Origin of the sequence: Dysgonomonas sp. 511 (assembly GCF_010501105.1) — a bacterium.
Lineage (GTDB): Bacteria > Bacteroidota > Bacteroidia > Bacteroidales > Dysgonomonadaceae > Dysgonomonas.
The window spans coordinates 89,722-203,805 of record NZ_QVMQ01000022.1 but is presented as its reverse complement, the minus strand read 5'-3'; the positions used below and the strand labels follow the sequence as shown (position 1 = coordinate 203,805).

Sequence of the window (114,084 nt, the reverse complement as noted above, 5' to 3'; positions counted from 1 at the left end):
AACTTTAGTTTTTGTTTTTCAATCGACTTATAGTCGACACTCACACGAATTTTATTCGTAATTTAACCTATGGATTTTCAATCCATAGTCGTTAAGTTGAGCGCCTTTTATCTAAGATTAATCTAATATTCATGTGCAATTTATTTGCAATTTTAATGACGTCAAATGCCTCCAATTTTGCAATAATTATTTAATAAAAACAAAATAAGCCACTTACAATTGTTATGTAAACGGCTTATTCTCAGCGGAGAAGAAGAGATTCGAACTCTCGATACCCTTTAGGGGTATACACGCTTTCCAGGCGTGCCTCTTCAACCACTCGAGCACTTCTCCAAAGTCGTTGAGTGTGCAAAGATAAACGATATTTTTGAATTGACAAGAGAGCAAAATAGAATAGTTATTTTAAACAGGTTTTCAAAAGGGCAAGAGATTGGCTGTATACTTGAATGAAAGTGTCGGTGGATGTAATTTTATACATTGCAAAATGTTGTATAGTATTGAAGAAATCAATTTTCCTCGCGATTCTATTATTGTACTTGATAATGCTATAAAATCTTCTTGTCAATTTTGATTTGCCAAAAAACAAATATCTTTGACCTTTAAACCATGTTGATTTGCTATCTTTGGCCGTAGTTTTCGTTACTCAAAACAGGTGACGATTTGGTAACGGAAGCTCTACCAAAGGGTACGTTTCTTTGCTCTTTAAGAAAGGATTTCAAAACAAAATACAATATGAATAAAACGATATACGACTGTATAATAATAGGAGGAGGCGTCAGCGGCATATCTTTCGCCCATTATCTACATACCTCCGGCAAAAAGGTGCTGGTACTTGAACAGGAAAGTAAAGCCGGCGGACAGATAAAAACCCTGCCCTCTGCCACAAAAGAGGGCTACTGGCGCGAATTGGGTGCACATACCTGTTACAATTCCTACACACATCTGCTAAGCGTAGTAAAGGATATAGACGGTAAAGACCTGATACAACCCCTCGGCAAAGGTAGCTATGTGACATTTGCCGACAGGCAGATAAAAAAGATGTTTGCCAAAATGTCTGTCCTGCCGATGATGATTAACGGTTGGAAGGTATTTTTCGCCAAGAAGGAGAATAAAACCGTAAAAGAATACTTTAGCAAGATAGTAGGCCGCACGAATTACGACAAGCTGTTCAGGTACTTGTTCCGCGCCGTGATATCGCAGAATGCCGACAATTATCCGGCACAGATGTTCCTTAAGCGCAGGAATGGCCGGTTTAAGGAATTTCCACGCAAATACACGTTTACGAAAGGGATATCGTCATTTATAGATGCCATAATAGAAAAAGATGGTTTGCAGGTAGTTGCATCCTCTACAGTAGAATCTATAGAAAAGCTTGCAGACGGATATAAGTTGACAATGGCACAAGGAGAAGAATATCAGGCTACAAACATAGCTCTGGCTACCGACCCGCAAACATCGGCAAAGTTGCTGGCTGACATAGAGCCTGCCCTATCGGGATTGCTGGCTACAATTCCTTTGTACCATACCGAATCGCTGAACGTAGTTGTACCAAAAGACAGGCTGGATATGGATGCTATAGCGGGTATAATATCGTTGTCGGACGATTTCCATTCGGCGGTGTCGCGCGATCTGGTTGAAGACGATAAGGTGCGCAGTTTTACATTCCACTTCCGCAAAGGAGAGAAGGCAGATGACGAAAAATACCGTATTATACTGAATGTGCTGAATATCTTACCTGCCGATATACAGGAGGCTAACGAGGTAAAACACATTTTGCCTTCGCTTGAGATACAGCATATAGGCATGGCCGGCAAGGTAGTACAAGCCCGCAGGCATGATGATATATTTATATTGGGCAACTATTTCTATGGCTTGTCGATAGAGGACTGTATCAACAGGTCGCACGACGAATGGTTGAGGTATAAAGAACCCCTCCGGTCTTCCTGAAAAAAGAATACAGAGGGGCTATTCAATTAGCTAATGGCTAAATTACTTTAAATGTGCATCGAACCAGCGGAAAAACTCACGTTGGAACAACACTCCGTTCTGAGGTTGAGCTATCCAGTGATTTTCGTTAGGGAAGATAAGCATACGTGCATCAAGGCCTTTGAGTTTGGCTGCATTGAATGCCATCATGCCTTGCGATGCAAGGATACGGTAATCAAGTTCGCCGTGAGTGACCATGATAGGTGCGTCCCACTTCTCTACAAAGCGGTGAGGCGAATTGGCATAAGAACGTTGGGCAATCGTATTGCTCCTATCCCAGTACGAGCCACCCAAATCCCAATTGGCAAACCACATCTCCTCTGTTTCCAGATATTGGGCTTCGAGGTTGAAGATTCCCGCATGAGACAAGAATGCCTTGAAGCGCTTGTTATGGTTTCCTGCCAACCAGTAAACTGAAAAACCTCCATAGCTTGCACCTGTACATCCCAGCTTATCGGCGTCTACAAACGGTTCTTTAGCCAAAGCGTCTATTGCCGAAAGGTAGTCTTTCATATTCTGGCCTCCATAGTCGCCACTGATCTGTTCGTTCCACTCCTTTCCGAATCCCGGCAATCCGCGTCGGTTAGGCGCAACGATAATATAGCCATTTGCCGCCATTATCTGTAAGTTCCAACGGTAAGACCAGAACTGGCTGACTGTGCTTTGAGGCCCTCCCTGGCAATAGAGCAGGGCAGGATATTTCTTGTTAGGGTCGAAGTTTGGCGGATAGACCACCCATGTAAGCATTTGTTTGCCATCGGTAGTGGTTATCCAACGGTCTTCTACCTTACCCATCGTAAGCTGGGCGAGTATCTCTTTGTTTTCGAACGACAGTTCGGTAGCTTCTCCGTTTTTCAGGCTTACCGAATAAACTTCGTTTGGTTGCGACAAGCTATGGCGCAAAGCTATCAGCAGATCATCGGCAAGAGCAAACTGGTCGTAGTCGAAGTCTCCACTAGTCAGCTTGCTTATCTCGCGGGTATGGATATAGGCTTTGTAAATGTGGGTACGGGCTTCGACACACGACAAGAAGTAAATGCTTTGGTTGTCGGTGTTCCATACCATGTAGTCGGTATTGTAGTCGAAATTCTCGGTAACATATATCTTCTCCTTTGTCGAAAGGTTCATTACAAACAGCCTGTTCTTATCCGACTCGTATCCATCGCGCTCCATACTTTGCCACGCTATATATTTGCCATCAGGCGAAAACAAGGGGTTGATATCATAACCCATCATGCCTTCGGTAAGGTTTATAGTCTCCTTCGTTTCTATATTGTAGAGGTAGATATCGGAGTTGGTCGATACCGAATAATCTTTTCCTGTTTTCTTGCGGCAGGTATATGCGACAGACTTGCTATCGGGGCTCCAAGCCAATTGCTCAGTACCTCCAAAAGGCAGCATAGGGCATTCGTAAGGTTCATCGCCAAGTATATCCACATCGTTGGCTAGCGACGATCCATCGTAGTCGGCTACGAATGTATGCGGAATCTCCTCCACCCAGTGATCCCAATGCTTGTACATCAGGTCGTCGACAATGCGTCCCGAAGCCTGTGGCAAGTCGGCATACCTGTCGGCAGTGCGTTCGCCAAACTTCACCATTTTGATGTACATCACTTTCTTCTCATCGGGAGAATAGGTGAAGCCTTGTATTCCACCATCCACATTGCTTATCTGCGTGCGGTTGTTACCATCAGCATTCATTTCCCATATCTGCGGGCTACCGCTTTCGCTACTGAGGAAAGCTATTTTTGCACCTCTTTTTATCCATACGGCATTGTTCTCGCCTTTGGGTGTTTGGGTTATTTGCTTTTTGCCGGAGCCGTCTACGTTCATTGTAAACAGTTCGCGGTTGGTCTTGTTCTGCTCTATGCTCACATAGGTTACGCCGTAAAGCACTTTCACCTTGTCGGGCGATATCTGTACATCGCTTACCCGTCCGAAGCTATGTAAAATTTCGGGAGTCATAATCCCGTTTTCAGCTTTTACGGTAGCCTTGCCGATAAGGGGCGAAGAGGCGTCGTCTCCGGCTTTCTTGGTTGGATTGCAGGCTGCGAGAGCCGCTCCGCATACTAATGCCATAATAGATTTATTCATATATTTCTTTTTGTGAAACCCTGTAATCAGTATTTCCTTAAACAACATGGTTTATAAAGATATTAAGGCTATACTTATTCCATTGTTTTATATTAATTTTAAGAACTCAAAGGTATCAGTTTTTTGTAAGACATACAACCCCGGAAAGATGAAGACAGGGCAAACTCTCGCTCACGCAGACTTGCCATGCAGAGTTTTTATCAGATAAAACCAATATTATATTGATAATAACAAACTTATTCTTACCTTTGCACCCGCTAATAACAATTATGTATAATTAAAATTAACTAAAGAAAGAAATGGCTACAAAGATCCGTTTACAAAGACGAGGACGTAAAGGTTATCCTTTTTATCACATCGTCGTTGCAGATAGCAGAGCTCCACGTGATGGAAAATTTATTGAAAAGGTTGGTACATACAATCCTAATACCGATCCTGCTACAATATCTTTAAATTTCGACAGGGCTTTGTACTGGTTGCAAATTGGTGCTCAACCTACCGACACTACACGCAACATTCTTTCTGAGCAAGGGGTTCTATTGATGAAACACCTTCTTGGTGGAGTGAAAAAAGGTGCATTCACCGAAGCCGATGCTGAAAAGAAATTTGAAGCATGGAAAGCTGAAAAAGAAAAAGGCACACAAGCTCTTATCAGCAAGAACCAAACAAAAGCACAAGCAGATGCTAAGGCTCGCATGGATGCAGAAAAAGCTGCAAACAAAGCTAAAGCAGAAGCAGTGGCTCAAAAGAAAGCAGAAGAAAATGCTGCAAAAGCTGAGGCTGAAGCTGAAGTTGCTCCGGCAGAAGAAGCTGCTCCTGAAGCAGAAGCACCAGCTGCAGAAAGCGCAGAATAAATCTAAGCAATATCTATTCTCAGAATATATTGAGCATAAAGATTTAAAGACTAAAAAAGCCTGTGGATTCCACGGGCTTTTTTAGTTTGTATTATCCGTATAACAGGAAGATTAACTCTCCTCTACCTTGGTCAGCCGGTCGAGCGAGAACGGAATACGTTTCAGAAATACCTCTTTCCGGTGCGGACAGTCATTGACAGTACATACCCTGCAATACTTTTCGAGGCACGAATCCGAATGAATGGATATAATAGTATCTTCGGGAAAAATATCCGTAAGGCAAAGGCGCAGATCTTCGCAACGGTCGTGTCCTTCAGTTATATTATAATACCACGGAAGAGTAAGGTCGCAGTCGATAAAGCGGTCGCTACCATATTTCAGGGCTTTGAGGTTGTGGATATCTATCCAGTCTTCTTTGCGATGTTTGTTGATGGCAAGCGTTATCTTATCAAGCGTTTCCCGGTCTGCCGTGTCGATAAGGTTGCTGATAGTTTTGCGCAGGATGTTTATCCCGGTAAATATAATAATACTTCCGAATATGATTGCCAATGCACTGTCTATCCATGCCAGTTTCGTGAAATGAAGGATTAACAAGCCTACAACCAATCCTACTGTAGAATAAAAATCGGAATGCAGATGCTTACCCCCCGATACGAGGGCTATGGAATCGTACTTCCTACCCTGCCTGATACTATACCACCCCAACAGATAGTTGACCAGTCCGGCAAAGGCTATAACAGCAATACCGATATCCAGTTTTTGTATCTGTACTGGTGAGAAAAGGCGCAGAATGGCTTCGTAAATGATAACAGACCCTGCGGCAAAGATGAGTATTCCCTCTACCGATGCCGAAATAAGCTCTATCTTGCCATGTCCGAAAGGGTGGTCTTTGTCTTTGGGGCGCGATGCCCGGTTTATGGCATACAGGCTGATAAACCCGGCTACGACATTGACAATACTCTCGAGCGCATCGGTAAGTATCCCTACCGAATTGGTGAGGAAATAGGCTATAAACTTACTAATCAGCAGAAATATTCCGCAGACTACTATTACAAATTGTACCCGTTGTTTTATTTTTCCCGGCTCCACGCTCATGGTCAATTATTTTATAATTAAGGACAAAATTATAAATACTTTTGATTAAAAAGTTTAATACATTGTAATTTTATAACAGACGGGAGACGGTTAGGTTCATGCAAACTTTATTACTGATAGCGAATAGAGGGAAAGGTGGAACCAACTAGTATGGCGTACTTCAACTTTTTAACACCAAAGATTAAAAATTATTTATTTTCCGTTAAACCTATTGCATATTTGGCAGTCAATATATACAAACACGGGTATTAACTATAAACATGCAAACCCTATGGAGCAACAAAGAACAAAAACAAAGGACAATGTCGAATAATATCATCCGGTATTTTCAATTACCCCATCTTCTCTGAAATCGTAAAAACCTCCGTACTCTACAGTTACGGCTAAAATACTTATCGCCATGAAACAAATAATATACTTTATCAGCCTTATTAGCTTATTATTTCTTTATCCTGCATGTCGCAAGCAAGATAATAATCGCATACAGGATAATAACACAAATATCCCGCAACAGGAAGAAGCCTATTATAACGATAGCATCCAATATACGTCTCCGTATGCAGATGAAGAATATCAGGCAGATAGTCTCTCTTTCTATAATTATCAGTCACCGGCTAGCAAAAGTAATTATATAGGCGAATATAGCGAGAGTGGAAGCAGAAGTACAAACTACAACGAGAATAACCTCTCACCCCTTTCTCCCTATTACCTGAACACCGAAACTCTGATGTCGGCAGATAAGACACAGGTTGACAGGTACGATTGGCACGACTGGTCGTTTGGAACAGGAAATGCTGGCTATAGTAATAATACTCAGGATGATTATTATACCGGATATTACCAATATGAGGAATATCCTTCTTACCCTCCATATACAGAAAATTATTATATCAATGACATTGATAACAATTACTACTATTACGATGATTATTACTACGATTACTCATCACCCAATTACGTTTACCCGTCAATACCCAACAGACCTGGTATATCGAGACCCAACAAGCCAAACGGGCCAAATATAAATAAACCAAAACCGGGAAAACCGGGAGCCGGAAAGCCAAACTGGGTATATCCCTGGAAACCGAATCCAATCAAGCCTCCGCAAATTACAAGACCTGAAAGGCCTTCCATACCGGAAGTTCCTTCAAGACCCGAAATACCGTCAAGGCCGGAAAGACCCAATATTCCAACGGTTCGACCTACACCCGGACACAATGCCCGTCCGGGAACGGGCCAACCAAACGAACAACCCGCGACACGCCCCGGAACGACTCGTCCAACCGAAAGACCAAGCTCTGGAAATGTAACAAGACCTTCGTATAATTCTCAAAGCGAGGGACAAGACAGAAGAAACAGAGAAAACCAAGAGGCAGAAGCACGCAGGCAGAGAGAAAATAAGGAAAGACAAGATCGAGAAAAACGCGAAGCCGAAGCCAAACGTCAACGCGAGGAGCAAGACAGAAAAAATCGAGAAAACCAAGAGGCAGAAGCACGCAGACAGAGAGAAAATAAGGAAAGACAAGATCGAGAAAAACGCGAAGCCGAAGCCAAACGTCAACGCGAAGAGCAAGACAGAAAAAATCGAGAAAACCAAGAAGCGGAAGCACGCAGACAGAGAGAAAATAAGGAAAGACAAGATCGAGAAAAACGCGAAGCCGAAGCCAAACGTCAACGCGAGGAGCAAGACAGAAAAAATCGAGAAAACCAAGAAGCAGAAGCACGCAGACAGAGAGAAAATAAGGAAAGACAAGATCGAGAAAAAAGTGAAGCCGATGCCAGACGTCAACGCGAGGAGCAAGACAGAAGAAACAGAGAGAACCAAGAGGCTGAAACACGCAGACAGAGAGAAAATCAGGAAAGACAAAATCGAGAAAAACGCGAAGCCGATGCCAGACGTCAACGCGAGGAGCAAGACAGAAGAAACAGAGAGAACCAAGAGGCAGAAACACGCAGGCAAAGAGAAAGTAATGAAAGGCAAGAGCGCGAAAGGCGTGAAAGTGAAGCCAGACGTAATAGCGAAGCCGGCAGGCAAAGCAGCGGACGCACCAGATAAACAAAAAGAGGCTGAATGTCCCAAAAGGGTTCAGCCTCTTTTTGTATTTACTTTTGTCCTCTCTTTTTTAATGTCCTCCGCATCCGCAACCAGAGCCACATCCGGCAGATTCATTCTCACCACAGTTGCAAGAATCTCCATCATCATGTCCGCCACATCCGCAATCACATCCTCCGTGAGGAGCAAATAAAGCTGCGATTTCTTCGGGAGTTGATTCTCTTACAGTGAGAATATTGCCCGAAAAGTTTAATGTTTCTCCGGCCAAAGGATGGTTGAAATCCATCTTAACTACATTGTCCCTTACTTCTACAACAGAGCCGTTGTGCCGGTTGCCGTTGCTGTCCATCATCGGTACAATGTTGCCTTCGAAAATCACATCTTCGTTCAATTTACCATCTTCTTCGAATATATTGCGAGGAAGGTCTACTAAAGCCTCGTCATCATATTCGCCATAAGCTTCGGTAGGAGAAAGTGTAAAATCGAAGCTATCTCCTTCAGCGAGTCCATCCAGGTTTTTCTCGAAAGCTTCGAGCATAGAATTAGTTCCAAAGATAAATTCTAATGGTTGCTCAGGAGTTGCCCTTTCCATCAATTCGCGTTCCTCTCCTTCACCTACATTCAGGTCGTATGTAAGAGCAACAAACTTATTTGTAGAAATTTTCATTTTAGGATATTAGTTTGTTTTTAATTAGTAATAATGAGCCAATGACAGCTCTTTTATTTTATATAGGATATAGGCAATAATTGTGCCCAATTTCATCTAAAACAATCTCAGGATTGTGTTTGTTTTTGTTCTATAGCTTTCTTAAGGTTGTCCAAAGCCTTTTTAACAACAGATAATGGCGTACCGATATTCAGGCGCATAAAACCTTCTCCGCCTTGTCCAAACATTGCACCATCGTTTAGTGCCAGTTTGGCATCTTCTACAAATAAAGCATTTAATTCTGTTTGAGATAAATTGAGTTGCCTGCAGTCTAACCATATCAGGAAAGAAGCTTGTGGCAACATCGCTTTTATTTGAGGTATGTTGACCTTAAGATATTCGTCCACAAAGGTAATATTTTTCCATAGATAATCTTTCAATTCCGCAAGCCAATCATCTCCATAATTATAAACGGTTTCTGCTACCAGGTATGCAAAGATATGTCCGCTTTCAAGCTCACTTTTCTCTAGGAAGTGATGGAACTTTTCGCGCAGTCCTTTATTAGGAATAACAGAAAAAGAACTGATAATACCTGCAATATTAAAGGTTTTGCTCGGTGCCATGAAAGTAATACTGTTTTGGGCAGCTTTTTCCGATACACTGGCAAATGGGATATGCTTGTTGGGATCGAAAGCTAAGTCGGAATGTATTTCGTCGGAAATGACAAGGATATTATTATCATAGCATATCTCTGCAATATCAGATAATTCCTGATGTGTCCATACACGTCCGCCGGGATTATGAGGATTGCATAAGATAAGCATTTTGCACGATGGATCGATCAATTGCCTCAAGCCATCCAAATCCATCATATATTGTCCGGCTTCGAGTTTCAGCGGATTATCTACTACTACACGCTGGTGCATATCGGGTACGATGCGGAAAGGATGGTAAACCGGAGGTTGTATTATAACCTTATCTCCGGGTTTGGTAAAACAATCGGTCACGAAAGCTATTCCTTTTACAATGCCGGGAATAAATGATAGCCATTCTTGCTCTATCTGCCAATTGTGTTGGCGGGCTACCCACTTTATAATAGAACTGTAATATTCTTGAGAAGGGCTGGTATAGCCAAATATGCTATGTTTAGCGCGTTCTATAATAGCTTTTTCCACGCATGGCGGCGATTTGAAGTCCATATCGGCTACCCACATTGGAATTAAATCAGGATTACCATAGCGTTCGCCTAAGGCGTCTACCTTAATGGCATTCGTACCTTTACGGTCTATTATTTCATCGAAGTTATATTTAGGCATCTTATTTTGTGTTTATGAATGTTGGCACAAAGATAGTACTATAAAGTACGAGTTGAAAGATTTTTGTTATTCATATTTTATGCGAAAGATTAATTTCCTATAATAAGAGCCTGTTTAAATTTTAGCCTAAATTTAAGCAGACTCTAAAAATTCTTCATTACTTTTGTTCAAAACAAATTTATGATGCCTGGATATTTATATATAACGCTTCCTTTTATCCTTTCCTTTTTTTTCGCATGTACTCCGTATAATGCAAAAGAAAGCAATATGCGTTTGATACAAGGGCGTTGGCTGCTTGTTGATGCCATTCATGCCGATAAAGAAATAGATTCGGTAGAAGTAGATTATCGAAGAAACAGAACCGAATTATTTTTTGAAAATGGAAAGGTAGACCAATATATGTTTGATATGCAAGATACTGTCTCGTGGTCATATATGCTGAAAGGCTATAAACTTGCCTTGGCGAAGGATACTATTGTGACTCGTGTGTTTCTTATAAATAAGTTGACTACAGATTCTTTAATACTATCTGACTCAATCAGCAGGCTTAAGTATATCAGGTTAGACGAGCAAGAGTAGTTTTATGCCGGGGAATGGGTCTTCTTTACTACAGCATTGGTCACCCGCACCGATGAAATCAGATGCCCCGTTTTGTCGGATACCACATTTACATCCCATATATGGGTAGTACGTCCTTTGTGTATAATCGTACCTTTGGCTTTTACCGTATCGCCTACCCGTGTACTCGATATATGGCTGGCACTTATCTGCATGCCAAAGCATACTTCGTCTTCTGCACACAACATATTCGATCCGGCACCGGCAACTGTCTCTGCCAGCGATATGGTTGCGCCTCCATGCAATACGCCTAGTGTTTGCGTAAGCATCTGTTCTACAGGCATAAATGCTTCAAGAGACTCTGGGTCATCGGATTCTGTAAATACGATTCCCAAAGTCTCCATCAATGTACCCTTCAGATGATCTGTTATTCTTTGCGGATCAAGCTTCATTTTATCAGTTGAGCCCTACGAGGAAGCCGTTGGCGACAATAGCATCGTTCTCGGTGTTATCTTCGACTTCGAGGCTGTATGTGTTAATCGGATCGAGTATTCCTTGTATAATGTTGACTTCTACATAGTCTGTTGTAGTAACATTGTAGAATAGGGTAAATTCACCAAGATTGTAACGCGCTACCTGCTGGTATTTCTTATTTATCATTGTTTGATTGGGATCGATAGATGCCCAGCCTTTTTCGGCTAATATAGGATGTTCTACAGTCATTATCAACTGAACACCGTTTTCCAACGTTACGCGAACCAAGCGGTTCATCATCACTTTGTTTATTTTCGTAACTTCTCTCTCTTCGTAAACCTTATCTTTTGCATTGAAGACCAATATTTCATCGCCGACAGCAATTTCTTCTATTTTCTTTTTCGATTCGTCTGCCATTACGATTTGTGTTCCGGCAGCTAAACTGCTTTGTGCGTTAAGGTTGGTTCCAATTAACAGAAAACTTACCAGCACCAAAAAGGTGATTTTAATTCTCATCATAATATCTTTATGTGTATAGTTTTTGCAAATATAAGAATATTTTAGGATAACTGGGATATTTGCTTTCCTTTAACCTAAAATATTCTTATATCTTATTTGTATCTCCTGCTTACTCTACTGTCACCGATTTAGCAAGGTTTCGAGGCATATCCACGTCCCTGTTTTTATTCACGGCAATGTGATAAGCCAATAGCTGCAACGGTATGGATGTCAGTAGCGGGTCGAGGCATTCCAACGTAGCCGGTATTTCTACATAATGGTCGGCCATAGCTTTCATCGTTTCATCGCCTTCGTTTATGATGGCTATAACACGTCCTTTGCGTGCTTTTATTTCCTGTATGTTGCTTACTACCTTTTCGTATATCGCACTGTGTGTGGCAATAGAAACTACGGGCATCTCGTTGTCGATAAGGGCGATAGGCCCATGTTTCATTTCGGCGGCAGGATACCCTTCGGCATGGATATACGATATTTCTTTCAACTTCAATGCGCCTTCGAGGGCTATAGGATAGTTGTAGCCGCGTCCCAGATAGATAAAGTTTTGCGCATAAGTAAATATAAGCGAAAGTTCTTTTATCTTATCGTTCAACGAGAGTATCTTCTCTATTTTCGATGGTATGTTTTGCAGTTCTTTTATAATGCTTTTATAACGCCCGGATTCTATTGTGCCTTTTTCTTTGGCTATAGCCAATGCCATCATAGTCAATACGGTAACCTGTGCCGTAAATGCCTTTGTAGATGCCACCCCGATTTCGTGTCCGCAATGGGTGTACGAGCCCGAATCTGTATTGCGCGGTATGGACGAACCCACTACATTACATACTCCGTAAACGAATGCACCCGCCTTACGTGCCAGTTCGATAGCCGCCAGCGAATCGGCAGTTTCGCCCGACTGCGATATGGCGATAACAATATCGTCGGCGTGTATTACTGGGTTCCTGTACCTGAATTCCGAGGCATACTCTACTTCTACAGGAATGCGGCAGAAGTCTTCGAAAAGGTATTCGCCTATCAGTCCGGCATGCCACGATGTACCACATGCTATGATGATGATACGGCGGGCATTGATGAATTTTTCCTTATAGTCAATAATACCCGATAGCGTGACATTAGTGCCTTCCACATTGATGCGCCCGCTCATGCAGTTCATCATCGTTTCGGGCTGTTCGAATATCTCTTTGAGCATAAAGTGCGGGTAGCCGCCCCTCTCCAGTTGACTGAGGTTCATTTCCAGTTCCTTTATCTCATGGGTTTTCTCTATGTTCGATATGGTTACTATTTTCGGTTCTTCGCCACGCTTGATAACGGCAATCTCCTCATCGTCGAGATATATTACCTTGTTGGTATATTCTATGATGGGCGAAGCATCCGAACCGAGGAAGTATTCTCCATCGCCGATCCCTACGACCAACGGACTGCTTTTGCGAGCTGCTATTATCTGGTCGGGGTTTCCTTTTTCTATCACAGCGATGGCGTATGCTCCCACTATCTGATTGAGAGCAAGCTGCACGGCTGTAAACAGGTCACAGTTGTTTATTTGCTTTATATATTCGATAAACTGCACAAGTACTTCGGTATCGGTACTGCTCTGGAACGTATAGCCTTTGCTTATCAGCTCGGCCTTGAGCACAGCGTAGTTTTCTATTATACCATTGTGTATGAGAGCAAGCGATTCGCTTTGTGAATAATGGGGGTGGGCATTTGTATTGCTGGGTTCGCCATGTGTTGCCCAGCGTGTATGGGCGATGCCTATTGTTCCGTTTATGTCTTTGTCTTTTGCAAAATCTTCGAGGTCTTTCACACGTCCTTTGGCTTTGTAGACCGACAATTTGTTCTCTTCGTTTATCATAGCCACTCCGGCACTGTCGTAACCTCTGTATTCGAGTCTATGCAATCCTTTGATAAGGATGGGATAGGCTTCGCGAAAGCCTATGTATCCAACTATTCCACACATATAATTTTGATTAGGTTTACAAAGTAAATTAAAACTAGTATATTGAGCGTAAATATTGTGCAAATGTATCAAAAATCTTTCAAAAACGAAAGTTTGTTTTCTTTATGATTTTATTTTTTATGATATTTGAATTGTCTGTTATATTTTGTGCCACAAAAAAACAAGCCATGCGAACTTCACAGCTCACATGGCTCTACACTTCACAAACTACACAAAACTTGCGGTTTTCTTTTAACTATCAAAAATCTAAACTAGTATTACTATATTTTTTATATCTGTATATATTGGCATTTATTACTCTTAGCAGCTATTATATTCGAAAGAAAATATTTTGCTTATCTTGATATTGTAAAAGTAACTTGTCTTTGTGATAAATAGTATCCTTTTTTTGTGTTTTTTATCTATTTCTTGTTTCTAAATCAACCTAAGTGTTACGGATTTCTTTCAATTAACATAAAAGAAGATAACGCGACTTAAATATTTTTTCATTTTTTGAAAAATTGACATCAATTCCTTTCGGAAATCGAAAATATGATAAAGTTTTCCGTTTCGTCAACAGTTGATATTTTCTTTTGCCCTTAATGCCAATCAATGGTTAAATTATCGGCTCCTTTTTATACTGCACGCGGTATGAAAAAGAACAATTTGCATATAATAATGCCGTTTAACAAACAGAAGGTGCCTTTTGTTGAGACACCTTCCTGACGAGAACGATTTGTTCCGGAATGTATTATTCTATCATAATTTCGTCTATAAACAAGAATGCAGGCGTACCCTTTCCGGCATGCCAGTCGGGAATAGTTCCGGTATTCTTGGCGGTAATCTTTACATATCTTGCATTCACCGGGGTAAATTGGGCAGTGAGGTCGACAGTACTTGTCGGGCGTACCTTATCCATTACCGGGTAACTTTCGTCATATACCTGTTTGTATGCCTTGCCATCTTCGGATACGGCAACAGTGTAACCTACCGCCCCGAATATCCACGAAGATTCTACCTCGTATGTTCCGGTTACCACTTTCGATATTTCTTGTACCTCGCCAAGATCGACTATTCCTATAAAGTCGTTGCCGAAGAATCCAAGCCATTCGGCGCTGGCAAACCCGCCGCTGCCTCTTCTGCCATCTACAAGTATGGATGGATTGAAAGCATAGTTCTGGTGGGTTGGGTTTACCAGTTCGATGCCTTTTAGTGTGGCTTTGTTAAAATTCAGCTTCTTTTCGTATATTTTACTCTTTTCGTTATCTCTATAGGCTACAGCTTTGATGTCGGCTGTTTGGCCGATATGTAAAGGCTCTTCGTATTTTGTGCTTTTTTCTGTTGGTTCGCTACCGTCGAGAGTATAGTAAACAGGAGCATTGTCGTATGTGAACAACTTTACGATAAGCTCGTTTCCTGCGGGTTTTATTTCTGCGGCAATCTCAGTAATATGGGTTGCATAGTTGTAGCCCATTTTTTTGTAATACTTCATCAAACCGGCCAGGCGTGGCAAGAATTTTTCGTAATCTTTATTTTCAGGCTTGCACCATTGCACTTCGCTGAGGGCTGCTATACGGGGCATGAGCATATATTCTACCTGTTGGGTATTGTTTATATACTCTGTCCACATGTTAGCCTGTGCACCTATTATGTATTTCTTTTCGTCGTCGGCCAGACTTTTAGACACCGGTTCCAGGCTATATACTTTTTGTACGGGGAGGTAGCCACCGAAAGCCAGAGGCTCGCTATCCTTATCTTCGCCTTGATAGTAATCGAAGTATATATAACTGTTGGGTGACATTATCACATCGTGGTGTTGCTTGGCTGCCTCGATACCGCCCTCTACGCCCCGCCACGACATTACGGTTGCGTTGGGAGCGAGTCCGCCTTCCAGTATTTCGTCCCAACCTATGATCTGGCGGCCTTTACTGTTGAGGAATTTTTCCACGTAGCCGATCATATGGCTTTGCAGCCGGTCTTCTTTCGTGTGGGTTGCATCTGCTGCAAGTTTGAGGGCTTTGATTTTAGCCTGGCATTTCGGGCATTCTTTCCAACGGGCTTTGGGGCATTCGTCGCCTCCTACATGGATATATTCGGAAGGGAATATTTCGATAATCTCGGAGAATACATTTTCCAGAAATGTATATACAGTATCGTTTCCGGCACAAAGTACATCTTCGAACACACCCCAGTCTTCGGCCACCTTATACGGGCCGCCTGTGCAACCCAGCTCTGGATACGAGGCCAACGCGGCTTGCATATGGCCCGGCAGGTCTATTTCGGGAATGACAGTGATAAAACGTTTGGCGGCGTATTCTACCACTTCTCTGGCTTCATTCTGTGTGAAATACCCGCCATATGGTTTGCCATCGTATTCTCCGTCTTTCTTTTCTATCAGGGTTTGAGCCCGTTGAGAGCCTATTTTTGTAAGTTCGGGATATTTCTTTATCTCTATTCTCCATCCTTGGTCGTCGCTAAGGTGCCAATGGAAACGGTTGATGTTGTGTAGGGCAAGAATGTCGATGTACTTCTTTACAAAATCCAGCGGGAAGAAATGACGGCTGACATCCAGGTGCATACCCCTGTATCCGAATCGGGGATAGTCTTTTATTTCCACGGCAGGGAAAACGACCTCAACTTCGCTGTCTTGCACCGGAATAGCCTTGCGCAAAGTTTGTACGCCATAAAATACACCGGCTTCGCAGGCTCCGTCTATTACTATTCGATTGGCATTCACAGTCAGGCTATATGCTTCGGCATTTTCACCTTCGTAGCCTGTCTTGAGGATGATGGCATTGTCGGAGGCATCTGTGTCTGTAATGCTCAGCTCCAGGCCGGTGCTGTATTTGATATATTCGGACAGGAAGGTCGCTGTTTGTTTCTGCACTTCGTTTCCTGCCTGGTAAATAATTAGGGTTTTCCCATTTAGCTCGAACCCTTGCCCACCGATACTGTTAACGGTTTGCGGTAAAGGCACAATTTGGTAATCTGCTTCTACTTTTGGTTTACTACACCCTGCAATGAGTAGTAAAGCCAGTAGGCAAAGAAAGTTTGATTTCATAAGTTTAGTTTAGTTATGTTATTGATAATACGGAATCAAGTGTAAATATACGATAATTCTGTAAATCCTAGACCAGTTAAATCCTAATTATAAGTTATCTTTGCACTTCGCATTTAAAATATATGGACAATATACTTGATAATCTCAACCAACAACAACGTGAAGCTGTTGAATACATAAACGGGCCTTCGCTGATTATTGCAGGGGCAGGCTCGGGTAAGACACGTGTACTTACTTATAAGATAGCCTATCTGTTGCAACAGGGCTTTCATCCTCAAAGCATACTTGCACTGACTTTTACCAATAAGGCTGCCCGTGAAATGAAGGAGCGCATAGCCGAACTTATCGGCTGGCAATATGCCCGTTATCTCTGGATGGGTACTTTCCATGCTGTATTTTCGAGGATATTGAGAACCGAAGCCGAGAAGATCGGATTTACAGCCAATTTTACAATATTCGATTCAGCCGATTCGCGCAATCTGATAAAGACCATTATCAAACAGTTTTTATTGGATGATAAGGTTTATAAACCGGCAAGAGTGCAAGCTATAATCTCTAATGCGAAGAATGCCCTGATCTCGCCGCAGATGTATGCTGCAAACAAAGAGCTGGTAGAGTATGACCGACGGTCGAAAATGCCTGTCGTAAAAGATATCTACAAAGAGTATAATAACAGGTTGAAAGCTTCGAATACAATGGACTTCGACGACCTGCTGTTTCATACAAACTGCCTCTTCCGCGATCATCCGGAAGTGTTGAAGAATTATCAGGAGCGTTTTCAGTTTATACTGGTAGATGAGTATCAGGATACAAACTTTGCGCAATATCTGGTTGTTAAACAGCTTGCCGACGCGCATCATCGTGTATGTGTAGTAGGCGACGACGCGCAGAGTATCTATTCGTTTCGCGGCGCGAATATAGAGAATATACTGAAGTTTAAGGAAGTGTATCCCGAGTCGAAACTCTTCAAGCTTGAGCAAAACTATCGCTCTACCCGCAATATAGTAAATGCAGCCAACAGCCTGATACAGCAAAACAGCGAACAGATAAAGAAGACCATATATTCGGAAAATGACGAGGGTGAGCGTATTGAGATTGCCGGCGCTTATTCCGACTTCGAAGAAGGCGTAATCGTTTCGAACAAGATATGGGACATACGCCGCGACAAGAATGCCTCTTATGGCGATTTTGTAATCTTGTACCGCACCAATGCCCAGTCGCGCATTTTCGAAGAGGCATTGCGCAAGAAAAATATTCCATACCGCATCTATGGCGGCTTGTCGTTCTATCAGCGCAAAGAGATAAAGGACGTTATCGCTTATTTCCGCATGGTGGTCAATCCAAATGATGAGGAAGCCTTTAAACGGATAATCAACTTTCCGGCAAGGGGTATAGGCAATACGACCATGAACAAAGTATTGGCAGCGGCTCGCTTGCACAATGTAAGTTTGTGGGAAATTATAGGGGATTCATTATCATACAATCTTGATGTAAATGCAGGTACTGCCCGCAAGTTGAAAGATTTCAGGACATTGATAGAGAGTTTTATAGAGCAACTGCACGATCTGTCGGCTTATGAACTTGCGGTCGGAATAGTAAAGCAAAGCGGCATTGCTACCGAAGCATATCAAGACCAAACCCCCGAAGGTATGAGCCGTCAGGAAAACCTGCAGGAACTTCTCAGCGGGATACATGAGTTTTGCGAGACGCGCAAGGAGGAAGGGGCTGAAAGCGTTGGATTGCTTGATTTCCTATCCGAAGTGTCTTTGCTTACAGACCAGGATACAGACAAAGAAGCCGGACAGGAGAAGGTGACGATGATGACCGTTCATGCTTCTAAAGGGCTGGAGTTTGACAATGTCTTTATCGTTGGCTTGGAGGAAGACCTTTTTCCCTCGGCTATGGCTAAAGACGAGTATCGCGGGCTGGAAGAAGAACGGCGTTTGTTTTATGTCGCTATCACCCGTGCGCGCGAGTTTTGTATGATAACCTATGCCCGTAGCCGTTTCCGTAATGGGCAGATAAATGCCTGTAATCCCAGCCGTTTCCTGAGAGACATAGATACCTCATACCTCAATGTGAGTAATGGTGTTTTGGGCGGAGGGTTTGTATTCAATAAGCCCGAAACTTATGAAAGCCGGACTTTTGGCGGAGGATACGGTTCCTCATCAAAGGATAATAGTGAGAAAACAGCATATACTTCTTCTGTAGCCAGTGCAGGCAGCTCCAGTTTACCGAAAGCTGCTCCTCCCAAATTTGTGAATACAAAGATTGCCAGCCCTAAAATATCGGCAGGTAAAAATGCCGGGGAAGTAGAAGTTGGTGCAGTGATTAAGCACGAGCGGTTTGGTATCGGCAAAGTAACTGCTGTAACCGGCGATCCCGACAGCCGTAAGGCAACTGTAGAATTCGAAAATTCCGGTGTCAAGCAATTACTCTTGAAATTTGCCCGTTTCGATATTGTCGGATAGGGGGTGATTCTATCTTAAAACAGGGGGCATATAAACCTCTCTTGTATCAAGGGGTGCTTAGTTTTAGGGGAATTGATAATATTTGTAGTACTAAATAATAGCAAACTACAATTTTATCTATCTCATGAAAAATATTTACCTATCTAAGTATCTGCGCTTTGCGTCTATTCTTATATTTTGTTTCTCCCTGCTTGTGGCATGTGGCGACAGCAATGGAGATGACGATATAACTCCCACACCAACACCTCCGGTTATTACTCCCGACCCGTCGTTGCCTACTTATGTCACACCCAAAAGGGATACTGTGCCGGCCTTTCCGGGAGCTGATGGTGCAGGTAAATATGTCTCAGGCGGTGCAGGCGGTACAGTCTATACAGTTACCAGTCTGGCAGACGATGGGTCGACAGGCACATTGCGTTGGGCTATTAATAAGACCGATACCCGCACTATTGTCTTTGCTGTGAGTGGAATTATCGAACTTCAAAAAGAACTGGAGATAAAGAATAGTAATGTAACCATTGCCGGACAAACAGCACCGGGAGACGGTATCTGCCTGAAGAATTACGCAACGAATATTAAGGCTGACAATGTTATAATCAGATATATGCGATTTCGCTTAGGCGATGAAAAGGGGGCAGAATCAGATGCTCTGTGGGGTAAGAACCGTAAGAATATAATAATAGACCACTGCTCTATGAGTTGGTCTATCGACGAATGTTCTTCTTTTTACGACAATGCCAACTTTACGATGCAATGGTGTATCTTGTCGGAAAGTTTGACCAATTCGGGGCATGGCAAGGGCTCTCACGGCTATGGTGGTATCTGGGGAGGGCATATGGCAACTTTCCATCACAATCTGTTGGCGCATCATACAAGCCGCACGCCACGTCTTTGCGGAAGCCGCTATACGGGTAAGCCTGAAATAGAGAAAGTAGACTTGCGAAACAATGTCTTCTACAATTGGGGGCCGACAAACGGAGGATATGCAGGAGAGGGCGGTTCGTACAACTTTGTAAACAATTATTATAAGCCGGGGCCTTCTACAGCGCAAAAGAAATCGTTGGTCTATCGCATCTTCCAGCCATCGGCTGACGATGGCAGTAATACAAACGCTGCAGGTGTTTATGGTTATTTTTATGCCAAAGGGAATGTTTTCGATGGAAGTTCGTCATATATATCGTCCAATTCTTCATACACAAGCCTTATAAGCGAAGTAAATGCAAACAACTGGAAAGGAATGACGCCGAATGGAAGTTTTACCGAGAGCGATTGTAAATCATTATCCGAATTCAAAATTGCAGAATGCGAAACACATACAGCGCAACAGGCTTATGATCTGGTGTTGAAGGGGGCAGGTGCTTCATATAAGCGCGACATTGTAGACGACCGTATAGTTAAGGAAGTGAAAGAAGGCAATTATACTTATAAGGGATCGAAAGGCGGCACATTGGGGATTATCGACAGCCAGGAAGATGTCGGAGGATGGCCTGAATATAAATCGACGGCAGCACTTGCTGATACCGATGGCGATGGAATACCCGACGAATGGGAAACAAAGAAGGGGCTCGACCCGAAAGATAAGACGGATGGCGCGAAGTATAACTTAAGCCCATCTTACACTAATCTGGAAGTATATTTAAATTCGATAGTAGAATAGAATAAGGCTTTTTTATCTTTTAACAATAATCTTAAGGATGATTAAAATGTAGGTGGATTTATACCTGAAATGTGCAGCAGGTTTCTTTTATTGGCATCTTCTATGTACAGTTTAATATAAATATCGTATATTTGCTTCTAAAGTGTAGGGCTCAACTAAGGGGTAAATTAAACCTTTGGGAAAAGAGAGAGTCAAAGAGATAAGATTGAATATAGAATCGAAAATACACTGAACAATCTGACTAAGAAAAAGTATAAACTAAAAATAGAAGGAGAGCAGGTTATGAAAGCTAAAAACTTATTATTGACGTTCCTGATAGCTGCATGTCCCTTCCTTGCATTTGCACAGGAAGACTGGGATGATGTCTATGCTACTTCTAAATCTGACAACAAAAAGAAGGAAGTAAAGAATACAGTTTCGCAAAGGCCTGTTAATCAAAAACAAGTCCTTGTCGTTCGCAATAATGGCGACGTAACTATGGAAACTGTAGGTAATGTCAACATAGATGTAGATGCATACAATCGCAGGGGAGGTTCTGTCGAGGTATATGACAATACCCCACAAGACTCTGTAGCATATGATGATGCAGAATATCAAGCATATCAATACACCGACCGTATAGTGAAATTCCACGATCCGGCAAATAGTGTAAAGATTTCGAGTGATAATGAAATCAATGTTTATGTGACAAACGACCTTTACAGCAACTACTACCGCAACAGAGGCTGGAGTTTCAATATCGGTTGGGGATGGGGAGGTTTCGCCTCTTATTACCCATTCTACGATCCGTGGTACGACCCTTGGTATTACAGCAGCTGGGGTTGGGGATGGAGTCGTCCTTGGTACTATTCCAGTTGGGGATGGGGATGGCACGATCCATGGTATTACAGCAGTTGGAGTTGGGGATGGCATCGTCCTTACTACGGACACCACCACCATCATCATTATAGTTCAAGACCGGTTTACTATGGTAGTGCCGGACGTTCGAGAGGTACTTATTACGGATCGAGATATAATGGATACTATGGAGGACGAGGTTCTTATGCAACATCACGCCCTAGTTCCCGTCCATCTTATTCTAGTTCGCGTCCAAGTTCGCGTCCGTCGTATAGTTCTACCCGTCCGAGCACTCGTCCGAGTTATAATGGAACAGGATCAACGCGTCCTAGTACCCGTCCAAGCTACAATGGGTCAAACTCGAGCCGTCCAAGTACCCGACCAAGTTATGAAGGTACAACAACCCGTCCGAGTACTCGCCCTAGCTACAATGGGTCTACAGGGAGTGGCAACCGTTCAGAGTCTGGTGTAGGAAGTTCTTCATCTTCCCGTCCTAGTACCCGTCCGAGTTATAATGGTTCTGGTAACTCTTCCTCTCGTCCAAGCTATAGCGGATCGAGCAGTAGTTCATCTTCTCGTCCTAGTTCGCGACCTAGTTACAATGGTTCATCCTCTAGCAGTAGTTCCTCTCGTCCTAGTTACAGCGGATCATCATCTTCTAGCAGGAGTTCCAGCCGTCCAAGCTATAGCGGCTCATCGTCGTCCAGTAGCTCAAGAGGGTCTTACAGTTCGGGAGGAGGTTCATCATCCAGCAGCCGTTCTTCCGGTGGAGGAAGCAGCAGAGGTGGAGGACGTGGTAGATAAGTTCATATTAGAGTGAAAATAAATCAATATAAAGAGCTGTTTCAAGTATGCTATAATTCTGAAACAGCTTTTTTGAAAATGTAAAATAACAATATTATGAAGCGTAAAGTTTTATTTGTTTCAGCATTGCTGTTATCTATGGGCTCTGTATTTGCCCAAGGAGAAATGGATGCATATAAGTTGTCTCAGAAAGACCTGACAGGAACGGCTCGTTCGGTGTCTATGGGTGGTGCTATGGGGGCTTTGGGTGGCGATATTTCGGCTATATCTATCAACCCGGCGGGTATAGGTGTTTATAAATCATCTGAAATTGTAACGACACTGAACTTTCAAAATACAAATACAAAAATAGAGTCTGGTTTTGGAAAGTTTGATGAAAGCAAATTCAAGGTGAACTTCGACAATCTGGCCTTTGTGGCTACATTTCCTATTGCCAGCGATGTCGCCCCTCTTATAAATTTTGGATTTTCTTACAATCGTTTGAAGAATTTTCACAGGCAGTATTCTATGGAAGTAGCCAATCCAGATGCTACTCTCACTGATTATATGACTTATAGGGCGAATGGGGTGGCTTTGAAAAATGACGATCCAAATGAATTGTTATTCGATGATGATGATGATATTTATCCTCTTCAAAATTACGACTGGCTGGCGGTACTGGGTGCAAATGCCGGTTTCTTCGGATACGACGATAAAGGATTTTTTACTATAGGTGGAATACCTAAAGGGGCTGATAACTATCTGTATGTACGCGAAAAAGGTTCTGTCGATTCTTACGACTTCAATGTAGGAACAACATTCTCAGATATTGTTAGTGCCGGGCTTACCCTGTCTATTACGGATTTGAAATACCGTTTATATTCGGAACTGTCCGAAGCTTATGCTTCTAATAACTATACTTTGTTTAATGAACTGGAAACGGATGGTTCCGGTATTCAGGTTGGGCTGGGAGTTATTGTAAAACCAATACATCAGTTGCGTCTGGGTATGGCTTACCATTCGCCTACATGGTATAATATGACGGATTATTATAGTGCAGCATACTCGCCAAAAATGACGGGCATCATTCCTGCTCCTACAGGTAATACGATAATAGAGACCGGACGTTTCCAATCGGAAGATTACCGTTTGCGTACTCCCGACAGATGGACATTCAGCCTTGCAGGCATTTTACTCGATCCGGGAGAAGGGCTATTTCCAAAGTTGACAGTTTCTGCCGATTATGTTCTGACCAATTATAAAAACATGAAGTTGCATGATGATGATGGGAATGCCTATGTTGGTGCAAACTCAGATATAGAAAACCATTTCCGTATGGCTTCTACTCTTCGTGCCGGACTGGAAATGCGCTTTACAAACCAATTCTCGGGGCGTGTCGGCTATTCATGGCAGCAAAGCCCGATGACAAAAGAGTTTCAAGATAACCAACAAGAGGTTATGACTGTTGGTTCGGTTACTCATTTCACACTCGATAAGGATACTCATTATTTTACTTACGGGTTGGGGTATAGGTTTACCCGTAGCCTCTATGCCGATCTGGCGTTTGTGATGAGACAGCAAAAAGCAGATATATATGTGTACGATGATTCTAGTAAAGCATCGTGGAAAGATAATACATTTCAGGGACTGCTTACGTTAGGATATAAATTTTAATATTCCTGTGTTTTTATAGCAAAAAGGGGCAATCATTGTGATTGCCTCTTTTTGTTGAGTGTAAATGTTTGAATATTATGCTATTGTGTGTTTTTCCAATATAAATAATACTCTTCAATATACTTTTCCCTATTACGTTCTATAATATCTATATATTCTTTTTTAGTTCTGAATCCATCGCCTATATTTTCCCCTCTGGTTTCTATTGTCCTTATATCCTGCATTCTTAAACCAATAAACGGTTCGTAAGGTATGCCATAGGGAGATGTTGCGGGTATTACATCAAAGGTTCGGTTATCCTCTTTCTTATATGTAATATATATCGTATGCTCTCCTAGCTTATATTCGCGAAAGCTGCTTAATATCTTTACACCTCTCTGTCTGTACAGCATTGCAATGTCCGATATCTTTGTAAATTGCAGGTTGATATGGTTTGTTGCATCTATAAATTTGTTGACCGACAGAAAAAGCCATGCGGATATAATGAGGCAGAATGAGCAGTTCCCTAAAATTGAAATACGCCTGCTTTTGCCTTGTAATGGAAAAATAAGAATATATAAAAGGAAAATTCCGGCTAATAAATAGCCATAAAAAAAACGAAAATCAGGAGCAGTATAGAGACTGAAAATGATACATGTCATTATGAAAAGGTAGATGGCAAGGTATCTATTTACTATCTTATTTTTCCAATATAGATAGGAGACGAAAAGAGGTGATATAGATATTATTATGAAAAAAACGAAGTTTATAGTATCGCCCGGTTTTAGGGATAAGAAATTGTGAAACGTGAGTGAAAACATATCTTTGGCATAGTTTTCTACATGTATATATTGCAGTATGGTAGATGTTTCAGGAACTTTCCAGTCAAAAGAAAATATATCAACAATATATACCGGATATACCAGATATCCCGAAACGATGATGTTGCGGATGAGCCAGGGGACTATGATAAAAACAGAGGCAGACAGCAAAAATAAAAAATGTTTATATTTCTTCTGCTTAATTAAATACACACATATGTATATGCATACTAGGCCTAGAATGCCGGAAGAAAGTTTAAAGGTGACCAGCAATACCGGAAGAAGAAATATAAGCAGCGGTTGTTTTTTTACAACATCAGGCGAGATTATTATTTTAGTCAGATAGTACAAACTACATAAGATGGGGATAATATCTGTACTGGAAGCTCCAAACATATAGCTTTGTGTAAGGAAGACAAGCGAGAATAAAAAGAAAAGGACTATATATTGTACCTTATGCCCCGATGTTATAAAGGAGGCTAGTGTCCAGTAGATCATACACAGAAATACTACAGATTGCAATGTGTAGTGGGCTTCCTTGAACAGGAAACGGAATGTGAAAATGGCAGATACCAATAGATAGTTGGAATTGAAACCAAAGCGATCTTCCAGATTAGCTAGCCCCGGCACAACCTTAAACTCCTCGTTCCATCTTATTTGTTGATAGTGATAATATTCGGCATCGTAAAACTGATCGGGGATATAGCAATAAAGCAGTAAAGAAACGACAGGAAGTATGGCTGCACATTTCTCTATTGTGCTTAATCTTTTGATGAAGCTTTTTCCCTTTTTTATTTTCTCAGCCAGAGCTTCCTTGTTTTTCCACCAATACAATATTGCAATAATACAATAAGAGATTAATATATAATGGTTTGAAGGTATAAACAATGATGAAATAGAAAGTAAAAGGACGGTAAAGCAAAGGCCAATTAGTGCTATATCTACAGTATTATAGTTTTCGGTCGTTTTGCATATCTTTCTATAAATTGCAATAAATATCTCTCCAAAAGAATATAATACAAAGAATATAATCAGCCAGGAAAAGAGAACAGATATCATAAAATAAATGTTATAGAGTCAATAGTTAACTAACGTTTAAAAATAATAAGCTTACTTATTATTTTGTTTTACAAATGTATTATAAAAAGATTATAATGATTATATTTGTCATGCTTTTATTTAAGGTATAGAAACGTCTGGTACCATAATTCAAATCCATCTATTTATCTTTATTGCCGGGTGTAGATTTATGGAAAATCTGCGACTCGCTTTCTGTATCGAATAGATGATGTATATCAGGCTGACACAAAACAAAAGAAGGAACAAAAATAATATAATAATATAATTCAAAAGCTTATGTCACAAATAACCGGGCATATATCTCAGATAATTGGGCCTGTGGTCGATGTGTTTTTCGACACCAGCGATCCGGCCAACAATCTGCCGAATATCAACGACGCCCTCGAAATTAAAAGAGCTGATGGACAGTCCCTCATTCTTGAAGTTAAGCAACATATAGGCGAAGACACTGTGCGTACAGTTGCTATGGATAGTACCGACGGATTGAGCCGCGGGTTAGAAGTTAAACCGTTAGGTTCGCCAATAAAAATGCCGACAGGCTCGCAGGTGAAAGGACGCCTGATGAATGTGGTTGGCGATACTATTGATGGAATGTCGCTTCTCGACAAAAAAGATGGTGCGCCTATACACCGCGAACCACCCGCGTTCGACGAACTGGAAACTACACGCGAAGTACTCTTTACTGGTATTAAGGTGATAGACTTGCTTGCTCCTTATGCCAAAGGAGGGAAAGTCGGCCTTTTCGGAGGTGCCGGAGTAGGTAAGACGGTGTTGATTATGGAGCTTATCAATAACATTGCCAAGAAACACAATGGATATTCAGTGTTTGCCGGAGTAGGGGAGCGTACCCGCGAAGGTAACGACCTGCTACGCGAAATGATAGAATCGAAAGTTGTTCGTTATGGCGAAGAATTTGAAAAAAGCATGGAAGAAGGGCATTGGGATCTGTCGAAAGTAGACCCTAAAGAATTGGAGAAATCTCAAATATCCCTTGTCTTCGGGCAGATGAACGAGCCCCCGGGCGCACGTGCCGATGTTGCCCTTTCGGGACTTACAATAGCAGAATCTTTCCGCGATGCACAATCTGACGGGCCAAAAGATATACTTTTCTTTATCGACAATATATTCCGTTTCACCCAGGCTGGTTCTGAGGTGTCGGCATTGCTAGGGCGTATGCCTTCGGCAGTAGGGTATCAACCTACATTGGCTACAGAGATGGGAGCTATGCAAGAGCGTATCACTTCTACCAAAAACGGGTCTATTACATCCGTGCAGGCTGTGTATGTACCTGCCGATGACTTGACCGACCCCGCTCCCGCAACTACTTTCTCCCACTTGGATGCCACTACCGTGCTCGACCGTAAGATTACAGAGCTAGGTATCTATCCGGCGGTAGACCCACTTGGATCTACATCGCGAAGCTTAGATCCTATGGTTGTAGGGCAGGAACATTATGATATAGCACAGCGAGTAAAACAAATACTTCAGCGTAACAAAGAATTGCAAGATATTATTTCCATCTTGGGTATGGAAGAGCTTTCAGACGAAGACCGTCAGACAGTAAACCGTGCTCGTCGTGTACAACGATTCTTGTCTCAGCCGTTCAACGTTGCAGAACAATTTACAGGGGTGCCGGGTGTGATTGTAGATATTCAGGATACAATTCAAGGTTTCAAGAGGATTCTGGATGGTGAAGTAGACCATTTGCCGGAACAGGCGTTCCTTAATGTTGGTACCCTCGAAGACGCTATAGCCAAAGGCGAGAAGATTCTTGCTCAAGCTAAGGGATAATATATTGAGAGTAGTTCGCAGATTAGAAAATGTGCAAAATAAGGTTTATGTGTTACCTGTCTGCTTGTAACTGTTTTATAACCTGTAACTTGTAATTGAAAATGAAAAAAACGGAACTTCAACTTAATATTATATCGGCAGAAAAGAATTTGTTTTCGGGAGCCGTATCTTCTGTAACCATGCCCGGTGTTTCGGGTAGCTTTGGTGTATATCCCGACCATGCCCCGCTGATATCTCCCTTGAAAGAGGGACAGATAGTCTATGCGGAGGGAGGCAGTGAGAAAACACTGGATGTAAAAGGAGGTATTGCCGAAGTCAATAATGGTGTTGTAACAGTATGCGTTATTTGAAAGGATGAATTTTTTTAGAGCTAAACTTATAACTTCGTTGCTGGCATTCGGGATGATTGCAGGGGCTGCCATAGGAGCATTGCTGTACTATGTATTCCCAGAATATTATCCCAATTGGTTCGAAGGTATCCTGCTCTTTTTCTTAGGTTTGGAGTCGCTCGTCATCATATATGCCGAATCGGCAAGCCGCAGAGTTACACAAAGGCAAATGTTAAATACTTACATGCTGACAAAGGTGGTGAAGATTTTTGCATCCCTTATTTTTGTCGGTATCTATGCCGCTGTAATAAAAGAAAATATAAAAAGCTTTGTCCTCGTATTTATGATTTTCTATCTCCTTTTCCTGGCTATAGAAGCCATATTATTCCTGAAGATAGAAAAACGTTTAAAGAACAAACAACAATAGGATGAAAAACTATTTGAAATACATATTAGCTTTGGTTTTGCTGGCCGGCATAGCAGGAATACAACCTGCTGTTGCAGCCGGAGGACAAGAAGCTGAGGAAGAGTTGAATGTGAAGGAACTGATTCTCGACCACCTTGCCGATTCGTACGAATGGCATATGGCATCGTTCGGAGACTTCCATCTTTCCATTCCTTTGCCTGTAATAGTAAAAGGCGAGACATCCGGTTGGCATATTTTCATGTCATCCAAATTTCACCACGGGCACGATTCCTACAATGGATTTTATCTTGCACCCGAAGGAGGATATAAAGGAAAGATAGTAGAAAAAAATGCTGCCGGAGAAGAGGTGCGTCCTTTGGATATTTCCCTTACAAAAAATGCTACAGCTTTGATCATTAGCTCTATACTATTGCTCTTGATTGTTATGTCGGTAGCCAACTGGTATAAGAAACAAGCCAAAAGCGGTGAGCATAAAGCGCCAAAAGGTTTTGTGGCATTCATGGAAATGTTCATCATGAGCGTTCAGGATGATATCATAAAGCCTTGTGTGGGTAAGAATTACAGGAAATTCTCACCTTACCTGTTGACGGTGTTTTTCTTTATATTCTTCAACAATATTTTGGGACTGATCCCTATTTTTCCCGGAGGGGCTAATGTAACTGGTAATATTGCCGTTACGCTGGTATTGGCTTTGTTTACTTTCTTTATTGTAAACATCTTCGGATCGAGGGAATATTGGCGCGAAATATTCTGGCCCGATGTGCCTACATGGCTCAAAGTGCCGATACCTATTATGCCGGCTATCGAGCTGGTTGGCGTGTTTACAAAACCATTTGCATTGATGATCCGTCTTTTCGCCAATATATTGGCAGGACACTCTATCGTGCTTGGTCTGACTTGTTTGATATTTGTGACTGCAAATCTTGGTACAGTCGTAAATTCGTCGATGACAGTGGTTTCGGTATTGCTTACAATCTTTATCAGCTTTGTAGAAATACTGGTGGCATACATACAGGCATATGTATTTACTATGTTGTCGGCTGTGTTTATCGGTCTGGCGCAAGTAGAACCGCATAAACATTAATAAGCCAATATCCCAAAGAGTAAATTAGCAAATAGGCTATAATAATATTAAAAATAACTTGTGCCTCGTTTACTTGACTACTCGTTAACTAAAAAAATGTAACCAAATAAATTAACCAATTAAAAATAATAAGATTATGTTACTATCAACTTTATTACAAGCAGCAGAAGCTGCAACTAGCTTAACAGGTTTTGGTGCTGCACTTGGAGCAGGATTAGCTGTGATCGGAGCAGGTATCGGTATCGGTAAGATTGGTAGCTCTGCCATGGAAGGTATTGCGCGTCAACCCGATGCAGCAGGTGATATCCGTACATCAATGATTATCGCTGCGGCTCTTGTCGAAGGGGTTGCCCTGTTTGCTGTCGTAGTTTGCGGATTTATCCTTTAATCAAACAAAAACGTAAATAAAATATGAATTTACTATTACCTGAATCCGGCCTTCTCTTTTGGATGCTTTTGTCGTTCGGTATAGTCTTTTTCATACTTGCCAAATTTGGTTTCCCTGTGATTACCAAAATGGTGGAAGAAAGAAAAAGCTATATAGAAGAATCGTTGGCAAATGCACAAAAAGCCAATCAACAATTGGCTGAAATAAAAGAGAAAAGCGATGAAATACTGACATCGGCTAAAACGGAGCAGGTGAAAATCTTGAAAGAGGCTGCCGACACCCGCGACCGCATTATTGCCGAAGCGCGTGAACAAGCCAAAGCTGCAGGGGCTAAAGAGATGGAGGAAATAAAGAAGCAAATACAGGCCGAAAAAGACCAGGCTATACGCGACATCCGTCGCCAGGTAGCAGAACTGTCGGTAGGTGTGGCCGAAAAAGTCCTTCGCGAATCTCTGAAAGACCCTAAAGAACAAATGTCAATGATTGATCGCCTGGTAGATGAAGCCATGGTCTCAAAATCTTAACTGTTATGAATGAAGGGATGATTTCTAAGCGATATGCCAAGGCACTGTTGTTGTATGCTAAAGAACAAAAGGTAGAAGATGCTTTGTACGAAGATATGAAAACGATAGCATCGGCCTTTGCTCATGAGCCTAAATTACATATGGCAATGGATAATCCCATATTGAGTTTAGATGATAAGCTGGGACTTGTAAAAGCTGTACTTGGAGGAAAAATAAGTGAACCGCTTGGCCGTTTCATGGATCTCGTATTCAAAAACAGGAGAGAAACTCTCCTACACAACATATCCCTGTCGTACACAGATATGTATCGTGAGATGAAGGATATGAATATGGGCAGACTTGTGACAGCTACCCCTGTAGATAAATCCGTTGCTGAAAAGATGAAAGGATTATTGCAGAAGATTAAGCCGGGCACACTCGATTTCGAAACAAGTGTAGATCCAGATATCGAAGGTGGGTTTATCCTCTATGTCGATACATACAGGCTCGATGCCAGTGTAAAGAGCCAACTGAAGCGTATCAGGCAGCAACTTATCGCCGATAACAGTAAGATTAGCTAATGTGCCAGAATGTTAATATGCCAACGAGCAAATTAGCAGATAGGCTGTAATATTAAAAACAACTTGTATCTCGTTTACCTGTCTACTTGTTAACTAAAAACTTGTAACTCGTAACTTGTAACTCGTAACCAGAAAAAATATATGTCTGAAAATATAAAAGCAAGTGAAGTCTCCGACGTGCTGAAAATGCAGCTTGAGAATATCAGTAGCCGCGTCCAGTTCGACGAAGTGGGTACTGTGCTCAATGTCGGCGATGGTGTTGTTCGCATATACGGGCTGAAAAATGCGGAAGCCAACGAGCTTCTAGAGTTCGACAACGGTATTATGGCCGTTGTGATGAACTTGGAAGAAGACAACGTTGGAGCCGTATTGCTTGGTCCATCCGACCGGATAAAGGAAGGATATACCGTAAAGCGTACCAAACGGATTGCCTCCATCAACGTGGGCGATGGTATGCTTGGGCGTGTAATCACTCCTCTTGGTGCGCCATTAGACGGAAAAGGGCCTATTGCCGGCGAATTGCTCGAAATGCCGTTGGAGCGCAAAGCTCCGGGTGTAATATACCGCCAGCCGGTAACCCAGCCGTTGCAAACAGGGCTTAAGCCGGTGGATGCCATGATCCCTATCGGACGTGGGCAGCGCGAGTTGATTATTGGCGACCGCCAAACCGGAAAAACTGCCATTGCGATAGACACTATTATCAACCAAAGAACAAACTACGAAGCCGGCGACCCGGTATATTGTATCTATGTGGCCATCGGTCAGAAAGCTTCTACTGTAGCCAATATAGTGGAAACTCTAAGGGAAAAAGGCGCAATGGACTATACCATTGTTGTGTCGGCTACGGCTGCCGAGCCTGCTGCCCTACAATATTTCTCTGCATTTGCCGGAGCTGCTATCGGTGAATATTTCCGCGATACGGGCCGTCATGCCTTGGTGGTTTACGATGATTTGTCGAAGCAAGCCGTAGCATATCGCGAAGTATCGTTGATTCTTCGCCGTCCTCCGGGTCGTGAAGCATATCCGGGAGATATATTCTACCTGCACTCGCGCCTATTGGAACGTGCCGCAAAAATAATCAGCCAACAGGAAGTTGCCGAACAAATGAACGATTTACCCGAAAGTCTCAAAGGCAAGGTAAAAGGCGGGGGTTCGCTTACCGCATTACCTATTATTGAAACTCAGGCGGGAGACGTTTCGGCTTATATCCCTACCAATGTGATTTCGATTACCGATGGGCAGATTTTCCTCGATGTAGACTTGTTCAACTCGGGAGTGCGTCCTGCTATTGATGTTGGTATTTCAGTATCGCGTGTAGGAGGTTCGGCTCAGGTGAAGGCTATGAAAAAAGTTGCCGGAACATTGAAGATAGACCAAGCGCAATATCGTGAATTGGAAGCGTTTACTAAATTTGGTGGTGACCTCGACCCTGTAACGGCTATGACAATAGACAAGGGAAAGAAGAATACGGAGTTGCTTATCCAATCGCAATATTCGCCAATGCCTGTCGAAAGACAGATTGCCATTCTCTATTGTGGTACTAATGGCTTGTTGCGGAATGTACCTATAGATAAAGTACACGATTTTGAAACTCAGTTTTTGCGCACACTCGAAATGCAACATCAGGCAGATGTGCTCGACCAACTGAAAAAAGGAATTATTGACGCGGGTATTGAAGAAACGCTAAGGAAAGTAGCTTCGGATGTATCTTCTCAATATAAAAACTGATTGAATTATGGCATCTCTTAAGGAAATAAAAACGCGAATAGGCTCGGTAAAAAGCACAAAGAAGATTACTTCGGCAATGAAGATGATAGCATCGGCCAAATTGCATAAGGCTCAGTCTGCCATTACTAATTTTTTGCCTTATCAGCAAAAGTTAGATGCAATACTGACTAATCTTCTGGCATCGGACACCAGCTATGAGTCTCCTTTTATCCAAAAGAGAGAAACTAAGAGATCTGCGATAGTGGTTTTTGCTTCCAATTCGTCGTTAGCCGGGGCATATAACGCCAATGTGATAAAGGAGTTTAATTCGGTTTATACGCAAAAAAAATCCTTAGGTAAAGAGAATGTCCTTGTTTATCCTGTTGGTAAAAAGATTGCCGATGCCGTGAAGAAACAAGGCGTAGATGTTCAAGGTGATTTTCGCGATATGGCCGATAAACCATCTTATCAGGCTGTACAGGACTTGGCAAAAGAATTGATCAATAAATATATAGCAAAAGAACTGGATGAGGTAATATTGATTTATCATCATTTTATATCCACAGGTTCGCAAAAGTTGCAGGTGGTGCCGTTCCTTCCCTTCGATTTAGGCCAGTCTAAAGAAAAGCAAGGAGAAAACGAGCCTGCAAACGCTGATTATATTCTGGAGCCATCGAAGGAAGAAATACTTTCCAACTTGATTCCTACAGTCCTTTACTCAAGGCTTTTTGCTGCGCTACTCGATGCCAATGCTTCTGAGCATGCCGCCCGTGTAATTGCTATGCAGATAGCTACGGACAATGCCGACGAGCTAGTGCAGGAGTTGACTATCCAGTACAATAAATCGCGTCAGCAAGCTGTAACGAACGAATTGCTTGATATTATCGGAGGAGCTTCTGCTTTACAGTAATAGAGTTCTTCTTAATGAAAAATAACCTTAGGATAATTATCTTAAGGTTATTTTTTTTTTTGCATGATCGGTGCCTCAAAAATATTTTGCTGCAATAAAAGATAAAAACCTGTTCGAAAACCGGCTTTCTTTTTCTCATTTTTACAAAAGTATTAAATAATGCATTTATTTGTATCTTTTTGTTGATTTTTATTTGCTTCTTTAAGTCAAAAAGATTTTTATCTTTAATTATGATTGAAAAAATGTTATAAAATCCTTGCTAGATTGAATAATTTGTATGAAATTTGCACTTAGAAAAATAAATATGAACAATTAGAGCCAAAATATAGAGGGAAAAGATAAATGGAAGGGTTGGAATTTGCCAAAATGCAAGGCGCCGGTAACGATTATATATATATGAATGCCATTGACCAGAAGATAGAAAATCCTTCAGAGTTGGCTATACGTTTAAGCAATCGTCATTTTGGTGTCGGTTCCGACGGGTTGGTGCTTATTTTGCCGTCTGAAACCTGTGATTTCAGGATGCAGATGTTCAATTCCGACGGGTCGGAAGCTGAAATGTGTGGCAATGCCTCACGTTGTGTCGGCAAATTTGTATATGATAATGGGCTGACTACAAAAAAGGAAATTACACTGGAAACTTTAGCCGGAATTAAATATATAAGCCTCTTGGATGGCGATGCCAAAGCCCGTAAAGTGGCAGTAGATATGGGCGAGCCGATTCTTGCACCCGATCTGATTCCGGTAAAAGCCGATAAAGCCCCCGTATTGAATTATCCGCTGGAAATAGACGGTAAAATATGGGAAATATCGTGTGTGTCGATGGGAAATCCGCATGCAGTAGTTTTTATGAAGGGTATAAAAGAACTGGATTTGCCTGTTTTGGGGCCTAAATTCGAAACTAATCCTATATTTCCACGAAAGACAAATACGGAGTTTATCGAAGTAGTGGATCGCAGTACGATGAATATGCGTGTGTGGGAGCGTGGTGCCGGCGAAACCCTGGCTTGTGGTACAGGTGCTTGCGCTGCTGCTGTAGCTGCTGTACTTAATGGTTGTTGCGACCGGAAAATAGTAGTTCATTTGCTTGGCGGTGATTTGGAAATAGAATGGAGAGAGGAGAATAACCATGTATATATGACCGGAGAAGCTGTAACGGTTTTCGAAGGGGTATTAATTTAAAAGAAGTCGTAAATAAATCCGAAAGAGAAGAACCTCAAAATGATATTGATAAACGAAAATTATACTAAGCTTCCCGGAAGCTATTTGTTTTCGGATATAGCCAGAAAAGTAAACGAATTTAAGGCTGCACATCCCGCTGCCAATATAATACGCCTTGGTATAGGAGATGTAACCAAGCCTTTGGCTCCGGCAGTAATAGAAGCCTTACATGATGCTGTTGACGAAATGGGCGATGCTTCTGCTTTCAGGGGGTATGGCCCGGAACAGGGTTATGATTTCTTGGTAAATACTATCGTCGAGAATGATTATAAGGTTCGTGGATTGGATATAGAAGCTGATGAAATATTTGTCAGCGACGGATCGAAAAGCGATACGGGAAATATTGGCGATATACTCGGCTTAGATAACATTGTAGCCATTACCGATCCCGTTTATCCTGTATATATAGATACAAATGTGATGGCGGGTAGGGCAGGCAATCTTGTTGACGGAAAGTGGGACAGATTGGTTTATATCCCGTGTACTGCCGAAAATGATTTTGTGCCGGAGCTTCCCAAGCAAAAGGTTGATATAATTTATCTGTGCTACCCGAATAATCCGACAGGTACTACACTGACTAAAGACCAGTTGCAAGTGTGGGTAGACTATGCCCGCCGGAATAAGTCACTTATATTATTCGATGGGGCATACGAGGCTTTTATTACAGAAGGCGATGTTCCCCATAGTATATACGAAATAGAAGGTGCAAAAGAAGTTGCTATTGAATTCCGCAGCTTCTCCAAAACAGCAGGATTTACAGGTACACGCTGTGCATACACAGTTGTACCGAAAGCGTTGATGGGATATACAAAATCTGGCGATGCCGTTTCCTTAAACAGGCTATGGAACAGACGCCACACTACCAAGTTCAATGGAGTGCCTTACATTATACAGCGTGCAGCCGAAGCTTGCTATTCGCCACAAGGGAAGAAACAAGTGAAGGCGGTGGTCGATTATTACCTGAATAATGCAGGCATAATAAGGACAGGACTGACCGACTTGGGTTTGCAGGTCTATGGAGGGATCAATTCCCCATACATCTGGGTGAAAACACCAGGAAGTATGACATCGTGGGGATTCTTCGACTATCTACTGAACGAATTAAACATCGTTGGTACTCCCGGTGTCGGATTCGGGCCGAGCGGCGAAGGTTATTTACGTCTGACAGGATTCGGAACACTTGATAATACAAAAGAGGCTGTAAGCCGTTTGAAGGATATATCACTTTAAAAATAAAAATATAGAATCAAATAAAAACAACTCGTATGACAAAGTTACGTTTTAAAGCAGTGGCTATGGCCTCGGAAAGAAAACCTGTGGAAGTTGTGAAACCGACACGGAAGACATCTGAATATTACGGAGAGAAGGTTTTCAATCGCAAAACAATGTCAAAGTACCTTTCTAAAGAAACATTTAAAGCACTGGCCTATGCTATAGACAAAGGTAAGCCTGTGGAACGTAATCTGGCAGAACATGTAGCTGCGGGAATGCGTATGTGGGCATTGGAAAATGGTGTAACTCATTATACCCACTGGTTTCATCCGCTGACCGATGGTACTGCCGAAAAACATGACGCTTTTGTAGAACACGACGGACAGGGAGGGTTGATAGAAGAATTTGAAGGTAAACTGCTGGCTCAGCAAGAGCCAGATGCTTCGAGTTTTCCATCCGGAGGGCTTCGCAATACATTCGAGGCTCGTGGATATTCGGCCTGGGATCCTTCTTCTCCCGCTTTTATTGTAGGCGATACGCTGTGTATTCCTACCATCTTTATATCATATACCGGCGAGGCGTTAGACTATAAGACTCCTCTGCTGAAGGCTTTAGCTGCTGTAGACAAAGCGGCTACAGATGTGGTGAAATATTTCAACGAAGATGTAAAAAAGGTTGTAGCCAATCTGGGCTGGGAACAGGAATATTTCTTGGTAGACGAAGATTTGTTTATGGCGCGTCCCGATCTTGCACTTACAGGGCGCACCCTAATGAGCCACGAAAGTGCTAAAAACCAACAATTGGAAGACCATTATTTCGGGGCGATACCCGAGCGTGTGCAAAAGTTTATGGAGGAGCTTGAATATGAGGCTTATGCCCTCGGTATTCCGGTAAAAACCCGTCACAACGAAGTTGCACCAAACCAGTTCGAACTGGCTCCGATATACGAAGAATGTAATCTGGCTGTAGACCATAACTTATTGGTTATGTCGATAATGGATAGGGTAGCGCGCAAGCATTCGTTTCGCGTACTGTATCACGAAAAGCCGTTTAAAGGGATAAACGGGTCGGGTAAACATAACAACTGGTCGTTGATTACCGACACGGGCATCAATCTGTTTTCTCCGGGAAAAGATAAAGTAGAAAACCTGCGTTTCGTTACCTTCGTGGTGAATGTATTGGCAGCCGTACACAAGAATAATGCTTTGCTGAAAGCTTCTATTTCTTCGGCAACCAATGCCCACCGTCTGGGAGCCAACGAAGCGCCTCCGGCTATTATATCTGTCTTTCTTGGTACTCAGGTAAGCGATATTCTCGACAAATTTGAGAAAAGCTCGGTAAAAGATGCGATTGTAGTCGATAGCAAGAAGCAAATAAGCCTCGGTGTAGGGCAAATTCCTGAGATATTGCTCGATAATACCGACCGCAACCGTACATCGCCTTTTGCCTTTACAGGCAACCGCTTCGAGTTCCGTGCTGTAGGCTCTTCTGCCAACTGTGCTTCTGCAATGACGGCATTGAATGCTTCGGTGGCCGAACAGTTGATTGTATTCAAAAAAGAAGTTGAAACATTGATCTCGGAAGGCAAATCGAAAGAGGAAGCGTTATACGAAATATTGAAAAAATATATCAAAGAGTCGCGCCATATACGTTTCAATGGTAATGGTTATAGCGATGAGTGGAAGGCGGAGGCGAAAGAGCGCGGACTCGATTGCGAAACAAGCGTTCCGGTTATCTACGATGCTTACACGTCGAAGCAAAGCATCCAGACTTTCTCCAATATTCTTTCGGAAGTAGAGCTCCATGCCCGCAACGAGGTGAAATGGGAAACTTATACGAAGAAGATTCAGATAGAGTCGCGTGTGTTGAGCGACCTTGCGCTGAACCATATTATCCCTGTTGCCATATCATACCAGTCTGTTTTGCTGACTAATGTGTCGAAATTGAAAGATATTTCTGAAGATTACAGGACATTGGGTGCCGAGCAGCTGCGTTTGATAGAAAAAGTGTCGACTCATGTGAATGCTATAAACGCAAAAGTGCATGAAATGATAGATGCGCGCAAGGTGGCAAATAATATAGAAAATGAGCGTGAAAAAGCAGTGGCTTATCACGATACGGTAGCCCCTTATCTCGACGAAATCCGTTATCATGTGGATAAATTGGAGCTCATTGTAGACAATGAAATGTGGCCGTTGGCTAAATATCGCGAATTGTTGTTTATCAGATAAGCAGATGAAAAAAGATTTTTTTTGAACACAATGATATTATAGAACGAAGGTGTCCCCAAAAGTAATAAAGGACACCTTTTTTTGTGTTTATGTAGCGAAGTGTTCAAAAAGTGATTAGACGCCAAGCCGCTCATTTTTAGACAGAAGGGGGCATGAGAAAGAGTGTGGCCGATGGCTGATAAATGAAGCAATGAAGCAGATGATTCCTCTTTGGGCACTTTCTTTTATATTTATTCTTTATCTTTATAGCATAAACTTTACTCGGATGAAGAATATAACCTCTCGCAACAGTTTCTTTTTAGTAATTCTTTTATTGTTTCTGGCATCGTGCCAGTCTTCGAAAACGACATGGAGTAAACGCCTCTACGATCCTGTAGAAGTGGCTCAGTTGTCTAATAAACTGGGAATTTCTCTGAATAATACAGATGTAGAAGATGACCGCAATATGCCTCTTTATGCAGAAGTTTCTTTGTGGCTTGGCACAAAATATTGCACTGGCGGAGCAACTAAAAAATGTGTTGATTGTTCAGGGTTTGTAACAAAAATATACCAAAATGTATATGGTATGAACCTACCACGGACAACATCGCAGATGTCGGGTATGAAAATGCAGAAAATTTCGAAAAATAACCTGCGTGCAGGCGACCTTATTTTCTTTGCTACATCAAAGAGCCATAGCAACATCAACCATATAGGTATATATCTTAAAAACGGACGGTTTGTCCACGCTTCTACTACGCGAGGGGTAGTTGTCGACAATTTAGATCAGGATTACTATAAAAAAGCATGGCGAAAAGCAGGCCGTGTAAGGTAAATTGTATTTCTTAAAATATTATAAAAAATAACAATGCGGTATCCGTTTTGTCTGTAATTTGCTGTAAAATACATACTTTTAAGTCCCGAAAAAACTAGCAAATTATGTTTATTGACAAGAAACTATTGAAAATTTCTTCATTTCTTATATTATTTTCAGCAAGCTACTTATCGCTGGCAGCATACCCGCCCCCTACAGACAAAGATAAAACCCCGTCTAACCCTATAGCACCTAAAAAGGTAAAAATAGAGCAAACGTCGCACAATATACAAGTCACAACAGCAAACGGAGATGCGGTTGCATTGCCAAAGGTGAAAAAAACATTGGTAGAGCAAAGAGGAGAATTGTCGCCGGTGCGTGACCTTTATGCAGATGCAGACCTGTCTAATTCGCTGGCGTCGCTCCATGAACGTCTGATAGAGAAAAAAGAAATGGAAGAACTATCCGGACGTTTGGGCATAACTATTACGGATGCCGCGCTACTGCCTCTTTACCGCGAAGTTACCGATTGGCTCGGAACACGTTACCGCAGGGGGGGGATGAGCCGCAAAGCAGTAGATTGTTCGGGATTTACCAATCTTATATATAAGAATGTTTACGACATACAACTCGACAGGGTTAGTACAGTAATAGCAAAGAATATCAAACATCCGGTGACCAAAGAGGATTTAGAACCCGGAGATATGGTATTCTTTTCTACTTTTAATAAGAAATATATCAACCACGTAGGTGTATATATCGGAGAAGGAAAGTTTGTCCACGCTTCTATCAAAAAAGGAGTAATAGTAAGTACTCTAGCCGAAGGATATTACAGCAAAGCATGGCGTAAAGGAGGGAGATAAAGCGAAGGATTGCAAAAAAAAATAAAAGTGATAAAGGTGTCCCAAAAGTAGTGAAGGACACCTTTTTTGTTTTTTAGTTGTTTAGAGGATAGTTGCTACCGTTGTTTATGATTTTCTATATTGTTGTGTTTTTTATAGATTGAATCTATGTTTGGATGAACCTTTTTAACAGCTCTTTGTTTAATAGGCAACAAACATTAAGTTAAACGATATAATAAAAAACAACACAATGAAAGTACTTGATAGAAATATCGATTTAGGACTGCTTATATTGCGGCTGAGTATCGGAGTATTGATGCTCTTACATGGAGTTTCAAAATTGGTAAACGGAGCTGATGGTATAGAACAGATGGTTGCGGCTTCGGGTCTGCCATCGTTTATAACATACGGGGTTTATATAGGCGAGGTTGTCGCACCTTTGTTTATAATCGCAGGATATGGTACGCGCCTAGCTGCTGCAGTATTTGCCTTTAATATGATAGTAGCTGTAGGTATGGCTCACGCTACTGATATATTCACACTTAGTCCGTCGGGAGGCTGGGCTATAGAATTGCCGGCTTTATATTTTTTCGGTGCATTAGCACTTGTGTTTATAGGAAGTGGCAAATATGCACTGAGCAGTAAGAATCTATGGGATTAGTTCATCTCAGAAATTAATAAGTAGATATATCAAAGAAGGTGTCCCCCAAAGTAATAAAGGACATCTTCTTTGTGTTTATTTAAGGCCGGGAAGAATATATTGCTGATAGTATAGGTTGAGTAAGGCAATGCCCTTCTGTAAACCCGGAAGCGTAATAGTTCATGAAAAAGAAAAAGCCTACAAGCCCGAAAAAAGATAACCCGACGATTAGAGAATACACCTTGACTTTACGATAGCATTCTGCTTGTGAGATATACTCTTGATCGAAGTTTTCAGGATTACTATAAGTTCGTTTGCGCGGTGTAGCCATATCTATTCTATTTGTATCGGGATACCTTTATTTCATCTACAAATCCTTTTTCAGAAGTTTGGTATTCATACCCTTCCTTGTTCAGCCGCGATACCATAGCGCGTATTCTGTTGGCGCTGATATCTTTGGTTTTTATTACAGCAGAGCAACTCGTTTGTATAGCTAAGAGTGTATTGCGAACATCAATAGTTTTTTTTAACGTTACTCTTTTGTTATTGATATTCATATTTTTACTAATTTAGCTCAATTGTACAAAAAAGCACAGTCGTAACTTAAGTAGGACGACTATTTAAATGCAAAAATAGTGTTTAAATAAACACCTTGCAAGTAATTTTAACTAAAAATGTGTTTAAATGAACATTTTTTTGCTCTTTGTAAATTAAAAGCAAATATGAGTGATACCATAATTGACAGGATAAGAACCCTTTACAAGAAGGAATGCGGGAGCATACCTAAATTTGCAAAGGTGCTGGGCATTTCCTCCGATACACTCAAAAACGTGATATCGAGGGGAGTAGCTCCCAATTATGATATATTGCATTCTATTGCCATAGCTTTCCCCCATTATTCAATGGATTGGCTTATTGCTGGTGTCGGAAGTATGAACAAAGATGAGGAGAAAGATATTCTCTCCGAAAATGAAGTTGATGTAGATAAAAAAGTGGAATTTTTAGAGGCTCGCATTAAAGATTTGGAGCAAACCATTGCCTCCAAAGATCAAACAATAGAAGCAATGCAATTGCTGATAGATACACTTCGGAATAGGTAAGACGAAAAATACAAACGGAGGGTTCCGGTTTTCAGAACTCTTTATTCATTATATAATCTTCCATCAAAAAATTGTTGCCGATATCAATGTCCTCACTTCCGGCAATTTCAAATCCCATTCGCCTGTAAAAGTTGATAGCCTTATTATAGCGGTTTACATTAAGAGAGACTCCCGTGTTGTTATTCTCCTTAGCTATACCACTTACCGTTTCGATAAATAAGCGGCCTACGCCTGTCCCTTGTCCAGCAGGAAGCACATATATTTTGTGGATCTTTGTATATCCTGTTCCTTTATAGTTTAATTCGTATGATACATATCCCAGATATTCGCCGTCTTTTTTTGCCAACAGGTATTGGTGTCCTTCTGCCATCTGTTTTTCGAGCGACAACTCGCTATACATCATCTCTATCATATACGCAATTTGCTCGGGGCTAAGCAGTTCCTTAAATGTTTCGGGCCACACTTCATCTGCCAGAGTGCGTATGGTTTGTATATGTGCTTTCTCAGCTTTTATTATTTCCATCAGTTTTGCAGTGTAAACGATCTTGATCCTATACGGTTGCCGTCGGCAAATATATCGGCGCGATATGTTCCCGGCATAAGAAATTCTTCTACAATCCAGTACATGGTTACAGGTGTTTCTTCGCCGCCGTATTCTATCACTTTTTTCATCGAATAATTTATTTCTTTATTCTCGAAAGGGAAGACATTTGCCTGGTTTTTGGTCAGCACATCGTTGTCGGGCTTCATTATGCGCACATATATCGTACGTTCGCCGGGTTCGGCAGTTATATTTTTTGTTATCAGGAAGTTTAAGACCAGTTGTTCTACCTTATTTATTTTTTTCTGCACTTTTCCCTTCTTGTTGGTCGCTTGTATGCTTATTCCTGTAGCATCCAGCTTGGCAGCACGAGTTACCTTTTCCGTAAGGTTTGCTTTTTCCTGGGTAACTTCGTTGAGGGTGCGCGATGTCTCCTGATATTTATTGGTTATCTCCTGGTTGGCTTTTCTCAATTGCTCGTTGGCTTTGTTTAGCGAATCTATTTGAGTAATATATGATTTCAGGATTTTGCGCAACGTTCCCAATTCTTGATTCAATCGGTTTATTTCGGCTTTGTTTTCTGCTTTTACGGTACGCAGTTCGTCGAGGAGGCGTTGCACTTTAGCCTGTTCGTTTGTAAGTTTGAGTAGCAACGAATCGTTTTTTATATTCATTTTAAAACCTTCGTATTGCATGGAGATATTTTCGTATTCATCTTCCAGCTGTTGCTTGTTCAGGCTACTTACTTCCTGTAGTTCTTCTATCTGTGTCCGTTGGTTAAATATAAAATAAGCAGCTATTCCTATACCTGCTATCAATATAATAATTATTGCGATCAGAATTTTCGAGTTGTTTCTTGTTTCGGTGCTCATAAGTGTGTTTAAAATTTAACAAAGCGACTACAAATATAAACCTTTTAAAAATATTGTACAAAAGGATAATAACCTTTCGCTTTTTTTAATAAATCATTCTTTTTTTACTTGTTAAAATCTTCTTTTTTTCAGAATAAGCACGTACATTTGTCAGGCTTTAAGCCTCCTGTATGGGGTGGCGATGCCAGATAGTTTACAATTTGCAATCAAAGGGAATTTTTATAATACCATATATATTAAAAACGGAAAAAAATTATGTCAAAAGTAACAGTTGTAGGCGCTGGCAATGTAGGCGCAACATGTGCAAATGTGCTTGCATTTAATGAGGTAGCAGACGAGGTTGTAATGCTCGATGTCAAAGAAGGTGTTTCGGAAGGAAAGGCCATAGATATGAACCAAACAGCCCAGCTTTTAGGTTTCGACACACGCATCAAGGGTGTAACCAATGATTATGCAGCTACCGTCAATTCGGATGTAGTTGTTATCACTTCAGGCATTCCGCGCAAACCGGGTATGACAAGGGAAGAACTGATCGGGGTAAATGCGGGCATTGTGAAAAGCGTGGCAGAAAACATCCTTAAATATTCGCCGAATGCCATCCTTGTAATAATATCCAACCCTATGGATACAATGACTTACCTTGCCTCTAAAGTTACTGGCTTGCCTAAGCACCGTATCGTTGGTATGGGAGGAGCGTTGGATAGTTCCCGATTCAAATATTACCTGAGCGAAGCTTTGGGCTGCAACCCTAACGAAGTAGAAGGCATGGTGATTGGCGGGCACGGCGATACTACAATGATACCTGTTGTGCGTTTGGCGACATACAAGGGCATCCCTGTTGCCGACCTTTTGACAAAAGAAGCTCTTGACAAAGTAGTTGCCGACACTATGGTAGGCGGAGCTACACTAACCGGCTTGCTAGGCACATCGGCTTGGTATGCTCCGGGAGCAGCAGGTGCTTATGTTGTAGAGTCTATCCTTCACGACCAGAAAAAAGTAGTTCCTTGCTGTGTCGCTTTAGAAGGAGAATACGGGCAAGAAGACATCTGTATCGGAGTACCTGTTGTTTTAGGCAAAAACGGGTGGGAGAAAATCATAGACATAAAACTTACTCCGGAAGAAAAAGAGAAATTTGAAGCTTCGGCTGCCGCTGTCCGCAAGACAAATGCAGTGTTGAAAGAAAACGGAGCTATCTAAATATTGAAACATGGAAACCGAACGGGGGCGGCCTTATGGTCGTCCTCGTTTTTTGTTTGGAAGAATTTCTTGGTAAAGAAAACAAAAGCATCTTTCTTTATGTTAAAAAAGAGACAAGTACTCGTATTTATACCGAAGTTATTTTAGTAAATTTGTTAGAACCCCGAACATGTAGCAATAACCTTAATCAATCAGGCATCTCTTGTTCGGTATTTATATTATAATCTGTCTCTCTAAAAAATAAAGCTATGGATAAAAAATTAATTACTCTTGCCATTCACACTCCTGCCAAAGCGCGCGTCTTGCAACAGACATTGGAAGAAAGGGGTATAGAAACCTTTCTCGAAAATGTAGAAGACGAAGGCGAAGGTGTTTCTAATAGTATCGCTGTTCGCATCAACGAATATGATATAATAAAAGCCGTTGGCATCATAGAGAGCGTACAACTGTTCAGGTACGACAACGAACAGACGTATAAGATAGACGACGGCCGTAAACGGATACTGGTAGCTGTCGACTTTTCCGGTTATTCCATCAAGGTATGCCGCGCCGCTTTTGCTATAGCCAGCAAGGTAAATGCGAAGGTGAAGATACTCCATGTGTATAAAATGCGTTTTCCTATAACCTTCCCTTTTGCCGATTCTGTCAATCTGGATAATGAAAAGGAAAGCCCTTTGGATAAAGCCCGAAGATTGATGCTCGATTTCTGTTACGAGATAGACAAAAAGATTTCCGAAAAGGAATTTCCATCAGTAAACTATTCCTATTCGCTGAGAGAAGGGATAGAAAGCGAAGAGATCGAAAACTTTACACACGAATACAAGCCATTCCTTCTTGTATTGGGAACCAAGGGGAAGAGCAATAATGTGAATGATATTGTGGGTAATGTCACGGCAGATATTATTGAGATGACAAATATTCCGGTGATTGCCATTCCCGAAAATTCTCCGATAAAGAAAATGGACGACGTCAGGCATATAGCTTTCCTTACCAACTTTCAGAAAGGCGACCTCGATTCCTTCGATATGCTGGTCAATATATTGAGGCCATATCAGTCGGTAAGGATTACCTTGATACATGTAAATGCCGTAAACCGCAAAGGCGACCGCTGGACGGAAACAGAACTATTGGGTATGAAAGAGTATTTCCAAAAGAAATATCCCGAACTGAATGTGGGGTACGAACTACTCGATAGCCCTGATATGATAGAAGCTGTCGATTATTTTATAGACGAAGAAGGGGTTAACATTATAGCATTGACTACAAAGCGCCGCAACCTGCTGGGACGTATTTTCTTGCCAAGTGTTTCGCGTAAAGTCTTGCATTTGCGCACCGATATGCCTTTACTGATTTTGAGAGGATAGGAAAACACAAAGAAGGTGTCCTAAAAGTAATAAAGGGCACCTTCTTTTTTGCTTTATTCTGCATCCAGATATTCCCTCTTAAATATATTCAGGCAAATCACAAACATAGACATAAGTAATGGGCCGAATATAACACCCCAAAAACCAAATAAAGTCAAGCCTATAACTACACCAAATACAGTAATCAGAGGATGTGTGTCGGCCATTTTTTTCTGGAGTATAAAACGGATAAGGTTATCTGAGTTTGATATTACTATCAATCCGAATACCGTCAGAGCAATGCCGTTGAACCAATCGCCAGATATTACCAGATATACCGATAAGGGAAGCCATACTAGCCCGGTTCCCACCAATGGTATGATGGTAGCAAAGCAAGTAAAGAACGCAAAAAGGATGGGGTTGGGCACGTCGAATATCAAATAGCCTATAAGAGCAACCCCTCCCTGTATGATAGCTAACAGAGGGATGCCAATAGCATTCGATTTCACCATCATATTTATTTCGTGCATTACATTCCTTTTGTTTTTTGTACTGAAAGGCAGTAGGCTGTAAAAATAATTCTCCATTTTCCGCCCGCCAATCAGCATAAAGTAAAGGACAAATATCATAACCAAAGCGTTGATAACAAAGCTGGCAACACTATTGACCAGCATTTGCCCTATCTTCGGCAGGTATCCTACTGCACTTACTATATTGTCGGTGCTGAATATATTATAACCTATCTTTTCGTGCAGGCGCGATGCAAATTGCTGTATGGTATCTACTGTTGCAGCCAGATTAAGATTAATACCATGCAACTCTTCTATCAGCAGCCATACAGCAGCAGATATCGGTATAAGAAAGAACATTACGGCCTCTATCAATATTAGGGAAGCAGCCAGGCTCTTTCTGAATTTCTTCTTTTCCACCAGGCAAAACATTTGCCTCCTCAGCAATACATATATGGTGGAAGCACCCAATATCCCTCCGAGGAAAGGAGCCATTTCGCGCACCATCACGATCCCCATAAAAAGGATGAGTACTATAAGGGAATATTTCCAGTATTGTTCTTTCACTGTTATACCCATAGATGCTTGCTTATTTCATTTTTCCATACATTTCGTCGAAAGCCTTCCTGTCGAAAGCCTGATAGCGAGGTTGTTTAGGCACATAACCCTCCTGATCCCAAAGCGTACTGGTTATCATCAGGTCGGCACTATAGCGGTTGCAGGCAATAGGCACATTGTGTACGCGGCACTGGCGCAACAACATCATTATGTCTGCCTCATGTGGCTGAGGATTCAGGTCGTCTATAAGAAAAACGGCCATGTCTACTTCGTTGCGTACTACCATTGCTGCTATTTCGGCATCGCCCCCCAGCGGCCCCGAGTTCATACGTGTGATTTCAGCTTCTATGCCCTTTTTCTCAAATGCTTCTTTTATCAATGCTCCGGTGGTACCTGTACATACCAGATGGTGGTTTGCCAGGAAATCAGAGTTGTAATAACACCATTCCACCATATCTGCTTTGCGATGGTCGTGAGCCACAAGTGCGATAGTCAGTCTTTTTCTCATAAAGTCAAATTCATTTTATATTTGTATAAATAACATTCTTTTGTTTTAATATGTTGTTCAAAGATAAAACTTTTCTAAAGAAAGTGTGCTTTACACTTATTAAGACTTGGTTACTTCTTGTATTTTTGTATATCGGAAAGAGAAAGTATATTTTTGTGTCATTCCGGATGATCGCCATAGCCCATTATAGACAAATGCCGGAATAAAGGAAGGGGACAATCAGTTATTAAAAAAAGGGTTTGCATAAAATAAATAAAGTTATTTCAGGTTTACAAAGTATGAGAATTACAATAACTTGTTTTCTATTATCTCTTGTATCGAATTTTTGTATTGCACAAATTGATAGCACATATATCAAACCGTTCGAATATCGGCTTGCTATCGCCCCCTATATATCCAAAGATATGTTGTTTGTAAGTGTGGAGCAAGACGAAGGAGCCAGTAAGACCTTCATACCCAATACCCCGCCCAATATAGGTATTGGTGCTTCTATAAACAATACGATTATCAGTTTTGGCTACGGCTACGGTTTCGATTTCATGAGAGACAAAGACCTGGGTAAAACAAAAGCTTTTGATCTTCAGATACATAATTATGGACGAAAAATAGTGTTTGATATCTTTATCCAGAGATATAAGGGGTTCTACGATGAAGAAGATAAAGACACCCCGGAACTTTACCCCGACCTGGAAGTGCGCAAATATGGCATATACGGGCAGTATGTGTTCAACAACAAGCGATTTTCTTATCAGGCAGCTTTCAATCAGAACGAAAAGCAGATAAAGTCGGCAGGTAGTTTCCTGCTCGGAGGTGGTGTTTATAAAACAAGGATACGTTCCGACAGTTCGTTCGTGTATGAGGACAAAAACAGGATAGACAATTTTCAGTTCGGAGTTAGCGCCGGCTATGCCTACACATGGGTGCTGGGTCGTTATTGGGATATAAGTGCATCGGCTACAGCAGGCATCAACTTCGGTAGCGAAAAGTTCAGTACTATAGGCAAAAAGCTTAAGGTCTACCCTACTGTATTCCCTCGTATCTCAGCCGGATATAACCGCAAGTCGTGGTCGCTCGGATTGTCGTATGTGGGAAATCTCATCTTCTCTTCTATGAACGATAACTCTAGCATCGGCATACATTCGGGAACTGTTAAAGTTTCATTTACAAAACGCTTCGATATAATTCCCTTTATCAAGTAAAGACAATATCTTTATATCCAGTGTAATTTTTAATCAAAATGCTGCAAATTATATTCATTGATATAATTTCGTTTTATTTGCCAGCGCAAAGCTGCATTATGTTATGCTTTTAGCTATTATCTTTTCGAAAATGATTTTGTAAAACAAGCCGGTATTTGCAGGAAAAACTTTATGGCATCATTTTTGTTAAACTATCAGAGAGTTAATAAAGATTATCCCTAAAAAGATTTTAGAAATAAATCTTATATTTGTATTACACGCATAAACATCAAATTGACGGTTATGGAAAATAATTTTTCACAAAGAGTTCGTAGAATCATGGCATACAGTCGTGAAGAAGCCGGACGACTACAAACCAACTATTTAGCGCCGGAACATTTGATGCTTGGAATTCTTCGCAATGGAGACGGATTGGCCGTACAGGCATTAAAAGATTTTGGAATAGATTTGGTAGAGTTAAAAGAAAACATTGATAATAACATATTAAAGCAGCAGGAGGATGCATACCCAAATAGTGAAGTAGTGATGACAAAAAGTGCCGAAAAAGTGCTGAAGATGAGTATTCTCGAAGCCCGTTTAACAAAAAGTGCCGAAACGGATTCCGAACACTTGCTTCTCGCTATTTTGAAAGAACATAATAATATGGCTGCGACACTGTTGGGAGAATATCATATGGACTACAACGGAACATTTACCTATATAAAAAGTATGGGAAACTTAATGCATAAGAAAGACGAGTTGCCACGTATGGGGGCAGACTTTACTGATGACGACGAAGACGAAGATGACGATTTGTCGGGAGGAGCCTCAAATGTTGGTACTCAACAACCGCGTCAGGCTACAGATACGCCGGTACTCGACAATTTTGGTATAGACATGACCAAAGCGGCTCTCGAAAACAAACTGGATCCGATAGTAGGCCGCGAAAAAGAAATAGAACGGCTGGCACAAATCCTGAGCCGACGCAAGAAGAATAACCCTATACTTATCGGCGAGCCCGGAGTAGGTAAGTCGGCAATAGTAGAAGGCCTGGCATTACGCATTACCCAGAAGAAGGTTTCGCGCGTATTGTTCGACAAACGTGTGATAGCATTGGATATGGCTTCGGTAGTGGCAGGTACAAAATATCGCGGGCAATTTGAAGAACGTATAAAAGCGATATTGAACGAGTTGTCTAAAAATCCGAACATAATCCTGTTCATCGACGAGATACATACAATAGTAGGAGCAGGAGGCGCAACAGGTTCGCTCGATGCTGCCAATATGCTGAAACCGGCATTGGCACGCGGCGAAATACAATGTATTGGTGCTACTACCCTGGATGAATATCGCAAGAACATAGAAAAAGACGGAGCATTGGAACGTCGTTTCCAAAAGGTGATGGTAGAACCTACTACAGCCGAGGAAACTTTGCAGATATTGCATAATATCAAAGAACGCTACGAGGAACATCACAATGTAAAATATACCGAAGATGCTCTGGAAGCTTGTGTTAAACTTACCGACAGGTATATTACCGACCGCAACTTTCCCGATAAGGCTATTGATGCCCTCGACGAAGCCGGATCGCGTATGCATATCGCCAACATTCGGGTTCCGAAAGAGATAGAAGATATCGAAAAAGAACTGAATAACATTATAGAGCAAAAAGGAGAAGCTGTAAAAGCTCAGAAATACGAATTGGCAGCAAGCTTCCGCGATACACAGCGTCAGCTAATGGCCAAATTGGATAAAGCCGAAGCCGACTGGAAAGCATCGTTGAAAGAGAAACCCGAAACAGTAGATGCCGAAATGGTAGCAGAAGTGGTTTCCATGATGTCGGGAGTTCCTGTTCAGCGTATCGGCGAATCGGAAGGCGTTAAGCTTGTAGGCATGAAAGACAACCTGAAAGAAGCTGTGGTAGGACAAGACGAAGCAGTGAATAAGATTGTTAAAGCCATACAACGCAACCGTATCGGATTGAAAGACCCGAATCGTCCGATAGGCACATTCATGTTCCTTGGGCCTACAGGAGTCGGTAAAACTCACCTCGCCAAGATGATTGCCGAACAATTGTTCGACTCGGCAGATGCCCTTATCCGTATCGATATGAGCGAATATATGGAGAAATTCAACGTATCGCGCCTGGTCGGAGCACCTCCTGGATATGTAGGATACGAAGAAGGTGGGTTGCTTAGCGAAAAGGTACGCCGCAAACCATATTCGGTTGTCTTGCTCGACGAGATAGAGAAAGCCCATCCCGATGTCTACAACATACTATTGCAAGTAATGGACGAAGGCCACCTTACAGATAGCCTTGGACGAAAGATAGACTTCAAGAATACTATCCTCATCATGACATCGAACGTTGGTACCCGCCAGCTGAAAGACTTCGGAGGAGGCGTCGGCTTCAAAAGAGAGTCGGCTGCAAACAGGGAGTATTCGAGAAGCGTACTTCAGAAGGCCTTGAATAAGACTTTCTCGCCGGAGTTCCTCAACCGTGTAGATGACATCATCACATTCGACCAATTGGATAAAGCTTCGATAGAGAAGATCATCGGTATCGAACTGAAAGGCTTCTACAAGCGCATGGAAGAACTGGGATATACTATCGAACTCGCTCAGGAAGCTAAAGACTTCCTTGCCGACAAAGGGTATGATGTACAGTTTGGAGCGCGTCCGCTCAAACGTGCTATACAAAACTATGTAGAGGATGAGATTGCTGAACTGATATTATCGGGAGCAGTCAAACCCGGTGGTGCTATAACCTTTGAGGTAGATAAGGAGAACGACAAGCTGAAAGCAATTGCTAAGTAAATGCTGGTTTATGATAAGAGAAAGAAGGTGTCCCAAAAGTAAGTAAGGACACCTTTCTCGTGTTTCTGAAGTGAAGTGTTCAAAAAGTGATTAGATGCGAAGCCGCTCATTTTTAGACAGAAGGGAGCATACTAAAGTATGTGACCGATGGCTAATAAATGAAGCAGATGATTACTTTTGGGACAACTTCTTTCTGCTTTATATAGCATTGGGCATAAGCCTATTGAGGGGTCAGGTCTATATTCTGATGTTCGCCGATAATCTCAAGTATGATTTCGAAGTACGTCTTGCCGGTCCCCTCTTCCAGTTCGGTCTGCTTATGCTGCACAAAGTCTGAATTGAACTTGTCCGGAGACTTCAATTTCTCCTGATAATAGGCTTTGGTCAACTCCAACCCCAAGTCTTCCCGGTTCTTTTCAAAATCAGTCCAGATAAGGCGTATAGTCTCATCTCCCTTTATCTCTCCATAGCCCCCATAAAACATATCGTTGAGGGCATCCAGGCTTTGACCGAGCTTCCAGTCGGTATTTGCCATGAATACACGGTTTATCTCCTCATAGAAGGTCGGAATATCGTGTATCTTACTGCCATCAATAACAATTGTCTTCACCATAAGCTATAAGTATAAGCGGAAAAACCCGAGCGACATTATTCCCCTTTAGGGCATGCCTTGTTGTAGCAATATGTACAGACACTACCTTCCGGCAACCCGATAGAATCGAGTAAGTCTTCTACTGTAACAAACTTCAACGATGTTATATTCAGCTTCTTACGAATCTTATCTATCATTTCGTTATATTGAGGCGAGTCGGTCGTCGCATACTTTTCCAAGTCTTTCGAGTCGTCACCTTCCAGCTCCTTTATCGTGCGGCGGGTAATAAGCTCCAAAGCCGATTTCGATGCAGTGAATCCAAGATAAGGACAAGCATGGAGGATGGGAGGGCTTCCGATGCGCATATGCACTTCTTTAGCTCCATATCCGTAGAGGATATTCACGTTGTCGTTCAACTGAGTGCCCCGCACAATAGAGTCGTCGCAGAAGATAACTCTCTTATCCTTAAGTAGATGGCGGTTCGGTATAAGCTTCATCTTTGCCACAAGGTCTCTAACCTCCTGGTTAGCAGGGGTAAAGCTGCGTGGCCATGTAGGCGTGTATTTTATAATGGCACGACGGTACGGCAAACCTTTGCCTTCGGCATAGCCTAATCCCATGCCAATGCCCGAATCGGGTATGCCAGCCACATAGTCGGCTTCTACATCATCTTTAGCCGCCATTTTCAATCCGCAGGTATAACGCATTGTGTCAACATTAACCCCTTCATAGTCAGACACAGGATAACCATAATAAACCCAAAGGAAAGAACAAACCTGTTTTTGCTTATTTGGTTCGTGTACTGTCTCTATCTTATCGGCTGTGATTTCGACTATCTCACCGGGACCAATGTCGTATGTCAGTTCATAGCCCAGGTTCGGAAAACTGCATGGCTCACTGGATACGGCATGTGCCCCGTCTTTTTTACCTATTAAGATCGGGGTACGCCCCCATTTGTCGCGGGCGGCAATGATGCATTTCTCCGTAAGGATAAGCATCGAGCACGAGCCTTTAATCTTCTCATGCACAAGTTTTATACCTTCTGGAAAAGTTTTCCCTTGCGATATTAACAATGCAATCAATTCGGTTTGACTGGCTTGCCCCGAACTTAGTTCGGAAAAGTGACAGCCTTTATCCAATAATTCTTTTTGCAGTTCGTCCAGGTTGTTAATCTTGGCAACCGTAACCACTGCATATTTGCCCAGATGCGAGTTGACAAATATTGGCTGAGGGTCTGTATCGCTGATGATACCGATACCCGAATTGCCTTTAAATTTAGGAAGGTCGGCTTCGAACCGTAAGCGGAAATATGAATTTTCCAGATTGTGAATCGCCCTGTTGAAAATACCTTCGTGTAAGGTCGCCATCCCTCCCCGGCGGGTACCCAGGTGGGAGTTGTAGTCTGTACCGTAAAACAAGTCTGTTATACAGGCCGACTTTGATATCGTTCCAAAAAAACCGCCCATTCGTTTTATATATATTCGTAAATTAAGATTATTTCAACTTAGCTAATGTTTCTTTCACTCGTCTCATAGCTTCGATAATGTTTTCATCGGATGTGGCGTATGAGAAACGGATATAATCGGGCGCTTCGAAAGCAAGGCCGCCAACACTGGCCACATGGCCTTCTTCGAGCAGGAACATTGCCAGATCGGCAGATGTGTGTATAGTTTTGCCATTGTACGATTTGCCGAAGTAGTAGCTGCACTCAGGGAAAAGGTAGAATGCACCTTCCGGCTTGTTTACCTTGAAGCCTTCTATTTCCGATGCCAGTTTCACTATCAGGTCGCGGCGGCGCATAAAAGCCTGGCGCATATCCTCCACGCATTGCTGATCGCCCAGATAGGCCGCTTCGGCTGCTTTCTGTGCTATGGATGATGCTCCCGACGTATATTGTCCCTGCAATTTGTTGCAGGCGGCTACTATCCATTGCGGTGCAGCCATCCAGCCAAGTCGCCATCCTGTCATGGCATAGGCTTTCGAAACTCCGTTTATAATAACTACGCGGTCTTTGACCGAATCGAACTGGGCAATGCTCTCGTGCTTGCCTATATAATTGATATGTTCGTATATTTCGTCGGCAATAATGATAATGTTAGGGTGTTTGGCAAATATATCAGCCAAAGCTTTCAGTTCATCTTTGCTATAGATGCTTCCTGTTGGGTTCGATGGCGAGCAAAGTATGATGGCGCGGGTTTTCGGGGTGATGGCTGCTTCCAGTTGCGCCGGCGTCATTTTAAAATCCTGCTCTATTCCGGTGCGGATCACCACACTTTTACCTTCTGCCAGTTTTACCATTTCTATATAGCTCACCCAGCATGGGGCAGGTATGATAACCTCATCGTCTTTGTTTACAACGGCCAACAATGCGTTGCATACTGCCTGTTTAGCTCCATTCGAGCATATTATTTGTTCGGGCTTATAATCCAGCCCGTTTTCTTTTTTTAGTTTTTGGCTAACGGCTTGGCGCAGCGACATATAGCCCGGCACAGGTGTGTAGAATGAAAAATTGTCGTCGATAGCTTTCTTTGCTGCTTCCTTTATATGGGCGGGAGTGAAAAAGTCGGGCTCTCCCACGCTCAGGTTGATAACATTGATACCTTGTGCTTTCAGCTCAGTACTTTTCTGTGACATAGCCAATGTTTCCGATATTGCAAGATTGGCTATACGTTCCGATACCTGTGTCATTTTAGGTTTTTGTTTAATTGGTTGTATTATTGCTATTTAAGTTAATATACTATTTCAAAAAGTAACAAAAGTAACACTTTTTACACAGTCGTAATATCTTACGCCCGACACAACCGACGGGCGAATGATAATTCGCCCCTACAATGCTAATATTACAATAATTTTAATTTTTGTCATGTACTATGCACTTTTTACACCAGTTTTCAGATGTTACTTTTTTCTTGCTGTATCTAGCTTTTGTATCCCACTTGGGTAAAGCTAATTTTGGTCACTCTGTGCCACGCCAATGATAAGACGCGTTTCTCCTCTTGAGAGGAAAGAGATCCTTCGTTCCTCAGAAACAACGTTCGGCAGAGTGCAACGTAGTCAATGACAAAGACAGGCCAAAAAGTAACAAAAGTAACACTTTTTCGAGTATTTTATCGGGTTACTTTTTCCTCTCTTGTCGAGGCCTGCGGCTCTCTCTCCCTTTGGAGAGAGCGGGGAGTGAGGTGTAAAAAAAGTAACACTTTTCCGCCCCTTTTCAGATTGTTACTTTTTCTTGCTGCGGCTTCGTTCTATTCCCATCCCTGTCGGGAAACCCAAGAGCTTATTATAGATAAATATCTTTCAAATTTATGCTCACCCTAAACACTAACTAATCAAACTGATGAAGATTGTGTCCCATACGCTCTTTCTTTGTCTGCATATAAAACTCGTTATATTTATTCGGAGCTATTTCTAAGGGCACATTTTCTACTACATGCAGCCCGAACGACTCCAGCCCTTTACGTTTTATAGGATTGTTTGTCATCAACCTCATTTTGGTGATGCGCAATTCCCTGAGTATTGTTGCCCCTACTCCATAGTCGCGTTCGTCGGCACGGTAACCCAGATGTAGGTTGGCATCTACTGTGTCGTAACCTTCTTCCTGCAATTTGTAAGCTTCCATTTTTGCCATCAAGCCTATGCCGCGGCCTTCCTGGTTGAGATAAACGATAACTCCTTTACCCTCTTTTTCTATGGTTTGCATTGCTTTGTGCAGCTGTTCGCCACATTCGCAGCGGCACGAACCGAGTATGTCGCCCGTCATACACGAAGAATGTACGCGTACAAGTACGGGTTCGTCTTTTTCCCAGTCGCCTTTTATCAGCGCGATATGTTCCAGCCCGTTGGATAATTGCCTGAACGGGATAAGTCTGAAATTCCCGTATGCTGTAGGCATCTTAACCTCAACGCCTCTTTCTATCAGCGACTCTCTTTCGAGGCGGTATTTTATAAGGTCGGCTACAGAAATGAGTTTCAACCCGAATTTGTCTGCCATTATTTTAAGTTCGGGCAGACGTGCCATTTCACCGTCTTCCTTTTTTATTTCTATAAGTACTCCTGCCGGATACATACCTGCCAGGCGTGCCAGATCGACAGCGGCTTCGGTATGTCCTACGCGGCTAAGCACACCTTTTTCTTTTGCCCGCAGGGGGAATATATGTCCGGGGCGGCCAAAATCTTCGGGTTTGGTGTCGCTTTTGGTAAGTGCCAGTATGGTCTGTGCCCGGTCGTATGCCGATATTCCGGTAGTGACTCCGTCTTTGAGCAAATCGATGGAAACGGTAAACGGTGTGGCATGCGACGATGTATTGTGTGTCACCATCATTGGCAGGTCGAGTTCTTCGCAACGTTCGCCTGTCAGCGGTGCGCAGATCAGCCCCCGCGCATGGGTTTCCATAAAGTTTACCTTTTCGGGAGTTATAGCCTCGGCGGCAATGATAAGGTCGCCTTCGTTTTCCCTGTCTTCGTCGTCGACAACGATAACGAAATTGCCTTTTCTTATTTCTTCGATGGCGTCTTCTACCTTATCGAGCTTTATTTCGTCCATTTTCTTATATCAGCCTCCTAATGTTGTTTATGTATATGTGATTATTTCCACTTCGCTTTTGTCTTTCTGCATATGCTTTTTCACAAATGGGAACAGGAAAGGGTACAATGCTAATGAAAGAAGGGATATGACGAAATGGTACCATTTGTTTTTTGTCTTTATGTCTTTGTAGAATGTGTAGTAGTAAGTGACCGTACGTATAAACAGTATGGCGTAAAGCCCGGCAGCAATCCATTTCCATCCGCCCGGCAGCAGGATGATGGATATAAGGGCTGCTATATAGCCCAGGCATGCTATCAGCGAGTTTTGGGTGTACATAGCTTGTAGGGTGTCTATATATCGTTTGTCGCGGCGGTCTATGATATCGTTCATTTCGGCTCCCCGCGATTTTAATATGCTCAGGGCGGCTACCTGGCGGTCTTTGGTATAACTGTAGTTTTCGTAATTCTGTATTACATCCCTGAGTTTATCGCTATCCATTGCCTGTAACCCTGCAAGGACTTCGGGCGCGACATCCAATGATGAGATGTCGGGGATATGGGCTATGATATTTTTGCGTTCTTCGTCTGTTATTCTTTCCGGATATTTTATATACAGCAATTTGCGGAAGAATTTATTGTATGCTTCGGGGTTGAACAACGCCGAGTCGTTCATCGCCTTGTAGGTGAGGAACACGCCTAAAGGAAAGAATACGGCCGAACTGAGCCACATGCCCTGCCATACTTCCCAAACGGCGTCGCGCGCCATTTTGTAGCCTATATTGTCTACCATATAATATACGATGTACATGGCCACGGAAACTACTACGGGCATACCCAATCCTCCTTTGCGGATGATGGCTCCCAGTGGTGCACCTATAAAGAAGAAGATAAGGCAGGCGAACGACAATACGAATTTGCGGTGCCATTCTACTTTGTGCATCCTTATGTTCTTTTGCAGGTTTTTCTTTTGCACGAGGTCTATAATATTGTATTTATAGCTTTCGGCATCGCTCGACGCGCGCGAGTAATGTTGTTGTATCTCGCTGCGGCTATATGAGTTGAGTAAAGAGTCGAAGTCTATCCGCCCTACAAGTTTGGCGGGGTCTTCTGCCTTTATTGCTTGAGGTTCTTCTTTGGTTGGCGCTTCCTTCTTTTTTATGTACGACTCGTTGGTTCTGTATGTCAGGTAGGTTTGTTTTCCGATTACCCGCCTGTCTTTTTGGTTGAGGCTGTCGAGTACGGTGGTCATAGAGTCGATGGACAGCCCTAATTGTACGATGTTTTTGGAAATTTGCGTGCCTTCGAGTGCCGATTCTTCCATCCGGTCAAAATTGCCGTCAAATTTGATGATTATCTCTTTGGTCTTGAAGTTTTCGCGGCTATAGGGTACAAATTGATTTTCATTGTACCGGGAAGTATTCTTTATGTCTGCTTGTTTAAAACTTGCGAAGCGTTGCCCGTCGTAAAGGGTGAGCAGCAGGAATTTTTTGTCTTCCGACGTACCCATTTGTGCCGAGTCGCAGACAAAGACCGACATATTGTTGAAGCCTTCGGAAGTTTCGTAAATCATCACCTCCTTGAGCATCTTAGTTATAGGGTCTTTCTTCTTTACATAGAGATTGTAGTTGGGTATGCTGCTGTAGAAGGAACCTTCGGGTATATCCAGCTCGGGCGATTTTTGCTTAACGGAGATGAGCAGCGACCTGAACTTGACATTGATACGCGGCAATCCTTCGTTCTGGAAAAAGAACAGGCTGATGGCTATACAGGCAATGAGGATTATTAGTGGCTGCATTGCTTTTAGCAACGATACGCCGGAAGCTTTGATGGCGAGCAGCTCCATTCTTTCGCCCATATTGCCAAAGGCCATTAGCGAGGCCAACAACAGGGAAAGGGGGAGTGCCATGGGGATGAACTGGAGGGCGGCATAGAAGAACAGTTCGGCTAAAACCAGATTATCGAGTCCCTTGCCTACAAATTCTTCGATATATCGCCACAAGAATTGCATCAAGACAATGAACAAACATATCCCGAATGTCATGAAGAAAACGGGTAGGAAAGTTTGTATAATGAATGTATATAGCCTTTTTATCCTCAGCATCTATGAAGTATTCAAAAACCGACTACAAAAGTAGTAAAAAGTTAAGGGTTTGCGATATATTCGGTAAAGATAATATTCTTAAATTTTTATTATGTGTTTTTTGATTGAGTATTAAAGTGTTGCCGATAGCAAGAAAAATATTTTTCAGATTTTATAAAAAGAAACTTGTATTATATAAAATATTGTCCTATTTTTGCACCCGCTAACAGATAGTTGGCGGGATAGCTCAGATGGTTAGAGCGCATGATTCATAATCATGAGGTCCCGAGTTCAATTCTCGGTCCCGCTACAAAGAAAATCAAACACTTACAAATTTAATTTTGTAGGTGTTTTTTATTTTGCATAAAATTCTTTATAAATAAGGGATCCTAAATAAGGTTTCAATAGTTATGCCTTGAACAAACCTCAATCTTTGTCCTTTATCTTATGATAAATTGTATAGATGTCTTATCTTTGTGCCCGTCTACAAGCTACGAAATAGCTCCAATCATGGTTAGAACAAATTTACAAGAAATTGATTCGTGAACAAGATGATCAAAAACATTATAAGAAATCACTCGCAATCCCTTCATGGCACAAGGCTAAAGAGTGTAGTTTTTAGAATCACACTCTTTATTTATTAAACGAAGTGTAACCATCTATCGACTAATGGGCATATCTATACTTATCATCATTCTCACCTACTTCTGCATACTGCTCGCAATATCGCATATTGTAAGTAGAAAAAGCAGCGACAATGCAACATTCTTCCTCGCCAACAGGCAATCGCCATGGTATATTGTCGCCATCGGCATGATAGGAGCATCCATATCGGGAGTTACATTCATATCCGTACCGGGAATGGTAGGCAAGTTTGATATGACATATATGCAGATGGTATTTGGCTTTGTTGCAGGCTATTTTGCCGTGGCATACATACTACTTCCTCTATACTACAAACTCAATCTGACGACCATATATGGTTACCTGCAACAACGCTTCGGGCTTTATTCGTATAAGACAGGAGCATCTTTTTTCATCCTCTCGAAACTGATAGGTGCTGCTGCACGCCTCTATCTGGTGGCCATGATATTGCAGACTTTCGTTTTCGACCAATGGGGCATCCCGTTCTGGCTGACAGTATCTACCATCATCCTATTGATATGGGCATATACATTCCGAAGCGGAATAAAAACCGTAATATGGACAGACACATTGCAAACCCTGTCATTTCTCATGGCTATAATATTGATAATCTGCCAGGTGGCATCGCGAATGGATTTAGGAGTATGGCAAACAATAGAAGCCATAACCGGTAATGAACATTCGCGCATATTTGTTTTCGACGACTGGACATCGAGGCAGCATTTCGTAAAGCAATTCCTCAGCGGTATGTTTATCACCATCGTAATGACCGGACTCGATCAGGATATGATGCAAAAAAACCTTACCTGCCGTAGCCTGAAAGATGCCCGCAAAAATATGATAACCTACGGTTTTGCCTTTGTGCCTATCAACTATATCTTTCTGGCTCTGGGCATTTTATTGCTGCTGTTTATGAATCAACATGGTATCGATATCCCCGAAAAATCGGATCAGATACTTCCTATACTAGCTACTGAATATCTGGGTTTGCCTGTATTGGTTTTCTTCACGATAGGCATTATCGCCGCCGCATTTTCGAGTGCCGATTCGGCATTAACGGCTTTGACTACCACCACTTGCGTGGATTTGCTGAACGTGGAAAAGCAAGACCCTGTAGAAGCAAAAAAAACAAGGAAAAAGGTGCATATAGTAATCAGCATATTGTTCCTTGCTTGTATCCTTATCATCAATTCAGTCCATCAGGAAAACGTGTTGGATACCATCTATAAGGTAGCCTCTTATACTTATGGCCCATTGCTGGGATTGTTCTTTTTCGGGCTATTCCAGAAGAAGAATATCTGTGATAAGTTAGTGCCTCTTGTTTGTATCTTAGCCCCTCTGTTAAGCTATGCGCTTGAAGTATTGCTATTTAAAGCATACGATTACCGTGTAGGGTACGAAATACTACTGTGCAACGGACTACTGACAGCAGCAGGTTTATTTTGTATTTCTAAAAAGAAAGAACAGGCAATATAATTTACAGAGCAAATATGAAAAATAATATCACTGTTTCGGCCACTGTGGGGGGCGAATTGAGTTTAGATAAATTTCATGCGTTGACCCTAGTATGATTACCTCTTGCTTTTTCTGAATTGGTGTGGGGGAATAGGATTATCCATACTCCATATATTGAGTTTTTTCCTTCGGGCTTCCTGCTCAAGCGAATCCAAACGGGCATCGGTAACAAAATAGCTGTAATACCATGCCAGACCTACTCGCACCATTTCTTCATTTACATTCAGGTCGCCCAGATACACAACTCCCAATACCCTGCCATACTGGTCTTCGCCCTTATGGTCTATCATCACTCTCTTGCCATAGCAAAGGTCGTTGAGGTGATTGCGGGCTTTAGTACCATAATCCTGCCCCCTTTCGGGTGCATCTATACCCTCTAGCCTCACTTTTATACGCCTGCCGTCGCTAGTCTGGATAGTCATTGTATCGCCATCGGCAACGGAAACTACCTCTCCCATCAACCCTTCGCCCTGTGGCTGGCAGGATGATAAGAGACAAAGGCTTAATAACAATATTATGTATCTCATTTTCATCAATCTTCTTTTGCCAACGATTTACCCTTTTCTACAAAACTCAGGTCTGCCATAGATTCTACCGTAAACTGCCCGGCGCAGTATGTAACCTTGCACACAGCAGCATTATCGAGCGGGCGTGTAAACAACCTGTCGCCACCCAATCCCAGCAACATGGCCAGTATGCTCATACCATGCGACACTACCAGTATGTTCGCCTCGCCGTACTGTACTTCATTCTCGGCTATTTCCCTAAGGCTCTCCTGCGTACGTGCTTCCACTTGCGCAAAATTTTCGGCCAACCCCATTGTATCTATTTGTTTGATAGCATCTAGTACATGCTTGTAACTTATCTTCTTCGCCAACACATCCTTGGTCATCGCTTCGGCTGTAGGATAATGCATATAGAGGGCGGCATTGTACCACATCGTCCTGTTGAAATCGGCTTCGAAACTTCCGAAACAAGCTTCGCGTAGTCCGGCAAACTCGATTACAGGAATGTCTTCCTGCCCCTTTGCTCCCAATATTATCTGAGTGGTTTGCCGTGTACGGCGCAGGTCGCTGCAATAGGCTGTGCGAAAATTTATACCTTCGGCATCTAATCCGTATGCCAGATAGCGGGCTACATTTATCCCGTCTTTTGTAAGCGGCGAATCGCACCACCCCTGTACGCGGTTCAGGGCATTCATTATTGTCTGCCCGTGGCGGACAACATATATCGTGATCTTGTCAGACATCTTTGGTATTCTTGTTTTATTCTGAGTAACAGTTACTAAACCGTTATATTATTTTTCATTATTTTTCCTTCCATGTTATATAATCGGCAAACACCTTGTCGAACATATCGGGTGCAGCCACTTTGCCGTTCACCAAGCAAACTACTTCGATAACAGCCTTCGCACACAGCGTATTATCGGGTATGCGGGTAATATCCTGATGAAAATAATAGCGCAACCCCTCGCGCACTGCGGTAGCTGTGCAAACAAACTCTTCGGAACCGCGCAACGAATTGCGATAGCTGATATTCACATTTCTCACCACGGGAATGATATTTTCTGCGGTAAGGTCGCGAAGGCGCAAACCGCAAAGTTCCATTAGTTCGTGGCGGGTAGCTTCGAAATAATGTTGGTAGTTGGCATTGTTTACCACCCCTTGCGAATCGCACTCGTAGTCGCGCACTTTCATTCTATTCTCAAATACTTTTGCCATATTTTTCAGTTTTAATCACAGTAAAAAGTAACACTTTTGAAAACTCTGCATATTGTTGCTAATCAGCATATAGAGCAATAAAATGTAACAAAAGTAACACTTTTTAGCTCCTTTTTTATTGTTACTTTTTCTTGTGTCGGCTTACCCTATGGGAAGCCGGAGACCAAGGCGCATATATAGATAAACCTACAGGAAGAAAATTCAAAGACGTCCTTTTTTATAATCCCCCTTCTTACTATCCCTTTATTCCAACAGATATTTACCCAAAACACTATCGAACAACTCAGGCTTACCCACTTTTCCATTCATCATGCAAGCGGTTTCGACCCTCGCCGTAGAACATACTTTGCCATCTCGCAGGCGAATGATTTTCTGGTTGAAGATATAGCGTACCCCCTCCTTTTCGATAGAGTCGACCGTACACACAAAGTCGTTTGCACCCCGCAGCGAATGTTTGTAGCGTATGTACACGCTTACCACCACGGCATCTATACCCTCTTCGTGCAATTCGTAAAAATTCAGCCCGTGCTTTTCCAGAAACTCGTGGCGCACAACTTCGTAATAATGCTGATAATTGGCGTTGTTCACAATACCTTGTGCATCGCATTCGTAGTCGCGCACTTTCATATTGTATTCGTATAATGGTTTACTCATACCTGTTACTTTTTCTGTTCATTTAAAGATTAACAAAGTTAACAGCTTTTTATTTATTATGCGAATCAGCAGTTGGAATAACTGCAAAACGTTTTTTTTATATTATGCATAAAAGCAATCTTGAGTTAAATATTTCATCTTTAGCTCATCCTGCCGCGCCCTCCTGGGCTTGTCCTCCCTTTTGGCATTGCCCAAAAGGAAGCAAAAGGCTAGTNGGCGACCTGTCATCGGTTTGCCGGCAGAAAGGGATAAACGGGCTCCGCCCCATCCCTTTCTCCGCCGCCTTCACCGGACAGGTTCCCGCCTGCGGAACTAATGCACGGAAAGCTGACGCACGACTAGAATTGTCGCAAACCCTTGTCTGGCGTTAGCCCGCGCCATTAGCTTTGCGTACGGGGCACCCACGCGATGCAGGCGGCGTAGAATGAAGTGGGATTGCTGTTATGCAACTTTGCTAAGCCAACAAAAGGATTGCTGTTAGTTCACTTCATTCAGCCGGCAAGACGCAAAGTGGGTCGTACGGCGAAGCGAGGCGCAAAAGCGTTTTTGGTTCCTTTTGGGGCTTAGGCCAAAAGGAACGCAAGCAATCTCTGATTGCGCGCAGCATAAAAAAAGAACATATAATTTAACTACTGATTGACATTGATTATATGAATATATGCCTTTTTTTTGCCTCAAAACTAAAAGGGGGGGCTCCTAATCTGCTGCTTTTCAAGTATTATCTGCTGTAGTTTGAATAAAATTGACATTATCTTCAATAAAATTGATATTAAATATGTAAAATCAATATAAGTCTGAATAATTTTAACTCAGCTCTTGCGAATATGAATATATCTTTGGTAATGATTAATTATCTTAAATCTAACTACGATATGAAGTATTGTATTTACATTCTAACAGCTATTTTCTTATTTGTTTGTTGCAATGACGACTCTTCCAACGATTTCTCAACTACAAATCCGGGAGGAACAGGCTCTTCGAAGCCAAATGATGTGATCAATGCAAAGCTTTTCGATGTTATAGACCTCAACTATCCGGGGTTGGAAAGAGCTAAAAGTTTTTACGAATCTGGACTTTACTACGATGCCGCAAAAGAGATGCTTGAATACTACAGGCTGCGCGTCAACGTAACCAATCCCAACTTGTCGCTTATCAATATCACGGCTAGCGAAGACGATAAGCTGAAAGCCAACTATGCAATGGATAACAGCCGCTTCTTTGTCAACAACTTCTACGAAGATGCCGATGCTAAAAAACCTTATTCATTAAATAATGGTGGTAAGATTAACTGGGAGTTCAAGCCCGACGGAGCAAGTGACGAATATCAGAAACAACTGCACAGGCACCAGTGGTTTGTACCACAGGCGAAAGTCTACAGAGTATCTAATGACGAAAAATATATACAGTCGTGGATAAGCGTATATAAAGACTGGCTCGAAAACAATCCGATGCCCGAATCGGGAACTAATACTACTACATGGTGGCAACTACAAGTAGCCGAACGGCTTACCGGGCAGACCCAATTGTTCGAATATTATAAAAATTCTGTAAACTTCACTCCTGAGTGGTTTTCAGAATTTATGGCTTATTTTGCCGACCATGCCGATTTTCTTGTCAAATATCCATACTCCGGTGGCAATATCCTTATCTCACAGGCCAATGCTTTGGCTTTTGCAGGAGTACTCTTTCCCGAATTTAAGAATGCTTCCGCATGGATGACCGAAGGCTATCAGATATTGGCTGACGAAGTAGGAACACAGTTTCTTTCCGATGGAATGCACCTGGAACTCGACCTTAGTTACCATATAGCTGCAATAGCCGACTATTACGAAGTAAAGAAACTTGCCGATGCCAATAGTTCGATAACAGGCAGCCTACCTACAAACTTTAACGAATCGTTGCACAAAGCCGCCGAGGTTGTGATGCACTTTACATATCCTAACTTTTTCGATACCAAGCTGAGCGATTATTGCGTACCCGGATTTAACGATACCCGGCAAAAATCGTGGTCAAGATCTGTCCTCAAAAGAAACTTTGGCAGGTATAACGAAATGTTTCCAAGCAACCAGGAACTATTATATATGTATAGCGTAGGCAAACAAGGTAAGCAACCTGCCACAACTCCTAAATCGTTCCCGGCAGCGGGGTATCACGTATTGAGAAACGGATGGGACAAAGCCTCTACTATGTTTATCCTCAGCAACAATTATGCAGAAGGCGCGATACAAATATGGAGCCACAACCAGCCCGACAACGGCACATTCGAGTTATATCACAATGGCCGCAACTTCTTCCCCGATACAGGCGTTTATTCCTATTATACAGAAGGTGGAGCCAATACCGACCGGAAATGGTATCGCCAGACAAAAGTACATAATACAATGACCCTGAACGATGGAAATATAACCAAAGCGCTTGGCAAGACACTCAAGGTAGCAAGCGATGCTACAGCCGAAGTCGTTGCCGTAGAAAATCAGGGATATACCAATCTGAAACACAGACGCTATGTGTTCTTTGTCGATAAGAAATTCTTCGTGTTGATAGACGAGGGAATAGGATCGGCATCGGGCTCTGTAGCTCTCAATTATCACTTGTGCGAAGGCAGCAATAGCGAGGTCGTTATCGACAATGCTGCAAACGGGGCGCATACAGCATTTGCGGATGGCAATAATATGATTATCCGCACATTCGCTAACAATGCAATATCTACTACTTCTTTCAACGGAAAAGTATCCTACAGTCCGGGAGTAGAAGCCGGCCGCAATTCTTTTTGTGTGAATATGACAAAAGAAGCCGGGCAAACCGCCCGCTATATCACGGTGCTTTATCCTGCCGGCGATGCTAGTTCGGTCTCGATAGATGCCGCCTTCAAAAATGCAGAATATCAGGAAACAGGCGTAGCAGCCGAAGTTACAATCAATGGAAAAAAATATGATGTCAAATGTGATTTATAATATGTTATATTAAATATATATACTATGAACTTAATTAATTCTAAATTCCTATTCATTTTGTCGATAGTATTATCATTCGTATCCTTCACGGCATGCAGTGATACAGAGACTACCGACGAAACAGACTTTGCACTTTATTACACAGGCATGACGGATATAGGCCCGTCGATGACCGGAGTAATCAGTTCCCCTTCATACATTGGAGGCCAACCTTCTGGTTTTGAAATATACAAAGTAACCTTTGACGGCGAACCGGTTTCTGGCGACAGTTTCAGTATAAATCAAGACGATGGAGCAATAAGCATCAGCGAAACTGCTGGAATGTCCGTCGGACTTTACAAACTCTCTGTCAAATGCTACTCGAACGGCAAGATGTACGAGTATGCCGACATTGTAGAAGTCAATATGATGAAACCCGTACCCGATGGCATCACCGTAGAACCAAATAAGCTGACTGCCGACTATGCCGACGTTATCGACGCTGCCAGTACTGTAGAATTGCCTACAGCGCAGGTATCGACAGACGGCAACCATGTATCTATCAAAAAATATGAGATTGCCAAAAGCGAATTTTCTAAATATTTCGAAATATCCCAAAGTGGTAAAATATCCATCGTAAGAGGTGATGCAACTTTAGTGCCGGGCATATATACCCTATCGCTGAAACTCAGTACAGGAGCCAACGGAGAAGATGAGGGGATATTCGAAAATGCTATCGAAATCAATATCACTTCACGTCCTTTAGAGTTGGTTTATACCCCTGCTGCCGGAAAAATAGAAGAAGAATCGGCACAAAGCGGAAGCACTATCTTTACAAGCAATGCGCCTGCACTCAAAGGATCGGTAGAAGGCTTGTCGTACTCTATCAAGAAAGTAACTCCTGCTACCGACAAAATATTGATAGATGCCGCAACCGGTGTATTGTCTGTTAATGCCAATCATGGGTTTGTTGCCGGAACCAAATATGTTGTAGACGTCAATGTAAAAAACATATATTCGGAAGAAGGAGTAGATTTCGTGACAGCTTTCGAACTGGAAGTGGTAGAATATATAGAACCTATCCAAAACTTTGGGTACGACAATATTGATGCCACACAGGCAGTAGCATTCGAGGGCAGCCCATCGGCAGGCTTCAAAGGCGACGAAGTACGTTTCGAATTTGTAGACCTTCCTGCAGCATTGCAAGAAAACGTGACGCTGGATCACGAAGGAAAGATCAGCGCACTCAAAGGCAACACCATTCCATTAGGAAGCTATACTGTAAAAGTAAAAGCTACTAATCCGAAGAGCGACCCTAATAATCCTACTATAGCTACATTTACGCTTACGGTGAAAGAAAACCCTAATTTCTTCACTTATGTACATTACGGAAACAACCTGGGACTGACTCCGAGCAAGGATTATGCGAACCAGTACAGGGCGGTTAACGGAGCTGCGCTGACAAGCGACACTCCTGAAACGGATGCAAAAGTAGCGTTGCACTACGAAATGACTAATCTCCATCAGACAGGTAGCTCTACAATAGATTCGAGCACGGGTGTAATAAGTATTGCCTCTAACTCTAAAAACCAATGTGGAATTATAGTAGTTACTGCAACAGCAGGAAAAGGTACACCGGAAGAATTTTCTATACAGACACATGTATTTGTCGATTATTCTGTTGCTGTCAACGGTGTGAAAATAGAATATACACCATTTGTTCTTCAGGTAAATCCAACAAAAGGAGGACGTTCAGTCAGCCCGGTTATAACTGGAGTTGCCGACATGACTAAGCTTGCGATGGATTATCGCCGGACATTCAATTATTTCAACTTCTACGGAACTCACACTAATGGACAGCCAAATGTAGCAGGATCTTTTATGAATCTTGTTTGGAAAAATTATTTCGACAGCATGGGATCGGCAACAAATAATACTGGTTCGAAAGATCCACTATCATATTACGTAAATGCAGGAAAATCGTCATTGGATAAAGCATTAGGCTATGTAGATCCTGCCTCTTTTGAAGTAGTAGTGAATCCTAACAAATGGGTTGTAGACGGAGAGCCTGCAAACGGAGCTATGACAGGACAAATAACATTTGATCCGGCAGGACCTAGCAATATTAACAATGGAGGCCAGACATTCCCTATTGTCTTATGGTTTGATAAGAATTTCTAATAAGCTACAAAAATGACATATAATATAATGAAAAAGACAAATATTAGTAAGTGGACAATGACCATCATGGCATTTTTGATGTCGGTGGGGATGTATGCACAACAGCTTACAATAAAAGGAAAAATATTAGACGAAACCGAAACCCCTTTGATAGGGGCTACGGTTTCGGTAGTGGGCAAAACCGTAGGAGTATCGGCCGATGCCAACGGAGAGTTTTCGATAAAAGCAGCCAGAGGCGAAACCTTACAGTTCAGCTACATAGGCTATGAGAGCCAAAGTATGAAAATAACCAACCAAAACTCGCTGGTAATAAGGATGCAACCAAAAGCCTCTTCGCTCGACGAAATTGTAGTAGTAGGCTATGGTACTATGAAACGCAGCGACCTCACAGGTTCGGTAGCCTCAGTTGGTTCTGAGAGCATCGAAGGCTTCAAAACCAGTTCGGTACTGGGAGCCCTCGGCGGACAGGTAGCAGGAGTGCAAATCTCCCAGTTCGACGGAACTCCGGGTTCAGGATTTAATGTCAACATCCGCGGGGTCGGCACACTGACCGGCGATGCATCGCCACTATACATTGTCGACGGATTCGAGGTTAGCAATCTCGACTATCTCGCAAACTCTGATATAGAGTCGATAGAAATACTGAAAGATGCCTCTGCATCAGCCATCTACGGAGCGCGTGCAGCAAATGGAGTTGTGCTGGTTACTACCAAATCGGGAAAAGTAGGCCGTCCGATGGTTACTTACAATGGTTCGGCCAGCTACCGTAAAATATACAAGAAACTCGATCTGCTCTCTCCTTACGAATTTGTTAGGCTACAGCGCGACAACAACGAGAGTAAACTCATTGGCGCTTATTATAGAGAAGGACTCGACGGCGAAGGCAACCCTTATAAATATCAATCGCTTGAAGACTACGTAGGAGTGGAAGGTATAAACTGGCAAGATGAAACATACCGCTCTACATGGTCGCAAGATCATAATTTGACAGTAAATGGAGGTACGCAGGACACTAAATATAATTTCTCTTTCAACAGATATACCGAAAATGGTATTTTCACAAACAGTGGATTTGATAAAACATCTGGAAAATTCAAGATAAACCAAACACTGACAAAAAAACTGAAATTCGATGCTACTTTCAACTATGCTATGACCAAAAGAAAAGGTGTTGGGACAACAGCCGACAAAGGGCGTTTCAATATGCTAGCCCAGATACTTGGCGCACGTCCTACCGGTGGATTGAGATATACTAACGAGCAAATTCTAGAAATGGCTATCGACCCCGAAATACTCGCAGATGGTGGCAGCCCGGCACAGTATAATCCGATCAAGCAAGCCCAAAATACGACAAACGACAAGCGTTACGAACTATGGTCGGCCAACTTGGGCGTTACATGGGAAATAATGAAAGGACTGACTTTCAGAACTGCCGGAACATATAATACGGCCAATACCCGCAACGACCTTTTCTTCAAAATGGAAACAAAAGAAGCATACCGCAACGGACAAAAACCTTATGGACAAACCCAGATGGGACGCAATGTGAGGTGGAGTAATTACAACCACCTGACCTGGAAAAAGACATTTAATAAGAAACATAAGCTTTCGGTCATGTTGGGAGAAGAGCTTGCGTTCAACAGTTCCGAATATTTGCAAGGGCAAGCGATGGACTTTCCATTCGACAATCTGGGGAACGACAATCTGGGAATAGGCGCAACTCCGAGCCGTGTGACAACCGATTACTACGACAAGAAGCTATTATCATTCTTTAGCCGTGCCGAATATTCCCTCAGCGACAAATACCTGTTTACAGGGACTATACGCGCCGATGGTTCTACAGTGTTTGCTAAAAATCATAAATGGGGATATTTCCCTTCATTCTCGGCAGCATGGCGGGTATCCGAAGAATCGTTCCTGAAAGATGTATCACCTATATCGAACCTCAAAGTGAGGTTGGGATGGGGAGTAGTCGGCAACGACCGCATACCGAACTACTTGTCGCTGAATCTGTATCAGATATCCAAATATGGACTTGGCACCGTAACCAACACTGTGCTTACTCCTAAGCAATTGCCAAATCCAGACCTGAAGTGGGAAGGTTCTTCGACAATCAATGCCGGTATCGACCTCAGTTTGTTTAACAATCGCTTGAGTATCACCACCGATTTCTTCATCAAAGATACCAAAGACCTCTTGCTGGCACAATCCCTTGCCCAAGTAACCGGATTCTCTTATCAATACCAGAATATCGGTAAAATAAGAAACAAAGGTATAGAACTAAGCATCAATAGCCGGAATATAGACAATAAGAATTTCTCGTGGTCTACAGTCTTTAATATTTCATTTATGCGTAATGAACTAAGGGCATTGATGTCGGGTGTCGACGCCATGTACTCTCGTTCCGGATTCGACAGCAACTTCACCGAGTACGATTATATGGCTGTTGTAGGCTCATCGCTAGGGCAAATATACGGGTATGAGTTCGACGGTGTATATCAATATTCTGATTTCAACACTACACCCGACGGACGATTGGCATTGAAAGATGGAATCACCAAAAATCTCCGCCTTTCCAATCTGGCTCCGGGTGCAGTTAAGTACAAAGACCAGGATGGCGATGGTGTAATTACCACCAACGACCGAACAGCCATCGGTAATGCCTTGCCAAAATGGTATGGAGGTATCACCAATACATTCGAGTATAAAGGTATCGACCTGAGCGTTTTGCTGCAATTCAACTATGGCAACGACATATATAACGCAACAAGATTATATTCTACCCAAACACATATGGAACGTACGAATTTGCTGGCAGAGGTAGCTGACAGATGGACTCCGACCAATGCATCGAACAAGGTGCCATCGGTAAAGGGGTATGTACAAAACGATGTATACTCGCGCTTTGTGGAAGACGGATCGTTTCTGCGCCTCAAAAATGTTACGCTTGGATACACCTTCCCTACCAAATGGACAAGAAAAGCATTTATTTCCAGGCTGCGTACATATGTATCGGGACAAAACCTGTTTTGCATATCAGGCTATAGCGGATACGATCCTGAGGTCACCTCAGCAGGAAACAATCCTATGACTCCAGGCCTCGACTGGGGAGCTTATCCTAGAAGCAGGGTATTTACTTTCGGTTTAGAAGTTCAATTTTAATTAAATGCGAATAAAAATGAAAAAGATAATATATTATATACTGATTCCGGCAATGTTGATGTTCAGTGCAGCATGCTCAGACTTTTTGGATGAGGAATCGAATACTGAAATAGATAAAGACAAGTACATGACCAATGCGGCCGAAGCCGAAATTGTATTACTCGGAGTTTACAGGGGTATGGTGCCCGAGGGCATGTACGGAAATTATTTATCTCTGCTGTTCAATTTGGGTACAGACATTGCCCAGGTGGAGGGAAACAGCAACGAGCGTTTCCGCATCATCCCTACAAACTCGTTTTCGGCCAACCAGGCAGAATTGCAAACTTCATGGGCAGCCCTTTACAATGCCATATACAATGCTAACGACTTTCTGGAAGGAATAGAGAAGAAAAAAGGGAGTTATAGCGAAAAAGATCAGGCGTTAGCTGAAATATATATTGCCGAAGCAAGGACTCTACGCGCCCTGTACTATTTCGAACTGGTACGCAGATTCGGAAACATTGCACTGATGACTAATACTGCCATGTCGTACCAGCATCCGTCTACATTTGTACAGGAAGACCCGATTAAGGTTTACGAGTTTATCGAACAAGACTTGTTATATGCCAGCCGAGTTTTGCCATATGATATAGATGATTCGTTGAGAAAGGGCAAGACTTACCGCCTGTCGAAGGGTTCGGCACTGGGACTGCTAGCCAAAGTATATGCTACTTGGGCGGGATATCCTATTAAAGATGAATCGAAATGGGAAGCTGCCGCTAAAACAGCAGAAATATTAATTACATCGGGCAAACATAGGATGCTCGACGATTACGAGCAGTTGTGGAAAAATGCCGGGGCAGGAGAATGGGATGCAAGCGAAAGCCTCATCGAAGTATCGTTCTATTCGCCAACCGCAGGAGGAGGGGCTTCAGACCCGATCGGAACTATTGGAAAATGGAATGGAGTTAAAACAACTATGATTGAAGGGGTAAGGGGCAGTTGTGCCGGGTATGTGAAGGTTGTACATACTTTCGTTCTCGACTGGAGAGAATATCCAGAAGACCTGAGACGCGATATTTCTATCGCCAACTACCAGTACCTTGCCGAGAAAACGCTTTATGCAAAAGGAAGCAGCGACACACCCGAACAAGCAGAGATAAACGATGCCGACCCTACAAAAAAACAAAAGGAAAAGCAATACTATACTCCTGCCAAATGGGATATAGAGAAATATGTACCGCAAAGCAATATGCTGATCAACAATAATAAGTCGAACGTAAACTGGTATGTGCTCCGCTATTCGGAAGTGCTGTTGCTCTATGCCGAAGCAATGAACGAATGGAAAAACGGCCCGACCCCAGAAGCATATAAAGCAATAAACATGGTTCGCCGCCGCGGATACGGATTGCCGACAGACGTTGCCAGCAATGTAGCCGATTTGCAAGACGGGCTGGATGCAAAAGGATTCCGCGAAGCAGTACGCAAAGAGCGTGCATTTGAGCTAGCATTCGAAGGGCACAGGCGTCTCGACCTTATACGCTGGGGCATCTATTACAAAACGGTGAAAGAGACTGCCGCTCGTTTGGGCAACTGGTGGTCGACAAACGGCGCGCCTAACTATCTAGTGGCAACACCGGGCTACACGACAGAAGGAAAACACGAACTGTTCCCCATTCCTCAACGCGATATGGATCTTATGAGCCAGTTCGACCAAAATCCTCTTTGGTAATATTATAAATGACAAAATAAATATTGAAAAGATGAATTATTCGAAATTAAACCTGACTATGTGCATCTGCCTGTTAGCGGCAATGATATCGTGTAACAATAAACCAAAAGATGATTATAGTTGGTTGAAAAACAGCATAGATGTATCTGTCGCACAGCTAGACATGACGTCAGCCGAACTAGCCGACTCGGCAAAATTGCCCCGTTCGATATGGGTGGAATACGATTCGGCATTCCTTTGCAGGCAAATAGAAGCTGATTATTCAACATTCAAAGATTCGCTACGCCCCAATCCCGATGCCGAAAAAATAGGGCAACGCAAACTTACCGGCGTATATGACTGGACCAGCGGATTCTTTCCCGGAAGCTTGTGGTATGCATATCATATAACAGGCAACGACCAAATGAAAGATCAGGCTGCGAAATTTACCAACCTGCTCTATCCGGTCAGCTATTATAAAGATACGCACGACCTTGGCTTTATGATCAATTGCAGCTATGGCAATGCCGGGCTTTTTTCGCCAAACGATACAATCAAGGCAGTTATAGTAAGAACAGCTGACAATCTTATCTCAAGGTTCGATCCGGCTATAGGCGCCATCCGCTCATGGGATTTCGGTACATGGAACTTCCCTGTCATCATCGACAATATGATGAATCTCGATCTCCTCTTCAATGCCACGAAACTAACTGGCGACAATAAATACAAGGAAGTGGCTATCGCCCATGCCAATAAGACGATAGCACATCATTTCCGTCCCGATTATTCATCCTATCACGTAGTTAGCTATAACAGCGATGGTACGGTTGAGCGTAAGCAAACACATCAGGGCAAGAACGATGAGTCGTCATGGGCTCGCGGACAAGCATGGGCTGTATATGGTTATGTATCGTGCTACAGGGATATCAAAGACACTACATATCTCAGCCAGGCAGTAAATATAGCTGAACTGATAATGAACCGTGTCAAGACCGCCGACCTTATCCCATTGTGGGATTACGATGCTCCCGACGCAGAAGAAACTCCTCGCGATGCTTCTGCCGCAGCTATCACAGCAGCCGCATTCATCGAGTTGAGCACAATGGTTGAAGATGGCAGCAAGTATTTCGACTATGCCGAAACGATACTTCGCAACCTGTCTGGCGAGACCTATCTGGCACCTGTTGGTACCAATCAGGGATTCATATTGAAGCATTCTACAGGTTCGCTACCTAACGGTTCGGAAATAGATGCGCCGCTCAATTATGCCGACTACTATTTCCTCGAAGGGCTGAGCAGGTATATGGATATTAAGAATATCAAATATAAGGATCTGTAAGCCTGGTATTAATTTTAGCGGATCGTATATGTCAGAATATCTTTTAGTATAATTCCGGCATATACGATTTTGCTATTATATAACGCCGATTATTAGTACCTTTATTAGCAAAACCAATATCAGAAAACACCATGCACAAAATATTAACTTTTGCATCTTTCGTTTTCCTGTTTCAGCTTGCACTGGCACAGGATAACAACTTGAAACCAATAACCGAAAGGGTAAACATACAAGTCGATTCGGCCCGCACGGCACAAATTATCGACGGCGAATGGGTAGCGGTAGGCACAAAGAAAAAACATGCTGTCACTTACGACTATTCCCTGCCATTCAATGGTAAGCCGTCTTTCCGCTTCGAACTGAAAGAAGGCGACAATACCTTATCGGGATATAGTGCCGGCGAGACGAAAGGAAGAGCCGAACTGTCTTACTGTTATGCCACACCGGAAGACTTTGCCGGACTTTCGTCCGAAACATACGCCAATGCACAAAAGATGAAAACCGTATATCATTATGGGAAAGGAATCAGCAAACAGGGCAGTACCATGAAATACACATTTTCGGTATATGTACCTTCATCGTTGCGCGACGACGTTTCTACCATCTTTGCCCAATGGCACGGGATGCCCGACCGCACGCTCGTTTCCACTCCCGATGGAGTAGTAAAGAAACTTACGGATGCCGAATTTGCAGATTTGTACGACCGTATGATCTTTAAAAAGAACATTGCGCACGATAAAATAGAAGTAACCGACCCCAAAGGCAACATAACCTATAAGGCGGGAAAAGCCAATGGCTGGTTGGTAGAACAGGGTGGTTATCCACCGCTTGCATTTGGCTTTACTAATGGTTATTTCTACATCAAAGCCAACTCGGACAGGAAATGGCTGACCGACAAAACAGACCGGTGCAATGCCGATCCGGCAAAGGTGGCTATAATGCAACCCGTTACGTCCGACTACAAAGCCTCTACGATAGCATACAAGTCACATTTCGACGAATTTCCGAAAGATTGCTGGATAACTTTCGTCACCGAGGTTAAATGGACAGAGTATAATGGGCAGAGGGAGGAAATAAAAGCTCCCGGAAAACTGGATGTGAAAATGTCGTATAGTAAGGATGGTAAAGCAATATCTAAACATATCGTCGAAAACGAAACAATACTCATAGGACGCAACGACGACGACGGCTATTATTTCAAATTTGGTATATACCGAGTCGGCAACAGTACTGTTCCTGTATGTTACAATCTGGCCGGATATAGCGAAGAAGAGTTAAAATAATCTGAGAAATGCTCAAAAGCTTAGTTTTTTCATAGCTATTGCTTATTTTTATAAAAAAGCTAACATATAATCAATATGAAAAGAAAGTGCTTGTATATTCTTTTGGTATTATGGAGCAGTGTATTCGTTCCTGCATTTGCCAATAAAAGGATTCCCTCTATAAAATTCTCATCACTGTCTATCGAAAACGGTTTGTCGCAAAGCACAGTATTCGATATTATTCAAGACAGGAAAGGCTTTCTGTGGGTAGCCACAGCCGATGGGCTGAACAAATACGATGGATACACCTTCACTGTTTACAGGCACGAAAGCAACAACGAAAACTCGATCCAATCAGACCTTATCCGCAGCCTGTTCCTCGACAATAAAGGGCAACTGTGGGCAGGGACAAATGCTGGTGTAACTTTATACGACAACAAGAAAGACCTGTTTCATAGCTACCCTTACAAGGCTCAGGTAAACAGCCTGATACAAATATCCGACACAAGCCTCTATCTGGCTACCTCCGAAGGGCTCCTGTCTTTCAATACCGAACTGAATACCTACCGCACCCTGTCGGCCAAAGGGAGATTGTGCGACAACTTTCAGGTATTGGAGAAGTATAACGACCTGCTGCTGATCGGTACCAACAGCGGGTTGTATATGATGAACCTGAAAGACGAAAGCATCGTCCCTTTCAGGAGCGAATTGGCAGGCAAGAATATAATGGATATCTGCTCGGTCCGCAAAGGTATCTGGGTCGCAACCGAAGGACAAGGGCTATATTACATTACCGAAGATGGTAAAATAAAAAACTACAGGCACAACAAAAATGACGATAGAAGCATTTCGTCCGACTTTGTCAGAAGCCTTTGTGTAGACGATCAGCAACGGCTATGGGTAGGGACTTTCATCGGTTTGAATATTTTTGACGAAGTAGATGGCTCCTTTAGCCGCTATTACAGCAACGAAGTAGAAAAAAAATCGATCAACCAAAATTCAGTCCGTACACTATATCTCGACAATCAGGGCGCAATGTGGCTGGGTACTTTCTACGGAGGGCTGAACTATTACCACCCCTTGCAAAACCAGTTCGAAAGGATTAATCATATTCCGTATATTAATTCATTGAGCGATAATGTGGTAAGCTGCATAATAGAAGACAATCCTACCGAATTGTGGATAGGGACAAACGACAACGGGCTGAACCTGTACAACCTGAATACGAAACGATTTACCTATTATACCGCAAATCCCAATAATGGCAATGCAATATTATCGAACAATATAAAAGCCGTATTGGTAGATGGCAATCACGTATATATAGGCTCTCATGGAGGAGGATTGGCCAGGCTGGACAAAAGAACAAACAGCATAAGGAATTACACGGAACGAAACAGCGATATAGGCAGCGACAATGTATATTCCTTCTCAAAAGACTCGCATGGGAATATCTGGGTAGGAACATTGAACGGGCTTGTGGTTTACAACCCCGAGAAAGACACATTTACACCTTTTTCCTCTTTTTTGCCTGAGAATGGGCAGAAAAACAAATACCTGAGCAAGATAAACAAAAACCATATATATGTGCTGTTTCTCGACAGCAGGCAGCAAATGTGGATAGGAACCGAGAGTGGGATTTATACCTTTTCCTTCCTCACCAAAGAGATAAAAGAATATGAAATAGGAACAGAAGACTATATGTCGGCAAAGAGCCGTATCTATAGCATATTCGAAGACAAGCAAAACAAAATATGGATAGGGACAAACATAGGGCTGTGTACATTCAACGAAACCCAGAAAACATTCAAGACCATAACTACCGCCGATGGCTTACCCAACAATAATATATATGGCATTCTGCAAGATAGCTTCGACCGCCTATGGATCAGTACCAACCGCGGACTGGCTTGCTACAATCCCAAGAATGAGGAGATAAGGACATATTCGTTGCTGGATGGGTTGCAGGGCGAACAGTTCAACAGCTATGCGTATTGCAAAACGTCGTCGGGCGAAATGTTCTTTGGCGGGATAAGCGGTATCACATCCTTTTTTCCCGAACAACTGACCGACAACCCGTTCACTCCGTCGGTAATGCTCACTCAATTACTATTATTCAACAGGCCTGTTATTCCGGGCGACAATACAGGAATACTATCCGAAGACATCAGCGAGACAAAAAGCATTACATTGCAACCCGGACAAACATCTATAGGCCTGCTGTTTACAGTGCCCAACTTTCTTTCGGCGCAGCATAATACCTTCGCATACAAGCTCGAAGGCTTCGACACCGACTGGATTTATACCGAGGACAGGCGCACTATATCCTATTCCAACCTCAAATACGGCAAATATACTTTCTATGTGAAAGCAGCCAACAGCGATGGGAAATGGAACGAAGAGCCAACCATCCTTACAATAGAAATACTGCCCCATTGGTGGGAAACCGTATGGGCAAGAATCTTATTCGCAGCAATAGCATTTGCAATACTATTCCTGTTGCTCAAGTTCTTATACAACCGTCAACGGCTGAAAAACCAATTGGCACTCGAACGCTTGGAGAAAGAAAAAATGGACGAAGTAAACCAGATGAAACTGCGTTTCTTTATCAATATTTCGCACGAATTTCGTACCCCTCTCACCCTGATAATATCCCCTTTGCAGGAGATACAAAATATGACCAACGACAAGCGGATACAAAACCAGGTGAAAATAATAGAACGCAATTCCAACAAACTGCTATACCTGATAAATCAACTGATGGACTACCGCCGTGCAGAGTTAGGGGTATTCGAACTGAAAGTTGCGGAGCAAAGCCCATTGCCTCAGATCGAGAACTCGATGAGCCTATTCGAACGCTTGTCTAAACAAAAAGATATAGACTTTATACTGGAGGATGAACTGAAGAACAAACCTGTAATTTACGATCCTCATTATCTCGACCTTATCTTATCGAACCTTTTGTCCAACGCATTCAAATTCACGCCGGAACATGGTTCTATAATCATCAGTTTGAAAATTGCAGAAGGTAATTTCATCATGTCTGTTAAAGATTCGGGTATAGGAATATCGCCAGAGTATCAGGCACGCATATTCGAACGCTTCTATCAGGTAAACTCCGACAATATAGGTACAGGTATAGGGCTTTCGCTGGTAAAACGCCTTGTAGACCTGCATCACGGACAGATTACGCTCAATAGCAAACCGGGCAAGAGTTCGGAGTTCATCGTTTCCCTGCCCCAACAAAAAGAAGTATATACCGAGCAGGAGCTTACCGATATCAATAGCGAAGGTGCTGCGCACAAAATAATGGCTCACGACGAAGTAGATGTAGTCCGCCTGCTGAAAGAAAACGGGCATAGCACCGACAATGAAGAGGAATTAGGTGAAGGCAAGCCCGTTATACTTATTATAGAAGACGATATGGATGTAAGGAACTATCTTGCCGATAGCCTCCGCCAATCGGCGAATGTACTGGTTGCCCCCGATGGGGAAGAAGGGCTGAGGCTGGTGAAAGAGAAAAAGATAGACCTGGTACTCACCGATGTTATGCTGCCGGGTATAGACGGTATGAAAGTATGTAAAACCATCAAGCAAAACATACGTACCAGCCATATCCCCGTCATCATGCTCACAGCCAAAACAAACCAGCAAGACCAGATGGAAGGCCTCTCGGTAGGTGCCGACGACTATGTGTACAAACCTTTCAATATCTCTATATTGAAAATGAAAGTACACAATATGCTCAAGGCACGTACACGCACATTGGAGCATTATTCCAACAACCTCGATGTCGATCCGCAGAAGATCACTTTCAACGAGATGGACAAGGAATTTCTCGAAAAAGCCAAGTCTATTGTCGAGCAAAACCTCGATAATATAGACTTCTCTATCGACGATTTTTGCAGCAAAATGGCGATGAGCCGTTCCAACCTTCACCTCAAGATGAAGGCGATAACAGGAGAGTCTACCATCGAGTTTATCAAGAAAATAAGGTTTAGCCATGCCTGCAACCTGCTCAAAGACGGACGGTATTCGATCGCCGAAATCAGTACGATGGTAGGCTTCAATACACCTTCATACTTCACTACCAGTTTCAAGAAATATTTTGGAATTTTACCTACCGAATATGTAAAGAAAATGGATAAATAGACAATTTTAATCTTTTTCGAAATAAAATTGATATTTACTGGCACTATATTTCAATATTGCAGGACATAACTGAAAGCCTCTTTTGTATATATTGTATAATATTGCAGTATCAGTAATACCGTTTCTGGCTGGATGTAAAACACCTGTTCCGGAACAAATCAATATCTAATAACATAATATATGAAAAAACTCGTTTTCGCTATTTCCTTCTTTATGCTTGCTTTTATGGCAAAAGGACAGGAACTCAACACGGAAGTGTTCAATGTTATAAATCTTAACTATGAAGGCTTAAGCAAAGTAAAAGAACTACACGCCGCAGGCAAGGATAAAGAAGCGGCTGCCGCACTACTCGATTATTACCGCAAACGTCAGGGAATCAGTCATCCGGATGTCGACCTGAACAATGTGAAAATAACGAAAGAAGAACAAAAATGGGCTGATGACGGGTTGAAGCATGTCTTTTTCGTGCATAAGGGTTATCAACCATCTTATCATTATGGAGACGATATCAACTGGCAATACTGGCCGGTAAAAGATAACGAACTGCGCTGGCAGTTACACCGCACCAAATGGTGGCAACCAATGGGTAAGGCATATTTCATTACAAAAGACGAAAAATATGCCAAAGAATGGGTACATCAGTATATGGACTGGATAGAGAAAAACCCATTGATATTGAAGAAATATAACAACGAAGACCCTGATGCCAACGTAGACCTTATAGACAACGTTCGTTTTGCATGGCGTCCGCTTGAGGTAAGCCACCGTGTACAGGATCAGACAATACAGTTTTTGCTATTCCTCAATTCTCCGCACTTTACGCCCGAATTTCTATCTCAGTTTCTTGTTAACTACAGCAAGCACGCCGAGCATATACTCAAAAACTACTCGAAACAAGGAAACCACCTGTTGTTCGAAGCTCAACGCGAATTATATGCAGGCGTATTATTCCCTGAGTTTAAGAATGCTCCTACATGGAGGAAAAGCGGTATAGACATCCTTAACCGCGAAATAAAAATACAGGTTTACGAAGACGGTATGCAATACGAATTAGACCCGCACTACCATCTGGCAGCTATCAATATTTTTGCCAAAGCTATCAGCATAGCCGATGCCAACGGGTTCAGAGACGAATTGCCGGGCTCATATTTCGACACTGTGGAAAAAATGATTATGATCGTTATCAATACCTTCTTCCCCGACTATACAAACCCGATGTTCAGCGATGCCAAGCTGGACGACAAAAGGTCTATGCTTCGCAACTACAGGTCGTGGGCGAAAATGTTCCCTCGCAACGAAGCTATACGGTACATGAGAAACGAACACAAGAAAGGCACCCCGCCTGCCAACCTTTCGATAGCTTTCAAACCTTCGGGCTTCTTCGTATTCCGCAACGGCTGGGAAACCGATGCTACCCAAATGACACTGAAAGCAGGGCCTCCTGCATTCTGGCACAACCAACCCGATAATGGTACATTCGAACTGTATATCAACGGACGCAATTTCTTCCCCGATGCAGGAAGCTATGTATATGGCGGCGACAAAGATGTATTGGCAGAGCGCAACTGGTTCCGTCAGACAATGGTACACAAAACGCTGACGCTGGACAATGCTAACCTCGACAGCACTGATACTAAATGCCTGTTGTGGGAAACTACTCCTAAACTGGATAAATTGGTTCTTCAAAACCCTAGCTATAAAGGATTAGACCATCGCCGTTCGGTATTCTTTGTCGATCAGAAATTCTTTGTCATAGTAGATGAGGCAATAGGCGATGCAAAAGGTAATGTGGCAATACATTATCAAATGTGTGAAGGAAAGGTAAATGTAGCAAAAGACAAATTGTCGGCAGCCACACAATTCGAAGACAAGAATAATGTCCTTCTGCAATGTTTCCCTGCACAACCGGTCGATATGGTTGAAGAAGAAGGTTGGGTGTCTTATGCTTACCGCAAAAAGGCAAAACGTGAGGCATTTGCTTTTACCACCGATAAGAAGGACAATACGCCTGTGCGCTTCATCACAGTTATAATGCCTGTCGAAAACGAACAATCGGCGCCTAAAATACAGGCAACGTTCGAAAATAAGCAATTCGACAAAAATGGATTGAAAATAAAGGTAGAAGTAGGTAAGAAGAAGTATAACTTAAATTATACTCTATGAAACAACGCAACCTTACAGTTGCATCCTCCCTGTTGATGGGCGGATTGGGAATGGTGTCGGCACAACAAGTGCCGGCACAGTCCAATAATAAGCAACAGGATAAGCCAAATATTATACTTATCATTACCGACCAACAAACAGCTTCGGCGATGAGTTGCGCCGGCAATCCCTATGTGCAGACTCCCGGTATGGATATGCTGGCGAAGGATGGCATCCGCTTTAGCCGTTCGTATGTTACATATCCCCTGAGTGGACCGTCGCGTTCGAGCCTGATAACAGGCCGTATGCCCGTGGAGATAGGTGTGAAAGATAACGGAGGCGAATTGCCTGGCCAACAGATGCAAAATAGCATAGGCTATACTGTTTCTGCTGCCGGATACGATTGCCTCTATGCCGGAAAATGGCACGCACCCGAACTGGTAAATATACCCGAAGAGGGGACGGGTTTCGAGAAAGTATGCGACATGAACGACCTTATATTAGTTGACAGTTGCATTCCCCATCTGAAAAAGAAGAGGGAGAAACCGCTCTTTTTGGTTGCTTCTTTCCTCAATCCGCACGAGATATGCGAATTTGCACGCGACGAGGCGTTGCATTACGGCAAACTTTCTGTTGCTGATATATCAGAATGTCCGCCATTGCCCTACAATGCGTCTATTCCTGCATATTATCCCGAAGCTATAACACTGCACCGGCAATGGGTGCCGAAGTCTTACCCTATCGGAATGTATAGCGATGACGACTGGCGCCGCTACTTGTATGCGTACTATCGTCTGGTGGAAAGGGTGGATAAAGAAATTGTGAGGTTGGTAAGTGAACTGAAAAAGAACAATCTGTACGACAACAGCCTGATACTCTTTGTCAGCGATCATGGCGATGGGGTAGGGGCGCACCGTGCAAACCAGAAAAGGGTGCTGCACGAAGAGATAATCCGTGTACCTTTCATTGTAAAAGCACCTGATAGCAAGACAAAAAGCGTAGTTAACGACGAGGCGTTGGTCAGCATCAATCTTGATATATACCAGACCATCTGCGACTATGCAGGAGCAGGTGAGAACAAGGAACTGAGCGGCAGAAGCCTGCGTATGATTCTTGATGGCAAAACAAACACACATCATACGGAAGTTTATGTCGAAACACTGCTCGACGGCATTGATACCAGAGGTTGGTCGGTTGTCGGCAAAGATTTTAAATATACGCTTTATCGCTACTTTAAAAACAAGGAGCAACTTGTAAACCTGAAAGACGACCCATACGAAATGCAAAATCTGGCTGTGGATAAGCAATATGAAAACACATTGCTCGCCATGCGGCAAAAATTGTACGACTGGGGGGTGAAGACAAACGATAAGATGTTGGTAAGGTTATTGAAAGACGAACTAAGCGGCAGGTAACTTCTTATGTCATAGCGATTAGCTGACTCGCCTGATTGTATCTCGTATCTCTGTAATTAAAACAAAAACAATATACCATGAAACAATATACTCCACTACTACTCTTACCTTTAGCTCTTGCAGCCTGCAAAGAAAAGCCTCAGGAACAGAAACGTCCCAACATTCTTTTTATAATGACGGACGACCATACCACCCAGGCTATCAGTGCTTACGGAGGCAAATTGGTAGAGACGCCCAATATAGACCGCATAGCAAACGAAGGTATCCGTTTCGACAACTGCTATGCTACCAATGCACTGTCGGGCCCGTCTCGGGCTTGCATCCTTACAGGTAAGTTCGGACACATCAATGGTTTCACCGATAATGCCAAGACATTCGATGGCAGTCAGGAGACTTTTTCCAAGATATTACAACGCAATGGCTATCAAACTGCTATTATAGGCAAATGGCATCTGATCTCAGAGCCGCAAGGGTTCGACTATTGGAGCATCCTCTCAGGCCAGCACGAGCAGGGCGATTACTATAATCCCGATTTTGTGGAGAACGGCAAAGCTATTCAGGAACAGGGGTATGCTACTGATATAATTACCGATAAAGCGATAGACTATATAAAAAACAGGGACGCTTCCAAGCCTTTTGCCATGATGGTGCACCAAAAAGCTCCTCATCGCAACTGGATGCCTGCCGAAAGGCATTTGGGCGCGTTCAACGATATTACCTTCCCCGAACCCGACAATCTGTTCGACGATTTTGCCACCCGCAGCCGCGCTCCTAAAGAGCAGGATATGTCGATAGCAAAAACGCTGACCGATTATTGGGACTTGAAACTGGCGACAGCCGAAGAGCTTGCCAAAGACGATTTTCCGGACAAACGTTTCAAAGCAGTATATGAGCGTATGCCGCAATCGGCTAAAGATAAATGGAACGAAGTCTATGCGCAACGGATCAATGAGTTCCGCAGCAAAAAGATGACAGACAAAGAACTCGTCAGTTGGAAATACCAGCAATATATGCGCGACTATCTGGCTACTACTTTGGCTGTAGACGAGGGTATAGGCAAAATACTTCAATACCTCGAAGATATAGGCGAACTTGATAATACAATCATCGTTTACACTTCCGACCAAGGGTTCTTCTTAGGCGAACACGGCTTTTTCGACAAACGCTTTATGTACGAAGAGTGCCAGCGTATGCCGCTTGTAGTGCGTTATCCGAAAGCTGTAAAGGCAGGCAGCACCACTTCGGCATTGAGCATGAATGTGGATTTTGCCCCTACATTCCTCGATATTGCAGGCGTTGAAGTCCCATCCGATATGCAGGGACAATCTTTATTGCCTGTACTGTCTAACGAAGGGAACACACCAGAAAACTGGCGGAAAGCAGCCTATTACCATTACTTCGAATATCCTGCCGAGCACAGTGTAAAACGACACTATGGAATAAGGACAGACCGCTATAAGTTGATACACTTCTACAACGATATCGACGAATGGGAGATGTACGACCTGCAAAGCGACCCGAAAGAAATGAATAACCTCTACGGGCAACCTAAATATGCAGAGATACAGAAAGAACTGGAAGATATATTGGCACAAAATAGAGAACAATATAAAGACAATGTAAAATAACATTAAGTAAAATATTATAACACTATAACCATGATGAACAGACGCAAATTTATAAGAAGTGCCGGCGTAACCCTTGCAGGTATAGCGGCCGGAGGCAGCTTATTACAAAATACAGCAAGCGCAATGGCCAAAGGAAGTAAAGACATCCCTTTGGGCGCTGATAACAACCTGAAAGTGTTCTGGGGCGATATCCACAACCACTGTAACCTTACATACGGTCACGGAGGAATGAAAGAAGCATTTGAGGCTGCTAAAGGGCAGCTCGATTTCGTAGCAGTTACTCCCCATGCTATGTGGCCGGATATTCCGGGCAAGAATGATCCCCGCCTCGAATGGGTTATAGAATATCACGAGAGCGCTTTTCGCCGTCTGCGCGCGGGAGGTTGGGATAAGTATGTGAAAATGACGAATGAATACAATAAGGAAAACGAATTCCTTACATTCCTGTCTTACGAATGCCACAGCATGGAGCATGGCGACCATGTGGTACTGAACTACGACCTGAATGCACCATTGGTAGAATGTACTTCGGTGGAGGACTTAAAGAAGAAACTTCTGGGAACAAGAACCTTTATCACTCCTCACCACATGGGCTACCAGGAAGGATACAGGGGCTATAACTGGAAATACTTCTCGGAAGGCAGCCAGACGCCTTTTGTCGAAATGTATTCGCGTCACGGACTTGCCGAGAGCGACTTGGGCGACTACCCTTATTTGCACGATATGGGACCCCGCCACTGGGAAGGTACAATCATGTACGGGCTGAACCAGGGACATAAGTTCGGAATCATGGGCTCTACCGACCAGCACGCCGGCTATCCGGGCAGTTACGGCGACGGGCGCATCGGCGTTTATGCTCCGGCACTTACACGCGAAGCCATCTGGGATGCGCTGCAAAACCGTAAGGTATGCTGCGCAACAGGCGATAAGATACTGATTGATTTCCGTATCAACGATGCCTCGATAGGGGATGTAATAAAAGGTAACAACCGGCGCATATACGTAAATGTGATAGGCGAAAGTGCTATCGACTATATCGACATTGTGAAAAATGGACAAACCGTCGGACGCATCAGCGGGCCATTAACTCCACATATTCCAGCGGAAGACGTAATAAGGGCTAAGGTGAAATTCGAGTTTGGCTGGAACCGTTTCGAAGAACCTGTGAAATGGGACGGCTCTATCAAGATAAACAACGGGACTATCAACGAGGTTACTTCCTGCTTCCGCGGAGCGCCATACACATCGCCGCAAAAAGGAGTGAAGGAACAGCCTACATTGGTAAACAAGGTACTGGACAAAAACAGCAAGAGTGTGCAACTGGAAATGTACACTACTAAGAACCCTAATACGGTGACAGCATCTACCCAGGCGGTTATTCTCGATGTAACGATGTCGAAATCGGGAGTGTTTACCGTAGAATTTAACGGTAAGAAATTCGATTATACATTAGCAGAATTGCTGCAAGGCACTAAAACCCAGTTTATGAACGGATGGCTCAGCGAAGCCATACAGTTTCACCGTGCTATACCTGTGTCGGCATTCACATTCGAGCACTTCATGACAGATGATAAGCCGGAGAAAAGCACCGACCATTATTATGTACGTGTACGCCAACGCGACAATCAGTGGGCATGGAGTTCGCCTATCTGGGTAGAAAGAATTTAAAGGTATTTAGATAATGAAATATGCAATAGGTTTAGATTTAGGCGGTTCGTCCATCAAGTATGGACTAGTTGGCAACGAGGGGACTATCGTAAAAGAAGGCAAGATCCCCTCTTGCGCTGACGAATCGGCTGAGAAAATTGTAGGGCAGTTACTATTGGCTGTAGATACGGTGACGCAATATGCCAAAGAAAACGACATGGAAATTTGTGGTATAGGCATAGGCACTCCCGGTATTGTAGACGAGAAAAACGGTATTGTATTAGGTGGTGCGGAGAATCTTGCGGAGTGGGAAAATATTCCTTTGGCAAAGATTGTAAAAGAACATTCAGGACTCGATACGTATGTAAACAACGATGCCAACGTAATGGGACTTGCCGAAGCCCGCTTTGGTGCAGCCAAAGGATGTACAGATGTCGTATTCCTTACAGTAGGAACGGGCATCGGCGGAGCCGTAATTATCGGCGGAAAGCTCTATGGCGGATACCAAAACCGTGGTACAGAACTTGGGCATTTTCCTTTCGTTGCCAATGGCGAGCCATGCGCTTGCGGTTCGGTAGGATGCCTCGAAACATATGCTTCTGCCGCAGCTATGGTCAAACGTTACCGGAAGATGTATGAAGAAAAACACAAATCATCATCGCCGGATGTGGATGGCGAGCATATTATAAACCTCTACAAGTCGGGAGACGAAACGGCAATTGCTGCTATCGACGAGAATTGCAACTTTCTGGGGCATGCCATAGCCGGTTTTATCAATATTTTCAGTCCGCAGAAAGTGATTGTTGGCGGAGGATTGACCGATGCCGGTGAATTTTATATAGATAAAATCAGAGACGCGGCCATGTGTTATGTTATGTCCGATTGTGCAGTCAATACGACGATAGAGCGTGCTGTGCTAGGTAATAAAGCCGGATTTATGGGGGCTGTGGGCTTATGCTTTTCCTCTCAATAAATCCTATTTAAACAGACTCTTAATCTAAAAAAATAAAACCATGAAAACTCTAAAAAAAATTTCAGTATTAGTAATTATTCTTTCATGTAGCTTGCTAGGTAAAGCACAAGGATTTGCACAATTTAATGCTCAGGGAGCAATAACAGAAGCCAGAATAAAAGATAATGGAAAAAATAAAACTTCAGTCGTCGAACAAATCGTAGGAACAGGTGTAGACCTTAAAAAAATAGATTTTAAGTATAAGCTATATAGTGCCTGTACTTTGGAACAACCAATTGAAGCAGATTTTACCCAAGCACAAAATGTGAAAATAAGCAAGCAAGATGAATCAAAAAACTGGACAATAAGTGTAAAACAACTCAAACCGGCAAGCTTGCCTTTCGTCCTTTCGTTCTCAGACTCAAATGGCTCAGTTTATAATTCGGATGTAGTTGGCTGGGCTACATACGGAACAGATGAAACAAAACCAACAGTAGCTCGTTTCGGAGACAAAAACGTATCGTTTTATGTAGCATTTGATGGCGTAGCAAAGGAAGTATCTTATAAATTGACTGCCGTAGGAACTGTTTTCGATGGAAAATTCTTAGTAGAGGAATCCGCAGACGGAAAAAAATGGACTGTAATTGCTGAATACAATGATAAAAATACATTTGAAAAAGATTCAGAATTTACAAATCAACTGTCGGAAGATTCCCGTTTTGTTAGATGGACATATGCCGACCGCAAAAAAGTAAATGTCAACCTGAACGACATTTCGATTCGTTAAAGCGTTGCTATGACCGTGTTTGGGATTGTTTACTTTACTTTTGTCACCTTCCATAAAAAAAATATCATGAAAAATAGAATATGTATTATCTTACTATTATCATTAATAGTGCATAATGTACTGGCTCAATCTACAATAAAACTAACAGATGCTACGCTTATGCATGAGATGCGGGAAACCTCATCGCCTCTAAATAATGCAGTTATATCAGACCGCAATGTGTCGTTTATGTGGCCTCTCAAAGATAATACAGGTGCCCGAGGTAGTGCCCTTGACGGAGTAGAATCTAAAACCCGCCACAAAAAGCCTGATGCAAATAAGGTAAATTACAAGCTTCGGTTTTCTCAGGATCCGGCTCTGGAAAAAGATGTTGTAAATGCCGAAACCTCATGGCCTTTCTACAATCCCGAACAAGTTTTGTCGCCGGGGATCTGGTACTGGCAATATGCTTATGTAGATGGAGATAAAACAGAATGGTCGGAAAAGCTTCAATTCACAGTAAAGGATAATCCTGCGAAATTTTGTCCTCCGCCTTACAGTACAGTAATTAAAAAACTGCCTACAAACCACCCCCGCATATTAGTTTTCGAAAGTGAGTGGGATAGCTTTATCAGCCAAAATAAACAGGCACAGGAGCGTGAATGGTATCTCGGAAGGGCTGATAAGGTTTTGAAAACAAAACTGGCAAATCTGGCTAATGACATAGATACAAGCAAGGTTGCCGGGTTGGACAATGCAGTGAAAAGGAATGCCCTGCTAACCCGCGAAAGCCGCCGCATTATCGACCGCGAAGAATCGAACATAGAAGTGCTGGTAAGAGCCTATGTGCTGACAAAAGACAAGGTGTACTATGATGCCGCAATGAAGCGGATAGAAGAAATGGTGAGCTGGAAAAACTCTCCTTACCTTGTAGGCGATTTCAACCAGGCGACTTTGTTATCCCTGTCTTCTATGGCATACGATTCGTTTTACAGCCTGTTGTCCGATTCACAAAAGCAAATGCTGCTGAAAGAAATAAAGGAAAATGGCTCGAAGATATTCAATCACTTTGTCAATCATCTCGAAAATCATATTGCCGATAATCACAATTGGCAGATGAATCTGCGCATCTTCACTATGGCTGCATTCGCCGTATATGGAGAATTGCCCGAAGCAGCGAAATGGACTGAATATAGCTACAATATATGGCTTGCCCGCTTCCCTGGGCTTAACGCCGATGGTGGCTGGCACAATGGCGACTCGTATTTTCATGTAAATATCCGTACCTTGGTAGAAGTCCCCTATTTCTATAGCCGGCTAAGTGGCTACGACTTCTTTTCCGACCCTTGGTACAAAGGTTCTGCCATGTATGTTATCTATCAGCAACCGCCATTCTCCAAATCGGGAGGAAACGGTAGTTCGCACCAGAATGTAAAGAAACCGAACGGCCCACGCCTGGCTTATGCCGATGCATTGGCTAAACTGACCAACAATACATATCTAGCCGATTATGTACGCACTATATCCGGTAATGAGCCGGAACTGATGAAAAAGGGATTTATGGGAAAGGCCGGCGATCTATCTTGGTTCAGAATGCAGTGCCAAAAACAGTTGCCAAGAGGTAAAGGGTTGGAAAGCCTTCCATTATCTTACGTCTTTCCTCAAACGGGTTTAGCCTCGTTTATGTCCGATTGGCACAATCTCAGTAAAAATGCTATGCTCAGTTTCCGCTCCAGCCCCTACGGGTCTACCTCTCATGCTTTGGCAAATCAGAATGCGTTTAATACATTCTATGGCGGCAAGTCGTTGTTTTACAGCAGTGGGCATCATATCAGCTTTACCGACCAGCACAGTATCTATTCGCACCGCAGCACACGGGCACATAATACTATCCTGGTGAATGGTATGGGACAAAAAATAGGGACAGAAGGCTATGGCTGGATTCCGCGCTACTATTCCGGCAGTAAAATAGGATATGTGGTAGGCGATGCTTCGAATGCTTACGGAGAGGTGACTTCGTCGCTTTGGCTCGAACGCGGGCGGTTGTCGGAACTTGAATATATACCCGAAAACGGATGGGACAAAAATCACCTGAAAACCTTCCGCCGCCATATTGTACAACTGGGCAGTGCTGACCTCATCTTTATTTACGACGAACTGGAAGCCGATACGGATGTCAATTGGAACTACTTGCTGCATACCGTAGAAAACCCGATGACGGTAGAAGAAAAGAACTATTTTGTACACATAAAAGCAACTAATGCTGACGGGGTATCCGATGCTTATTTGTTCTCCAGCGATAAATTGGATGTGGAAGAGTCTAATAAATTCTTCTATCCGGCAATAAACTGGCTAAGGGCTGACGACAAAGGCCATTTTGCTCCATATAAAGACCATTGGCACTTTACGGCAACAACACCCAAGAAGAAAACCTGCCGTTTTGCGACAGTGATAAGTACCCACCATCAAAAAGATAACGGGGCAGTACCTCAGCTTATTTCTAATGACCGGATACAGGTTGGCGAATGGATAATAAAGTTGAGTTTATCTTCCGGCGGAAAAACAACATTTTCGGTAGAAAACAAGAAGGAAAATGTAAGTCTCGTTTATGACGATACTACAACTATCAGCGAAGAGGGCAAGACAACTGTATTGAAAGATATGGTGCCAGAGCTGGAAATATAAGGAGTTTCTTTTCTGTGAGACAATTAACGAAGGTGTCCTAAAAGTAATAAAGGGCACCTTTTTTATGTTTCTGTAGTGAAGTGTTCCGAAAGTGATTGGGTGAGAGGCAGGGCATTTTTAGACAAAAAGATAATTGCTCTTGGGACAACTTCATTTTTTTTGTAATCTCATTATGGAATTTATACCTTTACTCACTCTAGTAAATTTAAGAAAACAGAACACCATGATTACGCGACTCCTTACCTTTGGCTTTCTTCTTCTCCAATCTCTATTTCTCTTTTCGCAGGAGGCAAAAACCATACACATACTGGTAGCCCTTTGCGACAACCAATATCAAGGCATAGTAAAAGTACCAAAAGGTATAGGCAACGGGCAAGACCCTCATACCAACCTGTATTGGGGATGTGGCTACGGCATACGCACATATTTTAAGAAGAGTGCCAGTTGGAAAGAAGTAAAAAGAGAGAAGGTAGATGATATCCGTCTCGAAAGGATCGTATTCAAACACAAGACCAAGAATTATTATCTGGTGGCCGATGCCTACGACGGACGCTTCATTAGCAACTGTACGATAGACTTCCTCAAATCGTGTGCCGGCAGCATGAAAGATACCATTGTGATAAACAACAAGAGTATCGGGATTAACGGAAATGCACAACTGGTAGCATACATCGGGCACAACGGGTTGATGGACTTCAACCTGGCAGAAACATACAAAAACAGCGATGGCAAGAAACGCGATGCCATAATCCTTGCCTGCTACAGCAAGCGGTATTTCGCTCCCTACCTGAAAGCTGCCGGAGCCAATCCGTTGCTTTGGTCTACCCACCTGATGAGCCCCGAAGCTTATACGATACACGATGCTATTGCCTCCTATATCAACGGGGCCAGCGCGGCGGCAGTACGCGAAGCGGCAGCCACAGCTTACAACAAATATCAGAAATGTGGGATAAAAGGTGCTAGAGGATTGCTGGTGACGGGATACTGAATGTATATGCCGGCCATATAGAAACTCTTTTTTCGGTATATCCGTTTTAATTCTTACATTTGTTTCTCTCAAAGCCTATTTTTATGACTAATATCTACCAAATAGCGAATAAACTAAGAGCCGAGTCGAAACACTTGCCGATAAACAGGATCGAACTCGAAGATGCACTCAATACACTTATCCACCGTGTGTTGTTTCCTATATGCGATCAGGAGAAATCGAGAGAAAAAAAACTATATTATTTCTATTCGGTATTGGTAGAAAACATAACAGCCCTGCTCAACAGGCAACAGGCTGAAGAAATGGTGGATAAATTTATCTCCGGCCTACCTGAGTTGCAAGACAGGCTTTACCGCGAGGCTGCCGTATATTTCGAAAACGACCCTGCCGCAAAGTCCATCGAGGAAGTAATACTCACCTATCCCGGATTCTTTGCACAGGTGGTACACCGCATATCGCACGAACTGCATAAGATGGACACCCCCATTATTCCGCGGCTGTTTTCCGAATATGCGCATAGCAAGGTAGGCATCGATATCAACCCCGGAGCGCAGATAGGTCATTCGTTCTATATAGACCACGGCACAGGCATCGTAATAGGCGAAACTACCGTAATAGGCGACAATGTGAAAATATACCAGGGGGTTACGCTTGGCGCACTGTTTGTAACCAAAAGCCTGAGTAACGAAAAACGCCACCCTACCATAGAAGACAATGTGGTGATATATGCGGGGGCAACCATACTCGGTGGCAAAACAGTAGTAGGGCACGACTCTATCATCGGAGGTAATGCCTGGCTGACAAAAAGCGTAGTACCCTATTCGCTGGTGCAGCAGAATGCCGAAATACGGATACACAATACATTAAGCAAAGACGGGTATATACTCGATTTCGATATATAAAAAACCTTTTTGGCTGTTTAATTTCTGCCAGCATTCTCGCGTCTTGTATTTTTTCTTAACTTTGTGAATAACTGTTTTGATTTTTATAGTACATGACAATAATTTAAACAGTTACTAATTATAAACCAGTAATATAGATTAATATGGGGACAGCAGGAAACAGGGATACAACAACGCTTATAAAGGATACGTTCCTGCAAGCAATCGACTCATTGAACAACGATTACAAGGGGAGTTCGCTTACAGATATTTTTATTACTGTAGACAAAGAGAGCGGAGAAGTAACCTTCTACGATGATGAGGAAAATAAAGTAGCCGACATCGTGGTCTTCAACTGGGTAGATAAAATGGACGAGCTCGGCGACAGCGAAGTTATATCCGTACTAAGGGATGTCTCCAAACAACTCGACGATGAAGACAAGTTTGATATATTGGATATATACAAACCATTTTCGGTGAACTATTCGGACGAAAACTTTATCGTTGTCGAAGAACTGTTACTTATCAACGAAGATTCTATCGTGAAGTTTGATGAAGGGATGATGGAAAAATTCGACCGCCAGTTTGATGATTTTCTCGACAAGCTGCTGAAAGAATAAAAGCGCGTCCAATATTTACTAACAGTTGCTAAATATCTATAAAAACATTGACCAGGTTTTCATTTTATAAGATTTTTTTGTGCAAACCTTTTACTTTTGCAAAAATATAAGATGAAGACCACTTCACTACATTTTCAAATAATAGAGGCCATAAAGAATCAGTTGCCGGCTAAGGCCAGTATATCCACATTGCTGATAGACGTATTGGATATAGGCAAAGAAGCCGCATACCGCCGACTGAGGGGGGAAGTGCCGTTTACGCTCGATGAGGCTGCAATATTAGCAACCCACCTCAATATCTCGCTCGACACCATAATAAGATCTAATCGGCAGGAAAGCAAGCATTTCCTACTAAATTCGACCAGGTTTATCGACCCGCAGGAAACCGACTACAAACCCCTCGAACTATTTGTAGATATATTGCATAAGTCGCGCAACGATTCGCATACCGAAACCGGATCGTCTACCAATATATTTCCGCAGACTTTGTATTTGGGCTTTAAGGGACTTACCAAATTCTACAACCTGAAGTGGCTATACCAGACACAAGGGATAAGAAACGTAAGATCGCTGGATGATATTGGCATCACACCACGGATGTACGATATACAACAACGCTATCTGGAAGAGGCATTCCAAATAAAATATACATATTATATATGGGATCATCTGATATTCCATTACCTGACGACCCAAATCAAATATTTTGCACGCATACGCTACATTTCCGAAAAAGATGTACTCATGCTAAAGGAAGAACTCTTCCGGTTTGTAGATAAACTGGAGTCGATAGCCATAAAAGGACAGTTCGACAGCGGGCAAAAGGTACAGTTTTATCTTTCGCCTATAAATTTCGAATGCACATACAGTTACCTGTCAACAGAAAACCTCAAACTCAGCCTGATAAATGTGTTTACGTTAGATGCCGCCACATCGTTGGATACCAGTATTTTCTGCAAACTGAAAAGTTGGATAGAGTCGCAAAAAAGGTTGTCGACCCTCATATCCGAAAGCGGGGAAATAGAACGCATCAATTTTTTCAACGAGCAGCGCGATCTTATCAGCACATTGTAAAAAAAATAAACAGACTTTAAATAAAACAAGATGGGACTATTCGATTTTTTCAAGAAAAAGAAAACCAATGAAGGACAAAAGGATGAAGACCTTGCTGTTTTCACCCAGAATATGGAGTTTAACGCAAATGCACTGGTCAGGCAATTCGACGACGAGAACCTCGATTTCAGCATAGGCAGCCTGCATACAATCGACAGCATAATAGAAGAGAATACGACATTTTACAATCAGGCAGACGATGATACGAAACGAAAGATGATCGTAAAAATAGGGTCGTACATCTTCGAAGTGGCACGCCGCAACTTTGGAGGGAGATACTTTTGGTACGACAAACTCGACCAGCCGATACTGGTTACAGGGCAGCCCGAATTTGAAATGTCGCTATTGGCCTACGACAAAGTAAAAGGACGGTTCGAAAACGGAAGCGAAGACAATATACCCTTTTTCTTCGACGGGTATGTGCAGGGCGTAGAAAATAAAAAGACCCAGATGATAGTATAACAGCAAGGGTTAAAGGCAATAAGCTTTTCGGCAAAATAAAATTTATATTGTATCTTTGCGCAAACATTTACAAAACAAAACCCACAGTAGATTATGAACAAGAACATTTTTATCATATCCCTGCTTCTTATAGCAAGCACCTTTATATCTTGCGGCAGCGACGACGATGGCGATATCCCGACCCCTGAGCTGCCAACTCCGTCTACATTTCAGGGTACATGGTACACCACCCAGCGTACAATAAAGACAAACTACCCCGAACTGGACGAAAGGCTTAACAACCTGTTTGGATACAACATAAAAACAAATACGCTGAAACGTGTAATAAAACCCCATTCCACTATGCCCGGAGTAGGTACTATCGTTGTGACGTCGACAAACAAAGAAACCGGTATAGGTTGGGAAAGAATAGACTCTTACGAAGAAGGTCCCGGCGAGGGAATACTGACTGTAAACGACCAAAGGCTTGGCTATCCTGCATATGCATATAGTTTTGGCCCTGGCACTATGACCTCTACTCTGGATATTAGTTATTCGTGGATTGTGATAATGGCAGAAGAAGTAGGATATGCAGGCCCAACACCTGTAGCTATGGAAGGTGTACTTACCATTGTAGAAACGCCAAATAAACCCTAATAAAAAATTTGAAAATATCGCAAGATTTTATTATCTTTGCCACCCGATTGCCAATAGGCCAACAAGTAACCGGAGATAAAACGGTTCGCCTCAGGCACATAACCTGTAAAAATATAAACAGATGTACGTAATTGTAGACATTCAGGGACAACAAATGAAGGTAGAAAAAGACCAAAAATTGTTCGTTCACAGAATCAATGCAGAAAATGGCTCTAAAGTAGAGTTCGAGAAAGTCTTGCTAGTAGACAAAGACGGCGCAGTAACAGTAGGAGCACCTACAGTAGAAGGCGCAAAAGTGGTAGTAGAAGTAATATCTCAAGTAAAAGGAGACAAAGTGCTTATATTCCACAAAAAGAGAAGAAAAGGATACCGTAAACTAAACGGTCACCGCCAACAATTCTCTGAAATCGTAGTAAAAGAAATTATTGCTTAATCAGTTAAAAACAGAAGAAAATGGCACATAAGAAAGGTGTAGGTAGTTCGAAAAACGGCCGTGAATCGGAAAGTAAACGATTAGGCGTTAAAACATTCGGTGGCGAAATAGTAAAAGCCGGAAATATCATCGTGCGCCAAAGAGGTACAACTCATCACCCTGGCAACAACGTGGGAATGGGTAAAGACCATACTTTGTTTGCGTTGATAGACGGTACTGTTGTTTTCCGTAGAAAGAAAGACAACAGGTCGTATGTATCTGTAGTACCTAATGCAGAAGCATAAGAAGTAGAAAATAAAACAGAATAGAAAGAGAAGGTGTCCCAAAAGTAAGTAAGGACACCTTCTTTGTGTTTAATACATTCCCCTAAAAACTATACGCATACGAAACAGTAGTCGTAATAGCGTCTTTTTTACTCTTATCTGTAATATTCCTATTCTGCCATACCATATTTGCATTGAGGCTGTGCTTTTTCTTCATCCTGTAAGCAGCATTAAGCCGGAGGTTGAAAACTCGTGCCCGGATGTCTCCGCCATCCATATTGATATTGTATGCTGTAGAAAATCCAGTCGTCAGGCTCTTTTTCAAGAATGAAGCCGTGGCCCCAACCATAGGGCCTATTGTATATGATTCTGTCGCAGCTCCGTAGCTATACGAAGCGTTTAGCGAAGAGGTTATATTTATGCCCTGCGGTATCAGTTGCAACCCGTAACCTAAAGCAGAATTAACAAAACGGGAAACACCTCCCGGCAGCGATATTTTTCCTTGCCTGTCAGCCGACTCCTGATAGCTGACTAGCAGGTTAAGACGCTGGTTTTGCTTCTCTGTTTTTTTGAAAGTGTACATGGCTGAAAAATCGAGGTTTTGAGACAATTGTGAGAATTGCAGCGTATCCATATTATCGTATGGAGACACTTCATTGATATAGTCGAACTGCGATTTTACATTCCTGTAGCTTTGGAAAGTAGAGAAGTTAAGCGACATCTGTAAATCTTCTGTAGGGTTGTAATTGAGGTTTACCGAACCTACGTACCTGTCGGATGATTCTTCTTTCGTATTATCCAGGTCGTCGCGTTGCACACCGAAGCTTACAGCAATATTGGCTTTATCGTCTTTAAGAAAAGGACGGGCAAAATTCAATGTGATATTTTCATAATCATTATTGAAATAATATGCGCCTAGCGTGTGGTATTCGGGATCGATGCGTTCATATCCTATCCCTATCGTATTCTTGTGTATCTGGTAGTTGAGCCTTGCATTTAGTGCATGGTAAGCCGAAGTAGATGTCTTTCGCCCCAGTATGTTATCCAGAAAAAACGAACTTTCCTTTGGGGCTCTTTTGTCTCTGGTAAACAGGCTGATAGCATACTCTACGGTAAAGTTCATGTTTTTTACGAAGTTGAGGCTGGCATTCCAACTGAATACGTTATTCTCAGCAGGAGTGATCCCCAGACTATCCATTACATAATATATATCTTCTTTTTCCTGGTCTTTTGCCCCAAAATATATCATGCCTACCGAGAACTTGGCATCATCGTATTGCACCTTTGCCCCGCCTCCAATACGCGAATAGTTGGGCATAATATAAGGATTGCCATAATCATATTCTACTTTTTTCAACAGGCGTCCTCCCATAGCGCTTACCTTGAATTTGCCCGGAGGCGTCAGTTCTACGCCTGCTCCTGTAAACTGGTGTCCATTGAGTGTATAAGGAGAGAAAGTCATAGACACATCGCCTATATGCCCGGTTATCCACTTATAAGTAGGGTGAATACTCAACCTGTTGGGCAGGGAAGGATACGATAAGTCTTTTCCCAGGTTGGTCAGATTGACAGTAATGGGTATGTTCAGTTGTCCGTATATATTGAAATTAACCGTCCCGTTAAGGTAGTATGTCCAGTCTTGCCTGCCAGAAGTCTGGTTGCCACTGTAAAACACATTACCTAGGGAAAGCCCCCCATTTATAGCGATAGGCTTATTTTCTCCTATCTTGCTGATTTTTTCTATATCAACCTGTTGGGCAATACCGGATATTGCCCACAGGCTGCATATCAATATGCTTAATGTTTTCTTTACCATTAGTCCTTCGTCGGTTATTGTGCTTTTTCTTTCTGGAATTTTATATCAGCCAAAATATATGACAGGCTTTGTTCGGAAACAAATGCCTTGATTTTTATAGCGCCTTTGCGTCCATCGGCTGTTTCGAATAAGATGATGCGTGGTACAGGGTTTACTATAAACCATTCTGTTGGGGCATCTGCCGATTTTATATCCAATGCCCTAAGTGGCAGGTCGTCTGTCATTGCATCAAATTGGCTTGCTGTAAAAGACAGCGGTGAGGTTTCCAGCAGATTGACTATATATGTTTGTGGTGCGCCGGCAATAGGATAAAAACCCGAATTGGCAGCTAAATGTGGCGAAGTGAAATAGCATTTTTCGAAAGACTGGTTGATGGCATAGAATACTAGATCAATATCTTTTCCGTCTATTTCCAACGGTTGTTTTTCTGCCACAATCTGCCTGTACCTTAGCGAGAAAAATGAACCGACAGTAGACGCTGCTGTTTTTACTCCGAATTTTACATCTTTTACTGTATATAAATTTTTGTTGGGCTTTATCACCAGTTCCTTGCTTATAGTCTTGGTTTCTTTTTCATTTCCGGCTGTCAATGTTATCGTATATGTTCCCTCCGATAAGATAGTGACATCTGTATTTTTTGCAGTGTTTTCGAGAATGTTGCCCGACGGAGAAACCTCCCAGGTATATGTCAGACCGCTTTGTGTTTTATTTACCAGCGAAGCTGTAAATGGTGCTTCGTAATCGAAGTCGTCGAAAGAGGGTTCTATATCGAAATCCACGAGAAGGGGACTGTCTAAAATTATCGTTTTCGATAGGGTAAAAGATTCCCGTCCATTGTTGGCAACCAGAGTTATTTTATGTTCGCCGGCCTCGCCGAAAAGTATTTCACCCGGATGCTGTTCTTCAGAAGTTTCGGGCAGCCCTCCTTCAAATGTCCACTTGAAAGAAACGGCACCTTCTGTTGTATTGGTTATCTTTACTGTTGCCGGAGCGAAATCGTTGATAAGCACCTCAGCATCGAAAGCCATAGTCACATACGGGTCGACGGTAAAGGTAAATTCTTTCAGGTCGCGCTCATGATCGTTCCATGCTTCCAGGGTAATGGTGTATGTGCCGGCCCCCTTATAAATTACATCTCCGGGTTCTTTTTCATTTGAAGTTTCGGGCTGCCCTCCTTCGAAGGTCCATTGATAGAAGTCTGCTCCTGTCGTATTATTTTCAAACGATACTTTTACGGGTGCAGTATAGTTATCTTCATCGATAGTTGCCTGAAAGTCGGCATTTACAAGAAGACGCGATTCCTTGTAGCAGGAACTAAAGCACAATAATACCGATATGTATAATAATATAGTTTGTATTTTATCTGTGAACATAGTAGGATTTAGTTTATGATAATTTTAAATACGGATGTAATTTCTTTGGATACAAAACGCAGGTAGTAAACTCCGGTTCCCAGATTGGAGTTATTGAAAGAAGTGTCTTCTCCCAAGCTGTTGGTTATCTTTTTACTTTCTACCAGTGTGCCATTATTATCGTAGAGTAAAAGGGTGTAGTTTGTTACTGCAGCAAGTTCTACCGATACTTTGAAGTTACCATCATTAGGGTTGGGGGTTACGATAAAACGCTTGAGGAATGGTTCCGATTCATCAAAATCTTCAATCTCTCCTTTATCTACTACTTCTATCGTTTTGTAAAGTATGTCTTTACACAATCCCTTGTTGCCGATAAGCCCGACTGTATAACTGCCATTTTGGGAAATAGAGAATTGCACCCTGTCGTCTGTTTGCTCCCATACCTGAGCTTCGTCAGGCAATATCCATTCTACTCTATCGTAGCCTGTGCGTATAATGTTTACGGCATATACTTTCACATTATTCGGTATTCTGGAAGCCACAACAAAGTCTGTAACCAATTCGTCGTCCGACTGAGCTACCTTTATTTCACTTTCAGCCTTACAGCCTATGGTGCTGGTTACGGCCAGTTTATAAGTTCCGGCTGAATTGATATCATAGATAGCTTCTGTGGATATAGGGGTGTTGTTTTTAGTCCATTGATATTGCATTCCGGCAAAATCCATAGTGCCATCTATGCTTATTGTTTGGTTTTTGCAAAGGGTAAAATCTTGTCCGATATTAACGATCAACGGTTCTGGTTCTTCCAATGTATATTCTTCCGACAGGCTACAACCGTTTGCATCCGTTATGGTTACTTTAAATGTACCTTTTGTTAGGCCAGTCCTGTCTCGGTTGGTCGATCCGTCTTCCCATAGGTAAGTATAAGGTGCAACTCCTCCAATGACAGAAAGAGCTATTTCTCCATCAGAATAAGCATTGCAGGTCGGTTCTTTTATTGTAGCCCCAACTTCCATGCCATTTGGCGATTTAATCTCGGCATGCCCCTGAACCGAACAGAAATGTACCTGACTATCCTGATAGCGGGCATCGCGGACAAATACAGAGTAAATACCTCGCGATAGTCCCGAAATTAGCGGGGTGGTTTCTCCTGTTTCCCAGAAGTATTGATAGGGAGGTGTACCACCTGTTACTACAGCTTCTACTTCTCCTATATTGTCGCCATCGCACAGAAGATGCTGGTTGGTCTTAACGGTGACTACAAGTGGATCGGGCTGCACCAGATTGAATATCAATGAAGTGGTGTCTATCTTGTTGCGGTCGGTGATGTTAACTTTGTAATATCCTGAATATAAATCGGTCAAGATACTGTCGTTTACATTGTACGTGTGTTCTATTGCACCTTCTTTCGATACTTTATACCATTGATAATCGTAAGGGAAAGATTTATTATCACCCGGTTTGTATGGTCGTCCTCCTATTCCGTGGGCGACTAATATGCCGTCGTTGTCGCCATGGCAAGTCACATAATGTCTTTCAGCGATATCTACAAGCAGCATTGGCGGTTGGTCTACAGCGATAGAGTCTATGGCTGTACATCCGCACTGGTTTTCCTCCGTTGCAGGGTTGACTAGCGGGTAATTGTCGTCATATACATACAGATAGTATTTGCCTTTTTTCAATCCTTTCAAAAGGGTACGCCTGCTGTCGCCTATAACTTCCAGCGGTTCGGGAACAAGTACGCGGGCCATATCGGCCGAATCTTTCCATACAATTGTATAATTGCCTGTTCCCCCTACAATATTTGCCCATGCTTCACCATTGGCACGTCCATAGCCGGTAGGTTCCTGGTATTTGAAGTCATATATCCGTACAGGTTTCACCGGTTGGGTTACTTTTATTTCCTGTTCGAATAAATCGGGATGGATAGGCTCACAAAAGTTTGTGTCACGCAGGTGGACAACATAATCGCCGGTTTTCAATTCTGTAAAATAGTCTCTTATATCTTCTTTCAATACGATATGCTGCAAAGTGTCCTGCATATTTCCTTTGGCAAACAAGTATGCATCGTATTTGCCTACTCCGCCTTTGGCTTCTACCCAGATACGCCCGTCGCGTCCATCGTTGCAGTGGACGGGGGTTTCGCCTATCTGGTAGGTGACTTTGGGGCGTTGGGGGAGAATAACATGATAGGAATGTTTCTTCCCTTGTGTATATGTATTGATTGTATCTTCCCTATTCGCTCCATATTTGTATGTTCCATATAAACCAATATCGTATTTTCCTGCTAACAGGTTGGATAAAAGAACTGTACTGTCTTCAGCTATTGTAATTTCCTCCCTTATATTCAGCTTTCCGGAAATACTGTCTTTGAATGCAATATATAGATTTTCGTTAGGATAAAGCTTCCTGTCGAATTTCAAAAGTAATTGTCCATCTCCGGCATTATTACAGGTTTCTAATATGGGTTTTACTGATTCTATATGGGGGGCGGAGAGGGTGACAGTTAGTGGTATGTCTGCAGTCTTTGTATTTACTGACGGACATGGATATATCCCTCTGAAATAAACATTACTGCCTATATAATCTATGGCGTTATTGCCTAATACTCCTTCTCCCGACAAAACGACATCGCTGGCTGTTCCAAAAGAGGTAGGCAACGGAAGCCAGTTTATATGGTCTTTTGAATATTGCCATGTAAAGCGGTTGTGAAATTCTCCTGAGGAAACAGTGGTAATATCTCCAATTGGCAGATAACCACTTTTGTCTTCCTGTTTTAATGGCGTAAAGCCTTTGTAGGTGAAATTTACTTTTAACACATTTCTGCCTGTCTGTAATATCCAAACAGTATCATTTCTGAATATGGCAGGGTTTAATTTACGTATATACACTGTATCTCTATCTAAAATGTAAGGTCTATATCTTACAGATATTTCTTCTATTGGTTGATTTTGGACAGGAATATAAACGGTCTCGAAAAAACTACTTGTAAGTGTCGATTTATCCAAATATTTGAACGTGATGCCACTTACTCTTCCGTATGAAGAACCGCGTAATTCCATGTCCAGTTTATACATATCTGAATATGGTTGAATGTTTATTGTCATTCGACTACCATCATCATCTTTTCCAATTAAATTTGTATAACCACTGTCGTAAGAGCCACATGGATACATCGTAGAAAAGGGAGTATTATGAAAAGTTTCTTTAGTCCCTCTTAGTTTGTCTCCGCTTGTAGTACTGTCCCAATGCTCTACATAGAGTCTTACACGTGAAAAAGCCTTCTCTATAGGGAATACCAGTTTATTGTATGTATTCCATGTTTTATCACCATAATATGTAGTTATTGTCCGTCGATGTTCATGGACTTTCTCATTTTTCTCATTATAGAAAGTAAGAACATAAAAAGCTTTACCTTCTATATTATGGTCATCAGCTTTCAGGTAGCAATTTATATTTACTACATATTCTTGAGCTATAATGGGGCATAAAATAGAAAACAGGAATATAAATCCTAAATATATCCTCTTCATTCTCAATTAATTTTAGTTTGTGCATTAACAGGTTTCCCATTTTGGTTTTTGATGACCAAAAGGTATTCATAGGTTGTGTTGCGTTTTGCTGTATTGTCTAAGACTTCGCGCTCCCATATTTCGAGTGTTTTCCATAAAGAGAGAGGCGATCCTCCTTCTTTGCGGTATATACTCACCATCTTTACATCGGGAACTGTATGCTCCCATTTCAGCAGAATACCTTTGTCTGTACGGCTTGCCTTTAAGCTTTTTATTGACATGCCCGTATTCTTTGCTTTAGCCTTGACAGCAGCAGTAGGTGATGGGGCAGACTCTAAGAAACTATTGCTCACAGCCACCACGTCATACTCATAATTGGTATTTCCTACAGCCGAAGCATCCAGATAGCTGGTCGAATCGAGATTGATAATTGTCATAATCATCTCACGGTAACCGGTCGTTTTGTCGCTGCGCGAAATGATATATGACCGAAGTTGTTCTTTGCCCGGAATCCATTCCAGGTACACCCCTTCGTCTCTGGCTTCTATCTTCGATATAAATGGTGGAGATGGTGGAATTACGTCCGGTTTATCCAGAATTAGGGTCTCGGATAATTCCGACTGGTTGTACCGTCTATCTAATGCTGTTATTGCATAATACACCTTTTGGTTCAGATTGTGGATATGAATAGAATCCTGATATTCATTTGCTTTTACAGCAATGTCTGTCAGCGGTATCAATTCTTCGCCTTCTGTCTGTCCGCGATAGATGCGATAGCCCAGCAAGTCGGGTTCTGTATTTGCAGTCCATTTAAGATGTACTACTCCTGTAGTATCCACATATCCTTCCAATCCTACCGGAATGGCAGGGGGAATGGAATCTTCCATTTGCAGAAGGAATGGGAACGAAACGGTTTCTTCTCCATCTTTTGGTATTGCAGCTATTACAAGGTAGTTTTCGGGTAATGGTTTTTCGTAAATAGCAGTCCTTTCATTAGGCTTTATTCCCGAAACGATAGGAGTAAATGGGCCTTTGTCTGTATCGCTTCTACGCAATTCGAATGATTGTAGCAGGTCGTTCCCATGTTCATCAAAGAACCACGAGACTTCAACTTTTCCTTCATCATCGGGCATAGCTTTTATTATATTGGGGTTGTAGATAAGTTTGGGGCTTCCTTGTCCCTGAATAGTATCAGACAGAGGTCCCTCCTGACTGAAAGCAGTCAACCCGACAACCCGATAATAGTATGTCTTGTTGTTGGCTATGGAATCGTTGTAAAACATACGGTCGCCATCCATCATATTTATCAATGGTACATCGGTAAGGCGGCGGAACTTTTTCCCGTCTTCCGACCGTTCGATATAGTACGAACTATAGTAACGTTCGAGCAGGCGGCTGTTCCATGTAACCATCACATTACCATTGCCCCACATAGCACTCAGGTCTAACGGGCGTGGCAATGGCTGGTAATCGTCGAGACCTACATAAGCGCTTCCTGTTTCTATATGTTTCGTTTCATCGGGACTGACCGGAACTATACGATAAAGATACCTCTCTCCGGGTTTTACGGTGGTGTCTTCATATCCCCATCCGGCAAACAGGGCGGCAGGGAATGACATCTCGGCGGCAAACATCGACATGGCAAAGCGTTGTTCCTGTTCTTGCGACAGGGCGATAATCTGGCCGATGTCTTTCTTTCCGCCCGACACTTCGAAGTCGTCACCATAGAGTGATTGGGCGATGATAGCTGCATAGTTATCACTTTGAGCTATCTGTTGCCAGTCGTCCAGCGGATGTGGCTTCAATGGGGTAGGGGTGAGGACGACTTTCTCGGGTATATCGAGTGTGCCGTCACCACGCATAAGGGTATAACGCTCGATGGTTATTCCATGCTTGTTGGTATAGTACCATGCCGATGGGGTACTGACAGCCCAACGCAACTGTATCTTATCAGTCAGGATGTTTGTTCTTACTGCTACCGAGATGGTGTCTTGTCCGTAGGTTATGGCTATGGGTAAGACGAAGAGCAGCAAGAGTAGTCTTGTTTTGTGTAGGTTCATTATGTTAGTTTCTATCTTAATATTTTACTAGTTTGGGACAACATAAACGCAATGGAAGGGGATTTTTTTTGAAATAATAAATGGTTGATAAATATATTATTTTTTAGTTATACGTTTCAGACTCTCATTTTCCTAACAGTTTTTTCCAATCACCAGTTTCTTTATAATCTCGATATCTATTTTTGAAACTAGGCATATTCTCATTCAAGAAATGGTATAGAAAAAATAGGGCAAGTAATAAAAAGAAGCAAATAACCCCTGTCTTTCCAATCCATTGATCTATCTTATACATAACAAAATAGAATATCATAGAACCGGTTGATCCAGAGCCTTGTCCGTAGGGTTGTTGTACTAAACTAGCATATTGTTCTGGAGTGTTTAAAAAAACAAAACAATATATCATAAATAGACATCCAATAGTTACAACTAAATCCCCCCATTTAATTTTTCTCATATCAATTTACTTTTTGGATTCATCAGCCAATGTATTAAAAGCTACATCTGGAATTAATCTTAGAATTTCCAGAGCTCTATCAGAATTACAATTGAAAACAATACATATATGACGTAGCAACTCGCTTTTGCTATGGTTACGCTTCTTCAACAGTTCATAAATTTTTTTCCCATATATACTTTTTTCATCTCCAAATAATTTTTTAAGACCTTTATATTGAATTAATTCAATTACACAAGTTTGAACTAAAGTCATATCTAATTCTTTCGTCTTCTGGAATCTATTTACTCCTGCTCTAATACAATTAAGAGCCATCAACTCCTTATCACTACTAAGCATAGAAGTAAGTCCGTACCAGGCTACATCCTGATAGTCGATATTTTTTGCAGCTTCGTCAAAAGTCATGTGATCACAAATCATTCTGATAAGAATTTGTACTTGCCAATTTATATAAGCCGTAGCAAGTGCATTCTTTGCCAGCTTTACTGTTATCTTGCGTGCTGCGCCTCCCGCATATACCCACAGCGTAGCTTCAATAACATCGTCCATTCCCAGTCCATCGGTAAGGAATCCGGCATCCAAACCATTTGCTTTTGCCCAGCCATTGTTGAATGCCTTTATCAGCCATGGAACATCTTCAAGCATTTGGTCGGTAGTCGGGTCATAACTTGCAGCATTGAGGTATTGCATAGCGAATGCCTGACCAAAGGTTACATGGGCAAAATTGAGGTACTTATTGGCTATGTATCCAAATAGGTAATAACTCATTTCTTCTCCATTATAATATAAGTTGCCATCCGAATATAATTTATTTTTATCTATTTTGCATACTTTCATTGGGTTTATTGTCCCATTTTTCATCATGGCAGTTGCCAGTGCCGTTATGTTTTCCACTGCTTGCAGCGAAGGGTCAGTTGTGGGTTTGTAATGTACGTTTTTCCATTTTTGCACAACGTCTACATAATGTTCCAAATCGTAATTGTCATTTTTCAGTGCTTTATATGTTATAAATCCTGTTTGGTATATCTCATCTGTATACTCGGTCTTATAACCACTTGTTACAATATCGAGTTTTGCATTTAGGGTCATGGGCGAATTAATAGCTACATATACAGGCCTTTTTACACCCAATAGTTCAGGGTTTTCGGCATAGCCATCTCTGTCTATCATATACCAGAAATTGACATTAGCATCCCGATGCTTATCCGACCATTTGGGCCGGTATGGAATATCTAAAGGTGTATCACTATATTTCGGATTGTTAATAGTAATTGATTTTTTGCTGCATTCATCCAGAGTATTTATCAGATAATTATTACTATTTGCACTGCAAGCTTCATCGTCAAGGATAGGATTTCCTATAATATCGGCTCGTAATTTTTTGAAATAATCCATTTCTTTTATTTTACTCTCTTTTGGTAAATTTACTCCTTTTACAGAATAACTTTTCAAAATAATATGGCAATTGTCGGCAAATCCCAATATAACATCTTGTGGTTTAGAATCTTTTGTATATATATCTTCATAGAATACCTTCTTGTCGGAATCGGATGCCGATTCGGCAACATATCCCAGAAACTCTTTAAAATTTGAATCATAATATCCTAACCATGTTTTACCGTTTATTTTGAATTTTGTTAAAGCTCCATTTGGAATATAATTAGGGAAGCTGGAGGTAAATGATACAGTCTCATAATCGGTTGGCAGGGTAATGATTTGCCCGGAAGGAGTCATAAAAGAATTATGACCGCTAATAGTGAACCCTGCATTATGCACAGATTCGGTAACTGCATCAATGGATATTGATGCCCCCTTGTCATCTCCATCCAACGGATTGCTAAACCAAGCCGGATCATTAATCACATCCCACTGCCACTTAGCCAAATGGTTGCCACCCGAATAACTCATCAGGTTATCCGTATCCTTTTCGCCGAATACGCTGCCATAGGTGCTGTCGAAAGTATGCGACAATTTCCACTTGCCATGTCCCAGTTCGTGTGCAATATTGTGGCATACCTTATCCTCAGAAAGCTTATCGGTAAATATATACCCGAATTGTTTTCCACGAGGCATAAAGCCTGCTTCCGAGCCTCCGCTCTTTCCTAAGATAAAGAGGTAGGTAGTGCCGCTTTCCACACTGTGCTTCTCCTTATACGCATTTTGCAGGGCTTTCATCTTGTCGTTGTATGCCGACAGCAGCTTGCTGCCCTCCTTAAACATATCGCTAAGGTCGCCTTCGTAGCTAAACGGATTGCTGTCTACTTCCCATGTTACTCCAACCGGATTATACACCTTATCCAAATAAGATTGCCCGGTACTCCTATTGGCCTTATAGCCATTCACTTCCACCAATACAAGCTTGTGGCTCTGTTTGCGATAACTTACAATATCGATCTTGTCCCCTGCTAAGCTCCAACGCTTACTAACATGGAATTGTAAACCATGCAGGGGTATTGCGTTTATATTGTCTCAGTATGTCAATGATCGTTTTCCTAGTTTTGAGTCGTGGGGGACTTTTATTATTTTTCGTAAATCAATAGATTCTGTTTGCTATCTAATATCGCTAATAGTTTATCATTTGCTTGAGGAGGATTGAAAAAGAATTGATCCTCTTCTTTTGAAGTTTCATACCATACGATTTCAGCTTTTTGGGTATCGAATATTCCAAAAGCATTTGGATTATCTATGCTTTTATACGATCCGGAAAAATATAAAAGGTTAGGCGCTTCCTGATAGAATAAACTATTCTTAATACGCCATGATTCTTTTGTTATTTCTCCAAAATCTTTTTTTACTTTTCCTGTTAAGGTATTTAAGTCTATATCTATATAAAATCTATGAGCAAAACCTTTTAATAAACCTTTTTGAGTATCTAAATGAAGACTATATTTGTCAAAAGGAGAAAAATTAAAATAATATTTTTCCTCTTGACCTAGTCCTAAAAGAATACGAAGGTCTTCTATATGATGAACCATTTTTCCTGTATCAATATCCAATCCAATAATCCGGAAATCTCCCATGTGTATCCATAGAATATTTTTATATATTCCCATAACATGGATAACTTCGACTTCTTGTTCTTGTCCAAATCCATTGATATATGGAGGAAAGTCAGAGAGGGAGAAGTCTATTGTTTGTACGTTTTTTACAAAATCAACACATATTAGTTGATTTTCCCCATATAAAAGAATGTATTGATCATTTATTAAAAAGAAGTACCTTGTATATCTTAATTGTTTCCATACCACGTTCTCTAATTTTATATTGATAATATTTAAGAATGTGTTATATTTTTCATCATAGCTTAAAAAAACAGTGATCCCTTCTTTTGTAATTTCACCTCGCTGTAAATATGATAAATAGACAGGTGTGTGTTTGTTATTAATTGAGATTTTAATTGTTTTTTCAAAACCATCATCCGAAAAAAATTCAATAAAGATATCTTCAAGAAATTTACTTATTTTATATCCTTCGCAATTTATAAATATATTATCTTGATCTATAAATAGAACTTTTTCTTTTATATATAATAAAGAATGTTCTAATAAAAAGCAATTCACATCAGAAATACTATTAGAATAATTCATTTTATTCAACTTTAAATATTTTATACCAATTACTATCCAAATTATTGATTTCTTTTACAAAATCCGCTTTAGAGTATATTCCATATTTTGAAAATGTTGTTTTTTGTGCTTTTATTAATTCGTCATATATTTGATAATTATTCTTTTTAAATACTTCTTGAAACTGTTCCCTTACAAATTTAGTAGGATCAGCAACTTCATCTTTTATCAATTTCTGTGCATCAATAACATATTCAAAATTACCTGATCGAATATATGCCTTTAGCTGATTTTTAGCCTGATCTCCCTTGAGTAATGTTTCAAATGAAGACTTCTTCCAACTTTTATATTCCAGTTTGCGTCCATTTTTTAATGTAATATCAGCGGCATAGTTTCCTAAATCATCAAAAGTTGCTTCAAATTTATCAATTTGTTTTATAAGAGAACGTCTCGAATTTTGTAAGTTTTCAAACATGAATTTTTCTCCATGAAATTTTTTCCATGTCTGAGCCATCTCTTTTACTACCTGATCGAAATTCTCGATATCTATTATTTCATCAATAAACTGAGGGTCTAATCCATCAAAGAAGTCTATCATGGCTTTTTTTCTGGCAGGAAGATCTTTTGACTTATTGAATAAGTCGTCTATTTGTGATTTTAATTTCTTCACATTTCCCATCTTCTTGGCCACCTTATCGGCCATTTTCGGAGCGATGGCTATGAGTTTTCCTGAAGCAAAGAGAGCTGTTACAGTCCTTACCGCTCCTTTTGTCGATAAATGGCTTATTCGTCCGCTGTCCGTATTGCCATCGTTCAACTCAGACCACTCTTCTTTTGTGTTTCCAGTCGCTTCCTCAATGACTATCTCTCCTAAGATGGGGAATAACTGGGATGGGTCTTCTTTTACTTCATCTTTTATCTGTTTCAGTCCATTGTATAAATCTTCCCTTGCCTGTTTGTCGACCACGACATCAAAAATCATAATTGCAGGTTCGGTTACGTCTGTCCAGGTTTTGGCTAAAGCCTCTATTGGTCCTGTTGCTACTCCTGAACAGGAGAAAGATATATCATTTTGTGGAGTATCTAGATAAACATCCTGTTTTATCCGGGCAGTTTTAGCTAACGTTGCTGTTATATCTAAACCGTCTGATATTATGCTTATGTAAGATGCGTTATTTTTTCCTATAGTTATACCTTTCCCATCGGCAAACACTTCCGTTGTTTCCACACGATTAGGCTTCTGTCCAAAGTCTGTTACATTATTATCTTTAAGATACTTATTGGTTTGTTCCGTTATATGTTCCGAAAGTTTCCTTGCGTTCAGGTCTTTGCCCGAAAGCTGTATCCCTTTCTTAATACCGATGGCTTTCACCTGGATTACCCCACCCCCGACACGGGTATAGCGGATTTTAGTATCAGAGTTGTCCGACCATGTCCCATTCAGAATAGCATCGTTGGTCAGCGGCTTCTCTATCTCAACCAGTTCATTGTTCTTTAATGTAAAGAACCTAAGCTTACCATTCCTATCGGAATATTCCAGTTCGAAAGACTGGTTTGCCTTAGCTGCTTTCTGAATTGCTCTCAGGTCGGTTAATACCTGTTTTAAGCCATCATCGCAAGGATTATCAACTTTTACTTTTACGTAAAGTTCATTCGATTTAACTTGCGTATCATTATAGCTGTTAGCGTTGATAAAGATATCGCTATGCGCACTTCCCCTGACCTTATTATCAACAGTACCGAAAGTAACTTTATTTATTGTGAGTTCAGCGGTTTGGCTATTATAGTTCACCTTCATTACCTGTTCGCCGCTCTTCAGGTAACGGGATTTTTGGGGATATGCCTGTTTGTTGTTTTTCTCATTCACATAGGAGGAAATAACAGGGTTTACTTGATCTATATAGATGTCGGCGACCCATATATTCCCATCCGAAGTTTTGAAGCGGTATAGGATATTCTTATTATCAAAATAGCAGGAAGGTAAAACTGTAATATTTTCTAATTCTATAACATTTCCTCCAGTCATAGCATAGAGTGCTTTTCCTTCTATATATATTCCCTCTTTGCTTATCGCTGATACAGCATCTTGTTCTTTCACCTTTTCTATACCCTTCACAAAGAAAGCATTAGTAGCATCGGCAAGGAGTGTCTCGTTCATCTCCCCACTCTCTATTTTTTCCTGATATTCAACCAATTCTTTACTAAATTCCTCTGCAAATTCCGCACTATTATAATAATCCAGTATCTTTTGAATATCTTCATTTAGTGGTTTGTATTTGCTTTGGACTGAGTCTGATACCACTTTATTAAAATCATCAGCCAACTCCTCGACAGGCTTGTTTTTGTCTTTCAATCCATTCTGCGGTCGTGCAGGGTAGTCTAAAATGTTAATTGATTCATTGTTAGCCCTTATACTATTAAAAAGTAACACATGTAACACATCTTACACGTTTTTTTATTCTGTTACTTTCCCTTTGTAAATCTCTTACATTCTGTACGATATAGATAAAGTAATAGGTGAAAGTTACACTCTGAATGTTACCTTTCTGTCCCCTGCCAAGCTCCAACGCTTACTAACATGGAATTGTAAACCATGCAGGGGTATTGCGTTTATGTTGTCTCAATACGTCAATGATCGTTTTTCCTAGTTTTGAGTCGTGGGTGGGACTATCGTTTAATTGTAATATTTTTATATTCAATTTTATTTAAATCACTTCTTCACATTTAAAGGAACACTGATATTTATTCAACACATTACTTAATCCTTTCAAATATGAACTATAATCTGTAATTTCTGTGTTTTTTATTTTTAATCGATTAATATTTAGAATAATAGAAATTCTATATTTTGAAGGGAACAAAAACAATCCACCTGAATCTATTTTTTTTGTTAATCAACGCAATACCAGAAATACTATTCTCAATCAAACTTTTCTCTATATTTTTTTGAACGAAGTCAAAATGTTCAAGACTCACTTTTTCCCAATCATGACTATTATTAATCATAAAACTAATTCCTCCAAAATCATTGAAACTCCATTTGTTTCTAAATAAATCTTCTAATAGGGATTTTAAATCAAATTCTTTCCCGAAGAAGAGGTCTATAGATGCTTGTGTACTCATGCCGCTTTAAAATATTTTGCTTTTCTTCTGAATAACTGAAAAAATTCTGTCTGAATTTTTTTTGTACTTCATCTATATTTTTTTCGAAGCTTTCAAAATTTCCTTCTATTCCTTTTTCATTCATCTTTATTGTTAGTGTGTTCACCAGTTCAGGAATGTTTTCAATAAAATCATTTAGTTCTTTTTTGTTCTTCAGTGTTACCATATTTTTCAAGAATACCTTCTATCATTTCTTGTAATGTTTTAAAATGAGTCCGAATGGTTGATGAGTTAAACCAAGAATCAAAACTAATACTAACCCAACTTTTCTTACCTTTTATATTATATAAGTTACCATAATTTACCAATAGTGGAGTATAAGGTGTATAATCATTTTTTGGAGCGATAATTATTTCGCCTCCTAATTTATCCATAAGAACCTTAATACAAAAAGCCCAAAATGCTTGTTGTAAAATATTTTGCTTTTCTTCTGAATAACTGAAAAAATTCTGTCTGAAAATTTTTTGTACTTCATCTATATTTTTTTCAAAATAAATATAATCACCACTTATTCCCTTCTCATTTAATTCTTTTATCAGAAAGTCTATATAATACGGAATCTTTTCAATGAAATCATTTAGTTCTTTTTTGTTTTTTAAGGTTACCATTATCCATATTGCTCTAATATGCCTGTTATTATAATCTGTAATGTTGTATGAGATTTTCCAAATGTAAACTTTTCAAACCAAGTGTCAAAAGTTATCCCCATCCATTTTTTTTTACCTTTTTTATCATAGAGATTCCCATAATTTATATATATTGGTGTTCCTGTCCCATAATCAGTTTTAGTTCCTAAAACTAGTTCTCCTCCAAGCTTATCCATTAATAATTTGGCAAAAAAAGCCCAAAATGCTTGTTGCAGAATATCCTGTTCATCTTGGGAATAAGTCGTAAAATAGTTTTTATAAAAACTTTGTACTTCATCTATATTTTTTTCGAAGCTTTCAAAATTTCCTTCTATTCCTTTTTCATTCATCTTTCTTATTAGTATATCTACCAACTCAGGAATGTTTTCAATGAAATCATTTAGTTCTTTTTTATTCTTTAATATTACCATTAGAATACTTGTTAATGATATAAGTTACAGTAGATTGTAGTGTTCCTAGAAATTTATCTAATAAAATGGTGTTTAACCAAGAATCCACTGGGATACCATTCCATTTTTTCTTTCCTTTTTTATCATACAAATTGCCGTAATTAATTAGCATTGGCGTTCCTGATCCATATACATTTTTTGGAGTAATAATTAATTCTCCTCCTAGATTGTCCATTAATAATTTATTAAAAAAAGCCCAAAATCCTAATCTAATAATATCCTGCTTTTCTTCTGAATAACTGAAAAAATTCTGTCTGAAAAATTTTTGTACTTCATCTATATTTTTTTCAAAATAAATATAATCACCGCTTATTCCCTTCTCGTTTAATTCTTTTATAAGAAAGTCTATATAATACGGAATCTTTTCAATGAAATCATTTAGTTCTTTTTTGTTTTTTAAGGTTACCATTATCCATATTGCTCTAATATGCCTGTTATTATAATCTGTAATGTTGTATGAGATTTTCCAAATGTAAACTTTTCAAACCAAGTGTCAAAAGTTATCCCCATCCATTTTTTCTTACCTTTTTTATCATAGAGATTCCCATAATTTATATATATTGGTGTTCCTGTCCCATAATCAGTTTTAGTTCCTAAAACTAATTCTCCTCCAAGCTTATCCATTAATAATTTGGCACAAAAAGCCCAAAATGCTTGTTGCAGAATATCCTGTTCATCTTGGGAATAAGTCGTAAAATAGTTTTTATAAAAAATTTGTACTTCATCTATATTTTTTTCGAAGCTTTCAAAATTTCCTTCTATTCCTTTTTCATTCATCTTTATTGTTAGTGTGTTCACCAGTTCAGGAATGT

The 114,084-nt window shown here is 41.8% G+C and carries 87 protein-coding genes and 2 tRNA genes; 52 read left to right on the top strand and 37 right to left on the bottom strand.

The window, feature by feature from the left end:
• Window positions 1-245: 245 nt before the first annotated feature.
• Window positions 246-333, bottom strand: a tRNA-Ser gene (locus tag D0T57_RS11295).
• 399 nt (window positions 334-732) lie between these two features.
• Here D0T57_RS11295 and D0T57_RS11290 point away from each other — a divergent pair.
• On the top strand, window positions 733-1,947 hold the full coding sequence (locus D0T57_RS11290; RefSeq protein WP_163273596.1) for an NAD(P)/FAD-dependent oxidoreductase: 1,215 nt from the start codon (window positions 733-735) through the stop codon (window positions 1,945-1,947).
• Window positions 1,948-1,989: 42 nt separating this feature from the next.
• Here the strand turns inward: D0T57_RS11290 and D0T57_RS11285 are convergent, their stop codons facing one another.
• Window positions 1,990-4,065, bottom strand: a complete 2,076-nt coding sequence (locus D0T57_RS11285) for a S9 family peptidase (RefSeq protein WP_185154672.1) — start codon at window positions 4,063-4,065, stop codon at window positions 1,990-1,992.
• 314 nt (window positions 4,066-4,379) lie between these two features.
• Between D0T57_RS11285 and D0T57_RS11280 the strand changes: the two genes are divergently transcribed.
• Window positions 4,380-4,934 carry a 30S ribosomal protein S16 gene (locus D0T57_RS11280; protein ID WP_163273594.1) on the top strand — a complete coding sequence of 185 codons (555 nt, stop codon included), beginning with the start codon at window positions 4,380-4,382 and terminating at the stop codon, window positions 4,932-4,934.
• 111 nt (window positions 4,935-5,045) lie between these two features.
• Here D0T57_RS11280 and D0T57_RS11275 read toward each other — a convergent pair whose 3' ends face one another.
• The gene (locus D0T57_RS11275; RefSeq protein WP_163273593.1) at window positions 5,046-6,029 is read right to left on the bottom strand and encodes a cation diffusion facilitator family transporter; all 984 of its coding nucleotides are present in this window, start codon (window positions 6,027-6,029) and stop codon (window positions 5,046-5,048) included.
• A gap of 400 nt (window positions 6,030-6,429) precedes the next feature.
• On the opposite strand from D0T57_RS11275, the gene D0T57_RS11270 reads away from it, so the two are divergent.
• Complete coding sequence (locus D0T57_RS11270; protein WP_163273592.1) at window positions 6,430-8,085, top strand: hypothetical protein; 1,656 nt, start codon at window positions 6,430-6,432, stop codon at window positions 8,083-8,085.
• Window positions 8,086-8,152: 67 nt separating this feature from the next.
• On the opposite strand, the gene D0T57_RS11265 is transcribed toward D0T57_RS11270, so the two are convergent.
• Together D0T57_RS11265 and D0T57_RS11260 are read right to left on the bottom strand one after the other, a co-directional pair.
• A complete protein-coding gene (locus D0T57_RS11265) occupies window positions 8,153-8,749 on the bottom strand; it encodes a peptidylprolyl isomerase (protein WP_163273591.1) in 597 nt (198 codons plus the stop codon).
• 107 nt (window positions 8,750-8,856) lie between these two features.
• A complete protein-coding gene (locus D0T57_RS11260; protein ID WP_163273590.1) occupies window positions 8,857-10,044 on the bottom strand; it encodes a MalY/PatB family protein in 1,188 nt (395 codons plus the stop codon).
• A gap of 267 nt (window positions 10,045-10,311) precedes the next feature.
• On the opposite strand from D0T57_RS11260, the gene D0T57_RS11255 reads away from it, so the two are divergent.
• Window positions 10,312-10,623, top strand: coding sequence for a hypothetical protein (locus tag D0T57_RS11255; RefSeq protein ID WP_163273589.1), 312 nt, complete (start codon window positions 10,312-10,314; stop codon window positions 10,621-10,623).
• 2 nt (window positions 10,624-10,625) lie between these two features.
• Here D0T57_RS11255 and D0T57_RS11250 read toward each other — a convergent pair whose 3' ends face one another.
• The 4 genes from D0T57_RS11250 to D0T57_RS11235 form a co-directional block, all read right to left on the bottom strand.
• Window positions 10,626-11,054, bottom strand: coding sequence for a PaaI family thioesterase (locus D0T57_RS11250; RefSeq protein WP_163273588.1), 429 nt, complete (start codon window positions 11,052-11,054; stop codon window positions 10,626-10,628).
• 4 nt (window positions 11,055-11,058) lie between these two features.
• Complete coding sequence (locus D0T57_RS11245) at window positions 11,059-11,595, bottom strand: Hint domain-containing protein (RefSeq protein ID WP_163273587.1); 537 nt, start codon at window positions 11,593-11,595, stop codon at window positions 11,059-11,061.
• A 109-nt stretch (window positions 11,596-11,704) separates the two neighbouring features.
• Window positions 11,705-13,549 carry a glutamine--fructose-6-phosphate transaminase (isomerizing) gene (gene glmS, locus D0T57_RS11240; protein ID WP_163273586.1) on the bottom strand — a complete coding sequence of 615 codons (1,845 nt, stop codon included), beginning with the start codon at window positions 13,547-13,549 and terminating at the stop codon, window positions 11,705-11,707.
• Between the two features lie 730 nt (window positions 13,550-14,279).
• A complete protein-coding gene (locus D0T57_RS11235) occupies window positions 14,280-16,589 on the bottom strand; it encodes a glycoside hydrolase family 20 protein (RefSeq protein ID WP_163273585.1) in 2,310 nt (769 codons plus the stop codon).
• Between the two features lie 122 nt (window positions 16,590-16,711).
• Here D0T57_RS11235 and D0T57_RS11230 point away from each other — a divergent pair, with 122 nt between their 5' ends.
• The 4 genes from D0T57_RS11230 to D0T57_RS11215 all read left to right on the top strand — a co-directional run bounded on the left by D0T57_RS11230 (window position 16,712) and on the right by D0T57_RS11215 (window position 24,011).
• Window positions 16,712-19,060 carry an ATP-dependent helicase gene (locus D0T57_RS11230; protein WP_163273584.1) on the top strand — a complete coding sequence of 783 codons (2,349 nt, stop codon included), beginning with the start codon at window positions 16,712-16,714 and terminating at the stop codon, window positions 19,058-19,060.
• A gap of 124 nt (window positions 19,061-19,184) precedes the next feature.
• Window positions 19,185-20,717 (top strand): pectate lyase, encoded by a 1,533-nt coding sequence (locus tag D0T57_RS11225; protein ID WP_163273583.1) that lies wholly within the window; start codon window positions 19,185-19,187, stop codon window positions 20,715-20,717.
• A gap of 282 nt (window positions 20,718-20,999) precedes the next feature.
• Window positions 21,000-22,358 carry a hypothetical protein gene (locus D0T57_RS11220; protein WP_163273582.1) on the top strand — a complete coding sequence of 453 codons (1,359 nt, stop codon included), beginning with the start codon at window positions 21,000-21,002 and terminating at the stop codon, window positions 22,356-22,358.
• A 96-nt stretch (window positions 22,359-22,454) separates the two neighbouring features.
• Window positions 22,455-24,011, top strand: a complete 1,557-nt coding sequence (locus tag D0T57_RS11215) for an OmpP1/FadL family transporter (RefSeq protein WP_163273581.1) — start codon at window positions 22,455-22,457, stop codon at window positions 24,009-24,011.
• Between the two features lie 80 nt (window positions 24,012-24,091).
• On the opposite strand, the gene D0T57_RS11210 is transcribed toward D0T57_RS11215, so the two are convergent.
• On the bottom strand, window positions 24,092-25,645 hold the full coding sequence (locus tag D0T57_RS11210) for a hypothetical protein (protein WP_163273580.1): 1,554 nt from the start codon (window positions 25,643-25,645) through the stop codon (window positions 24,092-24,094).
• 522 nt (window positions 25,646-26,167) lie between these two features.
• Here D0T57_RS11210 and atpD point away from each other — a divergent pair.
• The 15 genes from atpD (at window position 26,168) to D0T57_RS11135 (ending at window position 40,571) form a co-directional block, all read left to right on the top strand.
• Entirely contained in the window at window positions 26,168-27,682 is a 1,515-nt protein-coding gene (gene atpD, locus D0T57_RS11205; RefSeq protein ID WP_163273579.1) for a F0F1 ATP synthase subunit beta, read from the top strand.
• A gap of 101 nt (window positions 27,683-27,783) precedes the next feature.
• Entirely contained in the window at window positions 27,784-28,032 is a 249-nt protein-coding gene (gene atpC / locus D0T57_RS11200) for an ATP synthase F1 subunit epsilon (protein ID WP_163273578.1), read from the top strand.
• Window positions 28,033-28,036: 4 nt separating this feature from the next.
• Complete coding sequence (locus tag D0T57_RS11195) at window positions 28,037-28,438, top strand: hypothetical protein (protein ID WP_163273577.1); 402 nt, start codon at window positions 28,037-28,039, stop codon at window positions 28,436-28,438.
• Window position 28,439: 1 nt separating this feature from the next.
• Window positions 28,440-29,522 carry a F0F1 ATP synthase subunit A gene (gene atpB, locus D0T57_RS11190; protein ID WP_163273576.1) on the top strand — a complete coding sequence of 361 codons (1,083 nt, stop codon included), beginning with the start codon at window positions 28,440-28,442 and terminating at the stop codon, window positions 29,520-29,522.
• A gap of 136 nt (window positions 29,523-29,658) precedes the next feature.
• Window positions 29,659-29,910 carry an ATP synthase F0 subunit C gene (atpE, locus tag D0T57_RS11185; protein WP_006842280.1) on the top strand — a complete coding sequence of 84 codons (252 nt, stop codon included), beginning with the start codon at window positions 29,659-29,661 and terminating at the stop codon, window positions 29,908-29,910.
• A 23-nt stretch (window positions 29,911-29,933) separates the two neighbouring features.
• Window positions 29,934-30,434, top strand: a complete 501-nt coding sequence (gene atpF, locus D0T57_RS11180) for a F0F1 ATP synthase subunit B (RefSeq protein ID WP_163273575.1) — start codon at window positions 29,934-29,936, stop codon at window positions 30,432-30,434.
• A 5-nt stretch (window positions 30,435-30,439) separates the two neighbouring features.
• A complete protein-coding gene (locus D0T57_RS11175) occupies window positions 30,440-30,994 on the top strand; it encodes a F0F1 ATP synthase subunit delta (RefSeq protein ID WP_163273574.1) in 555 nt (184 codons plus the stop codon).
• A gap of 141 nt (window positions 30,995-31,135) precedes the next feature.
• Entirely contained in the window at window positions 31,136-32,722 is a 1,587-nt protein-coding gene (gene atpA, locus D0T57_RS11170) for a F0F1 ATP synthase subunit alpha (RefSeq protein WP_163273573.1), read from the top strand.
• A gap of 7 nt (window positions 32,723-32,729) precedes the next feature.
• Window positions 32,730-33,611 (top strand): F0F1 ATP synthase subunit gamma, encoded by an 882-nt coding sequence (locus D0T57_RS11165; RefSeq protein WP_163273572.1) that lies wholly within the window; start codon window positions 32,730-32,732, stop codon window positions 33,609-33,611.
• Between the two features lie 342 nt (window positions 33,612-33,953).
• Window positions 33,954-34,793 (top strand): diaminopimelate epimerase, encoded by an 840-nt coding sequence (dapF, locus tag D0T57_RS11160; protein WP_163273571.1) that lies wholly within the window; start codon window positions 33,954-33,956, stop codon window positions 34,791-34,793.
• Window positions 34,794-34,832: 39 nt separating this feature from the next.
• The gene (locus tag D0T57_RS11155) at window positions 34,833-36,062 is read left to right on the top strand and encodes an LL-diaminopimelate aminotransferase (RefSeq protein WP_163273570.1); all 1,230 of its coding nucleotides are present in this window, start codon (window positions 34,833-34,835) and stop codon (window positions 36,060-36,062) included.
• 35 nt (window positions 36,063-36,097) lie between these two features.
• The gene (locus tag D0T57_RS11150) at window positions 36,098-38,275 is read left to right on the top strand and encodes a glutamine synthetase III (RefSeq protein WP_163273569.1); all 2,178 of its coding nucleotides are present in this window, start codon (window positions 36,098-36,100) and stop codon (window positions 38,273-38,275) included.
• Between the two features lie 265 nt (window positions 38,276-38,540).
• On the top strand, window positions 38,541-39,089 hold the full coding sequence (locus tag D0T57_RS11145; protein WP_163273568.1) for a C40 family peptidase: 549 nt from the start codon (window positions 38,541-38,543) through the stop codon (window positions 39,087-39,089).
• A 104-nt stretch (window positions 39,090-39,193) separates the two neighbouring features.
• The gene (locus tag D0T57_RS11140) at window positions 39,194-39,931 is read left to right on the top strand and encodes a C40 family peptidase (RefSeq protein ID WP_163273567.1); all 738 of its coding nucleotides are present in this window, start codon (window positions 39,194-39,196) and stop codon (window positions 39,929-39,931) included.
• Between the two features lie 229 nt (window positions 39,932-40,160).
• Complete coding sequence (locus tag D0T57_RS11135; protein ID WP_163273566.1) at window positions 40,161-40,571, top strand: DoxX family protein; 411 nt, start codon at window positions 40,161-40,163, stop codon at window positions 40,569-40,571.
• A 317-nt stretch (window positions 40,572-40,888) separates the two neighbouring features.
• On the opposite strand, the gene D0T57_RS11130 is transcribed toward D0T57_RS11135, so the two are convergent.
• The gene (locus D0T57_RS11130; protein ID WP_163273565.1) at window positions 40,889-41,107 is read right to left on the bottom strand and encodes a hypothetical protein; all 219 of its coding nucleotides are present in this window, start codon (window positions 41,105-41,107) and stop codon (window positions 40,889-40,891) included.
• 165 nt (window positions 41,108-41,272) lie between these two features.
• On the opposite strand from D0T57_RS11130, the gene D0T57_RS11125 reads away from it, so the two are divergent.
• On the top strand, window positions 41,273-41,650 hold the full coding sequence (locus D0T57_RS11125) for a hypothetical protein (protein WP_163273564.1): 378 nt from the start codon (window positions 41,273-41,275) through the stop codon (window positions 41,648-41,650).
• Window positions 41,651-41,681: 31 nt separating this feature from the next.
• Here D0T57_RS11125 and D0T57_RS11120 read toward each other — a convergent pair whose 3' ends face one another.
• Together D0T57_RS11120 and D0T57_RS11115 are read right to left on the bottom strand one after the other, a co-directional pair.
• Window positions 41,682-42,173, bottom strand: coding sequence for a GNAT family N-acetyltransferase (locus tag D0T57_RS11120; RefSeq protein WP_163273563.1), 492 nt, complete (start codon window positions 42,171-42,173; stop codon window positions 41,682-41,684).
• Window positions 42,173-43,063 carry a hypothetical protein gene (locus D0T57_RS11115; RefSeq protein ID WP_163273562.1) on the bottom strand — a complete coding sequence of 297 codons (891 nt, stop codon included), beginning with the start codon at window positions 43,061-43,063 and terminating at the stop codon, window positions 42,173-42,175. Before D0T57_RS11115 ends, D0T57_RS11120 begins: the two co-directional genes overlap by 1 nt.
• Before the next feature lie 255 nt (window positions 43,064-43,318).
• Here D0T57_RS11115 and mdh point away from each other — a divergent pair, with 255 nt between their 5' ends.
• Both mdh and D0T57_RS11105 read left to right on the top strand, forming a co-directional pair.
• Window positions 43,319-44,260: a malate dehydrogenase gene (gene mdh, locus D0T57_RS11110; protein ID WP_163273561.1), complete on the top strand. Its 942-nt coding sequence runs from the start codon at window positions 43,319-43,321 to the stop codon at window positions 44,258-44,260.
• Window positions 44,261-44,508: 248 nt separating this feature from the next.
• Window positions 44,509-45,624 carry a universal stress protein gene (locus D0T57_RS11105; RefSeq protein WP_163273560.1) on the top strand — a complete coding sequence of 372 codons (1,116 nt, stop codon included), beginning with the start codon at window positions 44,509-44,511 and terminating at the stop codon, window positions 45,622-45,624.
• A gap of 53 nt (window positions 45,625-45,677) precedes the next feature.
• Here D0T57_RS11105 and D0T57_RS11100 read toward each other — a convergent pair whose 3' ends face one another.
• The gene (locus tag D0T57_RS11100) at window positions 45,678-46,685 is read right to left on the bottom strand and encodes an AI-2E family transporter (RefSeq protein ID WP_368666922.1); all 1,008 of its coding nucleotides are present in this window, start codon (window positions 46,683-46,685) and stop codon (window positions 45,678-45,680) included.
• Window positions 46,686-46,701: 16 nt separating this feature from the next.
• Complete coding sequence (locus tag D0T57_RS11095) at window positions 46,702-47,178, bottom strand: methylglyoxal synthase (protein WP_163273558.1); 477 nt, start codon at window positions 47,176-47,178, stop codon at window positions 46,702-46,704.
• A 278-nt stretch (window positions 47,179-47,456) separates the two neighbouring features.
• On the opposite strand from D0T57_RS11095, the gene D0T57_RS11090 reads away from it, so the two are divergent.
• Together D0T57_RS11090 and D0T57_RS11085 are read left to right on the top strand one after the other, a co-directional pair.
• Entirely contained in the window at window positions 47,457-48,377 is a 921-nt protein-coding gene (locus D0T57_RS11090) for a DUF4421 family protein (RefSeq protein WP_163273557.1), read from the top strand.
• A gap of 282 nt (window positions 48,378-48,659) precedes the next feature.
• On the top strand, window positions 48,660-51,173 hold the full coding sequence (locus D0T57_RS11085; protein ID WP_163273556.1) for an ATP-dependent Clp protease ATP-binding subunit: 2,514 nt from the start codon (window positions 48,660-48,662) through the stop codon (window positions 51,171-51,173).
• A 220-nt stretch (window positions 51,174-51,393) separates the two neighbouring features.
• Here D0T57_RS11085 and D0T57_RS11080 read toward each other — a convergent pair whose 3' ends face one another.
• The 5 genes from D0T57_RS11080 to D0T57_RS11060 all read right to left on the bottom strand — a co-directional run bounded on the left by D0T57_RS11080 (window position 51,394) and on the right by D0T57_RS11060 (window position 58,390).
• Window positions 51,394-51,786 carry a barstar family protein gene (locus tag D0T57_RS11080; RefSeq protein WP_163273555.1) on the bottom strand — a complete coding sequence of 131 codons (393 nt, stop codon included), beginning with the start codon at window positions 51,784-51,786 and terminating at the stop codon, window positions 51,394-51,396.
• Between the two features lie 35 nt (window positions 51,787-51,821).
• Window positions 51,822-53,231, bottom strand: coding sequence for an amidophosphoribosyltransferase (locus tag D0T57_RS11075; protein WP_163273554.1), 1,410 nt, complete (start codon window positions 53,229-53,231; stop codon window positions 51,822-51,824).
• A gap of 28 nt (window positions 53,232-53,259) precedes the next feature.
• Entirely contained in the window at window positions 53,260-54,453 is a 1,194-nt protein-coding gene (locus tag D0T57_RS11070; protein WP_163273553.1) for a pyridoxal phosphate-dependent aminotransferase, read from the bottom strand.
• A gap of 637 nt (window positions 54,454-55,090) precedes the next feature.
• Window positions 55,091-56,308 (bottom strand): bifunctional 3,4-dihydroxy-2-butanone-4-phosphate synthase/GTP cyclohydrolase II, encoded by a 1,218-nt coding sequence (locus D0T57_RS11065; protein WP_163273552.1) that lies wholly within the window; start codon window positions 56,306-56,308, stop codon window positions 55,091-55,093.
• Window positions 56,309-56,335: 27 nt separating this feature from the next.
• Window positions 56,336-58,390, bottom strand: a complete 2,055-nt coding sequence (locus D0T57_RS11060; RefSeq protein ID WP_163273551.1) for an LptF/LptG family permease — start codon at window positions 58,388-58,390, stop codon at window positions 56,336-56,338.
• A gap of 215 nt (window positions 58,391-58,605) precedes the next feature.
• Here D0T57_RS11060 and D0T57_RS11055 point away from each other — a divergent pair.
• Window positions 58,606-58,679, top strand: a tRNA-Met gene (locus tag D0T57_RS11055).
• A gap of 359 nt (window positions 58,680-59,038) precedes the next feature.
• A complete protein-coding gene (locus D0T57_RS11050; RefSeq protein ID WP_163273550.1) occupies window positions 59,039-60,490 on the top strand; it encodes a sodium:solute symporter in 1,452 nt (483 codons plus the stop codon).
• Window positions 60,491-60,585: 95 nt separating this feature from the next.
• On the opposite strand, the gene D0T57_RS11045 is transcribed toward D0T57_RS11050, so the two are convergent.
• The 4 genes from D0T57_RS11045 to D0T57_RS11030 all read right to left on the bottom strand — a co-directional run bounded on the left by D0T57_RS11045 (window position 60,586) and on the right by D0T57_RS11030 (window position 62,904).
• Complete coding sequence (locus D0T57_RS11045) at window positions 60,586-61,056, bottom strand: thermonuclease family protein (RefSeq protein WP_255490576.1); 471 nt, start codon at window positions 61,054-61,056, stop codon at window positions 60,586-60,588.
• 5 nt (window positions 61,057-61,061) lie between these two features.
• Window positions 61,062-61,778, bottom strand: a complete 717-nt coding sequence (locus D0T57_RS11040; protein WP_163273548.1) for a histidine phosphatase family protein — start codon at window positions 61,776-61,778, stop codon at window positions 61,062-61,064.
• A 58-nt stretch (window positions 61,779-61,836) separates the two neighbouring features.
• Window positions 61,837-62,250, bottom strand: a complete 414-nt coding sequence (locus tag D0T57_RS11035; RefSeq protein ID WP_163273547.1) for a thioesterase family protein — start codon at window positions 62,248-62,250, stop codon at window positions 61,837-61,839.
• 243 nt (window positions 62,251-62,493) lie between these two features.
• The gene (locus D0T57_RS11030; RefSeq protein WP_163273546.1) at window positions 62,494-62,904 is read right to left on the bottom strand and encodes a thioesterase family protein; all 411 of its coding nucleotides are present in this window, start codon (window positions 62,902-62,904) and stop codon (window positions 62,494-62,496) included.
• 872 nt (window positions 62,905-63,776) lie between these two features.
• Here D0T57_RS11030 and hepC (D0T57_RS11020) point away from each other — a divergent pair.
• From hepC (D0T57_RS11020) to rpmA, 22 genes are all read left to right on the top strand, one after another.
• Window positions 63,777-65,858, top strand: coding sequence for a heparin-sulfate lyase HepC (hepC, locus tag D0T57_RS11020; RefSeq protein ID WP_163273604.1), 2,082 nt, complete (start codon window positions 63,777-63,779; stop codon window positions 65,856-65,858).
• Between the two features lie 24 nt (window positions 65,859-65,882).
• Window positions 65,883-68,018: a surface glycan-binding family protein gene (locus tag D0T57_RS11015; protein WP_163273544.1), complete on the top strand. Its 2,136-nt coding sequence runs from the start codon at window positions 65,883-65,885 to the stop codon at window positions 68,016-68,018.
• Between the two features lie 27 nt (window positions 68,019-68,045).
• The gene (locus D0T57_RS11010; RefSeq protein ID WP_255490575.1) at window positions 68,046-71,180 is read left to right on the top strand and encodes a TonB-dependent receptor; all 3,135 of its coding nucleotides are present in this window, start codon (window positions 68,046-68,048) and stop codon (window positions 71,178-71,180) included.
• 16 nt (window positions 71,181-71,196) lie between these two features.
• Window positions 71,197-72,891: a RagB/SusD family nutrient uptake outer membrane protein gene (locus D0T57_RS11005; RefSeq protein WP_163273542.1), complete on the top strand. Its 1,695-nt coding sequence runs from the start codon at window positions 71,197-71,199 to the stop codon at window positions 72,889-72,891.
• 31 nt (window positions 72,892-72,922) lie between these two features.
• Window positions 72,923-74,209, top strand: a complete 1,287-nt coding sequence (locus D0T57_RS11000; RefSeq protein WP_185154670.1) for a DUF4995 domain-containing protein — start codon at window positions 72,923-72,925, stop codon at window positions 74,207-74,209.
• A 131-nt stretch (window positions 74,210-74,340) separates the two neighbouring features.
• Entirely contained in the window at window positions 74,341-75,492 is a 1,152-nt protein-coding gene (locus D0T57_RS10995) for a heparin lyase I family protein (protein WP_163273541.1), read from the top strand.
• Between the two features lie 75 nt (window positions 75,493-75,567).
• Window positions 75,568-79,623, top strand: a complete 4,056-nt coding sequence (locus D0T57_RS10990; RefSeq protein WP_185154669.1) for a hybrid sensor histidine kinase/response regulator transcription factor — start codon at window positions 75,568-75,570, stop codon at window positions 79,621-79,623.
• 180 nt (window positions 79,624-79,803) lie between these two features.
• Complete coding sequence (gene hepC / locus D0T57_RS10985; protein ID WP_163273540.1) at window positions 79,804-81,786, top strand: heparin-sulfate lyase HepC; 1,983 nt, start codon at window positions 79,804-79,806, stop codon at window positions 81,784-81,786.
• On the top strand, window positions 81,783-83,180 hold the full coding sequence (locus D0T57_RS10980; RefSeq protein ID WP_163273539.1) for a sulfatase: 1,398 nt from the start codon (window positions 81,783-81,785) through the stop codon (window positions 83,178-83,180). The genes hepC (D0T57_RS10985) and D0T57_RS10980 overlap by 4 nt, the downstream gene beginning before the upstream one ends.
• A 77-nt stretch (window positions 83,181-83,257) precedes the next feature.
• Entirely contained in the window at window positions 83,258-84,808 is a 1,551-nt protein-coding gene (locus D0T57_RS10975; protein WP_163273538.1) for a sulfatase, read from the top strand.
• A gap of 33 nt (window positions 84,809-84,841) precedes the next feature.
• On the top strand, window positions 84,842-86,476 hold the full coding sequence (locus tag D0T57_RS10970) for a Tat pathway signal sequence (RefSeq protein ID WP_163273601.1): 1,635 nt from the start codon (window positions 84,842-84,844) through the stop codon (window positions 86,474-86,476).
• A gap of 13 nt (window positions 86,477-86,489) precedes the next feature.
• Window positions 86,490-87,428, top strand: coding sequence for an ROK family protein (locus tag D0T57_RS10965; RefSeq protein ID WP_163273537.1), 939 nt, complete (start codon window positions 86,490-86,492; stop codon window positions 87,426-87,428).
• A 40-nt stretch (window positions 87,429-87,468) separates the two neighbouring features.
• A complete protein-coding gene (locus D0T57_RS10960; protein ID WP_163273536.1) occupies window positions 87,469-88,194 on the top strand; it encodes a hypothetical protein in 726 nt (241 codons plus the stop codon).
• Window positions 88,195-88,260: 66 nt separating this feature from the next.
• The gene (locus D0T57_RS10955; protein WP_163273535.1) at window positions 88,261-90,858 is read left to right on the top strand and encodes a DUF4962 domain-containing protein; all 2,598 of its coding nucleotides are present in this window, start codon (window positions 88,261-88,263) and stop codon (window positions 90,856-90,858) included.
• A 223-nt stretch (window positions 90,859-91,081) separates the two neighbouring features.
• Window positions 91,082-91,846 (top strand): hypothetical protein, encoded by a 765-nt coding sequence (locus D0T57_RS10950; RefSeq protein ID WP_163273534.1) that lies wholly within the window; start codon window positions 91,082-91,084, stop codon window positions 91,844-91,846.
• 83 nt (window positions 91,847-91,929) lie between these two features.
• Window positions 91,930-92,748 carry a serine O-acetyltransferase EpsC gene (gene epsC / locus D0T57_RS10945; RefSeq protein WP_163273533.1) on the top strand — a complete coding sequence of 273 codons (819 nt, stop codon included), beginning with the start codon at window positions 91,930-91,932 and terminating at the stop codon, window positions 92,746-92,748.
• 143 nt (window positions 92,749-92,891) lie between these two features.
• Entirely contained in the window at window positions 92,892-93,347 is a 456-nt protein-coding gene (locus D0T57_RS10940; protein ID WP_163273532.1) for a hypothetical protein, read from the top strand.
• Between the two features lie 111 nt (window positions 93,348-93,458).
• On the top strand, window positions 93,459-94,421 hold the full coding sequence (locus D0T57_RS10935; protein ID WP_163273531.1) for a helix-turn-helix domain-containing protein: 963 nt from the start codon (window positions 93,459-93,461) through the stop codon (window positions 94,419-94,421).
• Between the two features lie 30 nt (window positions 94,422-94,451).
• Window positions 94,452-94,922 (top strand): hypothetical protein, encoded by a 471-nt coding sequence (locus tag D0T57_RS10930; protein ID WP_163273530.1) that lies wholly within the window; start codon window positions 94,452-94,454, stop codon window positions 94,920-94,922.
• A gap of 93 nt (window positions 94,923-95,015) precedes the next feature.
• Window positions 95,016-95,558 (top strand): hypothetical protein, encoded by a 543-nt coding sequence (locus D0T57_RS10925; protein ID WP_163273529.1) that lies wholly within the window; start codon window positions 95,016-95,018, stop codon window positions 95,556-95,558.
• 121 nt (window positions 95,559-95,679) lie between these two features.
• Window positions 95,680-95,991, top strand: coding sequence for a 50S ribosomal protein L21 (rplU, locus tag D0T57_RS10920; protein WP_163273528.1), 312 nt, complete (start codon window positions 95,680-95,682; stop codon window positions 95,989-95,991).
• A 20-nt stretch (window positions 95,992-96,011) separates the two neighbouring features.
• On the top strand, window positions 96,012-96,275 hold the full coding sequence (gene rpmA / locus D0T57_RS10915; RefSeq protein WP_163273527.1) for a 50S ribosomal protein L27: 264 nt from the start codon (window positions 96,012-96,014) through the stop codon (window positions 96,273-96,275).
• 82 nt (window positions 96,276-96,357) lie between these two features.
• Here rpmA and D0T57_RS10910 read toward each other — a convergent pair whose 3' ends face one another.
• The 13 genes from D0T57_RS10910 to D0T57_RS10850 all read right to left on the bottom strand — a co-directional run.
• Window positions 96,358-98,070, bottom strand: coding sequence for a hypothetical protein (locus tag D0T57_RS10910; protein WP_163273526.1), 1,713 nt, complete (start codon window positions 98,068-98,070; stop codon window positions 96,358-96,360).
• Window positions 98,071-98,084: 14 nt separating this feature from the next.
• Complete coding sequence (locus D0T57_RS10905) at window positions 98,085-99,443, bottom strand: PKD domain-containing protein (protein WP_163273525.1); 1,359 nt, start codon at window positions 99,441-99,443, stop codon at window positions 98,085-98,087.
• An 8-nt stretch (window positions 99,444-99,451) separates the two neighbouring features.
• Entirely contained in the window at window positions 99,452-102,955 is a 3,504-nt protein-coding gene (locus tag D0T57_RS10900; protein ID WP_163273524.1) for a T9SS type A sorting domain-containing protein, read from the bottom strand.
• A 2-nt stretch (window positions 102,956-102,957) separates the two neighbouring features.
• Window positions 102,958-104,994: a fibronectin type III domain-containing protein gene (locus D0T57_RS10895; RefSeq protein WP_163273523.1), complete on the bottom strand. Its 2,037-nt coding sequence runs from the start codon at window positions 104,992-104,994 to the stop codon at window positions 102,958-102,960.
• 124 nt (window positions 104,995-105,118) lie between these two features.
• Complete coding sequence (locus D0T57_RS10890) at window positions 105,119-105,448, bottom strand: hypothetical protein (protein WP_163273522.1); 330 nt, start codon at window positions 105,446-105,448, stop codon at window positions 105,119-105,121.
• A gap of 6 nt (window positions 105,449-105,454) precedes the next feature.
• Window positions 105,455-107,797 (bottom strand): hypothetical protein, encoded by a 2,343-nt coding sequence (locus tag D0T57_RS10885; protein WP_163273521.1) that lies wholly within the window; start codon window positions 107,795-107,797, stop codon window positions 105,455-105,457.
• 170 nt (window positions 107,798-107,967) lie between these two features.
• Entirely contained in the window at window positions 107,968-109,035 is a 1,068-nt protein-coding gene (locus tag D0T57_RS10880) for a hypothetical protein (RefSeq protein WP_163273520.1), read from the bottom strand.
• 1 nt (window position 109,036) lies between these two features.
• Window positions 109,037-111,367: a hypothetical protein gene (locus D0T57_RS10875; RefSeq protein ID WP_163273519.1), complete on the bottom strand. Its 2,331-nt coding sequence runs from the start codon at window positions 111,365-111,367 to the stop codon at window positions 109,037-109,039.
• Between the two features lie 488 nt (window positions 111,368-111,855).
• On the bottom strand, window positions 111,856-112,137 hold the full coding sequence (locus tag D0T57_RS10870; RefSeq protein WP_163273518.1) for a hypothetical protein: 282 nt from the start codon (window positions 112,135-112,137) through the stop codon (window positions 111,856-111,858).
• 170 nt (window positions 112,138-112,307) lie between these two features.
• Window positions 112,308-112,784 carry a hypothetical protein gene (locus D0T57_RS10865; protein ID WP_163273517.1) on the bottom strand — a complete coding sequence of 159 codons (477 nt, stop codon included), beginning with the start codon at window positions 112,782-112,784 and terminating at the stop codon, window positions 112,308-112,310.
• The gene (locus D0T57_RS10860) at window positions 112,784-113,233 is read right to left on the bottom strand and encodes a hypothetical protein (RefSeq protein ID WP_163273516.1); all 450 of its coding nucleotides are present in this window, start codon (window positions 113,231-113,233) and stop codon (window positions 112,784-112,786) included. Before D0T57_RS10860 ends, D0T57_RS10865 begins: the two co-directional genes overlap by 1 nt.
• Entirely contained in the window at window positions 113,214-113,681 is a 468-nt protein-coding gene (locus D0T57_RS10855; RefSeq protein WP_163273515.1) for a hypothetical protein, read from the bottom strand. The genes D0T57_RS10860 and D0T57_RS10855 overlap by 20 nt, the downstream gene beginning before the upstream one ends.
• Window positions 113,681-114,084 (bottom strand): hypothetical protein (locus D0T57_RS10850; protein ID WP_221412303.1); only part of this gene is annotated, 404 nt, incomplete at its 5' end. The genes D0T57_RS10850 and D0T57_RS10855, both read right to left, overlap by 1 nt.

Excerpts from the sequence above, each read along its gene's own strand:
- D0T57_RS11165 (WP_163273572.1), top strand. The coding sequence starts at position 32,730 with ATGGCATCTCTTAAGGAAATAAAAACGCGAATAGGCTCGGTAAAAAGC.
- epsC (WP_163273533.1), top strand. The coding sequence starts at position 91,930 with ATGACTAATATCTACCAAATAGCGAATAAACTAAGAGCCGAGTCGAAA.
- D0T57_RS11090 (WP_163273557.1), top strand. The coding sequence starts at position 47,457 with ATGAGAATTACAATAACTTGTTTTCTATTATCTCTTGTATCGAATTTT.
- D0T57_RS11175 (WP_163273574.1), top strand. The coding sequence starts at position 30,440 with ATGAATGAAGGGATGATTTCTAAGCGATATGCCAAGGCACTGTTGTTG.
- D0T57_RS11285 (WP_185154672.1), bottom strand. The coding sequence starts at position 4,065 with ATGGCATTAGTATGCGGAGCGGCTCTCGCAGCCTGCAATCCAACCAAG.
- D0T57_RS10855 (WP_163273515.1), bottom strand. The coding sequence starts at position 113,681 with ATGGTAACCTTAAAAAACAAAAAAGAACTAAATGATTTCATTGAAAAG.
- D0T57_RS11155 (WP_163273570.1), top strand. The coding sequence starts at position 34,833 with ATGATATTGATAAACGAAAATTATACTAAGCTTCCCGGAAGCTATTTG.
- atpC (WP_163273578.1), top strand. The coding sequence starts at position 27,784 with ATGAAAAAAACGGAACTTCAACTTAATATTATATCGGCAGAAAAGAAT.
- D0T57_RS10880 (WP_163273520.1), bottom strand. The coding sequence starts at position 109,035 with ATGAATTATTCTAATAGTATTTCTGATGTGAATTGCTTTTTATTAGAA.
- D0T57_RS11080 (WP_163273555.1), bottom strand. The coding sequence starts at position 51,786 with ATGGTGAAGACAATTGTTATTGATGGCAGTAAGATACACGATATTCCG.
- D0T57_RS10860 (WP_163273516.1), bottom strand. The coding sequence starts at position 113,233 with ATGGTAATATTAAAGAATAAAAAAGAACTAAATGATTTCATTGAAAAC.
- D0T57_RS11075 (WP_163273554.1), bottom strand. The coding sequence starts at position 53,231 with ATGGGCGGTTTTTTTGGAACGATATCAAAGTCGGCCTGTATAACAGAC.
- D0T57_RS11145 (WP_163273568.1), top strand. The coding sequence starts at position 38,541 with ATGAAGAATATAACCTCTCGCAACAGTTTCTTTTTAGTAATTCTTTTA.
- D0T57_RS11250 (WP_163273588.1), bottom strand. The coding sequence starts at position 11,054 with ATGAAGCTTGATCCGCAAAGAATAACAGATCATCTGAAGGGTACATTG.
- D0T57_RS10990 (WP_185154669.1), top strand. The coding sequence starts at position 75,568 with ATGAAAAGAAAGTGCTTGTATATTCTTTTGGTATTATGGAGCAGTGTA.
- D0T57_RS10965 (WP_163273537.1), top strand. The coding sequence starts at position 86,490 with ATGAAATATGCAATAGGTTTAGATTTAGGCGGTTCGTCCATCAAGTAT.
- D0T57_RS10955 (WP_163273535.1), top strand. The coding sequence starts at position 88,261 with ATGAAAAATAGAATATGTATTATCTTACTATTATCATTAATAGTGCAT.
- D0T57_RS11290 (WP_163273596.1), top strand. The coding sequence starts at position 733 with ATGAATAAAACGATATACGACTGTATAATAATAGGAGGAGGCGTCAGC.
- D0T57_RS11255 (WP_163273589.1), top strand. The coding sequence starts at position 10,312 with ATGCGTTTGATACAAGGGCGTTGGCTGCTTGTTGATGCCATTCATGCC.
- D0T57_RS10890 (WP_163273522.1), bottom strand. The coding sequence starts at position 105,448 with ATGAGAAAAATTAAATGGGGGGATTTAGTTGTAACTATTGGATGTCTA.
- atpD (WP_163273579.1), top strand. The coding sequence starts at position 26,168 with ATGTCACAAATAACCGGGCATATATCTCAGATAATTGGGCCTGTGGTC.
- D0T57_RS10910 (WP_163273526.1), bottom strand. The coding sequence starts at position 98,070 with ATGGTAAAGAAAACATTAAGCATATTGATATGCAGCCTGTGGGCAATA.
- rplU (WP_163273528.1), top strand. The coding sequence starts at position 95,680 with ATGTACGTAATTGTAGACATTCAGGGACAACAAATGAAGGTAGAAAAA.
- D0T57_RS10925 (WP_163273529.1), top strand. The coding sequence starts at position 95,016 with ATGAACAAGAACATTTTTATCATATCCCTGCTTCTTATAGCAAGCACC.
- D0T57_RS10895 (WP_163273523.1), bottom strand. The coding sequence starts at position 104,994 with ATGAACCTACACAAAACAAGACTACTCTTGCTGCTCTTCGTCTTACCC.
- D0T57_RS11125 (WP_163273564.1), top strand. The coding sequence starts at position 41,273 with ATGAGTGATACCATAATTGACAGGATAAGAACCCTTTACAAGAAGGAA.
- D0T57_RS11010 (WP_255490575.1), top strand. The coding sequence starts at position 68,046 with ATGAAAAAGACAAATATTAGTAAGTGGACAATGACCATCATGGCATTT.
- D0T57_RS11135 (WP_163273566.1), top strand. The coding sequence starts at position 40,161 with ATGAAAGTACTTGATAGAAATATCGATTTAGGACTGCTTATATTGCGG.
- D0T57_RS11270 (WP_163273592.1), top strand. The coding sequence starts at position 6,430 with ATGAAACAAATAATATACTTTATCAGCCTTATTAGCTTATTATTTCTT.
- atpE (WP_006842280.1), top strand. The coding sequence starts at position 29,659 with ATGTTACTATCAACTTTATTACAAGCAGCAGAAGCTGCAACTAGCTTA.
- D0T57_RS10905 (WP_163273525.1), bottom strand. The coding sequence starts at position 99,443 with ATGTTCACAGATAAAATACAAACTATATTATTATACATATCGGTATTA.
- D0T57_RS10995 (WP_163273541.1), top strand. The coding sequence starts at position 74,341 with ATGCACAAAATATTAACTTTTGCATCTTTCGTTTTCCTGTTTCAGCTT.
- D0T57_RS11225 (WP_163273583.1), top strand. The coding sequence starts at position 19,185 with ATGAAAAATATTTACCTATCTAAGTATCTGCGCTTTGCGTCTATTCTT.
- D0T57_RS10975 (WP_163273538.1), top strand. The coding sequence starts at position 83,258 with ATGAAACAATATACTCCACTACTACTCTTACCTTTAGCTCTTGCAGCC.
- D0T57_RS10900 (WP_163273524.1), bottom strand. The coding sequence starts at position 102,955 with ATGAAGAGGATATATTTAGGATTTATATTCCTGTTTTCTATTTTATGC.
- D0T57_RS10935 (WP_163273531.1), top strand. The coding sequence starts at position 93,459 with ATGAAGACCACTTCACTACATTTTCAAATAATAGAGGCCATAAAGAAT.
- D0T57_RS11230 (WP_163273584.1), top strand. The coding sequence starts at position 16,712 with ATGGACAATATACTTGATAATCTCAACCAACAACAACGTGAAGCTGTT.
- D0T57_RS11115 (WP_163273562.1), bottom strand. The coding sequence starts at position 43,063 with ATGAGCACCGAAACAAGAAACAACTCGAAAATTCTGATCGCAATAATT.
- D0T57_RS10940 (WP_163273532.1), top strand. The coding sequence starts at position 92,892 with ATGGGGACAGCAGGAAACAGGGATACAACAACGCTTATAAAGGATACG.
- D0T57_RS11000 (WP_185154670.1), top strand. The coding sequence starts at position 72,923 with ATGAATTATTCGAAATTAAACCTGACTATGTGCATCTGCCTGTTAGCG.
- atpB (WP_163273576.1), top strand. The coding sequence starts at position 28,440 with ATGAAAAACTATTTGAAATACATATTAGCTTTGGTTTTGCTGGCCGGC.
- D0T57_RS11260 (WP_163273590.1), bottom strand. The coding sequence starts at position 10,044 with ATGCCTAAATATAACTTCGATGAAATAATAGACCGTAAAGGTACGAAT.
- D0T57_RS11060 (WP_163273551.1), bottom strand. The coding sequence starts at position 58,390 with ATGCTGAGGATAAAAAGGCTATATACATTCATTATACAAACTTTCCTA.
- glmS (WP_163273586.1), bottom strand. The coding sequence starts at position 13,549 with ATGTGTGGAATAGTTGGATACATAGGCTTTCGCGAAGCCTATCCCATC.
- D0T57_RS11085 (WP_163273556.1), top strand. The coding sequence starts at position 48,660 with ATGGAAAATAATTTTTCACAAAGAGTTCGTAGAATCATGGCATACAGT.
- rpmA (WP_163273527.1), top strand. The coding sequence starts at position 96,012 with ATGGCACATAAGAAAGGTGTAGGTAGTTCGAAAAACGGCCGTGAATCG.
- D0T57_RS10930 (WP_163273530.1), top strand. The coding sequence starts at position 94,452 with ATGGGACTATTCGATTTTTTCAAGAAAAAGAAAACCAATGAAGGACAA.
- D0T57_RS11040 (WP_163273548.1), bottom strand. The coding sequence starts at position 61,778 with ATGTCTGACAAGATCACGATATATGTTGTCCGCCACGGGCAGACAATA.
- D0T57_RS11030 (WP_163273546.1), bottom strand. The coding sequence starts at position 62,904 with ATGAGTAAACCATTATACGAATACAATATGAAAGTGCGCGACTACGAA.
- D0T57_RS10970 (WP_163273601.1), top strand. The coding sequence starts at position 84,842 with ATGAACAGACGCAAATTTATAAGAAGTGCCGGCGTAACCCTTGCAGGT.
- D0T57_RS11245 (WP_163273587.1), bottom strand. The coding sequence starts at position 11,595 with ATGATGAGAATTAAAATCACCTTTTTGGTGCTGGTAAGTTTTCTGTTA.
- D0T57_RS11195 (WP_163273577.1), top strand. The coding sequence starts at position 28,037 with ATGAATTTTTTTAGAGCTAAACTTATAACTTCGTTGCTGGCATTCGGG.
- hepC (WP_163273540.1), top strand. The coding sequence starts at position 79,804 with ATGAAAAAACTCGTTTTCGCTATTTCCTTCTTTATGCTTGCTTTTATG.
- D0T57_RS11015 (WP_163273544.1), top strand. The coding sequence starts at position 65,883 with ATGAACTTAATTAATTCTAAATTCCTATTCATTTTGTCGATAGTATTA.
- D0T57_RS11095 (WP_163273558.1), bottom strand. The coding sequence starts at position 47,178 with ATGAGAAAAAGACTGACTATCGCACTTGTGGCTCACGACCATCGCAAA.
- D0T57_RS11150 (WP_163273569.1), top strand. The coding sequence starts at position 36,098 with ATGACAAAGTTACGTTTTAAAGCAGTGGCTATGGCCTCGGAAAGAAAA.
- atpA (WP_163273573.1), top strand. The coding sequence starts at position 31,136 with ATGTCTGAAAATATAAAAGCAAGTGAAGTCTCCGACGTGCTGAAAATG.
- D0T57_RS11005 (WP_163273542.1), top strand. The coding sequence starts at position 71,197 with ATGAAAAAGATAATATATTATATACTGATTCCGGCAATGTTGATGTTC.
- atpF (WP_163273575.1), top strand. The coding sequence starts at position 29,934 with ATGAATTTACTATTACCTGAATCCGGCCTTCTCTTTTGGATGCTTTTG.
- D0T57_RS11265 (WP_163273591.1), bottom strand. The coding sequence starts at position 8,749 with ATGAAAATTTCTACAAATAAGTTTGTTGCTCTTACATACGACCTGAAT.
- D0T57_RS11235 (WP_163273585.1), bottom strand. The coding sequence starts at position 16,589 with ATGAAATCAAACTTTCTTTGCCTACTGGCTTTACTACTCATTGCAGGG.
- D0T57_RS11105 (WP_163273560.1), top strand. The coding sequence starts at position 44,509 with ATGGATAAAAAATTAATTACTCTTGCCATTCACACTCCTGCCAAAGCG.
- D0T57_RS11045 (WP_255490576.1), bottom strand. The coding sequence starts at position 61,056 with ATGAGATACATAATATTGTTATTAAGCCTTTGTCTCTTATCATCCTGC.
- D0T57_RS10960 (WP_163273536.1), top strand. The coding sequence starts at position 87,469 with ATGAAAACTCTAAAAAAAATTTCAGTATTAGTAATTATTCTTTCATGT.
- D0T57_RS11140 (WP_163273567.1), top strand. The coding sequence starts at position 39,194 with ATGTTTATTGACAAGAAACTATTGAAAATTTCTTCATTTCTTATATTA.
- D0T57_RS10950 (WP_163273534.1), top strand. The coding sequence starts at position 91,082 with ATGATTACGCGACTCCTTACCTTTGGCTTTCTTCTTCTCCAATCTCTA.
- D0T57_RS10870 (WP_163273518.1), bottom strand. The coding sequence starts at position 112,137 with ATGAGTACACAAGCATCTATAGACCTCTTCTTCGGGAAAGAATTTGAT.
- D0T57_RS11220 (WP_163273582.1), top strand. The coding sequence starts at position 21,000 with ATGAAAGCTAAAAACTTATTATTGACGTTCCTGATAGCTGCATGTCCC.
- D0T57_RS10980 (WP_163273539.1), top strand. The coding sequence starts at position 81,783 with ATGAAACAACGCAACCTTACAGTTGCATCCTCCCTGTTGATGGGCGGA.
- hepC (WP_163273604.1), top strand. The coding sequence starts at position 63,777 with ATGAAGTATTGTATTTACATTCTAACAGCTATTTTCTTATTTGTTTGT.
- D0T57_RS11215 (WP_163273581.1), top strand. The coding sequence starts at position 22,455 with ATGAAGCGTAAAGTTTTATTTGTTTCAGCATTGCTGTTATCTATGGGC.
- D0T57_RS11065 (WP_163273552.1), bottom strand. The coding sequence starts at position 56,308 with ATGGACGAAATAAAGCTCGATAAGGTAGAAGACGCCATCGAAGAAATA.
- D0T57_RS11280 (WP_163273594.1), top strand. The coding sequence starts at position 4,380 with ATGGCTACAAAGATCCGTTTACAAAGACGAGGACGTAAAGGTTATCCT.
- mdh (WP_163273561.1), top strand. The coding sequence starts at position 43,319 with ATGTCAAAAGTAACAGTTGTAGGCGCTGGCAATGTAGGCGCAACATGT.
- D0T57_RS11070 (WP_163273553.1), bottom strand. The coding sequence starts at position 54,453 with ATGACACAGGTATCGGAACGTATAGCCAATCTTGCAATATCGGAAACA.
- D0T57_RS11050 (WP_163273550.1), top strand. The coding sequence starts at position 59,039 with ATGGGCATATCTATACTTATCATCATTCTCACCTACTTCTGCATACTG.
- dapF (WP_163273571.1), top strand. The coding sequence starts at position 33,954 with ATGGAAGGGTTGGAATTTGCCAAAATGCAAGGCGCCGGTAACGATTAT.
- D0T57_RS11275 (WP_163273593.1), bottom strand. The coding sequence starts at position 6,029 with ATGAGCGTGGAGCCGGGAAAAATAAAACAACGGGTACAATTTGTAATA.
- D0T57_RS11130 (WP_163273565.1), bottom strand. The coding sequence starts at position 41,107 with ATGAATATCAATAACAAAAGAGTAACGTTAAAAAAAACTATTGATGTT.
- D0T57_RS11120 (WP_163273563.1), bottom strand. The coding sequence starts at position 42,173 with ATGGAAATAATAAAAGCTGAGAAAGCACATATACAAACCATACGCACT.
- D0T57_RS11035 (WP_163273547.1), bottom strand. The coding sequence starts at position 62,250 with ATGGCAAAAGTATTTGAGAATAGAATGAAAGTGCGCGACTACGAGTGC.
- D0T57_RS10865 (WP_163273517.1), bottom strand. The coding sequence starts at position 112,784 with ATGGTAACCTTAAAAAACAAAAAAGAACTAAATGATTTCATTGAAAAG.